This is a genomic window from Rahnella sp. CFA14(1/10) (assembly GCF_004195095.1).
GTDB classification, from domain to species: Bacteria; Pseudomonadota; Gammaproteobacteria; order Enterobacterales; family Enterobacteriaceae; genus Rahnella; species Rahnella perminowiae.
Genome location: NZ_SEWS01000002.1, coordinates 1 through 115,343 on the forward strand (window position 1 = coordinate 1; position 115,343 = coordinate 115,343).

Consider the following 115,343-nt stretch of genomic DNA (forward strand, 5'->3'; position numbering starts at 1 on the left):
ACCTGTATATGTACACCATGACGCCACGCACCGGTTTTGTCCTGATTGATACCTGGCTGTCCGGCGACCGTGAAATGTTTTACAACGCTATCCGCCATTTATGGTTGCCGGTGACGGTGCTGGCGATGTTGTCGATGGCGGGTATTACGCGCCTGTTGCGTGCGTCGATGCTGGGCGAAATGAACAAAGAGTATGTGATTCTGGCCCGGTCAAAAGGGGCCGGCAGGATGCGTGTTCTGCTTTGCCACGTCTTCCCGAACGTGCTTGGTACACTGATCACGGTGCTGACGCTGTCCTACGCCAGCCTGCTCGAAGGTGCGGTACTGACCGAAACGGTATTCGCCTGGCCAGGTGTCGGGCGTTATCTGACCACCGCGTTGTTTGCTGCGGATACCCCGGCAATTCTTGGCGCTACGCTGCTGATCGGCACCTGCTTCGTGCTGCTCAATGCGCTGGCTGACGCCCTTACTTATCTGCTCGATCCGCGAACCCGGTAGTTGCTATGACACAAATGATTCCTGAACAACCGACGCAGGTTGAGGCTGAAGCCGATACCTCCGTCTGGAAACCGACCCGGCGCATCACCACGTTTTCTGTCGGACTGGTGCTGGTTGCTATTCTGGTGCTTACCGCGCTGCTCGCGCCGTGGCTGGCACCGTTTGACCCGAATATTCAGCACATCGAATTACGCCTGCTGCCGCCTTCGGAAACCCACTGGCTGGGCACCGACGGGTTTGGCCGCGATTTACTCTCCCGCGTGGTCTATGGTGCACGTCCGACCCTGCTGCTGGTGTCACTGATTCTGGTACTGACCATTCCGGTGGGGCTGCTGATCGGCATCAGCGCGGGATACATTGGCGGCTGGTATGAGCGCATTGTGATGCGACTGACCGATATCGTGATGTCCTTGCCAAGTCTGGTGATGGCACTGGCGCTGGTAGCAATTCTCGGCCCCGGCCTGATGAACGGGGCTCTGGCACTGGCTTTCACCAGCTGGCCGCCCTTTGCGCGACAGGCAAGGGCGGAGACGCTGGCACTTCGACGCAGCGATTATCTGGCAGCGGCGCGGATGCAGGGCATCGGCGGGTTGCGTCTGATGTTCGGCCATATTCTGCCGCTGTGCCTGCCGAGCGCCGTAGTACGTGCGGCCCTCAGCCTCGGCGGCATCATTCTGGCTTCTGCCGGTCTGGGCTTCCTCGGTATGGGTATTCAGCCACCGACCGCTGAATGGGGGTCAATGGTTGCTGAAGGCAGCAAGGTGATTTTCGATCAATGGTGGGTCGCCGCAGCACCGGGCGGGGCGATTTTATTTGCCAGCCTGGCTTTCAACCTGCTGGGCGACGGCCTGCGCGACAAAATGGATCCACGACATGGCAACTGACTTTTTACATAAGGACAAGTCATCCGGCGATCAGCTGGTCGCGAAGGATTTGACCATTTATTTGCCGGGCGAACGTCCGCTGGAACTGGTGAAATCCCTGTCATTCAGCGTCGGGCAGGAACGCGTGGCGCTGGTCGGCGAGTCCGGCTCCGGAAAATCCCTGACCGCCCGCGCGCTGATGGGGTTACTGCCGCATCCGTGCAAATTGCGTGCATCACAGCTGACGCTGGGTGACAACGATCTGACCACGCTCAGAGAACGTGAGTGGAGCACGCTTCGCGGAAACCGCGTGTCGATGGTGATGCAGGATCCGAAACATGCGCTCAATCCGACACAAAAAATCGGCAAGCAGGTAGAAGAACCGCTGCGCCTGCATACACGCCTTGGCCGCAAGGAGCGTCAGGAAAAAGTCACCGAGATGCTGAATGCTGTCGGTCTGCCGAATCCGGCTTTCTTGCAACAGCAGTATCCGCATCAGCTTTCCGGCGGGATGGGGCAGCGCGTGATGCTGGCGATTGCACTGATCAATGATCCCCAGTGGCTGATAGCCGACGAACCCACTTCCGCGCTGGATTTCGAGATGCGCGAACAGGTTCTGGGGCTGATTGAGCGATTAGTTGAACAGCGAAACATGGGACTGATCCTGATCAGTCACGACCTGCAACAGGTCGCCCGTTATTGCGAACGGGTGCTGGTGATGTACAAAGGCGAGCTGCTTGATGAACTGGCAGCCGATCAGTTGGCGAACGCCACCCATCCTTATACGCATACGCTCTGGTCATGCCGTCCGAGCAAATTTACGCACGGTGAACGCCTGCCGGTGCTGGATCGCGCGCTGCTGGCTTCTTTAAAACAGGATCCGCGCCATGAGTGAAATTATTGCTGAATTGCGTCAGCTTAGCGTGTCGCATCGTCAGGGTTACGAAACCCGCACGGTGGTGCATAACGTCAATCTGAGCATCCGTAAAGGCGAATGCTTCGGACTGGTCGGGCCGTCCGGTTGCGGCAAATCATCATTGCTGTGGGTGCTGGCTGGTCTGAACGGATACTGGGGCGGCAGCCTGACCCTGCTTGACCATCAAGTGAAACCCGGCAAGCCTTTCACCGGTAGCCTGCGCCGCGATGTACAGATGGTTTTTCAGGATCCGTATGCTTCGCTGCACCCCAAACACAAGCTGCTGCGAACGCTGGCCGAGCCGCTGAAAATCCTTAAAGAACAGGATATCGAACAGAAAATTGCCGAAGGTTTTCGCCAGGTCGGGCTGGATCCGGCGCTGATGAACCGTTATCCGCACCAGCTTTCCGGCGGTCAGCGTCAGCGCGTGGCGATTGTCCGGGCGCTGTTGCTTAAACCGAAACTGCTGCTGCTTGATGAACCGACATCAGCCCTTGATATGTCCGTACAGGCGGAAATTCTTAATCTGCTCAATGACCTGAAAGCCAGCAGTGATCTGACCATGATTCTGGTCAGTCACGATGCCGATGTGATTGATCATATGTGTGATCGGGCAGTGCATATGGCGAAGGGTTACGTGTTGAGCTGACCGTGCGCCTTATAATCCCTTCTCACAGTCCCCGGGCAAAGGTCCCGGGGATTCTCCGTTCAGCAGTATTTTGAGCGCACCATCGAAGCTTGTCTGCCGGGGAGTTTTTATGATTTTTTCAGAAAATCTTTCAGATGGACGACCTTGTTGATGTCATCCATCAGGCGCGGGTTATTGCGCACTTCCCAGATATCGACATGGGTTTGCAGGTTTAACCAGAATTCGACAGAAGTCTCAAATGTCTTTGCCAGCCGGAAGGCGATATCAACGGTCAGCTTGCGGTTGTTATTCACCAGTGCGCTGATGGTATTGCGGTGAACATTCAGCATGTCGGCAAGATCGTTGATCCGCAGGCCAGTGGGCTCAAGAAATTCGTAAAGTAAAATATCACCAACGGTAGCGGGTTTACGTGTGGTCACAGCCATACGACGTTCCTTTTGGTATGTCTTCATTAACATCGAAACGAATATGCTCATAATTACCGGTAACGCCTGTAACCGTGGGGATCTCAATACAGGCCATGTGCTTTGCCTTCCCGCCAGTAAAAAATCAGACGGTACTGTTCATTCACCCTGATCGATGAAAATCCTTTTAACGGAGCTGCCAGATCTTCGTAGCGATTGCCCGGAGGCCAGAGTAAATCCCGATAATCCATTGCGGCATTGATCATATCCAGCTTCCTTTCCAGAGCGGTTGCCAGCGTCCAGGGTATTTTGCGATGGGGAGTGGCGAAGTGAAAAAAGTCTTCCAGCCATTGATCGCGGAAACTGCTTATCCTGAGCATATCGTTCATGAGATGAACCCATCCTGATTTTTAAGGTGGGGTACCGAAGCCTTCTTGCACTGTGCTTCGGTGCATAAATTAACAGAGTCTTTTGCCGTTGTATAGGGATTGTTCTCCCGGGAACGGACGTGACTTTAATGCCTGATGCGTTTAGCGAAAGCGGTTGTTGAGGATTTTGCGGGACGTTTTCCACAGAATGTGCGTCACCCGGCAGAGGGGTACGGCATGAATGCGGCAAGGCGCGCAAAATTTTTCTGCCTGCGGTGGAACGCGCGGGAGCAACAATTTTCGATTTTAAGCCACGCCGCGGGTTGCGCCGGGCTTATGAGCATGATAATGATTTCCTTCGGTATTCTGCCAGCCACTTTTCCGACCACTGAGATCTTATGAGCCTGAAAGCTTTCAACCCTGATGCCCTGCAAAAAGGTGATCTGATTAACCTGCTGATCGCCATTCCTGCCGGGATTATTGCCGCGCTGGTGACAATCGCTTTTCGCGGGGCGATTTCGGGTATCAACGGCCTGATGTTCAGTGATGGCAGCGATATCACCAAAGCTTTCAATGAATATCCTCAATTTCTCTGGCCGCTGATCACCACAGGAGGGGGCGTGATTGCGGGTTTCATCCTGCTGTGGGCGCTGCGTCACGAAAGCAGGCACGGCAAAATGCCGGATTATCTGGATGTCATCGATCAGCGTCTGCCGGGCATTCCGGTGGTCAGTACCGTGCTGCGCGGGCTGTCGTCGCTTGCCAGTATTGCCAGCGGCGGTTCAATTGGTCGCGAAGGGGCAATGGTCCAGTTATCCGCGTTAAGCGGCAGCCTGCTCGGGCGGTTTTCACGTTTTAAAGGCGTACATCAGTCAGATGTTATCGCCATGGCTGCCGCGGGCGGGCTGGCAGCGGTGTATCACGCTCCGTTTGCCGGCGCGTTGTTTGTGGCGGAAATCGCTTTTGGTGTGACCGCCGTACAGCGCCTGATCCCGCTGTTTATCTCGGCGTCGGTCGCGGTGCTTACTGTCCGGTCGCTGACCGGTTATGCGCCGCTGTATCTGTATGCTTCCGCCTCATTCAGCCCCTCCTTAGGGGCGATTTTTACCGTGCTGATTATTGGCATGGCGACGGGGATTCTCGGGCCGTTATTCATCTCATCAATCGATAAAGTGCGGCAGTGGATGAAACCCATTTCGCATCCGGCGCTGCGTCTAGGTCTTGGCGGGCTGGGTGTCGGCCTGGTGGCGATGATTTCGCCGCTGGTGCTCGGTAACGGTTTTGAGGTCATTGATTTAATCCTTAACAACGGGGATTTACAGACCTCTTTATGGGTGCTGCTGATCCTGAAAATTGTCGCCACGGCGATCACCATCGGTTCCGGTGCGGTCGGCGGGTTGTTCACGCCGTCGTTACTGATTGGCGCGGCGGGCGGCGCGCTGGTGTGTACCTTCCTGCAATGGCTGGGATTCGATCCCGGTCCGGTCGGGTTATATGCTGCGATCGGCATGAGCGCATTGCTGGCGGCCACCAGTCATGCACCGCTGATGTCGATCATGATGGCGTTCGAAATGACCCTCAACAGTTCGCTGCTGTTCCCGCTGATGCTGGCGACGGCGATTTCTTATGTTGTGGCGTCTCGCCTGAAAGTCGGCGGCACGTACCCGGTGCTGACACGGCATAATGCCCGGTTTGCGGCGAAAAATGCGTTTGAATACAGTACGGTGGCATCACTGATTTCACCTTGTTCGAAAATGTACGTCGACGCTTCGCTGTCAGAGGTGGTCAGCGAAGGGTTAAAACAGCGCACACGGTATGTATACATGGTAGACAGGGAAGAACGTTTTCTGGGCGTGGTGCCGACCAATGTGGTGGCGGCAGGGCTTATTGATGGCAGCGTGAAAGCTGACAGTCCGATTGATCCGTTTATCGAACAGGAATTCACGACGATTTTTCAGCAGGCCAGTTACGAGCAGGCGTGGGCGATGTTCAGTCATTCGCCACTTGAACGTTTACCGGTGCTGGAAAATCCGCAATCACGCCGTTTGCTGGGTGTGATCACTAAAGCTGCGTTGCTGAATAAAGCCAAAGATTTCCTGTAGTTGTTGTGCGGAGAGCCGTCATCAGCCGTCGTCGCGATGCCTTAACGCATACCAGCCCGCCAGCAGGGTAAACACGCCGACAATCACCACCAGTAAAATAAAACCGTGGTGATTGCTGGCGAGCGGAATGCCACCGACGTTCATGCCAAAGAAACCTGCGACAATATTGATCGGCAGCGCCAGCACGGTGATTACCGTCAGCACATACAGCGTGCGGTTACTTTGCTCCATCTGCCGTGAGGTGATTTCTTCCTGCAATAACCTGATGCGTTCGGTCAGGGCGATAAGGTCATTCAGTACCACCGAAAATTCCTCGGCAAACTGCCGTAAATCCTGGACCACGGCAGGGGCTATCCAGGCGGGAGGACGGTTCAGCAGGCGAAACAGGGCGGTCGGTTCCGGTGCGAGTAAACGCTGAAACCGCAGCAGCATACGGCGCAGACGCCCCAAATCGGCGCGGTTCTTTTTCACGTGATGGCTCAGCAACCGCTCTTCGATGGTATCCACGTACTGATTAGCTCGCCGTACAATCTGTTCCAGTAAATCTTCCTGTTCCTCTAAAAGATGCACCAGCAGCGCGGTTGGCGTGGTGATGGCCAGATGTTCCAGTCGTTTGAATAACTGTTCGATCAGCCTCACCGGTTTGTGGCGCGCCGTGATCACCAGCTGCTGATGGCAACTGAGCCACAGCGTCGAGGCTTCATCACTGGTTTCATCCGGACGGAAAATCACATCGTTGAGCACCGCCAGCAGCGTGTCATCAAGCCGTTCAATGCGCGTACTGCGCGATCCTTCGCGGATTTCCTCGAAAAATACCTCGCCGATGCCAAAATGCTTTTTCAGCCATTTTTCTGACATAGCGTGATTGAGATTGACGTGGATCCAGACGAATCCTCTGTCGTGGCAAATCTGCTGCCAGGCTTCCTGAACCTGTTGTGAGGAAACGCGTTCGGCTGGGCGGTCCGGACGAAAAACGAAACCGTATATCATCCCGGTAACTTCATCGTTGAAATTGAGTACGGCGGGTTTTTCTGTCTGCATTAAAGGTTTCTGGTGGTGAAAGCAGGTTGTTCTATTACGCCAGACATCGGCGTAAATACAATAACCTCCCGCGTGATTTCACAATACTGTCACATTCAAACGGCCTTACCTCCAATTTTCCTGCGGATGACTTAATGCCCCCCTTTTTGTTGTCTTTGTGTAATTAATTCCAGTAAATCAATCAATTATAGCAACTTAACTTCATACCTCTTTGGGGGTATTTGTCGTTATATAAATGAATGCATGACGCAAAGGCGTTGATCGCAATCAATTGGGCGCGCGTGTGGGCTGCATACCCTGAGGGCATAACGAGCAATGAAGTTGTATTCCCCGCCATTCACATAATGACAAAGCGCAATGAAGCCTTTGCACAGGAGAGTCCCGGATGAGCAAGTTTCTTGACCGGTTTCGCTATTTCAAACAGCTAGCTGAACCCTTTGCTGACGGCCACGGCCAGACGCTGAATACCAATCGCGACTGGGAAGACGGTTACCGCAGCCGCTGGCAGCATGACAAAGTGGTCCGTTCCACGCACGGTGTGAACTGCACCGGTTCATGCAGCTGGAAGATTTACGTCAAAAACGGTCTGGTGACCTGGGAAACCCAGCAGACCGACTACCCGCGCACCCGTCCGGATCTGCCGAACCACGAGCCGCGTGGTTGCCCGCGCGGTGCCAGCTATTCCTGGTATCTCTACAGTGCAAACCGTCTGAAATATCCGCTGATGCGCAAGAAACTGATCCAGTTATGGCGTGAAGCCAGACTGAATTACAGCGATCCGGTCGATGCCTGGGGCTCGATTGTCAGTCAGCCGGAAAAAGCCAAAGAATATAAAGCGGCACGCGGTCGTGGGGGATTTGTCCGTTCAAGCTGGCAGGAAGTGAATGAACTGATTGCCGCGTCCAACGTGTATACCGCCAAAACTTTCGGCCCGGACCGCATTATCGGTTTTTCGCCCATTCCGGCGATGTCGATGGTGTCTTACGCTTCCGGCGCACGTTATCTGTCGCTGATCGGCGGTGTTTGCCTGAGCTTCTACGACTGGTATTGCGATTTGCCCCCGGCGTCTCCGCAAACCTGGGGCGAGCAGACTGACGTGCCGGAATCGGCTGACTGGTACAACGCTTCGTATATTATTGCCTGGGGTTCCAACGTTCCGCAGACCCGTACGCCGGACGCGCACTTCTTCACCGAAGTGCGCTATAAAGGCACTAAAACGGTGGCTATCACGCCAGACTATGCGGAAATCGCCAAGATTTGTGACCAGTGGCTGGCGCCGAAACAAGGCACCGACAGCGCACTGGCGCTGGCCATGGGTCATGTGATCCTCAAATCCTTCCACATCGATAATCCAAGTCAGTACTTCACCGACTACGTGCGCCGCTACACCGATATGCCGATGCTGGTGATGCTGGAACCGCGCGAAGACGGATCATATGCCGCAGGCCGTATGCTGCGTGCCTCTGATCTGGTGGGTAATCTTGGTCAGGAAAATAACCCGCAATGGAAAACCATCGCCCTCGATGAACGCACCGGAGAACTGGTATCACCGTTAGGTTCGATCGGTTACCGCTGGGGCGAAAAAGGCCAGTGGAATCTGGAATCCCGTGAAGGGAAAGACGGCAAAGATGTCAGCCTGAAGCTGAGCCTGCTCGGCGATCATGATGACGTTGTGAATGTGGGCTATCCGTACTTCGGTGGCGCGGTCAGTGAACATTTCAACAGTGTGGCACTGGATGAAATTCTGATGCACAAACTGCCGGTCAAACGCCTGCAACTGGCGGATGGCAGTACCGGCCTGGTGGCAAGTGTTTACGACCTGACGCTGGCGAACTACGGTATCGAACGCGGCCTGAACGATGAAAACTGCGCACAAGGCTATGATGAAATCAAAGCCTATACGCCAGCCTGGGCCGAGAAAATCACCGGGGTTTCACAGCAAAACATCGTGCGTATCGCCCATGAATTTGCCGATAACGCCAACAAAACCCATGGCCGTTCGATGATCATCGTCGGTGCCGGGATGAACCACTGGTATCACCTTGATATGAACTACCGCGGTCTGATCAACATGCTGATCTTCTGCGGTTGCGTGGGGCAGAGCGGGGGCGGCTGGGCCCACTACGTCGGGCAGGAAAAACTGCGTCCGCAAACCGGCTGGCAACCGCTGGCGTTTGGCCTTGACTGGCAGCGTCCGCCGCGCCAGATGAACAGCACCTCATTCTTCTACAACCATTCAAGTCAGTGGCGTTACGAAACCGTCACGCCACAGGAGCTGTTATCTCCGCTGGCGGATAAATCCAAATTTACCGGCAGTATGATTGACTTCAACGTGCGCGCCGAGCGTATGGGCTGGCTGCCGTCTGCGCCGCAGCTCAACGTTAACCCGCTGCACATTGCCGGGCAGGCGAAAGCCGCAGGTTTATCACCGGCCGATTTCACCGTGGCAGCCCTGAAAGACGGCAGCGTGCGTTTTGCTGCCGAACAACCGGACAATCCGCAGAACTTCCCGCGTAACCTGTTCGTCTGGCGCTCTAACCTGCTGGGGTCTTCCGGTAAAGGCCACGAGTACATGCTGAAATATCTGCTGGGCACCGAACACGGTATTCAGGGAGAGGATCTCGGCCTTCAGGGCGGCGTCATGCCGGAAGAAGTCGAATGGCAGGCGCAGGGCGGCGAAGGCAAACTGGATCTGGTGGTGACACTGGATTTCCGCATGTCCAGCACGTGTCTCTATTCTGACATCGTGCTGCCGACCGCCACCTGGTATGAAAAAGACGACATGAATACCTCGGATATGCATCCGTTTATTCATCCGCTGTCTGCTGCTGTTGACCCGGCCTGGGATTCCAAAAGCGACTGGGAAATCTATAAAGGTATTGCCAAAGAGTTTTCCCGGGTATGCGTCGGCCATCTTGGGGTGGAAACCGACATGGTGACGTTGCCGGTTCAGCACGATTCCGCCGCTGAACTGGCACAGCCGTTTGGCGTGGAAGACTGGAAAAAAGGGGAATGTGATCTGATCCCCGGGCGCACTGCACCGCATCTGATGGTCGTTGAACGTGATTATCCGAACACCTATGAGCGCTTTACCTCGGTCGGCCCGTTGCTGGAAAAACTCGGTAACGGCGGCAAAGGCATCAGCTGGAATACTGACAGCGAAGTCGGTTTGCTGAAAAAACTGAACTACACCAAACCGGATGGCGTGGCGAAAGGCCAGCCGGTGATTAACACTGCGATTGATGCAGCGGAAGTCATCCTGACGCTGGCACCGGAAACCAACGGTCAGGTGGCGGTCAAAGCCTGGGCAGCGCTGAGCCAGAATACCGGCCGCGACCACACACATCTGGCGCTGAATAAAGAAGACGAGAAAATCCGCTTCCGCGATATTCAGGCGCAACCGCGCAAAATTATCTCCAGCCCGACCTGGTCCGGTCTGGAAGATGAACATGTTTCTTACAACGCCTGTTACACCAACGTGCACGAGCTTATTCCGTGGCGCACGTTGTCCGGCCGCCAGCAGATTTATCAGGATCATGCGTGGATGCGCGCCTTCGGTGAAAGCCTGCTGGTTTACCGTCCGCCAATCGACACCCGCGCAGCGCAGCCGTTGCTGAACGCGAAACCGAACGGCAACCCGGAAATGGCGCTGAACTTCCTGACGCCGCACCAGAAATGGGGCATTCATTCTACCTACAGCGACAACCTGCTGATGCTGACTTTAGGTCGCGGTGGCCCGATTGTCTGGCTGAGTGAAGACGATGCGAAACAGTTAGGCATTGAAGATAACGACTGGATCGAGGCCTTCAACGCCAACGGCTCGCTGAGCGCCCGTGCGGTGGTCAGCCAGCGCGTACCGGCAGGCATGACCATGATGTATCACGCACAGGAGCGCATTGTGAATATTCCGGGTTCAGAAATCAGCCAGCAGCGTGGCGGTATTCATAACTCTGTCACCCGTGTTTGCCCGAAACCGACGCATATGATCGGCGGTTACGCGCAACTGGCGTACGGTTTCAACTATTACGGCACGGTCGGCTCCAACCGCGATGAATTCGTGATTGTGCGCAAAATGAACCGCATCGACTGGCTGGATGACGAAGGTAATGACGACGTGCAGGACGCCGTACTCCCTGAAAAAGTACAGGAGAAAGCCCAATGAAAATTCGTTCACAAGTCGGCATGGTGCTGAATCTCGACAAATGCATTGGCTGCCACACCTGTTCCGTGACCTGTAAAAATGTCTGGACCAGCCGCGAAGGGATGGAGTACGCGTGGTTTAACAACGTGGAAACCAAACCGGGTCTGGGTTATCCGCACGACTGGGAAAACCAGCAGAAATGGAAGGGTGGCTGGATCCGCAAAATCAACGGCAAACTGCAGCCGCGCATGGGTAATAAAGCCAACCTGCTGCATAAAATCTTCGCCAACCCGCATATGCCGGAAATCGATGATTACTACGAACCGTTTGATTTTGATTATCAGCATCTGCACACCGCGAAAGACGGCAAACATCAGCCGGTGGCCCGTCCGCGTTCGTTGTTAACCGGCAAACGCATGAAGAAAATTACCGGCGGCCCGAACTGGGAAGACGATCTGGGGACCGAGTTCAGCAAACGTTCTGCCGACCAGAACTTCGCCAATATGCAGAAAGAAATGTACGGCGAGTTCGAAAATACCTTTATGGCGTACCTGCCGCGTCTGTGTGAACACTGCCTGAACCCGGCCTGCGTGGCGACCTGTCCGAGCGGTGCGATCTACAAGCGTGGCGAAGACGGTATCGTGCTGATCGACCAGGACAAATGCCGTGGCTGGCGCATGTGCCTGACCGGCTGCCCGTACAAAAAAATCTACTTCAACTGGAAAAGCGGCAAGTCAGAAAAATGTATTTTCTGTTATCCGCGTATCGAAGCCGGTCAGCCAACGGTGTGTTCCGAAACCTGTGTCGGTCGTATCCGTTATCTCGGCGTAGTGTTGTATGACGCCGACCGTATCGGTGAAGCCGCATCGGTGGAAAATGAGAAAGACCTGTACGAAAGCCAGATGAGCATTTTCCTCGATCCGAACGATCCTGAGGTGATTGCACAGGCCGAAAAAGACGGCATTCCGCTGTCCGTGATGGATGCCGCACGTCAGTCGCCGGTCTATAAAATGGCGATGGAATGGAAGCTGGCGTTGCCGCTGCACCCTGAATACCGCACGCTGCCGATGGTCTGGTACGTGCCGCCACTGTCGCCGATCCAGTCTGCTGCTGATGCCGGTGCATTACCGCACAGCGGCGTGCTGCCGGATGTCGAAAGCCTGCGTATTCCGGTGGAATACCTGGCGAACCTGCTGACCGCCGGTGACACCGCGCCGGTGCTGCGTGCGCTGAAGCGCATGCTGGCGATGCGTCATTTCAAACGTGCTGAAACGGTGGATGGCGTAACGGACACCAGTGCGCTGGAACAGGTCGGATTGTCTGCGGCGCAGGCCGAAGAAATGTACCGCTATCTGGCGATTGCCAACTACGAAGATCGTTTCGTGGTCCCTTCCAGCCATCGTGAACAGGCGCGTGAAGCCTTCCCGGAAGCCAAAGGCTGTGGTTTCAGCTTCGGCGACGGCTGCCACGGCAGCGACAGCAAATTTAACCTGTTCAACAGTAAACGCATCGATGCCATCGACATCGGCGCGAAAACAGAAAGGAACAACTGATGAACAGCTTACGACTCATTGGTTTATTGCTCGATTACCCGTCTGATGAGCTGTGGGAACACCAGACGGAGCTGCTCGAAGCGGTGACAGAATCTGCGGAACTGACTGAGGAACAGCGCCACGATCTGGCGCTGTACATCACGGCGTTCTGCAAACAGGATTTGCTGGATGCGCAGTCGGCGTACACCGGTTTGTTCGATCGGGGTCGCGCCACCTCGTTGCTGTTGTTTGAACATGTGCACGGCGAATCCCGTGACCGTGGTCAGGCGATGGTCGATCTGATGGCGCAATACCGCGAAGCCGGGCTGGAAATCGACAGCCGCGAGCTGCCGGATTACCTGCCGCTGTATCTGGAATACCTGACCACCCGTAATGAGCATCAGGCGCGGGAAGGGCTGCGTGACATCGCGCCGATCCTGGCATTACTCAGCGCCCGTATGCAGGAGCGGAACAGTCATTACGCGGAACTGTTTGATCTGCTGCTGGCACTGTCCGGCAGCGATATCGCGACCGCCACGGTGCGCGAGGGGATCAAACAGGAAGCCCGTGATGACACGCCTGCCGCGCTGGACGCGGTGTGGGAAGAGGAACAAATCACGTTCCTCGGCGAGCAAAGCTGTGCGTCGGGCGATGAAGCTGCGCACCAGAAACGCTTCGCCGGTGCGGTCGCACCACAGTATCTGAACCTTGATGACACGCCTGCGGGGGAACCACGCAAATGACCGACTTCCTCAACAACTTCTTCTTCAATATCTATCCGTACCTGTGCGGCACAGTATTCCTGGCCGGTAGCTGGCTACGTTATGACTATGGTCAGTACAGCTGGCGCGCCGGTTCCAGTCAGTTGCTGGAGAAAAAAACGCTGCGTATTGCTTCGCCATTGTTCCATGTCGGCATTCTCGGCATTTTTGCAGGCCATGCCTTCGGGATGCTGACGCCGCACTGGATGTATGAATCTTTCCTGCCGGTGCCGGTGAAACAGCAGATGGCGATGTGGGCGGGCGGTGCCTGTGGCGTGATGACTTTGATTGGCGGCGGCATGCTGGTGTGGCGGCGTCTGAGCAACGCGCGCGTGCGGGCGACCTCCAGTTTTGGTGACATCATGATCATCATTCTGCTGGTAGTGCAATGTGCCCTGGGGCTGAGCACCATTCCGTTCTCCGCGCAGCATATGGACGGCAGCGAAATGATGAAACTGGTCGGCTGGGCGCAGTCAGTGGTGACGTTCCGTGGCGGTGCGGCAGCACATCTCGATGGCGTGGCATTTATCTTCCGCGTGCATCTGGTGCTGGGGATGACGCTGTTCCTGTTGTTCCCGTTCTGCCGTCTGGTGCATATCTGGAGCGCGCCGGTGGAATATCTCACCCGCCGTTATCAGCTGGTACGTAATCGTCGCTGACTGACCTTCACGGATTGTGAACGGGCAATTTTGACATAAAAACGAAGGGCGCTATGATGCGCCCTTATCTTTATTTTATTGCTCAAGGACGCATCTGATGGCCACACCAAGACAACCTATGACCGTAGCCCGCCGTTTACTTCGCAACAGCCTGATTTTACTGGTTATCGGTATTGTTGCCACGATCCACGGTTTAGTGGTTGGCAGTCCGGAAACCCCGCCGGGAGAAATGGCACCGCAACTGATGCTGGGCATCTGGTTTATCTTTATCGGTTGCGTGATGGCGCTGATCAGCGGGTTAGTGATCCGCAACAAAAAGAAAAAAGGCGAACTCTGATCTTTCGCTACACACCGAATCAGCGCTCATCAGGGCGCTTTTTTTATGTCAGCAGTGGCGTAAACCTGCGTTACGTCAACGTCACGCGCTCAGTTTTCACGCAATTTATTCTTTCACTCGTATTACAGCTAATAAAAATCCTAATCAACGTTGTCCAGGAAAAATAACATGACCAGAACGGTATACCTCAACGGGGAGTTTGTTGCCGAGCATGACGCGAAGGTGTCGGTATTTGATCGCGGTTTCTTATTTGCTGATGCCGTCTATGAAGTCAGCGCCGTGCTGAACGGACGTCTGCTCGACAACACGGCTCATCTGGCGCGGCTTGCGCGTTCCTGTCAGGCGCTGAACCTGCGTCTGCCTTGTGCGCTCAGTGATATTGAGACTCTGCAAAAACGTCTGATCACTGAAAACAATCTGCTGGAAGGGGCGGTGTATCTGCAAATCAGTCGCGGCAACAGCGGCGACCGTGATTTTGATTTCCCCGGTGAAAGCGTAACGCCAACTTTTCTGATGTTTACGCAGGCGCGCCCGCTGACAGACCACCCGAAATCAAAAAGCGGTATCCGCATGGTTTCCGTTGAAGATATCCGCTGGCAGCGTCGTGACATCAAAACCGTTGGCCTGCTGGCCCCTTGTCTGGCGAAAGAGTATGCCCATCAGCATGACGCCGACGATGCCTTACTGATCGAAAATGGTCTGATCACCGAAGCCAGCTCCAGCAACGCCTGGATCGTCGATGCTGAAGGCACGCTGATCACCCGCCCGCTCAGCACGCACATCTTACATGGCATCACCCGTCAGGCACTGCTGGAACTGGCGAAGCAGCACCATATCCACTTTGAGGAACGTCCGTTCACGCTGGATGAGGCACTGAATGCGCGGGAGATCTTTATCAGCTCCGCCACCACCTTTATCTGGCCGGTGATTGCGCTGGACGGGAAGCCGGTCGGGGACGGAAAACCGGGCGCGGTTGCCGCAAAATTGCGGGAGATTTATGTGGCGATGGCGGTAGAGGCGACAAGCCGTTAATACAGTTTTACTGCCAAAAGCCCGGGTTGTCTTCACAACTTCACTGAGGTTGAAATGTAAAAGTCAGCGGTTTTGCATTGAAGAGGGTGTGAACCGGCGTCTGCGATCTTGCCTGTTTATTTCTCTAAAACTCTCTGACTGATAACCGTTTTCATCTAGACTAACGGCTTCGCTTTCTGGCTATCTTATAAGGATGTCTGATGCTCCGCCGTTTCTTCTCTTATTACGCACCCTATAAAAAGCTGTTCTTCCTCGACTTCGGGTGCGCGATCCTCGCCGGATTGCTGGAACTGGGCTTTCCGATGGCGATTAAAACTTTCATCGATAAATTACTGCCTGCGCACGACTGGGTGCTGATCATCGGCGCGACGGTCGGTCTGTTGTTGATTTACCTTTTCAATACGGCACTGATGGCTATCGTCAATTACTGGGGGCATGCGTTGGGTGTTGGTATTGAAACCGACATGCGGCGCGAGGCATTCAGCCATTTACAGAAACTGTCTTTCCGTTATTACGACAATACAAAAACCGGCCATATCATCACCCACGTCACCAAAGATTTGGAAGAAGTGGGCGAGGTCGCGCATCACGGGCCGGAGGATGTATTTATCGCGGTAATGACTTTTATCGGCGCATTCATTCTGATGGCAACGGTCCATTTACAGCTGGCGCTGATGACCATCATTATCGTGCCGGCGATGACCTGGATGGTCAGCCGCTATGGTGCTCAGATGACTGAAACCTGGCGGCGTTTGTTCGGGCAGGTCGGTAATTTCAACGCACGTATAGAAGAAAGTATCGGCGGTATCCGCGTGGTAAAAGCATTCGCCAACGAAGAACATGAGCAAAAGCTGTTTGCTTCTGATAATGCTAATTACCGCACTACTAAGCTGAAAGCCTATCAGATCATGACCGCCAGCCTGACGCTCAGTTATCTGAGCACGCGTCTGGTTCAGCTGATTGTGATGGTCGCAGGTACCTGGTATGTGATTAACGACCAGCTGACCTACGGCGGGTTCGTGGGTTTTCTGCTGCTGGTGGAAGTGTTCTTCCGCCCGGTGGCGAAAATCAGCTCAGTACTGGAAAGCTATCCGAAAGGGATCGCCGGGTTTAAACGCTTTACGCAGCTTATCGATACCTCGCCGGATATCACTGACCGGCCGGGCGCGCAGGCAGTCAGCCAGTTACGGGGCGATATTCATTATGACAACGTAGTGTTCGGCTACACCCCCGTCAGTAAAATTCTCAACGGCATTACGCTGACGATTAATGCCGGAGAAACGCTGGCGTTCGTCGGGCCTTCCGGCGCGGGAAAAACCACGTTATGTTCGCTGTTGCCCCGTTTCTATGAGCTGGACAGCGGCAGTATCACCATCGATGGCATCGATATCCGCGACATGACCCAGCGCTCGCTACGTCACAATATTGGCATTGTGCAGCAGGATGTTTTCCTGTTTGGCGGAACGATCCGTGAAAACATTGCTTACGGTAAGCTCGATGCCAGCGAAGCAGAAATCCGCCTGGCGGCCAGCCGCGCACGGCTTGATGATGTGATTGACGCATTGCCGCTGGGAATGGACACGGTAATTGGTGAGCGGGGGGTGAAGCTCTCCGGTGGCCAGAAACAGCGCCTTTCGATTGCGCGTATCTTCCTCAAAAACCCGCCAATTCTGATCCTCGACGAAGCCACGTCAGCGCTGGATACTGCGACGGAGCAGGCTATTCAGCAGTCGCTGGCGGAGCTTTCTGAGGGCCGGACCACCCTGGTGATTGCCCACCGTCTGGCGACAATTCAGAATGCGGACCGCATTATTGTGGTCGATAAAGAAGGCATTGTTGAGCAGGGCACACATGAATCACTGCTGGCCCGTCAGGGGCGTTACGCACAACTTCACGCCGCACAGTTCCGTTAGTCTTTTACTCCTTCTCCTGCGAAGGAGAGGGAGTAAAATTTTCTCCGAAATTCCCCGATCTCTTTTTAGATATGATCTTTCTTTTAATGCCCCTTTTTATTAAAAGCCCGCTTTGAATAAAAAAAGCTCAATTCGGGCAAATAAAAAAATTACGTTTTGTTCAATTCAATCACGCAGGTAATTATTATTATCTTAAATTTGGATTATTTTTGCACAATGACTTTATTAAAAATCCTAAATGGCAAAAAAATGCCTGGTACAAAAATCTTATGGCTGCTTTTTCTATTATTGTGATAATGAACTTACTGATGAAATGATTATCCTGCTATGCACTATTTAAATGCAACGTATCAAACTCCCCTCATAATTCATTAACGATTGTTAACAGAAAAAAACCTTTTGATAAAGGTGATCTGGCTTGCAACAACTTTACAAAACCTACACCCGGTTGCACCATAAAAATGCATGGCACCATTTTGGTGCAATTTGTTATGCGAAAACCGCATATAATCAGGGAGTTAGTGAGTTGTTATTGAAACATTGTGTTACAACTCTTTACCCAAAAAAGACTTACCGAAGCGAACTTTTCCATTTTAACTTTTCGTGCTCAGTGTTAAGGTTCAAATCGTTTTACAGACAGACGTATTTAAAAACATGTACAAATACTCACAGCCCGATATTCCAGACATATAAAAGAAAGCGGGCATGAGAACTCCTTTATAAAAAAATCAAGGAAACTTAAATAATGATGAAGCGCAGTGTGTTGGCCTTAGCGGTCTCTTTAATTGCAGTGGGATCTACCGCAAATGCAGCAGAGATTTATAATAAAGACGGTAACAAACTGGACCTTTACGGTCGTGTAACCGCTAAGCATTATTTCTCCGATGACACCAGTTCTGATGGCGACATGACGTATGCGCGTCTGGGCTTTAAAGGCGAAACTCAAATTAACGACACACTGACCGGTTATGGCCAGTGGGAATACAATATTCAGGCTAACCATACTGAAAGTACCTCAACTACCCTGAATTCAGATGGGACTACGAGCAGCCACGGCGGTACCGAAGGGACTAAAACGCGTCTGGGCTTTGCTGGCCTGAAAATTAAAGATTTCGGTTCTATTGATTACGGCCGTAACTACGGTGTGGTTTACGACGCACTGGGCTTCACCGATATGTTGCCTGAGTTTGGTGGTGATACGGCTAACAATGACAACTTCATGGTAGGTCGTTCAAATGGCCTGGCCACTTACCGTAACCAGGACTTCTTCGGTCTGGTTACCGGCCTGAACATTGCACTGCAATATCAGGGTAAAAACGAAAACGACGGTCGTTCAGCGTCTAAAGGCAACGGCGACGGTTACGGTGCATCCATCGATTATGAAGATATCGCAGGTTCTGGTATCGGTGCAGTTATTGCGGGTTCTTCTTCTGACCGTACTAATGCACAAACCAGCTCCGCAATCGGTGCGGGTGATAAAGCTTCTGCATGGGCAACTGCGCTGAAATATGACGCAAACCAGATTTATCTCTCTGCAATGTATAACGAAACCCGCAATCTGGCACCGATCAAGGGTGGTTACGCTAACAAAACTCAGGGTTATGAGTTAGTTGCACAGTACCAGTTCGAAAATGGTCTGCGTCCGTCAATCGGTTACGTGCAGTCTAAAGCGAAAGATGTTGAAGGCGTTGGCGATGCTGACCTGGTCAAATACTTCGAAATCGGTGCGACTTACTACTTCAACAAAAACATGTATACCTACGTTGACTACATGATCAATCAGATCGATGACAACAATAAACTGGGCGTAAGCTCTGACGACATCGTGGCTGTTGCACTGACTTACCGCTTCTAAGTTAGTGGATTACATTATTACCCCATTCTGTGTCTGAAAAAGGTAATCGCAAAGGCAGAGTTCATTGGCTCTGCCTTTTTTTATGCCTGTCATTTCACGTCATTCCTCCTCGTCATCGCTGATTTCCCTTGTCAAATAACCACAATAAATTCATATAGCTAAAGCTATAGCCTCACGTTATACCCTAACGCTAAACAAGTATTCGTCAGCCGGTTTCTCCCGTGGAATATTCTCTGCAGTCCGATTTAATCCTCATTAAAAAAATGTTCCCGGAGAAACTGACATGCAGCAAATTCCAAAGCCGTATCTTTTATTCCTTGGTGATGTGATGGATCCGCTGGCGGCAAAAACGGCGCGCGGTATTCAGGTCTGGCGCCCGGAAGCCTGCATCGGGCAAATCCGTCTGGCGACAGATTCCGTGTCATTAGGCTTGCCGGATCTGGATATCGCCACGGCAAAATTGCAGGGTGCGAAAACTATGGTGCTGGGTACGGCAAACTCCGGCGGCAAACTGCCTGCGCACTGGATTGATTCCATCAAAGCGGCGATCACTGCCGGTTTGAATGTGGCGAATGGCCTGCATCAGGGGCTGAATGACATTCCTGAGCTGGTCGCGCTGGCCGCAGAAAATAATGTGCAACTGTTCGATGTGCGCCACATGCAACCGGCGCTGGATACCGGCACCGGTAAGAAACGCAGCGGTAAACGTATTCTGACGGTCGGCACTGACTGCTCGGTCGGCAAGATGTACACCTCGCTGGCGCTGGAGGCTGCCATGCGCGAGCTGGATTTAAAGGCTGATTTTCGCGCGACGGGCCAGACCGGCGTGCTGGTGGCGGGTGCCGGTATCGCGATTGATGCCGTGATTGCTGACTTTATTTCCGGTGCTGTCGAAGCGCTTTCCCCGGCTAATGATGATGACCACTGGGACATCATTGAAGGGCAGGGTTCGCTGTATCACCCGTCTTTTGCCGGTGTCAGCATGGGCCTGATCCACGGCGCGCAGGCGCATTTACTGGTGATGTGCCATGAACTGGGTCGCCCGCATATGCGCCATCTCCCGCATCAGTTTATGCCGACATTGCGCCAGTGCCTCGATACCAATCTGGCGGCTGCCAGCCTCACCAGCCCAGATGTCAGACTCGCCGGTTTCTCGCTTAATACGTCCTCTGTCAGCGAAGAAGAAGCCAAAATTGCGCTGGCGGAAATCAGCGAAGAGTTCGGCGTACCGGCTACCGATCCGGTGCGTTTCGGGATCAAAAACATCGCGCAATGGATCAAGGAAAACGCGTAATGATTCAGATGACTTTCCAGGCCGTTGAACTGCCGCTGGCAAAACCCTTTGCGATTTCCCGTGGCACGCGTACCGCTGTCACGGTGGTGCGCGTTTCTCTGACCGAGGGTGAATTTACCGCAGTCGGGGAATGTACACCGACCGCGCATTATCAGGAATCCCCGCAAAGTGTGTGCGGGCAACTGGAGCTTATCCGCCCGCAAGTTGAACAGGGGCTGAGTCGCGAAGCGCTGCAACAGGCGTTACCGGCTGGTTCGGCGCGCAATGCCCTCGATTGTGCAATGTGGCGTCTCGATGCGGCAAAACAGGGCAAAGACCTGTGGCAACTGCTTGATATGCCTAAGCCTGTTTCGGTGATTACCGCCGAAACCCTGAGTCTGGATCTGCTGGAAAACATGGCAAATGCCGCCGCTGTGGCCGTCGCCGGTGGCGCGCAACTGCTGAAAATCAAACTCGACCGCGAGCAGATTATCGAGAAAGTGGCGGCCATCCGTGCCGCTGCACCACAGGCTACGCTGGTGGTGGACGCTAACGAAGCCTGGTCGGGTCTGGATCTCGGCAGCCTGTTTCAGGCGCTGTACGAATTGAACGTGGCGATGATCGAACAACCGCTGCCTGCCGGTAATGACAACGATCTGGTGCGTTGTTTGCATCCTGTTCCTGTCTGCGCCGACGAAAGCTGTCATGAACGCGGGGATATCGAAGGGCTGCGTGACCGTTACGAGATGATCAATATCAAGCTCGATAAATGCGGTGGCCTGACGGAAGCCCTGGCCATGACCGAGGTGGCGCGGCAGTTCGGTTTGCGCATTATGGTTGGTTGTATGCTCGGTTCATCCCTGGCGATGGAGGCGGCGCTGCCGGTGGCGGTGCAGGCGGAACGGGTCGATCTTGATGGCCCGATCTGGCTGGCGCAGGACGCCGAACCGGCATTGCGCTATGAAAACGGTGAAGTCTGGCTTTAACAGTTCGGCCTATAAAGGAGGCGTTTATTGATGACAGTGCCCATTTTGCAGATTAACGATTTGTCGGTGACATTCTCCGGCCGGCAAGGCAAAACGCAGGCGCTGAAAGGCGTTTCCTTCTCAGTTAATAAAGGTGAAGTGGTGGCCGTGGTCGGCGAAAGCGGATCCGGCAAGTCCGTCACTTCACTGAGCGTGATGGGGTTGCTGCCGGATTCTGCACATGTCGATGCGGGAAGTATTGCGTTTTTGGGCCGCAACGGTGTGTGCCATACGCTGACGTCATTGCCGGCATCCTCGCGCCGTAAACTGCGCGGGCAGGAAATGTCGATGATTTTTCAGGAGCCGATGACCTCGCTTAATCCTGTGCTGCGCGTGGGCGATCAGCTCACCGAAGGGCTGCTGGATCACGGCCTGGCGAATAAAACCACGGCGCTGAACAAAGCCCGCGAGTTGCTCAAACAGGTTCGCATTCCTGACGTTGAACGTATCCTTAAATGTTATCCGCATGAACTTTCCGGCGGCATGCGTCAGCGTGTGATGATTGCGCAGGCGCTGGCCTGCGACCCGGCGCTGCTGATTGCCGATGAACCTACGACGGCGCTGGATGTCACGGTGCAGGCGCGTATCCTGCAAATTTTGCGCGATCTGCAACAGGGCACTGACATGTCAGTTCTGTTTATCACCCACGATATGGGTGTGGTGGCGGAAATCGCCGATCGCGTGGTGGTGATGTACCAGGGCAAAGTGGTAGAGCAGGGCAGCGTGACGGAGATTTTCGCCAACGCGCAACATCCCTATACCCGCGCCTTACTGGCCGCCGTACCGAAATTAGGTGACATGCAGGGGTTGAAATGGCCGCGGCGCTTCCCGCTTTCAGGAGACAAAACGGGTCCAGCTATTTCGCCAGAAAAGCAATCGGTTGCAGGTGATCTCCCTCACATTCCAGCCGATGACGGGGATCAAAAAACAGCAAATTACACGGCCCCCCCTTTGCTGGATGTACGCGGGCTGCGTGTCTGCTACCCGATCCGTTCCGGCGTATTGTCACGCGTGACCCAGGAAGTGCACGCAGTAGAACAAATCGACTTCTCCCTCTGGCCGGGCGAAACGCTGGCACTGGTGGGCGAGAGCGGGTGCGGCAAATCCACCACCGGTCGCGCAATTTTACGGCTGGTCGGCAGCGAATCTGAAAGCATTCATCTTGAAGGCAAAGAAATTACCCTGATGCGTGACACCCCGTTTCAGGCGGTGCGCCGCCAGATCCAGATGGTGTTTCAGGACCCGTACGCGTCACTTAATCCGCGCCTGACCGTCGGGTTTTCCATTGCTGAACCTTTATTACTGCATGGCCTGAAAAAGTCCCTGGCCGATGCCACCCCTGTGGTCAGTCAGTTGCTGAAAAGTGTCGGTCTTGAACCTTCCCATGCGCGGCGTTACCCGCATGAATTTTCCGGCGGCCAACGTCAGCGCATCGCGATCGCACGCGCCATGGCATTACAACCACAGGTAATTATTGCCGACGAGGCCGTGTCGGCGCTGGATGTGTCAGTTCAGGCGCAGGTCGTCAATCTGATGATGGATCTTCAGCGTGAGACCGGCGTTGCCTGGTTGTTTATTTCGCATGACATGGCGGTAGTGGAAAGGATCGCTAACCGGGTGGCGGTGATGTACAGCGGACAGATTGTTGAAATTGGCCCGCGTGACGCAGTGTTTAGTAATCCTCAACATCCTTATACCCGGCGTCTGCTCAGTTCGGTACCGGTGGCGGATCCGACACAACGTGCTTTACGCAATTTTGATGATGAGGAAGTGAAATCGCCGGTGCATCCGGCGGGTGTACAGATAGAAAAACGTCAATATTCCCGCGTCAGTGAACATCACTGGGTCGCACAGGGATAACTCACTCTTCTTTTTTTTGGGACACACAGGAGAACACCATGCATCCGACTTTAGTGCGCAAAAGCCTGCTTGCCGCCGGACTGGCGCTTTGTTTTGCCGCGTCGGTTCAGGCCAAAGATCTGCGTATTTCCATGTACGCTGACGTCACCGGTTTTGACCCGCACGACACCACAGATACGCTGAGCTATTCCATTCAGAGCGGCATTTTTGAGCGTCTGTTCCAGTTCGACAGCAAAATGGCTGTTGTGCCGGTGCTGGCAACGGATTACACCAGCAACAGTGATGCCACCGAATTTACCCTTAATCTGCGCCATGACGTGACGTTCCAGGACGGCACGCCGTTCAATGCGGATGCGGTAAAAATTAACCTTGATCGTCTGGCAAATCCTGCCAATCATCTCAAGCGCAACTCCTTGTTCAGCATGATTAAATCTGTTGAAGTGCTCAGCCCGTATCAGGTGAAAATTACGCTGAACAAACCTTTTGGAGCCATGATTAACACCCTGGCGCACCCGTCTGCGGTGATGCACAGCCCGGCGTCATTAAAACAATACCCGAATGAACAGGATCTGAGCGTACATCCGGTGGGAACCGGCCCGTTTAAGTTTGTGGAATGGCAGCAGGGTAAAGACGTCAAACTGGTGAAATACGACAATTACTGGCAGAAAGGCTGGCCGAAAGTGGATGCCGTCACGTTATATCCGACGCCGGAAGACTCCACTCAGGTGGCGAAACTGAAATCCGGCGGTGTGGACGCGGTATATCCGTTGCCGTCCGATCTGGTGGATACCGTGAAAAGCGATCCGAAACTGGATATTGCCGAAGATCCGGGCATCTATCTGTATTACATCGCCTTCAATACGCAGAAAAAAGAGTTCTCGGATGTGCGTGTCCGTCAGGCGATTAACTACGCTATCGACCGTAATCTGTGGCTGAAAGTCGGTTTTGCCGGTCTGGGTTCGCCGTCTACTTCGCCGCTGCCGAAAAATGTCCAGTTCTATCAGAAACAAACCACGCCGGATTACAGCTACAACATCGCCAAAGCGAAAGCGCTGATGAAAGAAGCCGGTTACGGGAACGGCTTTGATGTTGAAATGTGGAGCTCGAACAAAACCGACCGAATCCGCAGCGCGCAATTCCTGAAACAGCAACTTTCTCTGATTGGCGTGCGTGTGAAACTGGTGCCGATGGATGCCGGAACGCTGACCCAACGCCTGTGGAGCACGCCGAAACCGGCAGATGCCAAAGTGGAAATGTATTACGGCGCCTGGTCAGCCTCGACCGGCGATGCAGACTGGGCGCTGCGTCCGCTGTTCGCCACCGAATCCTGGATCCCGTCGGCCTATAACGTCTCTTATTACAGCAACAAACAAGTGGATGCGGCGATCACCGCCGGTCTGCAAACCGCTGACGTCGAAAAACGTAAAGCGGCTTATGCCGATGCGCAGAAATTGTTGTGGGCGGATGCACCGGTGGCCTATCTCGGCGTGCCTGACAACCTGGTGGGCAAGAGCAAAGATCTCTCCGGTGTTTACATGCTGGCCGACGGCTCGCTGATTTTTAATCAGGCACAGTTTAAATAATTTTTTTTGCTCCTCCCCCTGCGAAGGGGGAGGCTGGGAGGGGGTTTAGCAGGCAACTTCAGATTCAGAGTTGCCGTTAATACCCCACCCCAACCCTCCCCTTCGCAGGGGAGGGAGTTTACTGAATTCAGGGAATCATTTTTATGCTGACCTACTTTATCCGCCGGATACTGGAAATGATCCCCGTCTTACTGGTGGTGTCATTACTGGTTTTCGGATTTATCAAACTGCTGCCGGGCGATCCTGCGCGTATTTATGCCGGTCAGGATGCAACGGTTGAAGCGGTTGAGTCAGCGCGTCAGTTGCTGGGTCTGAACGATCCGCTGCCTGCACAGTACTGGCACTGGCTGGACGGCATGGTTCATGGTGATCTGGGCATGACTTACCGCACGCGTCAGCCGGTATTAAGTGTGATTGAAGGCGGTTTTATGCCAACGCTGCTGCTGGCGCTGGCGGGCTTCGCGTGGTCGGTGGTGCTGGGGCTGGTGATTGGTGTTGTCTGCGCACTGAAACGCGGAAAATGGCAGGACTGGACACTGATGAGCATGGCGGTCGGCGGCATTTCCATGCCGCCGTTCTGGCTCGGATTGTTACTGATCCAGTTTGTTGCCATGCCGTTCGGGGTATTCGCCGTCAGCGGATTTAACCAGCCAGCCGATATCATTTTACCGGCAATCACGCTGGGTTCGTCGGTGGCGGCGGTCATGGCACGTTTCACCCGCTCGGCGTTTCTTGATGTGGCGCAGGAAGATTATGTGCGCACCGCGAATGCCAAAGGGTTACGTGCCCGGCTGGTGACGTGGAAGCACATCATGCGCAATGCACTGATCCCCATTATTACCATGCTTGGCCTGCAATTTGGTTTCCTGCTCGGCGGCTCGATTATCGTCGAAAGTGTCTTCAGCTGGCCGGGGCTGGGCTGGTTACTGATCGAGTCCATCAAAACGCAGGATCAGCCGGTGATTCAGGCACTGGTCATGCTGTTTGTCTTTGAATTTATTGTGATAAACCTGCTGGTTGACATGCTGTATGCGGTGGTCAATCCGGCTATCCGTCTGCGTTAGGAGCTGATTATGACCGATCCTGTCTCTTCTGCGGGAGAAATCCGACCGGCTGAGCCGGCCTCGCAGAACGATAACATCCGTTCACCGTGGTACGACTTTTTCCATACCTTTATCCGTCATCCGATGGCGCTGATATCGGGGGGATTCATCCTGCTGCTGGTATTTGTCGCGGTGTTCGCACCCTGGCTGGCGCCTTTTGACCCGATGACACCGGACTGGATGGCGCTCGGCGCCGGTCCGACGCCGCAACACTGGTTCGGCACGGACGATTTAGGTCGCGATGTCCTCAGCCGTATCATTTATGGCGCGCGTATCTCCCTTTATGTGGGTATTTTTTCAGTCACGCTCGGCATGGCTGCCGGTGTGATACTCGGGCTGCTGGCCGGATATTACGGCCGCTGGCTGGATATGCTGATCATGCGCGGCTCCGACGTGCTGTTTGCCTTCCCCGGTATGTTGCTGGCGATTGCCGTGGTGGCTATTCTGGGGCCGGGGCTGAATAATGTGATTATCGCGGTCGCCGTTTTCAGTGTGCCGGTATTTGCCCGCATCGTACGTGCGGCCACGTTATCGATTAAACACAGTGCCTATGTCGAAGCGGTTCGCTGCATCGGTGCACCGGACAGAGTGGTAATTTTACGCCATATTCTGCCGGGCACGCTCTCAAACGTTATCGTCTATTTCACCATGCGTATCGGCACCAGTATTCTGACCGCAGCCAGCCTGAGTTTTATCGGTCTGGGGCCGGAACCGGATGTACCGGAGTGGGGTAATATTCTGGCGATGAGCCGTAATATGATGATGGCAGGCAAATGGAACGTCAGCGTGTTCCCCGGACTGGCAATATTCCTCACCGTCCTGGCATTCAATCTGCTCGGTGATGCGCTGCGTGACACGCTGGATCCTAAACTGAAAAAGTCATCGTGAAATGAATATCTGATACGGGAAACTGATGCATCTGCAAGAATGTGAAGACGAATTTCAGCAGCAGGCGCTGTCTGCCTTACTGCAACGCTGGCGCACCACACGCCAGATTTTCCGCCCGCGATTTCCGTGCGGCGCGACCAATGCCATAACCGACGTCGCCGGTGTGAGTATCGGTCACAGCACCTTAGCGGCTGGCGATGTGCAGACCGGCGTCACGGCCATTGTGCCGCCTGGCGATAATTTGTATGAAAAACCCCTGCCTTGCGGTGTGGCGGTATTAAACGGTTTCGGTAAACCGATGGGGCTGATTCAGGTGATGGAACTGGGTGAGCTGCAAACGCCGGTTTTGCTCAGTAATACGTTTGCCACGGGCACGTTGTTTAACGCGCTGATAAAGCGCAGCTGTCAGCAATTTCCGCAAATGGGGCGTCCGGATGCCACCATCAATCCGGTTATCCTGGAATGCAACGATTTCTATCTTAATGATATCCAGGCGATGGCGGTCAGTGAAGACGACGCGCTGGCCGCACTGGACACCGCGGCAAATACCTTCGCCCGTGGCAGCGTAGGGGCCGGACGGGGCATGAGCTGTTTCGGCTTAAAAGGCGGTATCGGCACGGCCTCGCGCCGGTGTGAAGCACTCAACGCCACATTGGGCGTTCTGGTGCTGGCGAATTTTGGCAAACTCTCGGAACTGACGCTTGACGGCATACGCGCCGGAGAAGCCATCGCACAAATCCAGCCGCAACTGGCACCGCAGGCAGATGCCGGTTCAGTGATCATTGTGATGGCCTGCGACCGCTATCTCGACAGTCGCCAGCTTAGCCGCATCGCCAAACGCGCCGGTGCCGGACTGGGACGTCTTGGCAGTTACTGGGGGCATGGTTCAGGGGATATTGCGCTGGCATTCTCGACGCAACGTGACGGTGTCACGCTGCCTGATGCGCAACTGGAATCTTTACTGGCGCTGGCGGCAGACGCGACAGAACACGCTATTATTGATGCCTTACTGAGTGCTGAAACCGTCTGCGGATTCGACGGCCATTACCGTCTGGGGTTAAGTGAAGTATTAGATAACCTGGCGAACTAGCTTTACTCCTTTCCTTCTCTCGGGGGGAAGGCCGGGCTGGGGTGTGGGTTTACCCTCCGCCTGATAACTACACCACATAGGGAACGACTGATGAAAGTGTTTATCTCTGCGGACATTGAAGGTATTGCCGGTGTCATGCGTCCTGAACAGTGCAGCCCGGGACATGCGGATTACGACGCCGCCCGTGCGCTGATGGAAGGTGAAGTTAACGCCGCCATTGATGGCGCGTTTGCCGGTGGCGCGATGGAAGTGACGGTGGCCGACAGCCATGCGATGATGCAAAATCTGCGCGCCGATAAAATCGACCCGCGCGCCCGGCTGGTACAGGGCAAACCACGCGGATTGTCGATGGTCGAAGGGCTGCAACAACAGCAATACGACGGCCTGATGTTTGTCGGCTATCACACCGCCGCAGGCGAAAACGGCGTTCTGGCGCATACTATCAATGGCCGTGCCTTTTACCGCGTCAAACTCAACGGCAACGTGGTGGGTGAAAGCGATTTATACGCCGCTGCCGGTGCGGAACTGAACGTTCCTTTATGGCTGGTGACCGGCGATGATCATCTTGAAACCTGGATCCGCCGTTATTATCCGGAATCGCAGTATGTCTGCGTCAAACGTGCGATTTCCGCCAATGCTGCGGAATCTGACAGTCCGTCGATTGCCTGCGCGAAAATCCGCAAACAGGCGACGATCGCCGTCAGCAAACCTGCACCGCTTACCGCCGCCAGATTCAGTGCCCCGTATCATCTCGAACTGATGGCCGCGAAACCGGTTCTGGCAGATTTGTTCGGCCTGATCCCCGGCGTCGAGCGTCTCGATGCCGTTACTGTCGGTTATCACAGCCCGACGGTGGCAAATATTATCAGCCTGTTAAGTGCTTTCTCATACTTAGCGACCACCCAGAAATAGGGCAGCAATGCGCTTACGCCACATTGAAGTGTTTCAGGCCGTGTTACAGGCGGGCAGCGTCAGCGGGGCGGCACGCCTGCTGAACGTCTCGCAACCGAATGTCAGCCGCGTGCTGAATCACGCCGAACAGCAACTGGGTTTCGCGCTGTTTGACCGCACACCGCAGGGGCTGATTGTGACGCCGGAAGGGCGGCGGCTAATGCCGGAAGTCGAAGCGTTATTCAGCCATATTCAGGCCATCGGTGAGCTGGCGGAACAGTTGCGTCAGGGCGAAGGCCAGCATGTGCGCATCGGTTCGGCGCATGCGCTTGGCCACAGCGTGATGGCACCGGTGTTAGTGGATTTTCGTCGTCAGACCCCCGGCGGCAGTGTTGAACTGGTCACCGGCCATTTCAATACGCTGAGTCAGGATCTGCTGCAATATAAAATGGATTTTGCGCTGGCGTTTGGCGAGCAGGCTACGCAGGAGCTGATTGCCGAGTCTATTTATCAGGCCAATATGGTCGCGCTGTTGCCTAAGGATTCTCCGGTCGAAGGGCCGGTATCACTGGCATGGTTGTGCGCGAACGATCTGCTGATGTTGCAGCAACAGGATCCGCTGGGGCAGGTGCTCAACCGCGTCCTGCGCGAGAACGGCCTGATGTCACACTCTGCGTTGTATATCAAAACCTACTCGGTGATCGCCGACATGGTGCTGGCGGGCGGCGGTGTCGGTGTGGTTGATACGTTTACCGCCCGGCGGTATATCGGTCAGTTGAAGATTGTTGAGGTTGTGGAACCGCTGCCGTTTGAAGTGATTTTGCTGAGCAGGCGGGACCAGCCAGCATCGCAGGCGGCGATCAGGCTCAGACAGTTGATCAGGCAGAAAGTGGGGGAGTTGAAAGGGGGGCCTTTCGATCCCGTTTAGTTTTTAATTTCAAATTCAAATTCAAGGTCGTGGGCGTCGGCCCACACCGACTTGGGGGGCGGCTTATCGCCGCCGCCCCCCAAGACCCCCCGGGCTCTTTCACTGCGCGCTCCGCTCGCTGGCTATGTTTCAGTGAGCGTAGTGATAGCCGCAAAATCCCGCCGCTGCGCGGTTCCCTCCCATCGGGTTACAACCCGCGCAAAAACACGCGCGGTTTTCCACCTCTCGTCCGGCGGTCTTTTGGAACCGGCCTCAGGCTTCAACTGCACAACTTCACTGATTTTGTCTTTTAAAAAAGCCAAAGGCGATTCAGAAATCTTGCTGAACGGAGCGGCTTCGAGACCTATGGCTCGAAGACCGAGAGAAGGCACCGCGCAGCGGCAAGATTTCCAGCCTGTCGCTGTGCTACCTGAAACATAGCCAGCGAGCGAAGCGCGCAGTGAAAAAGCGCGGGAGTCCAGAGGGCGCGCGCTTACGCGTCCTCTGGGCCAGTGTGGGCGGCGAGCCCACGACCTTGAATTTGAAGTTGAAGTTGATTTTAAAGCGGCCCCGTTGCAGCCGCCCCCTGCAACTACCGGATCTCATTCACATACATAAAATGATCTGTGCTGAACCGGTGGTGCGCCATGATCACCGGCACGGCACTTTGATCAAACGACACTTCGTCGATCACCATCACCGCGTGTGGCGCTTCAAGCTCCAGCCATTTCAGGTCGTCTGCATCGGCCATTTCAGCGATCAACTGCTCGCGCACTGCCGCCACGCGGACACCGTATTTTTCCAGCAGAAAACGGTACAGCAGCGGAGGCAAATCACTGGCAGCAGGGAAATCCGGCAGGCGTTCTGCCGGTAACACCAGCCGTTCGTGCATGGCAGGAATGCCTTTTACCCGGCGTAAACGACGGATGCGGATAACCGGTGCGCCGTCGTCAATTTGCAGCTTTTCAGCCTCACGGGCACTGGCCTGGCCGGTCTGGTGATCGAGCAAAATCGTCTCGGAGTTCAGCAGTGCGCCATCACGGCCATGCAGGCGGAAATACTGGAAGAAATAACTGAGATTGTGCAACGGTGCCCAGCCGGTGACCACGGTGCCCGTCTTGCGACGCCGCATCAGCATGCCTTCTGTGGTCAGCGCCGACAGCGCTTTGCGCACCGTACCGACCGAAACCCCGAAATCAGCCGCCAGCGCGTTTTCACTCGGTAAAACCGTGCCCGGCGGCAGCTCGCCAATCAGAATAGATTCGCTGATGTGACGTTTCACCACTTCGTATAACGGCGCGGATTCCCTTTCACTTAACCGGCCAAAAGGGGAAGCGTCCTGCTCTGCTTTATTTTGTTGTGTCATACCTGATTACCTATTGACCTGAACGGGTATCTGCTTTATCTATAAACTATATAGAAATAGAATGAAGCGAGTATAGCATGTCGTGCGAAGGAAGTTTGCAAATTGCGCTGGACTCCATCCGGCAGGACGAAACCGCCATTTTACAGGATCTCAGCCAGATGCTGGCAGTGGATACCTGCTTCCCCCCGGGCACCGGTTATCCGGCATTTGCCGCCCTGATGGAATCTCTGCTGGAGCCGATGGGCTTTGCCTGTCAGCGCGTCAGCGTGCCGGAAAATCTGTGGCAAACGCCGGACGGCAGCGCACAGGGTGAGAGGGTCAATGTGATTGCTACGTTACCGGGCAGCGCGACCGAAGCCTGTAATCTCTATTTTCATGTGGATACCGTGCCTGCCGGTGATGGCTGGAATTACCCGCCGCTGGCGCTTACCCAGGCGGAGGGCAAACTGATTGGCCGCGGTGCCGCTGACATGAAAGGCACGATTGTCGCGACACTTGCAGCAATTCGCGCTGCGCAACGTCACGGGCTGGTGCTGAAATTTAATCCGGTTCTGCTGTTGTGTACCGATGAGGAAGGCGGGCTGTATCCCGGTGTGCGTTATCTGGCAGAGCAGAAATTATTTGCCGGTCATATGCTGAGCTTTAACGGCGGGGCGGTGCCGCGTATCTGGGGGGGCTGCTTCGGCAGTATCGATCTCAAAATTTGTATCACCGGCCGCTCGGCGCATTCCGGCGATCCGGTGGGTGGCATTAATGCTATTGAAGAAAGCCTGCCGCTGATGAATGCGCTGCATGCGCTGAAACACGATGTCGAACAACGTGCCTCAGCCATGCCTGCGCCGCCACATTTTGAAGGACGGCCGCTCACGTCCCGTCTCACCCTGGCGGCCGCGCAGGGCGGTGGCAAAGGCTCGACCATTCCCGCGCGCTTTGAACTGCTGGTCAACCGCCGCTATTCGCCGGAAGAACCTTTTGAAAGGGTCTTTAAAGAACTCACCGGCTGCATCACCCAGGCCATGAAAGACTCAGCCGCGCTGTCAGTGGAGTATCACCTGATTGGTCATCTGGCCCCGGTCAGTGATCCAACCGGACCCCACTGGCCGCGCTGGCTTGCAGCACTCGGTCAGGGTTTTGGTTTCCACGCAAACGATTTCGCTGTCTGGGGTTCTTCCACCAGTTCTGACATGGGTTGGGTTCAGCAGGCAGGCATTCAGGAAATATTACTCGGCGGGCTTGCCCGGCCGGAAAACCGTATCCATGCATCGGATGAATATACAACCATGCAGGACGTCGTCGCGTTATCGCAGTCCATTCTTGCTTATTTAGCTTCTGATTTTATTCCCACAGAAAATTCGCCAACCCAGGGCTTTTCGAATTCCGCAGAGAGGGTTCAATAATGTGTGCAATGAAAGGCGTTAACCGCCGTCAGTTTATCGCAGGATCTACCATTCTCACCGGCGCGGCACTGTTACCGTGGTCGGGTAATGTTGCCGCTGCCGTGTCCAGCGCCACCGGTTCCAGCGGTTCACCGCGCAAAGGTGGAGTACTGCGCATCAGTGTGGACCAGGCGGCAGGCATGCTTAATCCGCAGCAGGCGCGCGTCAATCCGGAATATCTGGTGGCCGAATTGCTGTACAGCGGCCTGACCCGTCTGACGCAGGATATGAAAGCTGAAGCGGATTTAGCCGCGTCCTGGACAGCCAGCGACGATCTGACGCAGTGGACTTTTATCCTGCGCCAAAATCTCAGTTTCCATGACGGCTCTGCCTGTACGTCTGCTGATGTCGTCGCCAGCCTGAACGCCATACTTGACCCGAAAAATGCCTCTCCCGGCCAGCACAATATCGGTCCGATCAAAACAGTGACCGCACCGGATGCCAGCACTGTGGTGATTAGCACCGACGGTCCTTACGCCGATCTGCCAGTGATGCTGGCCTATCCCGATGCGAAGATTATTCCTGCGGCGATTGCGGGCGGCCAGCTTGAACGTCTGAGCAAGGAAGCCATCGGCACCGGGCCGTTCAGACTGGTGTCGTTTGACCCTGAACGCCTGATTGTGGTTGAGCGTAATCCGCATTATTACGACCCGTCACGTCCGCATCTGGATCGCGTTGAAGTGGTGGTTTATCCGGATGCAATCGCTGAAGGCTCCGCGCTGATTGCCGGTGACACCGATCTGATGCTTTCCGCCGCCTCTACCGAATTTGCGCGCCTGTCAAAATCTTCCGGCATAGTGCCGCTGCGTGTGCCGTCCGGTCAGTTCCTCAACGTGAACATGGGGTGTGACACCAAACCGTTTAACGATGTGCGCGTCCGTCAGGCGCTGGCGCTGTGTGTGGATCGCAAGGCTACCGTGGATTTTGTCGCCGAAGGCTACGGCACGGCAGGCAACGATACCCCGCTTAACACAGCCTATCCGTATTACCTGAATGAGCCGCTGAAAGCGCCGGATTATGCCAAAGCCAAAGCATTGCTGAAAGATGCCGGGTATCCCGACGGAATTGATCTGACGCTGATCGCTTCGGATAAACCCTCCACCCGCACCCAGCTCGGGATTGCACTGCGTGAAATGGTCAAACCGGGCGGTTTTCGCATTAAGGTGCAGACGATGGCACACAGCACCTACCTCGACCAGGTATGGAAAAAAGGCAATTTTTACGTTGGCTTCTACAACATGCAACCCACACCGGATGCGGTCTTCTCGCTGCTTTACACCTCAACGGCCTCGTGGAATGAGACCCGCTGGAATAACGCTGAATTTGATGCGGCGGTAAAAGCGGCGCGTGAAACCGCCGATCCGGCAAAACGCACCGTACTTTACGGCAAGGCACAGAAGCTGATGCACGACGACGTGCCGTCGCTGATCCCGGCATTCTTCGATTTGCTGGCGGCAGGGCGGGATTACGTTGCCGGTTATCAGCTTCATCCGCGCGGTGCGGTGTTCCGTCTTGATCATGTGTGGCTGACGGCGAAAGCCCCGACCCGAAAATAGCAGGGGGCATTGAGAGTGACGGCGAGTTATCTGTTTAAACGTTTCATGCTGGTGATTTACACCCTGCTGGTGGTGTCGCTGCTGGTGTTTGGGATCACGCAATTGTTACCGGCGGATGCCGCCGTAACCCTGCTGGGGCAGAACGCCACGCCGGAAGCGCTGGCTGCCGTGCGTGCGCGTCTCGGACTCAGTGATCCGGCGTGGCTGCAATACTGGCACTGGCTGCACGGCGTGCTGCACGGTGATTTCGGCGTCTCGATGCGTAATGGTTTGCCGGTGGCGCCGACCATTATGGCCGCGCTCGGGCGTTCCCTGCTGCTGGCGGTCTGTGCACTGTTGCTGATGCTGGTGGTCGCGATTCCGCTGGGGATCTGGGCGGCGGTCCGTCGCGGGAAACTGGCCGATATGCTGGTCAGCGTACTGTCATATGTCGGCATTTCTTTTCCGGAATTCGTGACCGCCACATTGTTGTTGCTGCTGTTTGCTGATGTCTGGCAGATCCTACCCGCGACCGGTTATGTACCCCTGACGGAGGATTTCCGGGGTGGCATCAGTCATCTGATCCTGCCGTCGGTGACAGTAGCAATGATTCTGGTGGCCCATGTTTCACGCATGGTGCGTTCGGAGATGGTCGATGTGTTGCAGACCGATTATATCCGCGCCGCACATCTCAAAGGTTTGTCGCGCCGCAGGATTTTGTGGCGTCACGCGCTGCGTAACGGCCTGCTGCCCACCATCACTATTGTGGCGCTTGACGTGGGTTATCTGCTTGGTGGCATCGTGGTGGTGGAAGAAATTTTCGCCATTCCGGGGATTGGTCGCGAACTGATCGTGGCCGTGCAGGCACGGGATTTACCCACCATTCAGGCCGGGGTATTAATCCTTGCCGCGACCTATTCCGTCGTTAATTTCCTGGCCGATCTGGCCTATGTTTTCCTCGATAAACGGATCAGTTATGCGTGATGTGATGAAGCATTTAATCCGTTCGCCGCAGGGCGCTGTCGGGTTGTTTATCTTAACGGTGGCTGCGCTGATGGTGTGCGGCGGGGCGCATATCGCGCCTTATGATCCGGAATCTATTTCTATTCTGGCACGGTACAAAGCACCTTCAGCAGAACACTGGTTCGGTACCGATCAGCTCGGGCGCGATATTTTCAGCCGTGTGATGGTCGGTGCGCGCGCCACCATTGTGCTTTCACTGCTGGCGACACTGATGTCGATGGTAATAGGTGCCGTGATCGGCACAGCCAGCGCCTATCTGGGCGGCAAAACCGACGAAGCCATTATGCGCACAATGGACGCGGTCATGTCGATCCCGAGTCTGTTGTTTGCGCTGCTGATTGTCAGCACCCTCGGTCAGAGCAGCTTCAATGCGGTACTGGCGATCACCATCGCATTTGTGCCCGGCATGGTGCGCATTGCCCGCAGCGTCTCGCTGGCTGCGCGTCAGCAGGATTACATCAGCGCGGCGATTGCCCGTGGTGAAGCCACGCACTACATCATTTTGCGTGAAATGTTGCCCAATATTGTCGCGCCGATCATCGTGGAAGCCACTATCCGCGTGGCCTTCGCCATCATGTTGTTTGCCACACTGAGTTTTCTCGGCCTTGGCGCACAACCGCCGGAGCCGGAATGGGGGCTGATGGTGTCAGAAGCCCGCGCTTATTTCTTTAATGCGCCGTGGATGATGCTGATACCAGGTGTAGCGATCGCGCTGGTGGCGGTTGGTTTTAATCTGCTGGGCGATGGCCTGCGCGATGCGCTTAACCCAAGGAGCCACTGATGAGCGAAGCCGTATTAGCGATAGAGAATTACAGCCTCGATTACCTGCTGCCTCATGCCGAACCGTTACAGGTTTTGCAGGACATTTCACTCAGTGTGCAGCGCGGCGAAGTGGTCGGGCTGGTAGGGGAGTCCGGTTCGGGTAAAACCACACTGGGCTGGTCGGTAATGCGTTATATGGCGACGAATGCGCGGGAACGCAGCGGGCGTATATTGCTGGCGGGCGAAGATTTATGCCAGATGGCGAAACCGCAGCTTGAAAACCTGCGTGGCGGCAAACTCGGCATGATTTTTCAGGATCCGGGCGCCTCGCTGAACCCGACGCTGACACTGGGTGAGCAGGTGACCGAAGTGCTGATCCGCCATCGCGGGCTGGATGCCAGACAGGCACGGGAGCTGGGCATTGAGTTGCTTGGCAACGTCGAGCTGAAAAATCCGGCGGCGATGATGAAGCGTTATCCGCATCAGGTTTCCGGCGGCGAAAAACAGCGGGTACTGATCGCCACGGCGTTTGCCTGCGAACCGCAATGTCTGATTTTCGATGAACCGACGACCGCTCTCGATGTCATCAGTTCGGCACAAATTCTGGCGCTGTTTGCCCGCCTGCGTGAAGAAACCGGTGTTGCCTCGCTGTATATCTCGCACGATCTGGCACTGGTGTCGGCCGTGGCAGACCGTGTTTGTGTGCTTGAAAAAGGCCACATCGTTGAACAGGCCAGTGCACGCACACTGTTCCTTTCGCCGCAACATGCTTACACGCAAAAGCTGGTGGCGGCAGTGCCGGATCCCGCTCACCGTCTGACAGATGCCGTGCCGGTTTGCGCGCAGCCGTTACTCAGCCTGCAAAACATCAATATTGATTATGGTCGTCACGGTTTGCTCGACCGGCTGTTTCGCCGTGAAAACGGCAAAACCCGTGCCGCATCGGATGTCAGCCTGACGGTGCATCGCGGGGAAATCGTCGGCGTGGTGGGTGAATCCGGTTCCGGTAAATCGTCGCTGGCGAAAGCGCTGACCGGGCTGGTGCCGTTCAGCGGTAAGGTTGATTTCAGGGGGTATAACCTGTTTGGCCGTGCGGAAATGGACAAAGACTACCGCCGCCGTGTGCAGATGATTTTCCAGCATCCGGATGCCTCCCTCAATCCGCGTCAGCGTATCGGCGAGATTATCGCCCGTCCGTTGCGTTTGTACGGTTTGCCGGACGGCGAAACCGAGGCGCAGGCCGTAGCGCGTTTGCTGGAAGATGTGCGTCTTCCAGCCAGCTTCGCCCGGCGTTTTCCGCATGAACTTTCCGGCGGACAGAAGCAACGTGTGGCGATTGCCCGGGCATTTGCGCACCCACCCGAACTGGTGATATGCGATGAAATCACCGCCGCGCTGGATGTCTCCGTACAGGCGACGGTCATCGAATTATTGCTGGAACTGCGCCGTCGTTACGGCACCGCTTACCTGTTTATTACTCACGATCTGAACCTGATCCGCCAGATTGCACACCGTGTGGCGGTGATGTATCGCGGGGATTTACTGGAAGTGCTGCCGGGCGACGCCATGGTGCAACACGCCAGTCATGATTATACGAAGGCGTTGCTGGCGGCGGTGCATACGCCCGAAACGGCCGTTACAGACCATCTTTGATACTGAAAGGGTTACACATGAATTCTCAACAATTACTGGCCGCCATTGACGATGATTATTGCCTGAATTTTCTGTCGCGGATGGTACAGCACAAGAGTTACAGCCAGACAGACGGCGAGCGCAGACTGGCAGAGTACATGGCCAGCCAGATGCAGATGCTCGGGCTTGAGACGCAGCTGCAACCGGTGCCGGGTGAGCGTCTGAACGCCATTGGTACGCTGCGCGGAGAGGGCGGCGGCCATAGCCTGTTGTTCAACGGCCATCTCGATACCAATCCGGTGACCGAAGGCTGGACGGTGGATCCGTGGGCAGGAAAAATCGATGATGAATTCATCTATGGCATCGGTGTTTCCAATATGAAAGCCGGTGATGCCGCGTATTTTTGCGCGCTGAAAACGCTGATCGACAATGGCGTGAAACTCAAAGGTGACGTGATCCTGACTTATGTGGTCGGCGAGTTGCAGGGCGGGATCGGCACCATTGCGGCCATCGAACAGGGCATCCGGGCGGACTATTTTATTAACTCAGAACCGACTGATGTGCAGGCGATGACCATGCACGCCGGGTCGCTGATGTTCACCATCGAACTGACCGGCGACACGCGCCATCTTTCAAAACGCGAAGAAGCGGTTGATGCCATACAGGCGGCCATCAGGCTAATCCCGCAAATCAATAACATCACCTTTACCGGTGCGGAAACGGACGATCACCGCAAGATTAACCGTGGGCATGTCGGCACCATTCACGGTGCGCTGGGGCGTGATTTAGAGGAATGGCGTCCGCCGCAGGTGGCTGACTTTGTGCGCCTCAGCGGGTCTGCGCGTTTTGCACCGGGGCAAACTGTCGATACCGTACTGGCCGATTTACAGGCGCTGCTCGATAACCTGTGCGGTGAATTCCCCGGCCTGCAGGCGGAACTGTTTGATGACGGTAAACGTCATCGCCCGACCATGCTGCCATTCGAAGTGTCACCGGAGTCCCTCATCGTTAAAGCGGTGAACCGTGCCTATCAGACGGTGCGCGGTGAACAACAGCCCACCGGAGTTATCACGCCACCGGCATTTTATGGCACTGACGCCGCGCATTTCTATCAGATGCTGGGCATGGAAGGCGTGGTATGCGGGCCCGGCGGCAAGTTCAACACCATGCCGGACGAGCGGGTTCACATTAAAGATTTCCTCGATACCGTGCGGGTTTATCTGCTGGCCATCCTCGAAATTTGTCAGCCGGTTGACGCCTGAAAGAGGATAAACGGATGTCGATGCCTGTGAATCTGGCGGCACTGAGCCGCCTGCGTGATGCCATGCGCATGGCTGATGCAGAAGTGATGCTGGTTGACAGCGGGGAACTGCTGGCATGGCTGACGGGTTTTACCGTATCGGAAACGCTGTACCGTGCCTGTCTGGTGCCGCTGAGTGGTGAGCCCTGGATCGTGTTACGCCAGCTTGATGAAGCGCCTTGTCGTCAGTTGAGTTGGTTTCGTGACGTTGTCACTTACTCTGACCATCAGGATCCGTGGAAATGCGTGGCAGACAGTCTTATTGCCCGGGGATATCGCGATTGCCGTCTTGGGGCGGATACCCGTTCGTATGGCATGACGGTGGATACCTGGCAGCAGCTTTCCGAATATTTACCTGATGCTGTCTGGCGGCCGATGCCGGGTGTCAGTGATCGTATACGGCAGGTGAAATTCCATTACGAGCTGGACAGTCTTCAGCAGGCGGCGTTTATCGCCGATACCACCTTTCTGGCGCTGAAAGAGCAGGTGAAAGCGGGCTGGCGCGTGCGGGATGTGGCTTCGCTGGCGGCGGGGGTCTTCCTTTCCGAAGGCGCGGATACCGGCGAAACGGGGCCTGTCGTCCGTTCCGCCGGTGACAACGGTTTTCTGCATGCGCAGACGCACGAGGACATTATCCGCGACGGCGACATTCTGCATGTGGAGCTGATCCCGAAGGTAAAACATTACAGTGCCCGCCTGATGCGCCCGTTTATTTCTGGCGGTGTAAGCGCAGAGCGGCAGCATATCGCCCGTCAGCTGATTGCCCTGCAGGATGCGCAGATCGCCGCGATGAAGCCAGGTGCAAGAGCCAGTGATGTCGATGCGATTTTACGCAACGGCGTGCTCGCCGCCGGTTTACGTGCAGAATATGGCAATGTTACCGGTTATGCGCTCGGACTTTACACTCGTACGCCGCGTCCGAGTGATTTCTCGCACTGTTTCACGCCGGCGGCCGACTGGCGGCTTGAAGAAAACATGGTATTTCATATGTACACCTCGGCGGCAGGACTGGCGTTCAGCGAGACGGTCGTGGTGAGGCCGGAAGGCGGAATCAGAATGAGCCGGTTACCGAGGGAAGTGATGGAGATTTGAAAAAAAGGGGGGCCTTTTTGAATCCCGGCTTAATTTCAAATTCAATTTCAAATTCAAATTCAAATTCAAATTCAAATTCAAATTCAAGGTCGTGGGCGTCGGCCCACACCGACCTGGGGGGCGGCTTATCGCCGCCGCCCCCCAAGACCCCCCCGGCTCTTTCACTGCGCGCTCCGCTCGCTGGCACTGTTTCAGTGAGCGTAGTGATAGCCGCAAAATCCCGCCGCTGCGCGGTTCCCTCCCATCGGGTTACAACCCGCGCAAAAACATGCGCGGTTTTCCACCTCTCGTCCGGCGGTATTTTGGAACCGGCCTCAGGCTTCTACGTCGCAACCTTACTGATTTTGATATGCAAAGCGGATTGGTTTTGACTTTAAAATCGTGCGGGCGTTTCAGAAAGCTTGCTGAATGAGAGGTTGCAGACCCTAGGCTGCAATCCCGAAATGAAGGCACCGCGAAGCGGCAAGATTTCCAGCCTGTCGCTGCGATACCTGAAACATAGCCAGCGAGCGGAGCGCTTGTTGAAAAAGCGAGGAGGAATCCAAAGGAGGAAAAGCACTTTCCTCCTTTGGGCGGTTTCGGCGCAACCCGATAAGTGATCACGGCAATTGAGAAACCGAAACTTTCACCATTTATCTTTCAAAAACGTTCTGATGTGCGTTCTCACATCAATTAATTTTTGCCCCGAGTCTCTCCACTCTTTCTACCGCACCTCTGACATCTTCAAATGTAATATCACCTGGCATGTTCGCCATATCCGGTGTGGTGAGGCTGCGGTCGATAATCACGGCCAGATCCTGCTCTGTCAGCCCTGTGGCGATATGCGCTAACTGCGTCGGTATGGCACTGGCGCGGGCCAGCGCGAGAGCGGCCAGCAGTTCATCGTCGCTGCGGTTTTCCAGTGCCAGCAGGCACAGGTTACCGTAACCGACCAGCAAACCATGAGGAATATGGCGGGTTTTCGGACAGGCGGTGAAGCCTTCGTAGAGTGCATGAGAAGCACCGGTGTGAGCGCCGTTACTCATGACTGAGGTCAGACCGGCGTAGAGGAAAATAGCATCGAGCACCTGTTCGAGCGCGTTATTGGCTTTACCGTCCTGCACCGCGAAACAGGCGCCGGCGGCGAAATGCCTGATGAGGGTATAACACAATTCACTGTGGGTTCTGGCGACGCCCGCCAGGCCGGTCAGCTGGCTGAGATCGCTGATGGCGCGGTATTCATACCATTTTGCCAGCGTATCGCCGATACCTGCCGAGAGCCATTGCAGCGGTGAGGTTGCCAGCAAATCCGCATCGATCACTACCGCTGCGGGGCCACTGGACAAGGGCATCATGTCGCGGAATTCCCCATTCTGATGATAACGGAACGCCAGCGAGGTCACCGCCGAACAGGTGCCCGCAATGCCCGGCAGGGTTACAACCGGAATATTGCACGCCACGCCTGCCGCTTTAGCGGTATCCAGAGCTTTGCCGCCGCCGGTGGCGATAATCACCTCCACGCCCTGTGTACGGAAAACGTCCGCCAGACGGTTGATTTCTTCCTGACAACACACGCCGTTGAAGATTTCACTGCCGAGATAACTGACCATCTGCTGTTCAAGCTGATCCGCGACTTTCGCTTCGACACTGGCAATGGCGCGTTTGCCGCCCACTAACATTGCCCGCTGGCCTAAGCGCCCGCACATCGCGCCCAGATGTTTTATGGCGCCGCGCCCGCGCAGTACGCTGGCAGGAAAGACCAAACGATGGGTGAACATGCATGCCCTCATAAACTCCGGTGTTTTATGAAGTATAGAAGGCGTGCCGGAGAACGTAAGAATATCAGCGGCGTCGCCTGCGTACGGCATCATGGGTTTTACGCAAGGCGTCGCGCGCACCCGGAAGGCGCTGGGCGACACCGATAAACAGGCAGTCGATGATCAGCAGCTGGCTGGTACGGCTCGCCATCGCCGCTGCGCGAAAACCCATTTCACGATTGCTGGTTCGCAGCACGACATCTGCTTTACGGGCGAGGGCAGCCCGGCCGTTAGCGGTAATGGCAAGCGTTTTCGCGCCTGCCGCTTTTGCCTGCGCAAGGGCTTCAATCACATCCGCTGTCTGACCGGAGTGGGAAATCGCCAGCGCAACATCCGCAGCTGTTAACTGACAGGCGCTGACCAGACTTTCATCACTGCTGCCAAAAGTCTGGGCGACAACGCCGATGCGTCGCAATTTCTGACAAAAATCCTGCGCCACCAGTGCCGAGGCACCGGCACCGTAAATATCAATCCGGTGCGCCTGTGCAAGCAGGCTGACTGCCTGCTCCAGCGTGGCTGCGCTGAGGAGTTGCGTGGTTTCGGTCGCGCCTTTGACCTCGAACTCCAGCAGTTTTTGCAGTATCTGTTTGGGCGGATCATTGTCGCTGATATCCGCCGCCAGCGGCATTCCGGCGGGCATCGGGCTGGATGATTCTGCGGCTAATGCCAGACGCAGCGCCGGATAGCCGCTAAAACCCAGCCGTTTGCTGGTGCGCACCACCGTGGCAGTGCTGGTTTCGGCGTATTTCGCCAGTTCTGTCACGCCCATGTTGGCCACACCCGGCGGATCAAGGCGGATAAGAGTGATGATCCGCTTTTCCGCCGGCGAGAAGCTGCCCTGTAATGCGTTCAGACGCGACTGCAAATGCGTGTCGTTCATCGCTTATTCATCCAGATCACGCAAATGATCATCCTTGCGCAACGTCATCAGTGCAAACAGGCTGACCAGACAGGTAGCGACTACGTAATAGGCCGGAATATCCAGATTGCCGGTTTCTTTGATAAGACCGGTAATAATCAGCCCGGCACAGCCTGAAAACACGGCATTCGACAGGGAATAGGATAATCCCAGACCGGTATAACGCACGCGGGTCGGGAACATTTCTGCCAGCATCGCCGGGCCGGGACCGGCAATCATTCCTATTGTTGCGCCGGCAATCAGCACTGCAATACCTTTCACCAGCAGGCTGCTTTGCGGGTTTTGCAGCAAATGCAGCAGCGGGAAACTCAGCACAATCACGGCGAAGACGGCAATCATCATGACCTTTTTACGGCCGATTTTATCGCTCAGCCAGCCGGAAGGCAGGATGGCCAGCGCGAAACCGACATTCGCCAGCACGGTGGCGACCAGCGCCTGTAAAAAAGTGGCGTGCAGGGAAGTTTGCAAATATGACGGCATGACCACCAGGAAGGTATAACCGCCCGCCGACCATCCCATCATGCGGCCAATTCCCAGTGCGATGGCTTTGGCAGTAGCGACAGCCGACGCTTTTCCGGCTGCCGTTTTTTGTACTTCAGGTTCGTCTTTCTGACTGGCGACAAAGTTCGGCGTTTCATCAAGCTTCAGGCGCAGGTACAGCGCCACCAGCCCCATCGGCAGGGCCAGCAGGAACGGAATCCGCCACCCCCAGTCTTTCATTTGTGCTTCAGGAAGGGTCTGGACCAGCAATGCCACCAGCGCCACGCCGGTCAGCAGACCCAGCGACACGGTAAACGACTGCCACGCGCCATAAATACCGCGTTTACCTTTCGGCGCGAATTCGGTCATCAGGGAGACCGCTCCGCCGAATTCACCGCCGGCAAACAGGCCCTGGAACATACGCATCAGGGTCAGTAATAACGGGGCGGCCACGCCAATCTGCGCGTAAGTCGGCAGCAGACCAATGATCGCGGTGGCCAGCGTCATCAGCAGAACGACGGCAATCAGTGTCGGTTTACGGCCGATGCGGTCACCGATACGCCCGAAGATGATCGCACCAATCGGGCGGCAGAAAAACGCCAGCGCGAACGACGCATAAGTGAGCAGTAAACCGGTCATGCCGGTCTGGCCTTCCAGGGTGAAAAAGTTACCGGCAATCAGGGTCGCCAGATAACCGTAAACGCCAAATTCATACCATTCGATAAAATTACCGACCGAACCGGCGACGAGGGCGCGGCGTGACTGACTGGCGGTGGCTGGGGAAATCTGTCCGGTGCGGGTCATCATTAACCTCTTCAGCAAAAGAACTTTGTTATAAGAATAGGATGTAAATAATTTTCTAAATTCCGGTGATTATTATGTCAATAATTTTCATGTATTGAACAAAATTAAAGCGGGAACTGCGGGGTCAGACAGGTTTTTGGCATAAAAAAAGGCTGCGCCTCGAAAGGAGCAGCCTGTTTAAACACGTTGCGGTTACAGCGTGTGGATATCGATGCCGTCGCCGATATTACTTTTCTGATAGTAAGCCCGCGGGACTTCTACCTGATACTGTTTGTCAGCGTAAGCGACTTCCAGAATAAAACGTTCGTTTTCATAGGATTCAACCGGAATAAAACCGAAGAATCCTTCCGTTACGCTGATGGTCCGGGTAGACGGAATAGCATAACGATGAACAATCCTTGCTCTGAGCGGCTGCTGCCTGCCGGTTAACGTGTTCCATACGCGGTTAACGGGTTGCGCCAGAGAAACCATCACCTCTGAGGCCAGCGAGTTAAGAGCCGAGGGCCAGCTCTCAGGTTTTTTCATAGTCATGATAAATACCTCGTTGGTCTATATAACCCAATTCTTATAATTATCTGCCGCTAAGATCCAATCATTTTTTACGCTAAGCTTAGTCAGCGTTTGTAAGTGTTTGATTTAACCGGCAACGGTTTTGCGTCTTTTGCCGGATTTGCGTTCTGCTAGCAATAACGGGCAGGAAGGGCACATGGCGTGGTCTTCCAGATCGTAGCGCAGGCAGCACTGTTTACGGTACTGCGGACTGTCAGGATCAGAAGGATCTTCAGCACGCAGTGGCTGAAATAACGGATTTTTACCGCCATAACGCAGCTCGCGCGATTCCATCAGGCGCATGCCGTCTGAGATATCCGCACCGACCAGCTCTGCCTGCTTAACGCCCCAGCCGACACGGATTGCCGCATTGCTCCAGTAAATCCCCGGTTTCAGGCCGGAGAATTCCGCCAGCGCTTCGCAAACGGGGCGCAATTGCTGCTCGATCATCACATCAAAGCGCGCCATCGGTTCTGCGGATATCAGGGCTTCACCTTCACCGTCGAGATAAATCTGTGCCGGTAATCCTTCTTCCTGCATGCACAGGTAGACATTGTCGGCGGCGATAGGTAACTGCCAGCCGTGACGCAGGGAGACAATCACCCAGGCTGGCAACAGGGTGGCAAAATACCATTGCGACCACATTGAAATCCGCGCCCGGCGCTTATCGCACTGCGCGGCATCGGCCGCATTGGCGTCCAGATAACGTTTAAGCACGCTGGCGCAGCCTTCTGCGGTGGTCAGTCGCAACACAGGCACCGCATTGGTCACCAGAGGCGACATGGGTTTGAACGTTTCTGCCACCCAGCTGACCGGCGTTTCGCGGAAACTGTCGAGGAGTGTTTGTATCATTACGCTATGAAAGTCATTCGGCTCGATAAATCATAGGAATAGAGTAACGAATATTAAAGCGGAATAGTAATGATTTCGATTTAGATTCCTTCTCCCGGTGAAGAGAAATGACGGGAGAAGGTTTTGCAGCCAATGCGGTCAGTTCAACACACCCGCTTTCTGCAAAATCTCACGGACAACCTTTTGCTTCTCATTGCTCAGCGGCAGAGCCGGTTTGAGTGAATACACCGGTATTTCACTGATGACCTGAGAGATGGCGTATTTGATGACGTTATAGATCGGCGTATCCAGTGTATAAAGCGGCGGCAGGAAAGATAACCGCTGTTGCAGTTCCACGGCGGTGGCGAAATCTTTCTCTTTACAGGCGCGGTAAATCCCGCAGGTGAGTTGCGGGGCAAAATTGGCGCTGGCGGGAATAGCACCGTCGCCGCCCAGTATCAGCGTGCCAAAAAGATATTCGTCATAACCGGAGAATACGGCGAAATCAGGGCGATGGGGTTTCACGGCCTGAATCGTTTCGCGGATATGGTTCAGGCTGTCAACGGTGTCCTTCAGGCCGGCAATGTTCGGACACTCCAGTGCCAGACGTGTGATCAGGCTGACAGGCAGCGGCTGACCGGTCAGTCCCGGATAGTTGTACATGATCACCGGCAAACCGGCGCCTTCAGCAATCGTGCGGTAATGCAGATACAGCGCATCTTCGGTTACCGGGTTGTAGTAGGGATTCACCACCACGACGCCGTCGGCACCGACGCTTTTCGCGTGCTGTGCGAACGCCAGCGTTTCTGCCGTGCCCGGATGCGCCGCGCCAATCAATACCGGTACGCGCCCGCCGACATGTTCCGTGCAAAACTCCGCCACTTCATGACGCAGCGCCTGAGACATATGCGCGAATTCTCCCGCGCTGCCGAGGAAAAACAGGCCGTTTACGCCGCCTTCAATAGCAAAATCAATCAGACGCGCCATCCCCGGTCGGTCAAGCTGCTCATTCTCATTGAGGATCGTTGCGACAGGGGGGATCACGCCATGAAACAGTGGGCTGGTCATACATTCGTTCTCCATATGAAAGGGTAAAGTACTCACCCATTCATTTATAGAACGCTGTTTCAAATATTTATAGCGATGGGATCGAATTACAATGATTTAGCCAATATCTGGAAGGGAAGTCACAAAGATGGCGGTAACTCCCTCCCCCTTCGCTTTGGGGGAGGAGCAAGGCAAAACCGACTTGCGGTGCAGAGTGAAACCAGACCTACATCACCAGTGCTTGTCCGTCTTTACGGGATTCGGTGCCAGCCAGATAACCGCCTGCCGGATTAGTGACAATCACCTGCGCGCCGCCAAATGAATGGCCGCCGAGCGGGTCTTCAACGATCAGTTCATGGCCCATAGCGCGCAGTGTCGCCAGCGTATTGTGGTTAAACGTTGATTCAATCGCCACCTGGCGGCCGCCGTTGATGCGCCAGCGCGGCGCATCAATAGCCGCCTGCGGATTTTGTTTATACAGCATCACGCGCAGCGCCAGTTGCAGATGCCCCTGCGCCTGCATCGGGCCGCCCATCAGGCCGAACGACATCAGCGGTTTTCCCGCAGCGTCCTGTGCGAAGGCCGGAATAATAGTATGCAATGTGCGTTTGTCCGGCGCGACGCAGTTGGCGTGGGTCGGGTCGAGGGTGAAACCGCAACCACGGTTTTGCAGGCTGATGCCGGTGCCCGGCACCACAATGCCGGAACCAAAGCCCATGTAATTTGACTGAATGAAAGACACCATCATGCCGCTGGCATCCGCGGCGGTCAGATATACGGTGCCACCCGGACGCGGCGCGCCGTAGGTCACGTCACTGGCTTTTGTGCGGTCAATCAGTTTTGCCCGTTCTGCCAGATAATCATCGTTCAGGAACAGTTGCGGATCGAAGAACATATGGTCGCTGTCGGTGACATGCTGATCCAGATCTGCCAGTGCCAGTTTCATCGCTTCAATGCACAGATGCGTGGTTTCCACTGAATCCACCGGCTGGCTGCCGACATTCAGCTTGTCGAGAATGCCCAGTGCAATCAGCGTGGCGATGCCCTGACCGTTCGGCGGCAGTTCATGAACCGAGCCACCCGCAAAGGATTGCTGCAGGGTTTCTACCCAGTCGGCCTGGTGGTTCGCCAGATCGTCCAGCGTCATCGCACCGCCGTTAGCCTGACAGTGCGCTACCATTTTTCCGGCCAGTTCACCGCGATAAAACGCTTCACCTTCGGTGTTAGCGATCAGTTCCAGCGAGTCGGCCAGTGCCGGATTACGGAAGATTTCCCCGATTTTTGGCGCACGTCCGTCTGGGGCGAAACATTCCATAAAGCCTGGCTGGTTATGCAGTTTTTTCACCGCGATCTCCCACAGGCGACCAATCAGCGGCGATACCGGAAAACCGTTGCGGGCATAATCAATCGCCGGTTGTGCCAGTGTGGACAGCGGCAGGGTGCCGAAGCGTTTTGCCAGTGCCACCCAGCCGGAGACGGCGCCCGGTACGGTGACCGCATCCCAGCCATAGGTCGGTATGGCGTCGAACCCTTTGGCGGCGAAATATTCCGGCGTCCACGCTGCCGGTGAACGGCCTGATGCATTAAGTCCGTGGGCTTTTTTGCCGTCCCAGACGATCGCGAATGCGTCGCTGCCTGCGCCGTTGCCGCTGGGTTCGAGTACGGTGAGTGCGATGGCGGTGGCGATGGCCGCGTCGGCGGCGTTTCCGCCCAGCATCAGCATTTTCATGCCCGCCTGGGCGGCCAGCGGCTGTGATGCGCAGACCGCATTGTCGCCCATCATGGTCGGACGCAGGGTCGGATAAGCCACGTTAAAATCGTAATTCTCAGACATGTATTCTTCCTTAAAAAAGCAGCAAGCGGTTTATTCGGAACGCGGGTCGAGCGCATCACGCAGCCCGTCACCCAGCAAATTGAAACCCTGTACAGTGAGGAAAATTGCCAGACCGGGGAAAATCGACATCCATGGCGACTGCTCAAGGAAGCTGCGCGCCGTGTTGAGCATCGCCCCCCACGAGGCGTCCGGCGGTTGCTGGCCGAGGCCGAGGAACGACAGGCTGGCTTCGGTGATGATCGCCGAAGCAATCGCCAGCGTCGCCTGCACCAGGATCGGCGATAACACATTCGGCAGCACATAGCGCCAGAGGATCCAGCGGTCGGGCAGGCCGATTGCCCGCGCCCCTTCAATATATTCTTCGTTGCGGATACTCATTACCTGCGCTCGGGTCAGGCGGGCGAAAATCGGCATGGCAGAAAGCCCGATGGCGATCATCGCATTGCCAAGGCTCGGGCCGAGAAATGCCCCCAGCGCAATCGCCAGCACCAGAAACGGACACGACAGCAACGCTTCAACCACACGGGAAATAATGCTGTCCAGCCAGCCCTGCCAGAAACCGGCGATAAGCCCCAGCGGAACGCCGATCACAATCGCGATAATCACCGACACACAACCGGCCATCAGCGAGGTGCGGGCTCCCCAGAACAGGCGCGATAAAATGTCACGCCCCAGTTCATCGGTGCCCAGCCAGTGCAGAGCGGAGGGGGCTTTACGCACGGCCATAAAATCCGCTTTGATCGGGTCAAACGGCGAAATCCACGGGGCGAGCAACGCCATAATCGCGAACATTGCGACCAGCACCGCGCCAGTCACCGCGCTTTTGTTGCGCAGGAATTTGCGCAGCACGCGGTTCGGTTCACGGGCAGGGAGTGACGTTGTCACGGAAATCACAGAAACGCTCATCTCAGGCTCTCCGCATGCGGGGGTTGACCAGCACGTACAGCACGTCGGCCAGCAGATTCATCAGCAGAAAACCGACCGCGACCACCATCACCACGCCCTGAACCACGGCGTAATCGCGATTGAACACCGAATCAACGATCATTTTGCCAAAGCCCGGAATAGTGAAAACCTGCTCGCTGAGCACCGCGCCGCCCAGCAGTTCGCCGAACAGCAGCGTGGTGAGCGTGATGACCGGCACCAGCGCATTGCGCAGCGCGTGTTTCATGATCACCTTTTTCGGCAGCAGGCCTTTGGCACGGGCAGTGCGGATGTAATCGGCTTTCAGCACCGCAATCATCGCCGCACGGGTGTGGCGCATCAGGGTGGCAGAAAGCCCGGTACCGAGCACCGCCGCAGGCAGCAGCATGGTTTTCAGGTTTTGCAGCGGATCTTCTGAGAACGGCACGTAACCGGACGCCGGAAGCCAGTGCAGTTTCACCGAGAACAGCATAATCAGCAGCACACCCAGCCAGAAATGAGGGATCGAAATCCCCGACAGCGCCAGAAAATTGGTACCGTTATCTATCCATGTGCCTTTATGAACTGCCGCGAGCACGCCCATGGTGATGCCGATAATCAGCGCCACGATCATTGCCAGCAGCGACAGTTCCAGCGTGACCGGCAGTTTGCTGGCGATCAGTTGTAATACCGGTTCCTGCGTGCGCAGCGAGGTGCCGAAATCGCCGCGCAGCGCGTTGCCGACCCAGTGGAAATACTGGCTGGGGATCGGGTCATTAAGATGATATTGCTCGCGTAACTGCGCAATCACTGCCGGATCCCGCTCCTCACCGGCCATCGCAGTGATCGGGTCGCCGGGCAGTAATTTCTGCAACGAGAACACCATCAGCGTAACCAGAAACAGTGTCGGTATGGCTGAAATCAGCCGTTTCATCACCAGTTCTAACATCGTCTATCCCCAGTCAATTATTTGTTCAGTGTCAGACCCCGTAACCGGATCAGGCCGTCGGCGTAAGGCACAAAACCGCTGACTTTTTTGCTCATGCCGAAAATACGCGGTTCGAAGTACAGGTATAACAGCGGGTCGTCGATGTTTTCCTGCTCAACCACCTGTTTGTACAGTGCCTTACGTTTTTCCACATCGCTGGTCAGACGCGCTTCCTGTAACCACTGATCGACCTGCGGATTACTGTATTTGCCGTCGTTCAGGCCGCCTTGGGTATGGATGAATGAGAAAATATTGCCATCAGGATCCGGACGTCCTGACCAGCCGGACATGCTCATTTTGAATTCACCGCGTTGCTGGCGATCAAGCAGCGTGGCGTACTCCGTCATTTGCAGATTCAGGTTAATGCCCGCTTCGCTGACCATCGCCTGAAGTACCTGCGCAACCTGCTGTGACGTCGGGTTGTTGGCGACCAGGAAATCGATAGTCAGTGGGGTTTTTACACCGGCTTGTGCCAGCAGCGCTTTGGCTTTTTCGATATCGCGTTTGGGCACCGCAATGTCAGCGTGATACGGGCTGGCAGGTGAGAAGGCCTGATTCGCCGGGGTGTATTGCCCCTGGAAGACCACCTGGTTCAGTGCGTCGCGGTCAATCGCCAGCGACAATGCCTGACGCACGCGGGCATCTTTCGCCAGCGGCGTATTGGTGTTGGCGGTGCCGTTGGCGATATTGATCGTCAGCCCCATGTACCCGAGGCCGGTGGTGCTCGCCAGTTGCAAATTGCTGTCGGCTTTGACAGTTGCGGTGTCGCTGGCAGCAATGCCTTCGGTAATATCCAGATCGCCTGCACGCAGGTTGGCTAAGCGTACGGACGCATCCGGAATCGGCAGAAACACCACTTTATCAAAGTGATACGCGCCTTTGTTCCAGTAGTTATCAAAGCGTTTGAGCACAATGCGGTCCTGCTGAACGCGGCTGACAAATTCATACGGACCGGAACAGACCGGGTGCGCCGCCACGTTGCCTTTGGCAGTGGCCGCAGGGGCCAGAATGGTGCCCGCGCGGTCGGTCAGTTGCATCAGCAGCGCGGCGTCTGCCGTTTTCAGGTGGAAAACCACGGTGTACGGCGCGGTGACGTCGACGGATTCAACAGATGACAACTCACTTTTACGCAGGGAACCCGGCAGCGTCAGGTAGCGTTCGATGTTGTATTTCACCGACTGTGCATCAAATTTCTCGCCATCATGGAAGGTCACGCCTTCGCGCAAATTCATGGTCAGCGTTTTGCCGTCCTCGCTGTATGACCAGTCTTTCGCCAGGCCCGGCACGATTTTAAGGTGTTGATCGACATCCACCAGACGCTCACACATGGCGCTGAACACGAAACGTCCGTAATAGGTGCGCGCCGTGGCCGGATCCAGCATGTCAGGATCGCTGCCAAGGCCGACGCGCAGGGTGCTTTCTGCGTGGGCAAGGCCCGCAGACGTCAGCAACATTAAGGCCGGAATGCAGGCAGTTAAGCGGGGTGCATATCTCATGGTCGGGTTCCCTGGGTTGATGTTGGGGTGGAAAGTGAAAGCCGGGACTGGCTTGCCTGTTCAAACAGCGCACGCCGTAAGGTAAATGCAGCGGACGGCGACGGAATCAGCACCGAGGTGCGATCCCGTTGCAGTTCGCTCCAGCGGTGGCAGGCCACCATGCGGTTGTCACTGACGGTTTCAAGTTGCGGCTCCACCTGCCGACATGCATCGGTGGCATAGGCGCAACGGGTATGGAAACGGCAGCCGGAAGGCATATTGGCCGGATTGGGCATGTCGCCCTGCAGCACCGGCACCGGCCGTTTAACGCCGGGCGTGAGCAACGGCGCGGACGCGATCAGCGCCTGGGTATACGGATGCAGCGGCTGATCAAAAATGTCATCGGTGCTGGCCAGTTCGACGATTTGCCCGAGGTACATCACCGCTACGCGGTCGCTCATATGGCGGATCACAGCCAGACCGTGTGCGACGATAATCATCGTCAGCCCGAACTGTTGTTTCAGGCTTTCCAGCAGATTGACCACCTGCGCCTGCACCGACACATCGAGCGCCGACACCGGTTCATCTCCCAGCAGCAGTTTCGGCGAGGACGCCAGCGCGCGGGCGATACCGATGCGCTGGCGCTGGCCGCCGGAAAACTCATGGGGATAGCGGTTACTGAAAGCGGATGGCAGGCCGACGGTGGTCAGCAGTTCACGTACTTTCGCCTGCCTGTCCGCTTTACCCCTGACAATGTTGTGCAGCCACAGCGGCTCGCCAACGATCTCTTCCACGGTCATGCGCGGGTTGAGTGAGGCAAACGGATCCTGAAAGATGATTTGCAGGTCGCGGCGCAGTTTTTTCATCTGGTCAGCGGAAAACTGTTTCAGGTTTTCGCCTTCGTAGAATACGTCACCGTCAGAGGCGCTGAGCAGTTGCAACAACAGCCGGCCCAGTGTCGATTTTCCTGAGCCGGATTCGCCGACAATCGCCAGCGTTTCGCCGTGCCAGACGCGTAAGGACACACGATCGACTGCCTGCACGATTTTCGGTGTGCTGAATAATGATGACGGGCCTTTAAAGACTTTGCTCAGTCCGGCGGCTTCCAGAATGGGGCGGGGGGCGAGGCTCATGCGCAGGCCCCTTCGGCGGACAACGTGAAATGGTTTTCCAGCGGTGCGAAGAAACAGGCGACGTGATGCGGCGACTGATTCAGGGCGCGCAACGGCGGGCGCTCCCGGTGGCAGCGTTCGGCGGCAAACGGGCAGCGCGTTGAAAAACGGCATCCCTGCGGCATGTCTTTGGGTAACGGCACGGCACCGGGGATGGTGGAAAGTGCACCCTGACGTGAGGCCAGCGATGGCATCGACCCCATCAGTCCGATGGTGTAAGGGTGCTGAGGATTATTGAAAATATCGGCTACCTGACCCTGCTCGACAATCTGCCCGGCGTACATCACCGCCACGCTGTCGGCGACTTCTGCCACCACGCCCAGGTCGTGTGTAATCAGCAATAACGCGCTGCCGGTTTCCTGCTGAATACGGTTGAGCAGGGCGAGGATCTGCGCCTGAATGGTGACGTCCAGCGCGGTAGTAGGTTCATCGGCAATCAGCAGTTGCGGACGGTTGACCAGTGCCATGGCAATCATCACACGCTGACGCATGCCGCCGGAAAGCTGGTGCGGATAGGCATCCATCCGCAGTTCCGGGGCCGGGATCTGCACTTTTTTGAGCATTTCCAGGGCCTGTTCACGAGCCGGTTTCTTGCCGGCGCCCTGATGACGCATCACCGCTTCGGCCAGTTGATCGCCGAGTGTCAGCGCCGGATTGAGCGAAGTCATCGGTTCCTGAAAAATCATTGCCAGCTCCTGACCGCGCAGGTCAGCATACTGACGCTCCGACAGACCGGTGAGGGAGGTGTTATTCAGGCGGATATCCCCCTGCAATACTTTTGCGCCGGCGGGCAATAATCCCATCAGTGCCAGCGAAGTGACGCTTTTACCGCAACCGGACTCGCCCACCAGAGCCAGTGTTTCTCCGGCTTCAAGCTGTAAGGAAATGTCGTCGAGTACGGTGGCCGGTGAACCGGAAAACTGCACACGCAGGTTGCTGATGTGTAACAGTGGTGTGACGTGGCCTGCCGGGTCAGTCATCAGTAAAATCCTCCTCATCATGCAGGGTGGAAAGAAATGCCTGTTGCAGCGCCAGTAGATGCTCGCGCATCACTTTTGCGGCCTCTTTCGGCTGGCGTGCGGCAATGTGTTCTACGATGCGTTCGTGGTGATCGTCGTAACGGTTCAGGCGCTCCTGATTACGCGCCGCGTTGCGCACCGCCAGCCAGCTCGGATCCCGACGTATGGCGTCGACGGCATCGAACAGACCGAGCAACAACCGGTTACCGGCGGCATCGGCGATGGCGCGGTGAAAGGCGCTGTCCCAAAGCTCAATCTGATCCGGGTCGCCGCGTGACATCGTTTTCACCTTGTCCAGTAAACGGCGCATAAGCTGGATCTGTTCCGGCGTGGCACGCAGGGCGGCATATTTCGCCAGCCCCGGTTCAATTTGCAGACGGGCTTCCATCACTTCCTGCAAATTAGATTGTTTCGGCAACGCCTGCAGACTCAGCGGCCGGGCAGGGCCATTCGGTCCGATAAACGTACCTTTCCCCTGCTTGCGCCACACCCGGCCTTCCTCTTCCAGCACATCCAGCGCCCGGCGGATTTCCCGGCGGCCGACATCAAACATCTGCATCAGATCGCGTTCTGCCGGCAGCGGTTGAGTCTGATCCGGATGCTGTTGTATCAGCTGTCGCAGCTGTTCAAGTGCTGAATTCGAGGTGCCGTTAGAAGGAGATTGCGCCCCGGAGTGTGTTGTCATATTTCAGTTTCCCGCTGGGAATTAAATCGTTAGTCAGTCCTTTGCATTTTCCGAACCAATTTTGTAATGGTTCATGAGAAAGTTTTGCAAAACAGAGAATTTGTTTTTAATTTCAAATGTATAAAAAATCACCCGCTTTAGAGAGAGGATCGATTTATGGTTTATAAGACATTGATATTTATCTGATATGCACAAGTGTAGTGCGTTAAAATAATGTTAACGGATCGTAATGGTGCGTGATTTATCGGTATGAGAAGTCGATCAAATAAGCGGAATAACTTAGCTAATGGTTCGCTATATCGTTGCTTCACCAAAGAAGGAAAGGGTCGGGCGGGGTATTAAGGAATAATTCGCAGGCCGGAGAGGATGCGGGCAGTGGTTTCGTCTGCCAGTTTGTGACTACTGGTCAGGTTTTCGCAGGGAGCGTGCAGGGCAAAACCCAAAATAATCCGCCTTTGAATTTAAGATCGTGCGGGCGATTCAGAAATCTTGCTGAATGGAGCGGCCTGGAGACCAGAGGCTCCAGGACCGGGTGAAGGAACCGCGCAGCGGCAAGATTTCCAGCCTGTCGCTGAGATACCTGAAACATAGCCAGCGAGCGGAGCGCGCAGTGAAAGAGCCGGAGATTCCTAAGAGGCGCGGCGACAGGCGCCTCTTAGGGCCAGTGTGGGTGGCAACCCACGGTCTTTGTTTGAGGTTATCGTCAGAAATAACAGGTTTATATACCGCTGTTCCCCCGATCACTCCCGACAAAACCCGTGTCTAATAACTATCATCAGAGGGGTGCAAACCCGGTCAGTCGTAACTCTGAGGGTTGAGGTCGTCCGAAGAAATATCCCTGGAACAACGTACAACCTTCTTCTTTCAGACGCCGGAACTGCTCATCAGTTTCCACACCTTCTGCCGTGGTCTGAATATCAAGGCTGCGGCTCATGCCGGTAATGGCACGGATGATCGCCAGGGCTTCGCGGCTGTCATGCATGTCGTTAATGAATGACCGGTCAATTTTGATTTTGTCGAACGGGAATGACCGCAGATAACTCAGCGATGAATAACCGGTGCCGAAATCGTCCAGCGCAATCCGTACACCCAGCGATTTGAGTTTTCTCAATGTGCTGATATTACCAAGCGTATTGTCGAGCAGTACCGATTCCGTGATTTCTACTTCCAGACGTGACGGATCCAGACCCGAGGCTTCCAGAGCTGATTCCACCACCGACACCAGGCCGCTGTTTTTGAACTGTACTGGCGAAAGGTTAACGGCAATCGTCTGATTGTCTTTCCAGGTGGCGGCTTCGCGGCAGGCTTCGTGCAAGGCAAAGGAACCCAGACTGTGGATCAGCCCTGTTTCTTCGGCAATCGGAATGAAATCGACCGGCATGATCAGCCCGTTTTCCGGGTGATGCCAGCGCATCAGCGCCTCGTAACCTATCACCGCATCGTGACGGGCATCAGTAATCGGCTGGTAGTAAAGACGTAACTGATTACAGGTAATGGCGTCGCGTAAATCCATTTCCACCACACGGCGTTTGCGCGCGGCGGCATCCATCTCAAGGCGGAAATCTTCGTAACGGTTACGGCCGTTACGTTTGGCTTCATATAATGCCATATCCGCACGACGCAGCAGTTGATCCGGGGTGCTTTGCGCCGAACCGGCGAGCGCAATACCGATGCTCAGGCCGACGGTCAGTGAATGGCCGTCGATGATCACCGGAGGACGTACCGATTCAATCAGACGTTTGGAAATCTGATGTGCGGCGGAAATGTCTTTCAGCCCCGGCAGCACCACGGCAAATTCATCACCGCCGATGCGCGCCAGTGTGTCGTCATCGCGCAGCGTCATGCGCAGACGTTTGGCAATTGCACGCAGCAGCTCATCACCAATCTGATGGCCAAGCGCGTCATTCACATTCTTGAAATTATCGAGATCCAGGCACAGTGTGGCAGTATGGCTTTGCGTATAGCTGTCGCGCTGCAACGCCTCGTTGAGGCGCTGGCTGAACAGGATACGGTTCGGCAGGCTGGTCAGATTATCATGATGCGCCATGTGATGAATACGGGCATGCGCGGCCTGTTGATCTGTCACGTCATCGGCAATCATCATAACGTAACTGGTCTGCGGATCGTGCCCGCGGATCACTGAACTGGTGGTCTGCAATGTCCGGTCGCCAATGGCGGTCAGCAATTGCTGCTCGCTGCGGTGTACGCCTTCTGCACGCAGACATTCATCCGACTGTTTATTAATAAAAGTGCTCAGCCCGACACCCATACAATCCTGCGGGCGCTTGCCGAGCATTTTATCGCGGGGGATCCCCAGCAGACGCTCTGCCTGGCGGTTGACCAGCAGAATTTCACGTGAGACAGCATTCTCGACAATCACCGAGGAGGGGATATTCGCGATCACGGTATTAAGGAACTGTGATAAAGACGACAGTTGTTCGCTGTTGGATTCGGCCAGTTCTTTGGCCTGTAACAGTGCCTGTTCCGTTTCGCGACGCTCCGTGATATCACGGGTGATTTTGGCAAATCCGATGATCTCCCCGGCTTCGCGCAAGGCTTCAATAATGATGTGCGCCCAGAAGCGCGTGCCGTCTTTGCGCTGTCGCCAGCCTTCGGATTCGTAACGGCCGGTGGAACGTGCTGTTTCCAGCCCGCGTTGTGGCCATCCGTTTTGTCGGTCTTCTTCGGTGTAAAAACAGGAAAAATGCTTACCGACAACTTCTTCTGGCGTATAACCTTTTGCCCGCTGCGCACCGGCATTCCAGTTCGCAATATGGCCATCGGGCGTCAGCATGTAAATAGCGTAGTCTTCTACGCGCTGAACCAGCAATCGATAAAGTACATCAGAATCTTCACTCATATTATTTGCCTGATAGCTGGCCGTCTCTGCACGGGGTCCGTCCAAATCAGAGTCCGGCTAAATAGTGCGCCTGTTCCCGACGCATTTTTGCTGTGGTGTGCTTGTGAAACGTTAGCATAAGAAAATTCTCACTTCGCCAAATTTTGCTTCTAACCTACTTAAATTTAAGAATATTTAGCAAAAATAACGGTCTTAAGTGAAATTTGTTATTGGAGTTTTAAATAACAGGGAAGTTATCGGCAGCACAGATTAAGGCTTTAATAAAAAGGCACAGAATGTTCATGTTTTACATACTGTTAAAATTTCAATAAAAAAGCCGCAACAGGGTGCGGCTTCGTCTTTGGCGCTTAAAAGCACTCAGGTTTTATTTGCGGTTTCGGCTTCATTTTGCCGATAAACCCCAATCCGGATCACACCGCAAATGAAATCCGAAATATTGGGTTGTCACGATGGACCACTTCAGTCCGTATATTTTTTGTTATGTCGACGTACCACAACGCGCCTTCGCAATAATTTCCTTCAAGTTCGAGATAACGATGAGCGTCAAATTGATAAACAACTTGTAGAGGCGTCTTTAATAGTTTGAGTCTACCACGTCAGCTCGGTTTAGATAAGGCCCGTCAATCACCGACTCCCGCAGAATAAGCTCTGACCCGAATTTATTCTGTTCAGATAAATAGCCGCCGTCGAGCATAGAAATAATCTGATTAATGACTTCACTGACCATATCGCTGACCGGGTCTTTCACGCTCGACAATGCGGGAATAAGAAATGGTGCGGTGGGAATATTATCAAACCCGATCACCGAAACCTGTGAAGGTACCGAAATACCGGCTTCGTTGAGTTTTTTCATCGCGCCAATCGCCATTTCATCATTACTGGCCAGAATAGCGCTGAACGGTTCGCCGCTCGTCAGCAGGGTTTCGACGGCGGCAGCACCGCTGGCCGCAGACCATTTCCCCTGCACAATCAGCGATTCCTTGACCGGCAGTCCGGCTGCTGCGAGCGCTTCTTTATAACCGGAAAGACGTTCAATGGCTGTCGGGGAATCCAGGGAGCCGGTGATAAACGCAATATGATGGTGGCCACGTTCAATCAGCGCCTGCGTGGCCTTAAAACCGGATCCTTTGTGGTCGCAATAAATACAATGGCTCTGATGTTTGCGCAGTTTACGGTTAACGACCATCACCGGCTTATTATATTTGTCGATCAGTTCATCCATTTCATCCACGGATAAAAAACGCGGATAAATAATGATGCCGTCACAGCGTAAATCATGCAGAAACTGAATGGCTTCGCGTTCTTCTTCGGCGCTGTGTTTGCCATCAACCAGGATCAGCTGACGTCCGTTGGCGTCGAGTTTTTTGGCCGCCTGAGAAATTAGCTCACTGAAATAGTTGCCGTTATACAGCGTGTTGGTCACCACCAGACCGATGCACATCGATTTGCTGGTCGCCAGGTTGCGCGCCAGTAAATTCGGCCGGTATCCCGCTTCCTCGATGGCTTTAAAGACCTGATCTTTGGTTTCCTGGCTTACATAACCTTTACCGGAAAGCACACGGGAAACGGTGGCTTTGGAAACGCCCGCTTTGGTTGCCACTTCCTGCATTGTCGACATCAGGGTTTCCTGAAAGATAAAAATGAGCCGCCATTCTACACATTTCAGCGGTTTTGCGATGTTTTTGGCATAACAGAACGATAGTGAGAGATCACCATCACAAAAATAAAACGACGTTGCAATTTTTTATTGAAGTCTCGCAAGGAACTGCACATTCTCGTGTGAAACCGGTTACCTATTGTTTCACCAAAACCACCATGTTTCATAAAAAGCGGTTTCACAGAAGTCAGTGCTTCTGAAAAACATTCATAACCCTATGAATCCGAGAGAGTTGTTACTCATGTCTAAAAATTTTGCAGCAATATCACAGTCGATTGTTGATGCCATCGGCGGCCCACAGAACGTGGCGGCAGTGACGCACTGCATGACGCGGCTACGTTTCGTACTGAATGACGAATCGGCCGTTGATGCCGCGACACTGAAAGCCATTAGCGGCGTGATGGGCGTGGTGCGCAACGAAAAACAGTGTCAGGTGATCATCGGTAACAACGTTTCCCAGGCGTACGCTGAAGTGCTGAAATTGCTGCCGGAAGGGTTTTCTGCCGGTAACAATGACGCGCCGGTAAAAAACAAAATCACCCTCAAACGCATCGGCTCCGGCATCCTGGATGCGCTGATCGGCACTATGTCACCGCTGATCCCGGCCATTATCGGTGGCTCCATGGTGAAATTGCTGGCGATGATCCTGGATATGACCGGTGTGTTAGGTAAGGGCGCTTCAACGCTCGTCATCCTCAACACCATTGGCGACGGCGCATTCTTCTTCCTGCCGGTTATGGTGGCGGCATCAGCGGCGGTGAAGTTCAAAACCAATATGTCGCTGGCGATTGCGATTGCCGGTGTCCTTGTCCATCCTGCATTTATCGATTTAATGGCGAAAGCGGCGCAGGGGCAGAAAGTCGAATTTATCGGCATTTCAGTCACGGCGGTGAAATACACCTACACCGTTATTCCGGCGCTGTGCATGACCTGGCTGCTGTCTTACATTGAAAAATGGGTGGACCGTATCACGCCGGTCGTCACTAAAAACTTCCTGAAACCTATGCTGATTATGCTGATCGCAGCCCCCGTTGCCATCATGCTGATCGGCCCGCTGGGCATCTGGATTGGCACCGGGATTTCTGCGGCGGTGTATACCGTACACAGTTATCTGGGCTGGCTGTCAGTCGCTATTATGGGGGCGGCCTGGCCGCTGCTGGTGATGACCGGCATGCACCGTGTGTTTACGCCAACCATTATTCAGACCATCGCTGAAACCGGTAAAGAAGGCATGGTCATGCCATCCGAAATCGGCGCAAACCTGTCCCTGGGGGGTTCTTCACTGGCGGTCGCATGGCGTACCAAAAATCCGGAACTGCGTCAGACGGCGCTGGCCGCGGCGGCTTCAGCCATTGTCGCCGGGATTTCCGAACCTGCATTGTATGGTGTGGCGCTGCGCCTCAAACGTCCGCTGATCGCCTGCTTAATCAGCGGATTTATCTGCGGGGGTGTGGCGGGATTAGGCGGACTCGCCAGCCATTCGATGGCATCGCCGGGGCTGTTTACCAGTGTGCAGTTCTTCGACCCGTCGAATCCGATGAGCATTGTCTGGGTGGCGGGCGTGATGGTCCTCGCCGTGGTGATTTCCTTCTTCACCACGCTGCTGCTCGGATTTGAAGACATTCCTGTCGACACGGTGGCACCGAAAGACATAAAACCGGCAGATACCCCGGCTTCCGTTGCCTTTGCAGTTTCATCAGGCGCGGCAAAATCACATTAAAGAAGAGGATTTCACATGGCAGCATCAGCATTTCCTGAGGGCTTTTTATGGGGCGGCGCAATTGCCGCAAACCAGGCCGAGGGTGGCAGTTTTGAAGGGGGTAAGGGACTGACGACGGTAGATATGATCCCGCATGGCGCGCAGCGTCTGGCAGTCAAAACCGGTCAGGAAAAACGTTTCTCCCTCAGGGCCGGTGAATTTTATCCGGCGCATCAGGCGATTGACTTCTACCATCGATACAAAGAAGACATCGCGCTGATGGCAGAAATGGGTTTTACCGTATTTCGCACTTCGATTGCCTGGAGCCGTCTTTATCCGAAAGGTGATGAGCTGACCCCGAATGCAGAAGGTATCGCGTTTTACCGGAATGTGTTTGCGGAGTGCAAAAAGTATGGCATTGAGCCGCTGGTAACGTTATGCCATTTTGATGTGCCGATGCATCTGGTGATCGAATACGGCTCGTGGCGCAACCGTAAAATGGTGGAATTTTTTGCCCGCTATGCCCGAACTTGCTTTGAAGCGTTCGACGGGCTGGTGAAATACTGGCTGACCTTTAACGAGATCAATATCCTGCTGCACAGCCCGTTCTCCGGTGCCGGTTTGGTCTTTGAAGAGGGTGAAAATCAGGAACAGGTGAAATATCAGGCGGCGCACCATGAGCTGGTGGCAAGTGCTTTAGCGACAAAAATTGCCCATGAAGTGAATCCTGATAATCAGGTCGGCTGTATGCTGGCGGGGGGGAACTTCTATCCGCAAACCTGCAAACCGGCTGACGTGTGGGCGGCCCTGCAAAAGGACCGGGAGAACCTGTTTTTCATTGATGTTCAGGCACGGGGTGAATATCCGTCTTATACCCGGCGCGTGTTTGCAGAGAAGGGCGTGAACGTGGTGACCGCGCCGGGCGACGATGACATCCTGAAAAACACCGTCGATTTCGTATCCTTTAGCTACTACGCCTCACGCTGTGCGTCGGCAGATATGAACGACAACAACAGCAGCGCGGCGAATATTGTTAAATCACTCAAAAACCCGTACATCGAAGCCAGCGAATGGGGCTGGGGTATTGATCCGCTTGGTCTGCGCATCACCATGAATATGATGTACGACCGTTACCAGAAGCCATTATTCCTGGTCGAAAATGGCCTCGGCGCGAAAGATGAAATCAACGCGCAGGGTGAAATCAATGACGATTACCGCATCAGCTACCTGCGTGAACATATCCGCGCCATGGGGGAGGCGATCACCGACGGCGTTCCGTTGATCGGTTATACGTCATGGGGCTGTATCGATCTGGTGTCCGCCTCGACCGGTGAAATGAGCAAGCGCTACGGCTTCGTTTATGTCGACCGCGACGATGCCGGGAATGGCACGCTGGAAAGAAAGAGAAAGAAATCATTCTGGTGGTATAAGAAAGTGATTGCCAGTAACGGCGCAGATCTGGACTGACCCGTCACGGGAATACCCAAACCGGGTATTCCCGCCTCCCCCTGCGGGGCATCACGTCGCCGTATTTTGCCTTTTACACGCTTTCAGAATGCTTAAATTTGCCTGCCGGCTCTGCAAATTACGTAAAAAGAGTGTGATCTCAATTGAATAACCTAGACATGCAATTTGCCGTTGTGGTTAAGAGGGAATAAAAAATGGCTCTTTATAGACGTTAATGCATTTTATATCAGGAGCGATAAATGAAAGCGCAATGGAGCAGGGAAGAGGCGGCAGTGTGGAGTGAACAACAGGGCTGGATTTGCGGATTTAATTATCTGCCGCGCACGGCGGTGAACTGGACGGAACTGTGGCAGCGTGAAACCTTTGATGCACTGACCATTGATCAGGAACTCGCCTGGGCGCAGGAGGCGGGTTATAACCAGTTGCGCATCAACCTGCCGTTCATCGTCTGGCAGGCCGATCGCGACGGTTTGCTGTCGCGCATCGATCAGTTTCTCAGTATTGCCAGTCGTCATGAAATCAGGGTCATGCTCACGCTGTTGGACGATTGCGGATTTTCCGGTGACGAGCCGTTTCTTGGGCCGCAAAAGGCGCCGGAACCGGGTAAACACAACAGTCAGGCGGCCGCCAGTCCGGGGCGTGATGTGGTCTGCAACCGCGAGATGTGGCCGGAAGTGGAACGCTATGTGCGTGACATCATCCGTCATTTCCGCACCGATGACCGCGTTGCCATTTGGGATTTGTACAACGAGCCGGGAAACCGTGGCACGTTCGCTACCGGACTGGAAGAAGTGTTGTATGACGAAAAACTGGAAGTATTTGCTCTCGAACTGATGCAAAAGGTGTTTGTCTGGGCGCGCGGGGAGGATCCGGTTCAGCCGCTGACCGTGGGTGCATGGCATGTCTCACAGGATTTGGATCAGCCCGAAAGCGAGTTTTTCACGCATCCGGTTGACGTTGCGGCGGCCGGGCTTTCTGATGTCATCAGTTTTCATGCGTATGTCGCAACACCAAAACTTTTACAGGCATTGCGTTTCTGGCAGAAATTTGGCCGCCCGATATTATGTACCGAGTGGCTGGCGCGCCATGTCGGCAGCGTATTCGAGGAGCAACTTCCCCTGTTCAGCGCGTTGAATGCCGGGTGTTATCAATGGGGATTAGTGCGCGGTAAAACCCAGACGACACTGCCCTGGCCTTCGGTACGCAAGGGCAATCACGATTACGCTCATTTATGGTTTCACGACGTACTCGACGAATACGGTATTCCGTTCCGGCGCGCCGAAATGGATCTGGTGCGCCGTTTAACGCGTGTTAAAAAGAGTGACGTCTCTTAAGGGGCAACGCCTTATCCCGGCTATTGCTTAACGGAGACTCATTAACCGGCCAGGAGACCGGACGTTCACTTCTGGCCGTTGTTTTTACATGCTGAACTATACGCAGGAATCGGAAATATTGCGGGGGAATAACCATTTGCAGATTATTAGCCATGCCTTGTAAGTCATTTAAATTATCGCGGCAATGGAACTTACACTGACTGTACTCCATAATATCCCAGCGGCATTCCTTCAGCTGGAATAAAGGTACACGCGAAAATACTTTCAAAATAGTGGGGCCTTTGAAAGGATTAATACCGACAGCTTTTTTTCCATGATGCGCGGGATTGAACATATCACGTGACTCGGCGGCTCGTGAAAAATAACCCACTAAAAAATCATCATCTCTTGCGACATATAACCCTGAACCTAAAGCAGCGTAGGCATGGCTTTCCCTGGGGCCATATTTTACTAATTGCAAAGCAGAAGCGGCACTTGTGCCATGGTAGCCCAGTAAATACATATAACCTCCGGTGTTATAAATTTCTTCATATATAAATGATGTTCAGGTATTTTTGAATATTCCCGGCCTCACAGGCCGGATCACAAACCGGCAGAAATATAACGCCTGCCGGAAGATTTTAATAGTCAGATAAATTTCACGCCGGATAGGAGCTTTTGCAACTCTCTGTTTTTATAGGGGTTGTGTGGCCTGCGTGTGATTTGATGAATCACTTATTAAGCACCGCAAAATACCTGATACGGTCAATTATCATCAGGGAGAGCTTTTTATGAACAATATATTTATCTTTAAGATGACTTTCACCGGTTTATCATAAAAGGGCACAGTAATGCGCCCGGAATTTCCCGTTTACCTCCACTTAAATTTCTGAATCTTTCTGTCATAACCACCCCGATTCTCCGCTTCGCAGGAGAGGGCGCTGACCGGGCCGTTTTGCCTTACCCCTTCCGGCACACTTCTTGCTTTACTTTCTCAATCTCTGGCCAATATCAGGTTCATTCATGTCCCTTTCTGCCCTTAATTTTGTACTGGCATCGAAAAAAAGTGAAATTCTCTGCCTGCAACAGCTGTTGGAAATGGGCAGGCTGGTCGGCGCGGTCAGCAGGCTGATCCACATGCTGCAACGTGAACGGGGCACGGCGAATATCTATTTATGTTCGCACGGCGAACTGTGGGCGGAGCAACTGGGTGAGCGGGCGCTACAGGTCCGGATGGCGGAACAGGCAGTGGATCAGCAGTTGCTTGCGCTGGATCTGAACGGTCAGAGCATAGGTAATGCGCCGCGTCTGTTCAGCCGTATCGCTGCCGTCTTACACAGCCTCAGCACCTTGCCGGTGTTGCGCCGTCAGGTGCAGGTACAGGATATCAGCCAGCCGGAAGCGATGCGGCAATACAGCGAGGTTATCCGCACACATTTGGCGCTGGTGTTTGAAGCCGCTGATATTTCAGGTGATCCGTCTATTTCGCGTACGTTACTGGCAATGTTCAGTTTTATGCAGGGTAAAGAACTGGCCGGACAGGAGCGTGCAACCGGCGCAGCAGGATTTGCCGCACGGCATTTCGATGACGTGGCACACCAGCAGCTTTTGGCACTGATCGAAGGCCAGGAGCGGTGTTTTCAAACCTTCAGGGAGTTTGCCGATGCCCGCTGTCTGGCGCTGTGGCAACAGCAACTGGACACCGACAGCAGCGAGTTCGAGCGCCTGCGGCGAATTGCCTGTACCCGCACCACACCGGCGGACGAGGGTCCGGCTGCCGCGCTGCGTTGGTTTGAGGTGACCACGGCACGTATTGACGGGATGAAAGTGGTGGAAGATGTGCTTGAAGACGTTCTGATGGCGTGCTGCCGCGAGCGGATCCGTGAAGCGCAGGCGTCTCTTGCCCTTCAGCAGCAGGATATCGGGCAAATTCCCCCGCAGGATTCGCATTATCCGGCGCTGATCCCGCCGCAACTGAGTCGTTCCGTCCTGGAACTGGTCGAGCAGCAATCCCGTCAGTTACAGGCACTCGACGCTGAACTGGCCGGGCTTCGCGCGACGCTGGCTGAGCGAAAGCTGGTGGAACGCGCCAAAGGATTGCTGATGCAACATCACGGACTGACCGAACCGCAGGCGCATAAAACCCTGCGTGATATGGCGATGAACCAGAACAAGAAACTGTCGGACATCGCCGAAGCGATGCTCGCGGTGTCGGCAGTATTAGGGAAGAAAAGTGATTAATCCTTAAGGAGTATCTGCACTGTTGGTGTGCCATTGTGATGTGCACCACGTTCTGTCGCGGTGCACCGGGCGACGGGAATGACGCGGCAAAGCCGCTAACAGGCTGTTTTTACAGTGATGTACGAAGTTGGCATATAAGCTGCATTGTTTTTACGACATAAGGACTAAACCAATGGCGGTTTAGTCAGGATTACGGATAAAGGCGTCCGTCAGCGTTCAGGAAACTGAGCGCTGACTGGACGCTTTTTTTTTGTTCATTTTTCAACATCACAGGAAGCCGCAATGACGCCAGATGATAAAAAAACTCCGGGACAATTCTCCCGCCGCCGCTTTATTGCCGGCAGTGCGGTACTGGGCGGCAGCATGATGATGCCGGGCTTTATGAACAGCGTCTGGGCGGCCGGTTCAGATGCGCCCGAGAAAAAAGAAATCCGCGTCGGATTTATTCCGCTGACCGATTGTGCCTCCGTGGTGATGGCGGCAATGAAAAAATTTGATGAAAAGTACGGCATCAAAATTATCCCCAGCAAGGAATCGAGCTGGGCATCAGTGCGCGACAAACTCGTGTCCGGCGAACTCGATGCCGCGCATGTGCTTTACGGGCTGGTGTATGGCCTGCAACTGGGCGTATCCGGTCCGCAGCACGACATGGCAATGCTGATGTCGCTCAATAATAACGGACAGGCGATCACGCTTTCTAATCAGCTGAAACAGGCCGGTGTCACCGACGGGGACTCGCTGAAAAAAAGGGTCGATGCCAGCGCGAAAGGCACCTACACCTTTGCGCAGACTTTCCCCACCGGTACTCACGCCATGTGGCTGTATTACTGGCTGGCGAACGCCGGTATCCACCCGTTTAACGATGTGCGTAACGTGGTCGTGCCGCCGCCGCAAATGGCAGTGAACATGAAGATCGGCAACATGAGCGGTTACTGCGTCGGCGAACCCTGGAATCAGCGCGCCATTCAGGACGAAATAGGTTTCACTGCGGTCACGTCACAGGATATCTGGCCGGATCATCCGGAAAAAATTCTCGGCACCACGTCGGCCTGGGTCGCGGCTAATCCCAACGCCGCCCGTTCGCTGACCGCTGCGGTACTTGACGCCTCACGCTGGATTGACACTTCTGACGCCAACCGTATCGAAACCGCGCAGGTTATCTCAGCACGAGCCTACATCAATACGCCGGTAGCAACGATTCAGGGACGGATGCTTGGCGATTACGAAAACGGACTGGGCAAAAAGTGGAAAGACGCACACAGCATGCGTTTCTTCAACGACGGCGCGGTCAACTATCCGTATCTCTCCGACGGCATGTGGTTCCTGACTCAGCACAAACGCTGGGGATTGCTGAACAATGATCCGGACTATCTGGCCGTCGCCCAAAAAATTAACCGTATTGACGTCTATAAACAGGCGGCGACTGCGGCTGGTGGCATCAACCTGCCGTCCGGTGATATGCGCAGCAGCACGCTGATAGACGGAAAAGTCTGGGACGGCAGCAACCCTGCTGAATATGCCAACAGTTTTGCCATGAAACGTTAAGTGAGGTCGCTGATGTCCATGAATTCAAAATCTCATGTTGTCGCGCTGCCTGAACCGGTGAGTGCACAAATTGTACCGATCGCCCCGGTAACGCAGAACGCAGCCGCGCCGGTCAGTGCCGTAAAAACGACTGATACCGCACGGTTGCGCGTCGTGATGCACCGTGTTTTGCAAAAAGCTATTCCGGCGCTGCTGGGAGCCATCGTACTGATCGCCATCTGGCAAATTGCCGCGCTCAGCAGTAAAGGGTTTCCGACCCCGCTGAAAACCTGGGAAGCGGCGAAAGTGATTTTCGCCGATCCGTTTTACATCGCCGGGCCGAACGACATGGGCATTGGCTGGAACGTTCTGGCGTCGCTTAAACGTGTGGCGATGGGCTTCGGGCTGGCGGCACTGATCGGCATCCCGGCGGGATTTCTGATCGGGCGCTTCAGTTTTATCGCCAGCATGCTCAATCCGATCATTTCATTGCTGCGACCAGTCAGTCCGCTGGCCTGGTTGCCTATCGGTTTGCTGTTATTCCAGCGCGCAGAACCCGCCTCGGCGTGGACCATTTTTATCTGCTCGATCTGGCCGATGATCCTCAACACGGCTGAGGGCGTAATGCGTATTCCGCAGGATTATCTCAACGTCGCGCGGGTGCTGAAACTCAGTGAATTCACCGTGATGCGCAAGATCCTTTTTCCTGCCGTACTGCCTTACATCCTCACCGGTGTACGTCTGTCGATTGGTATCGCGTGGCTGGTGATTGTTGCCGCTGAAATGCTCACCGGTGGTGTCGGGATTGGTTTCTGGATCTGGAACGAATGGAACAACCTCAACGTGGAAAACATCATTATCGCCATTCTGCTGATTGGGGTGGTGGGGATGGTGCTGGAACAGGGGTTGATGGTCATTGCCCGCCGCTTCAGTTATGACAACCGTTAGGAGCCTGAGATGAAAAACAACCAAGCCATTATCCGCGTGCAGAACGTCAGCCAGAGTTTCCCGACCGCCAAAGGCCCGTTTCTGGCGCTCGACAATGTCAGCTTTGATATTGCACAGGGTGAAACGGTCAGCCTGATTGGTCATTCCGGTTGCGGAAAATCCACCTTGCTGAACCTGATTGCCGGGCTGAGCCGTCCGACGGAAGGCGTGCTGCTGTGTGATAACCAGGAAATTACCGGTCCTGGCCCGGAACGCGGCGTGGTGTTTCAGAACCATTCTCTGCTGCCGTGGCTGACCACTTTTGAGAACGTCGCGCTGGCGGTGAATCAGGTGTTCAAAGGGGTAATGAGTAAAAGTGAAATGCGTGACTGGATTTCGCACAACCTCGACCTGGTGCACATGGGACACGCTGCTGATAAACGTCCGGGTGAGATTTCCGGCGGTATGAAACAGCGGGTGGGCATCGCCCGTGCACTGGCGATGAAACCGAAAGTGTTACTGATGGATGAACCCTTCGGCGCACTCGACGCTTTAACCCGTGCGCATTTGCAGGATGCGGTGATGGAGATCCAGTCACGCCTGAAAACCACGATTTTGCTTATTACACATGACGTGGACGAAGCGGTGCTGCTTTCGGATCGCGTAATGATGATGACCAACGGACCGGCAGCAAAAGTCGGCGACGTGTTGCAGGTGGAACTGGCGCGCCCGCGCTCACGGCTGGCACTGGCGAACGACCCTATGTTCCACCAGTACCGTCAGCAGGTTCTGCAGTTCCTGTATGAAAAACACCGGTCGGTTGCCTGATTCAGCAGGCGGGATAAGCGCAATGGATAAACCCACTCTGATAGTGATCGGCAACGGAATGGCGGGCGTACGGCTGGTGGAAAGGCTGTGCGAACGTGCGCCGGACCGTTACCGCATTTTGGTCATCGGCGAAGAAAATCAACCCGCGTATAACCGCATTCTGCTTACACCGGTACTTGCCGGGGAGAAACATTTCGATGAGATCGTGACCCATGACGCGCAGTGGTACAAAGGTCACAACGTCACGTTTATCGCCGGGGAGGCGGCGACAGGAATTAACCGCGCTGCCCGCAGGGTGCGGGCTGGCGGGCGGGTGTTTGATTATGACCATCTGGTGCTCGCCACCGGTTCGCGGCCTTTTATGCCGCCGGTGCCGGGCGCACAACTGCAGGGTATTCACGGTTTCAGAAATCAGCAGGATGTGGAAAACATCCTCCGCGGAGAGGACGACGGACAACCGGTCGCGGTGATTGGCGGCGGCGTTTTAGGGGTAGAAACCGCCGCCGCACTGGCGCTGAGAGGCATGCAGGTCAGCCTGTTGCATCGCGGCGCTCATCTGATGGACAGCCAGCTTGATGAACATACCGCAGAACTGCTTCGTGTCAGCCTCGGGACACGCGGTATCAGGTCGGTTTTGCAGGCGCAGACGGTGGCATATGCCGGTGACCCTTCCGGCAACGTCAGAGCGGTGATACTCAGCGACGGGCGTGAAATTCCTGCGCGGCGCGTGGTGGTGGCCGCCGGTGTCCGGCCCGATATTGCGCTGGCGCAGGCTGCCGGACTGGATTGTGATCGCGGCATTCTGGTCAGCGACACGCTGCAAACCACCGACCCGGCTATTTCGGCCATCGGTGAATGCTGTCAGCAGGGGAACCTGACCGCCGGTCTGGTCGCGCCGTGCTGGCAACAGGCTGAGACGCTGGCGGCCCGTCTGGCGGGTGCACCGGTCGTTTCTTCGGTGGAGCACAGGGCACCGCTGCGTCTGAAAGTAACCGGCATTGATCTGTTCTGCGCCGGTGAACTGCACGGCGGTGACGGCGAACAAATTCACACGATGTCTGATCCGGTTGACGGCCACTACCGCCGCCTGTTGCTGCGCGACAACCAGCTTACCGGCGTACTGCTGTGGGGCGATATCAGCGACGGACCGGCGTACTTCGCCCGCATCAGCAATCCCGTCATCCACCGGATGCCACTGAGCATCTTCAGCCCCGGCGATGAACCGGCCGCTGACGGCCTTCCGCCCGTTAAATCAGAACAGTTACCCGCCGGGGTAACCAGGAGCACAGTAATGTCGAAACCCGTATTAGTTATGGCCGGACACGGCATGGTCGGCCACCATTTCCTGCAACAACTGGTCGAGCGTGAATTGCATCTTCAATACCAGGTAATTGTTTTTGCAGAAGAAAAGTCACCCGCTTACGACCGGGTACATTTGTCTGAGTTTTTCTCCGGTCGCAGTGCTGAGTCGCTGTCGGTGGTAGAAGAGGGTTTCTTTGAGTCGACCGGCATTGAACTGCGCCTCGGGCACAGTATCGGTCATATCGACACCCGCCACCGGTTTGTGGTCGATCATCAGGGGCGCCAGACGGCTTACGATTTGCTGGTACTGGCGACCGGTTCTTACCCGTTTGTGCCGCCAATTCCGGGCAACGATGCGCCGGGCTGCCTGGTTTACCGCACGCTGGACGATCTGGCGGCGATTCAGGCCTGTGCAGCCACCGGCAAAACCGGTGTGGTGGTGGGCGGTGGTTTGCTGGGGCTGGAAGCAGCGAATGCACTGAAACATCTCGGGTTGCAAACACATGTGGTGGAGTTTGCGCCCCGGCTGATGGGTGTTCAGCTTGATGAAGGTGGTGCCGCTATGCTGCGCCGCAAAGTTGAAGCGCTGGATGTGCAGGTGCATACCGGCAAAGAAACCCGCGCTATCGTGACCGGTGAAACCTGTCGCTATCGCATGGAATTTGCTGACGGCGGTCATCTGGAAACCGATCTGGTGCTGTTCTCCGCCGGTATCCGTCCGCGCGATCAGCTGGCAAAAGAGTGCGGGCTGGAGGTCGGGCCGCGTGGCGGCATTGTGATTAACGATCAGTGCCGTACCTCTGATCCGGCCATTTTTGCTATCGGCGAATGTGCCTTATGGAACGGGCAGATTTTCGGTCTGGTCGCCCCCGGCTACCAGATGGCGCGCACGCTGGCCGATACGCTTTCCGGCAGCGAGGTGGCGTTTAAAGGCGCGGACATGAGCACTAAACTGAAACTGCTGGGCGTAGAAGTGGCCTCAGTCGGCGATGCGCATGGCCGCACGCCGGGCAGTCAGAGTTATAGCTGGGTCGACGGTCCGGCGGAAGTGTACAAAAAAATCGTGGTCTCGCAGGACGGCAAACGCCTGCTCGGCGCGGTGCTGGTCGGCGACAGCAACGAATACAGCACGTTGTTGCAGATGATGCTTAACGATATGCCGCTGCCCGCCAGTCCGGAAAACCTGATCCTGCCCGTCAGTGCCGGTGCAGCGCCACACACGCCGGGCGTCGCGGCACTGCCGGACGGCGCGCAAATTTGTTCCTGCCATAACGTCAGCAAATCAGATATCTGTGACGCGGTGAAGGGCGGTTGCGGCGATATGGCGGCGGTCAAAGCCTGCACCAAAGCGGCGACCGGCTGCGGCGGCTGTGCAGCGCTGACCAAACAGGTGATGGAATTCGCGCTGACCGAAATGGGCGTAGAAGTGAAAAAAGACGTCTGCGAGCACTTTGCCTATTCGCGTCAGGAAATTTATCACCTGGTGCGTATGGGCAAGCTTCGCAGCTTTGATGAACTGATTGAGAAACACGGCCACGGTCGCGGCTGTGAAATCTGCAAGCCACTGGTGGGATCCATTCTGGCGTCCTGCTGGAACGATTACCTGCTCAAACCGCAGCATTTACCGTTGCAGGATACCAACGATCGTTACTTCGCCAACATTCAGAAAGACGGAACTTATTCCGTGGTGCCGCGCATTCCGGCCGGTGAAATCACCCCCGACGGGCTTATCGCTATCGGCCAGATTGCAAAACGTTACAACCTCTATACCAAAATTACCGGCGGGCAACGGGTGGATTTATTCGGTGCCCGCCTCGAACAACTGCCGGAAATCTGGCAGCAACTGGTGGACGCCGGGTTTGAAACCGGTCACGCCTATGGCAAATCGCTGCGCACGGTGAAATCCTGTGTCGGTTCAAGCTGGTGCCGCTATGGGGTGCAGGATTCCACCAGGCTGGCGCTGCAACTGGAGAATCGTTACAAGGGGCTGCGCTCCCCGCATAAAATCAAAATGGCGGTCTCGGGTTGTACCCGTGAATGCGCCGAAGCACAGAGCAAAGACGTCGGCGTGATTGCCACCGAAAAGGGCTGGAACCTCTACGTGTGCGGCAACGGCGGCATGAAACCGCGCCACGCTGATTTACTGGCGCAGGACATGAGCACGGAAGATCTGATCCGCACCGTAGACCGCTTTCTGATGTTTTACATCCGTACCGCTGACCGTCTGCAACGTACCAGCACCTGGATGGATAATCTCGAGGGCGGCATGGATTACCTGCGTCAGGTGGTGCTGGAAGACAGCCTGCACATCGGCGCAGAACTGGAAAGTGAGATGAACGCAGTGGTCGGCACGTATCAGTGCGAATGGCAAACCACGCTGGCAGATCCGGACCGGCTGGCGCTGTTCCGCCCGTTCGTCAACAGCAGCGAGCCGGATGAAACGGTAGTGATGGTGACGGAGCGTCAGCAGGTTCGACCGGCAACGTCGCAGGAACGGGCTGTTATTGCCGTTAACGCGGTCAACCCGCCGGTGATGGCGGTGCAGGGCTGGGTGGCTTTGTGCGATCTGAGTGCCATACCGGCCAATGCCGGTATGGCGGCGCGGCTGGCTAACCGGCAGATTGCGCTGTTCCATTTACCGGATCATCCGCAGCAGGTTTTCGCGCTGAGTAACCATGAGCCGGACAGCGACGCCAACGTGCTGGCACGCGGGCTGGTGGGTGATGTGAAAGGTGAGCCGGTGGTAATTTCGCCGCTGTACAAACAGCGTTTCCGTTTACACGACGGGCGCAGCGTGGACGACGCGCAGACGACACTGAACGTGTGGCCGGTGAAAGTGGAAAATGGCCGCGTCTGGGTACAGGAACAGCCGGGGGTGAAAACCGCCGACACCGACGTTATCGCGACGGTCAGTGTATGAAAAAAACTGTCGCCACAACACCAGCACTGACCACCTGCGCCTATTGTGGCGTCGGGTGTGGTGTCAGCATGCAGCCGCAGGCCGGAGGGTTCAGTGCCAGCGGTGATAAAACACATCCGGCCAGTCACGGGCGTTTATGCGTAAAAGGCAGCGCGCTGGGAGAAACGCTGGGTTTACAGGGGCGGCTGTTGCAGCCGGAAATTGATCATCAGCCGGTCAGCTGGGCGCTGGCTCTCGATACGATAGCGCAGCGGTTGCGGGCGGTCATCGGCGAACATGGCCCGCAGGCGGTGGCGTTTTACGGTTCCGGTCAGTTACTGACCGAAGATTATTATGTCGCCAATAAACTGATGAAAGGCTTTATCGGCGCGGGAAATATGGATACCAATTCTCGGCTGTGCATGGCTTCTGCCGTGGCGGGTTACAAACGCGCGTTCGGGGCCGACGCCGTGCCGTGCAGTTATCAGGATCTGGAACTGGCCGACTGCGTCTTGCTGACCGGGTCGAATACAGCATGGGCGCATCCTGTCGTGTATCAGCGGCTGGCACAGGCCAAAAAGGACCGGCCACAGATGCGCATTATTGTTATTGATCCGCGCCAGACCGCCACCTGTGATATCGCCGATTTGCATCTGGCGTTGCAACCTGGCAGTGACGCGGCGTTGTTCTGTGGTGCGCTGAACGCGATGGCGGAGAGCGGAAAACTCGACAGCGCTTACCTGCAACACCATACGCAGGGGGCTGAAGATGTCTTGCGGGCGGCGCGGGACTGGACAGTGGCGCGTACCGCCGCGTATTGCGGATTACCGGTGGATCAGTTGCTGGCGTTTTACCAGATGATAGGCCACAGCCAGCGGCTGGTGACGCTGTATTCGATGGGGATCAACCAGTCCGGTTCCGGCGTGGATAAATGCAACGCCATTATTAACCTGCATCTGGCAACCGGCCATATCGGCCGCGCGGGCTGCGGACCGTTTTCGATTACCGGTCAGCCGAACGCGATGGGCGGACGGGAGGTCGGTGGGCTGGCCAATCAGCTGGCGTCGCACATGGGCTTTACGCCGGAAGATATCAGCCGCGTAGGGCGCTTCTGGAAAAGTGACGCCGTAACAAAAACAGCCGGACTGAACGCTGTGGATCTGTTCCGCGCGGTAGAAGAAGGCCGGATAAAAGCGGTGTGGATCATGGGCACTAATCCGCTGGTATCGCTGCCGGATGCCGACCGGGTGCGGGCCGGACTGGCGCGCTGCCCGCTGGTGATAGTCTCTGACATGATGCGTGACACCGATACCACCCGCGCCGCGCATATCTGCCTGCCCGCGCTGGGCTGGGGCGAGAAAAACGGCACCGTGACCAATTCCGAACGCTGTATCTCGCGCCAGCGTGCGTTTCTGCCCGCACCGGGTGAGGCGAAACCGGACTGGTGGATCCTCTGTCAGGTCGCGCAGCGTCTGGGGTTTGCCGAAGCATTCGCCTGGCAGCATCCGGCGGAGATTTTCCGTGAACATGCGGCGCTTTCCGGCTTTGAAAATCACGGTTCGCGGGCATTTGATATCAGCGGGCTGGCGCAGCTTTCGGATGAGGAATGGGACACCCTGCGGCCTGTACAGTGGCCGGTGAATGCGGCAAATCCGCAGGGCACGACGCGCCTGTTTACGGATAACACGTTCTTCCATCCTGACGGCAAAGCGCGGCTGATCCCGGTCACGCCCAGGCTGCCGGTCAATCAGCCAAACGCTGCATATCCGCTGATCATGAACACCGGCAGGGTTCGTGACCAGTGGCACACGATGACGCGCACCGGTAAGTCAGCGCGGCTGATGCAGCACATCAGTGAACCGTTTTGTCAGTTTCATCCCGACGATGCGCCGCAGATCCGGTCCGGCGATCTGGTGCGCGTTGCCTCCTCGCACGGCTGGTTGTTGCTGCGCGCCCAACCTGATCCTCTGCAACGGCGCGGCAGTGTGTTTGTGCCGATGCACTGGAACAGCCGGTTCAGCCAGCAGGCACGGGTTGATGCGCTGATTGAAGCGCATGTTGATCCGCTGTCGGGACAGCCGGAAAGCAAACATATGCCGGTCAGTCTGAGCCGCTGGCCTGCCGCGTGGCAGGCCGAACTGTTTGTGCGTGGTGAAAATATTACGCCACCAGTGACGACGTACTGGAGCCTGATCACCCAGCCGGGTGTGACCCACTTTACGCTGGCCGACTCTTCGCTGCCGGCAGACTGGATGGCGTGGCTGAAGGAGTCTTACGCCACGGACAACCTGATCTGCCAGACCGCGCAACTGGGCGATGACGGTTTCAGCCTGCTGGCCTGGTCTGACGGCGCGTTACAACTGGCGTTCTATGCCCGCCGCAGGCCGCCGTCACCCGACCGGCAGGCTGTGCTGGCGGCATTCACCACACCGCCGCATACGGCACAGCAGCGACTGGCATTACTGGCCGGCCGTGCCGGCAGCGATAAAAAAACCGCCGGTGCCATTATTTGCAGCTGTTATGCCGTGGGGGAAATGCCAATCACTGAAGCCGTCCGCCAGGGATGTCACAACGTGCAACAGCTTGGCGAAAAACTAAAATGCGGCACAAATTGCGGCTCATGCATTCCTGAACTCAAAAAAATCATTGCCGGTCAGCGTGCCACGCTGACGGCGGGAGACAGCCAATGAACAACATTCCCGAAAAAACATTACAGATGCAGCAGATCGCGCAAATTCTGGCGGGTGCCAGCCGGCGTAATCCGGTGTGTCGCGGTGAAGTCTGGCTGGTCGGAGCGGGGCCGGGGGATGTCGAGCTGCTGACCCTGAAAGCGCTGCGCGTGATCCAGCAGGCGGATGTGGTGGTGTTTGACCGGCTGGTGTCTGAGCCGGTGATGGCACTGATCCCGGACGAGGCGCTGCGTATCGATGCCGGTAAATCGACGCGCAATCACACGCTGGGACAGGAAGAAATTAATCAGTTGCTGGTCAGTCTGGCCCAGACCGGGTATCGCGTGGTGCGCCTCAAAGGGGGCGATCCGTTTGTGTTCGGTCGCGGCGGCGAGGAGATGGCACATTGCCAGCAGCACGGCGTGCTGTGTCACATCGTGCCGGGTATCACGGCGGCGATGGGGTGTGCGGCATCCACGGGTATTCCGCTGACCCACCGCAGTCTGGCCCAGTCAGTGCGGTTTGTGACCGGTCATGGCGCACAGGGTGAGCCGGATGTTGACTGGCGGGCGCTGGCCGAAGCGCGTCAGACGCTGGTGTTTTATATGGGCATTGCCAACAGCGAAACCATCAGCCACCAGCTGATGGCGCATGGCTTACCGGGGACGACCCCGGTCGCAGTCATTGAGCGCGGCACCCGGCCGGAACAGCGGGTACTGACCGGCAGGCTGGAGACACTGGCAGACATGATCCTTACCGGACAGGTGCAAACGCCTGCGCTGCTGATTGTCGGTGAGGTGGTGGGGATGTACCGGGCAGAGGGGCAGCGTCAAGACTGTGGGTTGCCACTCCCGCTGGCCTTAAGAGGCGACTACCGCCGCGCCTCTTAAATCTCTCCGGCCTGGAGCCTTTGCTCTCCAGGCTGCTCCGTTAAGCAAGATCCCTGAATGGCCTGCATGCACAATTTCCCCGTACGATCATCCGAAAAGCTTATGCTTAATTGATCCATCTATATCCTTTTTTGTTAGTGGCACCGACCTCATTCCTTATGCAATCCTCTGACTCACAAAAGAAAAAAAATTAAATCTCCTGCTTTGTAAATTTGGGGCGCGAGCCCTCTGCAGACTATTCATAAGGAAAAACGATGGCCGTTATTCAGTTTAATAAACGTCAAATGACAACAAGCAAAATTGCTGCCGGTTTGTTTCTGGCACTCAGCACGCTTTCCACTTTTGCCGCCCATGCTGACCAGCTGGCAGATATTAAAAAAGCCGGTGTTGTGAAAGTGGCGACTTTCGATTCCAATCCGCCGTTTGGGTCTGTGGATGCGAAAACGCACGATATTGTCGGTTATGACGTCGATTTCGCCAAAGCGCTGGCGAAAACACTGGGTGTGAAATTGCAACTGGTGCCGACTAATCCGGCCAACCGTATTCCGTTGTTGCAGTCCGGCAAGGCGGATCTGATTGTGGCTGATATCACCATCACGCCGGAACGCGCGAAAGTAATCGACTTCTCCGTGCCTTATTTCGTCACCGGCCAGCAGTTCCTGGTGCCTGCGGGTTCACCGGATAAACTGGATGCCTATGCCACGGCGCGCATTGGCGCGGTGAAAGGCACCACCGGCGAGCAGGAGTTGCATAACCGCTTCCCGCAATCCCGTGTGTTGTCTTATGACGATATTCCGCTGGCGCTTTCCGCTTTACGTAACGGCAACGTGCAGGCGATTACCCAGGACAGCACCATTCTGGCCGGTCTGCTGGATGGCGCGCCGGACAAGGCAAAATACAAAGTGCTGCCTGAATTACTGAGCAAGGAAGAGATTGGCGTTGGCGTGAAAAAAGGCGAAACCAGCCTGCTGAAAGTGGTCAACGACGAACTGCTGAATCTGGAGAAAAATGGCCAGGCGGTCAGCATTTATAACGTCTGGTTCGGCCCGCAGACTAAATCTCCTCAGCCGCGACTGTTCAAAATTGAAGCCAAATAATTTGTTTTATGCAAGGTAAGACACATGCAGCAGGACACTATCTCAACCGCAGCATCGCCTGCGGTTTTTTCACATTCACCGGCCGCTAAAACCGCCGCCGTCGAATTTCGTCAGGTCAGTAAATCTTTTGGTCCGCATGAGGTGATCCGCAACGTCGATTTGCGTGTGGACAGCGGCGAAGTGGTGGCCGTTTGCGGGCCTTCCGGTTCCGGCAAATCCACCCTGATCCGCCTGATAAACCAGCTTGAATCCGTCACCCACGGTGAAATTCTCATCAACGATCAGCCGGCGCAAAACCTCAAAGGTGCGGCATTACGCCAGTTACGTACGCATATCGGCTTTGTGTTTCAGCAGTTCAACCTGTATGCGCATCTCACTGCCGAGGACAATGTCAGTCTGGCGCTGATCAAAGTGCATGGCTGGAAGAAAAATGTGGCACGCGAAAAAGCACGGGCATTGCTCGGGCGTGTCGGGCTGGGGGATAAAGCGCTGCATTATCCTGATGAGCTTTCGGGAGGACAGCAGCAGCGCGTGGCGATTGCCCGTGCACTGGTCACCGATCCGGGCATTATTTTGTTTGATGAACCGACATCAGCGCTCGATCCGGAAATGATTGGCGAAGTATTGCTGGTGATGCAGGAACTGGCGAAAAGTGGCATCACGATGATCGTGGTAACGCACGAAATGAGCTTCGCCCGTGAAATTGCCGACCGGGTGATTTTTATGGACGGAGGCGAAATTCTTGAACAGGCACAGCCGGAAGATTTCTTCCTGCGTCCGCAGCACCCGCGTGCGCAGCGTTTTTTGCAGAAAGTATTGTTTCCGCTGCATCCGCAGACAGGAGCAGGGCGATGATCTGGCATCCTGACTGGGCGGGTGTGCTGAGCGGCCAGCCGTTGCAGTGGATTATCTCCGGCTTTCTTACCACGCTGTATGTCAGCCTTGCGGGCAGTCTGATCGCCACGTTACTGACAGTGCTGCTGATCGCGCTGCGTCTGAGCACGTCACGTATTGCCCGCGGCACAGTGGCGGCGTTTGTTTCTGTTTTCAGGAATACGCCGTTGCTGGTGCAACTGTTGTTCTGGTATTTCGCCGCTTACGGCGCGTTGCCGCAAAGCTGGCGTTTTTACATCGGCGACAATCATCCGTGGGCGACGTTTCCGGGCAACATTTCATGGCTGACGCCGGAATTTTTGTGTGCCGCCTGGGGGCTGGCGCTGTTCACGGCGGCGTTTCTGGTGGAAGAAGTGCAGGCGGGTCTGAATTCCGTGCCCAAAGGCCAGACTGAAGCGGCGATTTCGCAGGGGTTCAGCCGCAAGACATTGCTGCTTTCCATTCTTTTGCCGCAGGCGCTGACCAACGCCTGGCAGCCAGTCACCGGTCAGTATCTGAATCTGATGAAGCTTTCCTCGCTGGCGACCGGCATCGGTTTTTCGGAACTGACGTATCAGGTCAGTCAGATTGAAAGCTATAACGCACACGCCTTCGAAGGGTTTGCGGTCGGAACATTGCTGTATCTGGCGCTCGGACTGTTCCTCGGCGGGCTGATGACGGCGTTTGGTCCGAAACGTCCGCAGCGCAGGCCGCAGGCGGCAATGACGGAGGAAACCCGCGATGGAATTTGACTGGTCTGTTTTGCAGGATAATTTCACTTATCTGCTGTGGGGAAGACTGGCCGACGGTGAGCCGGGCGGGGTGTTGCTCACATTAATCATGGCGGCATCGGCGGGCGTTCTGGCGTTACTGGCCGGAGTGCTGATGGCGGCACTGGCGTGGCGTTTCGGCGGCCGGACGCGAAAAATCCTGTTCATCTGGGCATCCTTTATCCGCGGGATCCCGCTGATTTTCGTGATTTTCTGGCTGTATTTCCTGCTGCCGGTGGTGTTTGGCGGATCGATTCCCGGCCCGCTGACAGTGATCCTGGCACTGGCCTGGTTTACCTCGGCGGCGGTGATGCATTCGACGCTGGCGGGTCTGGAAGCCTTGCCGCGCGGGCAAACCGAAGCGGGGATCGCGTCCGGCATGAGCTACGGCAAAGTGCTGTTGTTCGTGTTACTGCCGCAGGCATGGCCGAACCTGTTGCCGTCATATCTCGGATTGCTGATTTCGCTGGTGAAAGATACGTCGCTGGCGTTCATCGTGAATGTGCCGGAGCTGACCACCGTGGCCGGACAGGTCAATAACCGGGTGCAAATTTACCCGGCGGAAATCTTCCTGTTTGTCGGACTGATGTATTACGTGCTGTGCGCGTCGCTTGCTGCGTTAGCCGGTAAAGCCTTACGGCGTCGCCGCCGTTTGCACACCTAAACCCGCCGACGGCAGCGCGTGGATAAGCTGCCGCGTCCACGGATGGGCAGGGCGGTGAAACACATCATCGACCTGCCCGTGCTCCACCACGCTGCCGTCTTTCATCACCATTACCCGGTCAGCCAGATGATGGACTACACCTAAATCGTGCGAGATAAATAACAGCGCGGTACGGTGCTCGGCCTGCATTTTTGCCAGTAAGTCCAGCACCTGGGCCTGAACGGAGACATCCAGCGCACTCACCGGCTCATCGGCCACCAGCAGCGCCGGATTCGGGGCAAAGGCGCGGGCAATCGCCACACGCTGACGCTGGCCGCCGGAAAGTTCGCGCGGATAACGGTGCAAAAAACTGTCGCCCAGTTGCACTTCATCAAGCAACTGCCGGATGCGGTTGCGCCGCTGTGCGCCAAAAATGCCTGCATTGTCGAGGCTTTCGCCGATAATTTTCTCCACGTTATAGCGCGGGTCAAACGAACTCAGCGGATCCTGTGCAATCAGCTGAATACCCCGGCGTCGCAGCCTGCGCTGCGCTTCCTCAACCTGGCTCCAGCGGTGTCCCTGGATGTTAATGGTGCCGGAAACCGGTTCGGTCAGCCCGAGGATCATGCGGGCCAGTGTGGTTTTCCCTGAGCCGGATTCGCCGACAATACCCAGCGTTTCTCCGGCAAACAGGTGCAGACTGACGTGACTGACCACCGTTTTTCCGGCGTACTCTTTGCTGAGATTACTGGCTTCCAGTACAGGATTTTGCGTTGAGATATTGCGCACAGGCAGGGGGACGCCACGCTGACCGGAGAGCTGCAAACCGCGCGTTGCCGGGCTCGGAACCGCCGCCAGCAACTGTTGCGTATACGGATGATCCGGTGCGGTCAGCAGTTTTTCACCGGGGCCTTCTTCGACCACTTTCCCCTGATGCATCACCAGAATGCGGTCCGCCAGTTGCCCGACGACCGCCAAATCGTGGCTGATCAGCAGCAGGCTTTGGCCGTTGTCTCGCCGCTGTTGCAGCAGATCTAAAATCTGCTTTTGCACTGTCATGTCCAGGGCAGTGGTGGGTTCATCGGCAATCAGCAAAGAGGGATTTCCGGCCAGCGCGCTGGCAATCAAAACACGCTGGCGCAAACCGCCGGAAAGCTGATGCGGATAGGCACCGAGGCGGTTTTGCGCATCGGGAAATCCCACCGATTTTAGCGAAGCGATCACCTGTGCACTGAGTGTCTTCGGATCGGTCTGGCGGCTGGCAGTGAGCGCATCGCGAAGTTGTCGTCCAATCTGTCGCAGCGGATCGAGTGAGACCAGCGCATCCTGCAATACATAGCCAATCTGGCTGCCGCGAATTTTACGCCAGCGTCGCTGGCTTGCGCCGAGCATGTCTTCGCCGCCGATCATAAAACGATCCGCAGTAATACGCGCTTTGTCATCCTGCAAGCCAAGCAGGCTGCGCGCCGTGACCGTTTTCCCCGAACCGGATTCGCCGACAAACGCAATGGATTCACCGCGCCGGAGTTGCAGATTCAGCCCGCTGACCGCCGCTTTCTCACCACCCGCAGACGGAAAGAAAATCGACAAGTTTCGGATATCAATAAACAGTTCGCTGCTCATGGGCGTTTTCCTTCAAAAGTCGCCTGCCAGTGACGCCCGAGGGTATTCACAGAAATGACGGTCAGGGTGATTGCCACACCCGGCCAGACGCCAATCCACCAGGCATTGCGCAAATAATTACGGCCTTCGGCCAGCATCAGCCCCCATTCGGCGGTCGGCGGTTGCGGCCCCATACCGAGAAAACTCAGCCCGGCGGTGCCGATAATTGCTGTGCCCAGCCCGAGCGTAGCCAGCGCCGGAACGTGCGCAATGGCGTGCGGCAAAACGTGACGCCAGACCAGCACATGACGTTTCAGCCCCAGCGTGCGGGCCTGTTCGACATAACCGGAAGACATCACCACGAAGGTCTGTGCCCGCACCACGCGGGTGAAGCGAGGCACCGAGGCCACCCCCAGGGCGAAGATAAGATTGGTGGTGCCGGGGCCGGTAAACGCGATCAGCATCAGCGCCAGCAGCAGATCGGGAAAGGCAGAAACCACGTCCACCGCGCGGCTGATCAGTTCATCCGCAGGTCCTTTAAACAAGCCGGCCAGCAGGCCGAGCAGGCTGCCAATACTCACTGCCACGGCCATCGCCGCCAGACTGATCAGCAGGGAATAGCGGCTGCCATAAATAATGCGCGCCAGCACGTCGCGGCCAAGCTGATCGGTGCCCAGCCAGTGCCCGGCAGAAGGGGGAAGCTGCGCATTGACCGGATCGGCATTTAACGGGTCGTGATGGGTCAGCAAACCGGGGAAGACCACCGCCAGCAGCACCAGACATAAAAAACCGGCAGCCAGCAAATAGCCAGCGGGAAAGCGGCGTGTGATGCGCCCGGACATCAGAAACTGACTCATGGATTTTCCTCTCCGGCAGCGGGTGCGTCGCGCAGGCGCGGATCGATAAACAGGTACAAAATGTCCACCAGTGTGCTCAGCACTACGTACACCAGTGCCGAGAAAATCGCCACCGCCAGTACTACCGGCAAATCTTTACCCAGCACGGCATCGACGGTAATTTTGCCCAAACCCGGACGGCCAAACACCTGTTCAGTGATCACCGCACCGCTGAGCAGACCGCCGATCAGCCAGCCGGTGAGAGTGACGGCTGGCAGCGCGGCATGGCGCAGCGCATGGCGTAAACGGATAACGGTGTTACCCAAACCCCAGGCGCGCAGCGTCAGAACAAAAGGTTCATTGAGCGCATCTTCCAGCCCGCGCCGCAGCACCTGCGAAACGACAGCGCCTTGTGCCAGGCCGAGTGACAGCGCCGGTAACACCAGTGACGAAAAACTGCGGTCACCGGCGACCGGAAACCAGCGCAGGGTAAAGCTGAAGATAAACAGCAGCACGATGCCAAGCCAGAAAGAGGGCGTAGAGGCCAGAATCAGTTCCACGCAGCCGGCGATACGCTGTCCCCAGCGACGATGCGCGGTAGTGACCGCCATCAGCACGGCAAAGACCAGGCTGACCACCAGCGCCAGAGCGGTGAGTTTCAGCGTTGGCCACAGTTGCGATAACACCAGTGAACTGACGTCCGTATTAAGCAGGTACGAACGGCCAAAATCGCCGTGCAGTACCCGCCACAGGTAATGCAGATATTGCAGATACAACGGCTGATCCAATCCCCATTCAGCGCGGATCGCCGCCTCAATCGCCGGAGTGTGCACCTGTTCGCCCATCAGTAAACTGACAATATCGCCCGGCGCGAGGTAAACGCTGATAAACGACAAAGTGACCGCCGCCCAGAGTACCAGCACGCCGGTGAGTATCCGCCGGGTGATCCGCCCGCCCCATGACGGTTTGGCCTTCGGCCTGCGGGGTGAAATCAATGCAGTTTCAGCCGACATGTGCTGACTCCTTACTTCTGATTAATGCTTGCTCAGCCAGACGTCATAGGCATTTTCCGGCATCTGTTTGAACGGCCTGAAGCCGACACCGTGGACGTAAGCCGCTGCCGCAATCTGGTCTTCCGGCTCGTAAAGCGGGATCGCCAGCGCCTGCTGCAACACCGCGAAATTCTGCAACTGCCCGTAAAACGTTTTGCGCTGTGCATTATCCTGCGTCAGCGACGCGCCTTTGAGCAGCGGAATGATTTCCGGCGCATCGGTGCGGCTGTAGTTGATTGAACCGCCGCCCTCGACCGGCAAATAGTGGTTTTCAATATCGATGCCGTCGGTATCCGTATTGGAGTTAGCAATCGAGCCAAACTGACCGGTTTTGCGCACTTCGGTATAGGTCCCGGAATCGACATAACGAATTTTCAGGTCGATGCCCAGGCGTTGCCGTGCCTGCGCCTGTATTGCCTGTAACAGCACATCACGCTGATCGCGCACCGTTGCCTGTGCCTGAATGATTTCAATGCGCAGGGGCTGGCCGTCTTTGGTGCGGATACCGTCAGCCCCTCTGGTTTTCCAGCCTGCGTCATCAAGCAGTTGGTTGGCGAGGGCCGGGTTATTGCCGTATTTACCGCTCAGGCTGGCGTCATACAGCGGATCCACCGGTGATGTAATGCCCCAGACGCGGGTGCGTTCGCCGCGATAAATCGACTGCAAGATCGGGGAAATATCCAACCCCTGTAAAATCGCCTGACGGACATTCACATCCTGTGTCGGGCCATATTTCACATTAAGAAACAACGAATAAGGCGTGCCGGTATTGAGTGCGTGCTGGTAAGAGAAATCAGGATTATCTTTGAACTCACCGGCATCGTTACCCGAAACGCCTTCAATGACATCTACCTGGCCGGAAAGCAGAGCGCCGGTGCGCACTGACGATTCAGGCAGGAAACGGTAAGTCACCCCCTCGAGATACGCCACGCCCTGATGTTTAGCATTGGCTGATGCCCAGTGGTAACCGGGGTTACGCACATACTCAATCTGCTGGCCTTTCTCATAGCGTTTCAGAATAAACGGGCCGGTACCCGCGATGTCGGTGCCTCCGGATTTCAGCTGCGGCGAAGACCAGGAAGAGGGCGAAATCAGCTTCAGACTGGCAGCAAAGGACAGAAACGGACTGTAAACATCTTTCAGCGTAATGCTGACGGTGTGTGCATCCGGCGTAGCGACGCTGGCGATTCGCCCGGCCAGCGCGCAAATACTCGACCCTGCGCAATACGCCGGATCTTGTGCATGACGGAAGTTTGCGGCGACGGCGGCGGCATCGAATTTTTCTCCATTGGAGAATTTCACGTCATCGCGCAGGGTAAACGTATAGGTTTTGCCGTCGCCAGACACGTTATAGCCGGTGGCCAGCCACGGGATATACGAACCGTCCGGCTTGCGCGCTAACAGTGATTCATAAGCGACGCGCAGGATCAGCTCGGCTTTTGACTGGCCGTTTAACTGCGGATTGAGCGTATTAGGTTCAGTTTCCACGCCCCACGTCAGTGTGCCACCTTGTTGCGGTTGTTCAGCTGCATACAGCGGCTGGCCGGAAGAGAGCACTAACAGCGCGAGCGCAGAGAGAGAACGAACGTGAACAGAGGATTTCATACATTTCCCGTCAGATGATAAACCGTGAATTATTCAAATAAACTCAACCTGTAACGCCGCTTTATTCCGTGCGGCTTGAGGGATTATTAATGTCACGTTGCTAAGTTGTAAAATCACAATATTTGCTTTTCAGAAACAATAAATGACTTAAGGGGTTTCTATGGCTTAACCAAGAGGCGAAATACCGGCTTATCTCATTTGAGGGTAATAAAATGCTTTTTTCTTCGTGGTGTAATCAGCGGCGGTCTCTATTTTTAACGCAGGCAATTTAAACGCAGGCAGTTATGTGCAGATAAAGGAGAGCAGCTTGACGAATACATCCCGCAGACGCTTAAAGACCCTGGTCGGGGCAGGAAGCGTGATCCACGCCTCGAACGATACCCGCCGCCAGACGGGTATTTCACGTGCCATCACGCTGGCTAATATCGCAGAAAAAGAAAAAATCACCGGGCTGTTTACGGCCGATTTATTACAGGCTGATCCTGACGGGCTTTCCGGCCCGACCGGGAGTCAGGATCCGCTGATAACCCTTGCGGCGCTGAGTCAGGTCACGTCACAAATCGGTCTGATAGCCACGGTTTCCACCACCTATCAGCATCCGTATAATCTGGCGCGGCTGATCGGCACGCTTGATCACGTCAGCGGCGGGCGTGCGGGCTGGAACGCAGTAACGTCTTCAGTCGGCGAAGAGAATTTCGGCGATATCCGGCTGCCTGCGCCTGAAGTGCGTTACGCCAGAGCCACAGAGTTTATTGAAGTGATTAACGCGCTGTTCGATGCCAATCAGCCGGATGCCGTGGTGCGCAACAAAAGCGGCGGGGTGAGTATAGATCCGCGCAAGCTGCATCCGATCAATCATCACGGGGATTTTTTCCGCGTCCAGGGCCCGCTGAACGTTCCGCCGCCGCCGCAACACCGGCCGGTACAGTTTCAGGCCGGGCAGTCAGAAGAAGGGCTGAAACTTGGCGCGAAATACGCGGAGGTGATCTACACCTCGCAACCCACACTGGAAGACGCCCGGGCCTTCGTGGAGCGCGTTCATCATCATGCTGATGCCTTCGGACGACATGAAAACCGGCCGCTCATCATGAACTCGCTCCACTCGGTCATCGGCTCAGGCCCTTCTGATGTGGCGCGCCGGTTGTTCGAAAAACACGAGCGTATTGATTATCAGCAGGGGCGTCTTAAAGTGGCGGATATGCTGGGCGGTGACATTGATTTGCGCGACCTTGCGCTGGATCAGCCCGTTCCGCTGCGGTTGTTACCGGATGTCGATCAGATAAACCGCCGTCGCGGCCGGGCAGAGATTTTTAAGCGTTTCGCCTTGCAGGGACTGACGCTGCGCGAACTGATCATACAGGCGCAGGAAACCGGCCACTGGTTTGTCGCCGGTACGCCGGAACAGCTGGCCGACGCCATCGAAGAACGCTACCGCGCCGGTGTGCTGGATGTCATTTCCCTGCATGGCCTCGGGCAGGTGGATCAGGAAGACTTGCTGATCAACGGCCTGTTGCCGGAGTTACGGAAAAGGAAACTTATCGATACCGAATACGGGGAAGAAGATTTCAGGGGGAATCTTGGATTAACATCCAGACTGCCGTAGATCAAGGTCGTGGGCGTCGGCCCACACCCCCCAGGCTCTTTCACTGCGGGCGGAGCGCGCAGTTAAAAAACGCAGGATTCCAAAGGGTTTCGTTTAAAACCCTTTGGGCCAGTGTGGGCGGCGAGCCAACGACCTTGACCTTAAAGCCAGTTTGGGCGGCAACCCAAAGTATTGATTCTAAACCGTCAGTGCATCGGAAGGCACACTCTTAGCAGTGAATTGATTCTCCGGCTCCCGCAACCCCAGATTTCCCCGCAACGTCTCACTTTCGTATTCCGTCCGGTACACTCCCCGTGCCTGCAAAATCGGGATCACACTGTCGGTGAAATCATCGAACGCCGTCGGGGTTCCGCCGCGGACAATAAAGCCGTCGGCAGCGCCCGACGTGAACCAATGTTCCAGTCCGTCAGCGACGTCTTTGGCAGTACCGGAGAAGGTCGGGCGTGGCGTGGCGGCTTCCAGCGCGGCCTGACGCAGGGTCAGCCCGCGCTCGCTGGCGTTGCGTTTGATTTCATCCGTGGTGCTGCGGAAGCTGTTTTGCCCCAAATTACCTATGTCGGGGAAGGGGGCGTCGGGGTCATATTGCGCAAAATCGTGATGCTCGAAATAGCGGCCAAGATAATCCAGAGCACTTTCCAGCGTCACCAGTTGCGCCGTTTCCTGATATTTGCGTTCGGCGTCGGCGGGCGAGTCACCGATAATCACGCTGATACCCTGAAAGACGCGGATGTCGTCAGCGTCACGGCCGTTTAACACCAGCTGACGCCGGACGTCGAGCCGGAACTCGCGGGCCAGCGCAGGGGTTTCCTGACGGGTGTAAATGGCATCAGCGGCTTCGGCGGCAAAAGCTTTGCCCTGTTCCGATGCTCCGGCCTGAAAGACGATCGGACGGCCCTGCGGCGAGCGTCCGACGTTCAGCGGCCCCTGCACCGAGTAGTATTTGCCGTGATGATTAAGTGTGTGCAGTTTCTCCGGCACAAAGAACTGGCCGGTGGCTTTGTTGCGCACAAAGGCATCTTCTTCCCAGGAATCCCACAGTCCTTTCACCACGCTGACGTATTCACTGGCGATGCGGTAACGCTCATCATGTTCCGGATGTTTATCGCGGGAGAAGTTTTTCGCCGAGCCTTCCAGCGGTGAGGTCACGACGTTCCAGCCCGCCCGGCCACCACTCAGATGATCGAGGCTGGCGAACTGACGCGCGACGGTAAACGGCTCGCTGTAGGAGGTGGATAATGTGGCGACCAGTCCGATTTTGCGGGTGACCAGCGACAGGGCAGAAAGCAGGGTAATCGGTTCAAAACGGTTGAGGAAATGCGGAATAGATTTCTCAGTAATATAAAGTCCGTCGGCGACAAATAAGAAATCAAATTTAGCCTGTTCAGCTCGTTGCGCTAATTGCTGGCAGAACTGAATATTAATACTGGCATCAGCAACCGCATCCGGGTGACGCCATGCAGACATATTTCCGGATGCGCCCTGAATAATGGCACCCAGACGTAATTGTTTTTTCTGACTCATTGTTTCATCCTTATGAGGGTATTATTCAGCCGCTGTTAAACCAGCGTGCGTAATTCAGCGATAGAGCGCACCAGCGGCGCCTGCTCCAGTGCTTCGAATGCCTGCTGGTTGAGAATTTTGCGCAGATAGACCAGTTCGACACCCAGCGGATTGGTCGCGGTATGAAATGGCTCATAACCCCGTCGCTGATACAACCCGGTCAGCCACGGATGTTTCACCGCCGTTGCCAGATACACCGCCGGTGATTTCAGCGTGTCCCGCAAAAACGTCTCTTCCACGTAGCGGATAATTTCATTGCCAAATCCCTGGCCTTTGGCGTGTTCTGCCACCGCAAACCAGTGCACAAACGGCCATGGCGCAAGATGATTTTTCGCGGGTGTCCACAGAAAACGGGTGGTCAGCGTCGCGGTCAGTACACCGTCTTTTTCCAGCACATAAGTGGTTTCATTACGGATGACATCCCGCACATCCTCAACGCTGGCGCGGGTAATGGTGAAATGAATGTTATGTTCCAGCAGCGGCTCGTAAGCCTTTTGCAAAAGACTGTGCAGCGCCGCTGCTTCAGACTCCTGAGCAAGGCGGATCACATGGCTCATATTCCGTTCCTTTAGTTCACAACACATCGTTAACAATGATTATTAAAGTCAGGGACAAGCGATGTAAAACAACAATAGTTGCTATGCAGTTGCGGGAGATGGAATAGGGGCGGTCATAAAACTCCCTCCCCTTCGCAGGGGAGAAGTAAAGAGAAAAACTATCTTCCTTTGCATTTAAGATCCTACGGGCAAGATTTCCAGCCTGTCACGGCGCCAACTGAAACAGAGTGTCTGGCGACAGCGCGCAGGCTTTTTCCCGCGCCACGGCTGCGATGTGCCGAATTCAGGGAGTTAAGAGCAGGGAGAGGAAGGAAAAGGGCGTTTTTACAACGCCCTGAGGAGATGCTACTACTCGTCTGTAGGGGGTTTCTTGGCCGGTGTACGCAGCGGACGTTCAACAAATTGCATGGTGCGCTTATCGAAGTACCGGCTTGGCCAGATGATAGAAGGCGGCACACCGATAGCCTGGCTAATCAGCAACTCACCCTTTGGCCAGGGACGGGTAAGCGCATTGGCTAAGGTGGTTGAACATAAACCCGCCGCGCGTGAAACCGCAGACAGGGTGGTGCCTTTTTTGCGCAGTGCAGCAATGATGTCGGCAGGGTGCCAGTCCTGATTAATCAGGATTTCACCCTCATGTTGCTGAATATATGAGGTAGGAAACGGCAGAAATGTCGGACTATGGGGCAGTTTCATGTGTATTCTCCGATGTGATAGTTAACCACCACCGGAGCTGCGAAACTCTTTTTGGTGGTGGCTCAGACAAGGTTCGCAGTACCGGTCACATCGGAATCCGGCCAGCCCGGGGGCTGCCTTGCCTGAGTCACCATAGGATGTACAAATTACAAGCATCTGCATCTGACAGGTGTACCGAGGCTAATACATAATTATTACATATGTATTTCCGATGTGGTATTCAGGCTGCGAAACCTCGCCGCGTTTTTTTGACGCAGCAAGGCAAATATAACGTAAGCAAGGGTGCTAAACCAACTGGATAACCACTGAGATGGGATTTGCTTTCCAGAGAAAAATATATGTTGCAGAGCTTTGCAGCAGGCATTTTTACCCATGAGGGAGAGGGCGCAAAAAGGCAGGCATATTGCTGAAAATGTCTGCAATATGCCTGTTAAGTGCTTTAATTAGCGGGACGGGTGATTCACTTCCACCGGTCGCAAATCAAAAAGTAATACTTCTGCCTGATCACCGTCCGTAAAGGTGAGTTTATCTTCCTGACGGATACGGGCACCGTCACCGGTTCTGAACTCAATGCCGTTCACTTTGATGCTGCCGCGTGCCACATGGATATAGGCATAGCGGTCAGGATCCAGATCAAACGTGGCCTGTTCTGCGCCGTCGAAGAAACCCGCGTAAATCTTCATGTCCTGACGCACCGTCAGTGAGCCGTTGTCACCCTCCGGCGAGACAACCAGACGGAACTGGCCACGTTTTTCCGCTTCAGCCACAGAAACTTGCTGGTAACCCGGTTTGGTACCCGTTTCAGACGGCACAATCCAGATTTGCAGGAAATGGACATTCTCGTCGCCGGAGTGGTTGAACTCACTGTGCGTCACACCGGAACCGGCGCTCATCAGCTGTACATCACCGGGAACAATCACAGAACCGGTACCCATCGAATCTTTATGCTCCAGCGCGCCTTCCAGAACATAAGAGATAATTTCCATATTGCTGTGCGGATGTGCGCCAAAGCCGCGGCCCGGTGCAACCTGATCATCGTTAATGACCAGCAGGTCTGAGAAACCGACCTGTTTCGGATCCCAGTAACTGGCGAAGGAAAAAGTATGGCGTGAATGCAACCAGCCGTGATCACCCAGGCCGCGTTGTTCAGAGAGACGTTGTTCGATCATGATGTGCTCCTCAGTTTGTCAGGGGGGAAGTGCGTTTGCGCTTCCGATGAACAGAGAATACACGTAAACTAATTTGCTCAACAATGCGCTGGTTTGACTATCACTGTCACGTTTTGGTGGACAATCAGCGGCATGATAATCAAGGATGCGGATAAGATGCAGATAGAAGATCTTCGTATTTTTGTTGCGGTGGTAAAGGCCGGGAGTTTTACCGCAGCGGCTGAACAACTGATGCTATCAAAACAATATGTCAGTCGCCGTATGGCGTCGCTGGAGGCTGGCTTAAATGCCCGGCTGCTCAACCGCAACACCCGTAAACTGTCGGTGACCGAATCCGGTCAGTTGTTCGCGCAACATGCTCAGCGGATCCTCGATGACATCGAAGAAGCCGAACGCGCGGTGTCGCCCAAACGGCAGGCGCTTCAGGGGTCATATCGCATCAGCATTCCGATGTCGTTTGGCATCAGCCATCTCTCACCGCTGATTGCCGAGTTTTTAGGTCAGCATCCGGCTATTCAGTTTCAGGTAGAACTGGTCGACCGCTATGTTGACCTGGTGGGTGAAGGTTTCGACATTGCGTTGCGCATTGGTAATCTGGCCGATTCGTCGCTGGTGGCGAGGCGCCTGGGCGAGCTGAAGCGGGTGATCTGTTGCAGCCCGCAATATCTTCAGCGCAAGGGAACGCCGGAAACGCCGGAGGATTTGCTCAGCCATCACTGCCTGCGTTACGGGCGTGAAGGACAGACCGGCTGGGAGCTGGAGCTGCACGGCAAACGCCGTCTGTTTGATGTGCGCGGGCCGATTGTCAGCAATAACGGTGAAGTGTTACGCGATGCGGCCGTCGCCGGACTGGGGCTGGTATTACTGCCGGAATTTATCGTCGGCCCGGCACTGCAATACGGGGCGCTGGTTCGCGTACTCGATGCGTTTCATCCCGGCCCGCTGAGCCTGCACGCCCTTTATCCGCAGCATCGTCAGCGCAGCGAAGTCACCCGGGTATTTCTCGACTTTTTACAGGAGAGACTCAAGGCACAACTGCTGGTGGCGGTCTGAGAGACATGCTGCGGATGTAAGCCGATCTGTCTCACACTTTTTTGGCGATCACACATAAATCCAGTGTTTCGTAGGATTAGCATCGTTTTTTCCTATAAAAACTGCCGTACTTTCATGTTACGCAAACGTTAACTGAAGGGGCGGGAAATGAATCATTCATCTGAGCAATATTTTGCAGCACTGGGCGCAACACAACCGTTAACGCCGGCACAGGCGGACGAACTGGAGACGCGCGGATACCTGATTATTCATGATGTGATTGACCAGGACTGGCTGGCGGATATGCGTGTCACGTTTGACGCGCTGGTGGAAAAAGAAGGCGATAATCTCGCGGTGGAACATCATCAGGAAGCCACCGCCACCCGTATCGCCAATATGATCAACAAAGGCACTGTGTGGGAAAAGGTCTGGTCGCATCCGCTGATCCTGTCCGTGTGCCACCATATTTTCGGCGGCGCGTTTAAGGTTTCGAGTCTCAATGGTCGTGAAGCGCTGCACCGGGGAGGACATCAGCCGCTGCATGCTGACTGGAAAAAACCGCGTCCGGATTTCCCAAAGGTGCATCTGGTCAATGCTATCGTGGCGATTGACGATTTAAGTGCCGCCAACGGTGCGCCACGTATTATTCCGGGCACTCATCACCGCCCTGAATTGCCGGAGGACGTGCTGGCGGATGTCGAATTGCCGCATCCGGATGAGGTGGTGTTTGAGGCACCGGCAGGCAGTGTGATGATCTATAACGCTCATGCGTGGCACGGTGGTACCAATAACCACGCCGGCACACGTCGCCGGGTGCTGCACAGTTTGTATATTGATCGTGCCGATGCGCAGCAGCAGGATCAGCGTAAATGGCTGACGCCGGAAACGGCAAGCCGCCTGACGCCTGCGCAAAAATGGTTGCTCGACGTGCTCTGAATGGCTGTTTCCCTCCGGGCCTGGCCGCCGGTCAGGCTTTTTTATTGCATTTTACCGGGTCTTATAATGGACACCAGAAGGGGCACGGTGTGGCAGGCGGGATTACCGCGTATTTGTTAGGTGTATGTTATGATCAAAAGAAATCCTCTGAGAGGCTGCCATGCTGCAAGACGTGATAGAAACACTGTTCCGATCGGTATCCGGCAGTGATGCGTTTGCTGTCCGGTTCCCTGATAATTCCCTGCCTGCGCCCGAGCTGGCCTCGGTGGTTAGTTTTCCGCGTATCGAATTTGTGGTTGAAGGCGAAGTCCGTGATCGCAGCATCGCCGCCGGTAAAGGGCTGCTGAGGCAGGGCGATGCACTGTATATTCCGGGCGGGAAGTGGAATCTGATGGTGTGGGATCAGTCCGCGACAGTGCTGAGTATTCTGTTCAGTAAAGAAAAACTGGGTTTCAGTTTGCAGTTCTGGGATGGCGTGACATTTACCGGTACCGATAAGCAAAGTGTTTCGCGCCTTGGTCCGCGGGTAGGCTCGTTTTTGTTGCAGGCGATGAATGAAATTATCTCTAATCCTGACGACCAGCAAACCGCGCGCTGCGTGGTCGCGGGGTTGTTAAGTCATTGTCAGGAACAGCTCGCCAACCGGGCGCAGATCCTCACCCGCAGCGGTGCGCTGTTTGAGGTCATCAAAAAATATATTGAAGAGAATGCCGCACTGCCGCTGACGCGCGAAAACGTGGCAAAGCGTTTCCATATCACCCCCAATTACCTGTCTCATTTATTTCGGAAATCCGGTGATATCGGCTTCAGTGAGTATCTGAATCATGTCCGGCTGGAAAAGGCGAAACTGCTGCTTAAAGGCTATGAGCTGAAAATCAAAGAAGTGGCAGCCAGCAGCGGCTTTGTTGACAGCAACTATTTCTGCCGCGTTTTTCGCAAAAGCACCGCCCGTTCGCCTTCTGAATATCGCAGTCAGTGGCTGAGCCAGTTGTCGGATCGAAAGTCGTAGCCAGCCTGTAGCCTGAAAGTAAAACATTCCGCACCGCAATGGGGCGAATTGTTTTTTTCTGGTGCAAAAAAACGTCATTTTTTGTTCACTTTTATGCCTCACTGCCCGTCACAATCGCCATATTCTGCCGCTATTCCTCCGTTTTGATAAGTTGGCATTCTGCTTGCTAGGTTGTACATACAAGTTAGTACATGTCAGGTCTGCGAAATGATCACAAGCAGGCGTCCTGTGAAAAACACTCCGTAATGTGGCTGGAAATGTAATGATTTCATTTGAGAACATAAGCAAATTTTACGCAGATGGTACGGTGGCTGTAGACAGGCTGTCGTTCAGTGCGCCAACAGGGAAAATCACCATGCTGGTCGGGCCCTCGGGCTGCGGCAAAACCACCTCGCTGCGTATGATCAACCGGTTAATCGAACCCTCTTCGGGCAGCATTTTGCTGAACGGGCAGCCGACCGCCGGAATGGACCTGGTAAAATTACGCCGCAAAATAGGTTATGTGATCCAGAACGCGGGGCTGTTTCCGCATAAAACCGTGCAGGACAACATCGCGGTCACGGCGCTGCTCAACGGTGCGACACGTACGGCTGCGCGTAAAAAGGCCCTCGAATTACTTGAGCTGGTCGGGCTTTCCCTGTCGATGGCGGAGCGCTATCCGTGGCAGTTATCCGGCGGTCAGCAACAACGGGTGGGCGTGGCGCGTGCGCTGGCATCGGACCCGGAATTTATGCTGATGGATGAACCTTTCAGCGCTGTCGATCCGGTGGTGCGCGAACAGTTACAGGATGAATTTTTAAGGTTACAGCGTGAAATCGGCAAGACCATTATTATGGTTACTCACGATATTGATGAGGCGATGAAATTAGGCGATCAGGTCGCCGTTTTCCGCCCCGGGGGGCGTCTGGCGCAAGTCGCCTCGCCGGTGAAATTACTCAATGAACCGCAGGATGTGTTTGTTGCTGATTTTATTGGTCGTGATCGCGGATACCGTAAACTTTCCTTCGACAGCATCCCCGGGAATATCAGTCTGACGAAAGAACCTGTCATCGAGCCGGGTATTTCCGTCAATGCAGCCAGAGCCCTTGCCGGAGAAAGTGCCTGGGTGCTGGTGGTAGAAAATGAATGTCCGCTCGGCTGGTATGATGTCACACAAAATAAAATAACCGTGGATGCGGAAGATATTAATCTCGGCAGTACCTTCGCGCCGAAAAATGGCACGCTGCGACAGCTAATGGATGCCGTATTAAGTTCTCCCTGTCAGCGCGGTATTGTGGTAGATGAACATCAGCGTTTTATCGGCACGGCCACTATAGAACACGTCTTTTCACTTTCTTATTCCCGGACTGTGAGGTAGTGCCATGCGTTTTGACTGGTTATTTCAGCAGCGGGAAAATATATTAACGCTGCTCGGCTGGCATATTTACCTGTCTGTTATTCCGGTATTGATCGGGCTGGCACTGGCTATTCCGGTAGGCGGTGTTTTACACCGATGCGGAAAATTTAAAGACGGTATTCTGAATTTATTAGGATTGCTTTATACCATTCCTTCACTGGCGTTATTTGTTCTATTGCCCGGTCTGCTGGGCACAAAGATTCTGGATGTAGTTAATGTCGTGGTGGCCCTGACATTGTATGCATTTGCGTTGCTGATCCGCACCGTATGCGACGGACTGGATTCTGTGGCGGATGATACCCGCCAGGCCGCTGTCGCCATGGGCTACCGACCCTTGCAGCGTTTCCTGAGCGTGGAATTACCGCTGGCCGTGCCGGTCATCGCCGCCGGTATGCGGGTGGTGGTGGTTTCGAATGTCAGTATTGTGTCGATTTCGGCGCTGGTTGGCATGCCGCAACTGGGGGCATTGTTCACCCAGGGTTTTCAGCTGCATTTCCTGACACCGATTATTGCCGGTATTTTCCTGTGCATTGTGCTGGCGCTGCTGCTGGATAATCTGGTGCTGCGTACCGGCAATAAAATGACCACATGGCAACCGAAAAGGAATGCGAAATGATTAACTGGTTGCTGGACTCCGGTCACTGGCTCAATGATGACGGTTTGCTGATGCTCATCTTTCAGCATCTGATTTACAGCATTGAAGCGTTGTTCATCGCGGTGATTATTGCTTTTCCGATCGGTTGCTATGTCGGCCATACCGGTAAAGGTGCGACGCTATTAATCGGCAGCGCCAATGCCATGCGGGCGCTGCCTTCATTCGGGTTAATCATCTTGCTGGTAATTCTGTTCGGGCCGGTATTTGAATCGGACCTGGCTTTTATTGTGCCTTGTCTGATTGTGCTGATTATTCTGGCCTTACCGCCCATTATGATGGGGGTGTATTCCGGCATCCGGGCAATTAACCCGGCAGTTATTGATGCCGCAACCGGTATGGGGTATTCACCGCTGAAACTGTTGCTGGCGGTAGAAATACCCTGCGCGCTGGCGCTGATATTATCCGGTATCCGCAGTGCTGCGCTGCAAATTGTGTCTACAGCCACGATTGCAGCGTATGTTTCGCTTGGTGGCTTAGGGCGGCTGATTATTGATGGCCGTGCACAGAATGATTATCCGCAAATGGTTGCGGGTGCTTTTATGGTGGGAATATTAGCGTTACTGGTTGATGTATTTTTCTCTTTTTTAATTCGTTTCATTGTTTCACCAGGATTGCGGCAGCGTGAGCGCCGCCGTAAAAAAACCATTCCTTTATCGAATCACTGAATTATCTACTCACTCATTCCGGAGCCTGACAAAAATGAAATTGAAAAATTTGCTCGCCGTTGCCCTGTTTTCTGCTGCCGTCGTACACGTCCCTGCTGCGTTTTCCGCTGATACGGGGGGCACTATTATCATCGGCTCAGCGGATTTCCCCGAAAGCCAGCTGATTGCCACTATTTATGAGCAGGCACTGGCAGCAAAAAATGTGAAGGTGGAAACCAAACTTAATATTGGCAGCCGTGAGGTGTATATGCCCGCGCTGCTTGATGGCTCCATTAATCTGATCCCGGAATACAGTGGTGCCACCCTGAGTTATCTCGACGAAAAAACGCAGGCTCATTCTTCTGAAGATGTGGCGGCGGCACTGGCAAAAGCTTTACCGGAAAAAATCAAAATGCTGGATATCTCAGCCGCGCAGGACAGTGATGTGCTGGCTGTGACTGAGAAAACGGCCAAAAAACACAATCTGAAAGACATCAGTGATCTGGCACCGGTGGCGAAAACGCTGGTTCTGGGCGGTCCGGCAGAATGGAAAACCCGTCGTGAAGGGGTGAGAGGGCTGAGCGAAGTGTACGGCCTGACCTTTAAAAACTTCAAAGTGCTCGACGTCGCCGGCCCGCTGACACTGTCTGCGCTGACCAATAATCAGATTCAGGTCGCGGACATGACCTCAACCGACCCGGCGATTAAAACGAAAAATCTGGTGGCGCTGGAAGATTCCAGACACTTATTCCCGGCGCAAAATATTGTGCCGCTGATTGCTAAAGACAAAGCCAGCGAGGTGGTCGAAACCACGCTGAACAACGTGTCCCGACAACTGACCACCAGCGATCTGATCGTGATGAACGGCAAACTGGCGAATTTTGAAAGTGTGGATGCCGTAGCAAAAGAGTGGCTGGCCGGGCACGGGCTGGATAAATGATGACGCGCACTGTCATCTTAGGCACGGCGGAAACCTCCGTCCGTGATATCGCGGATATCGCTTACGGGGCACCGGTGTTGCCGGACCCGTCAGCGTCAGATGCCATGCTGATCGTGCATGAGAAAATCAGGCAGGCGATTGCCGACAACAAAGTCATTTACGGCCTGACCACCGGCGTGGGTGACCTGGTCACTCAGCGCTTATCACCGGAGCAAATTTCTGACGTACAGCTCAATATGCTGAAAAGTCACGCCTGCGGTACGGGGCCGGTGCTGGCGCAGCATGAAGTGCGGGCGATGATGGCGGTGATGATGAAATCGCTGCTGCAGGGCTACAGTGGCGTCAGCCCTGCGCTGGTGCAAACGATGGCCGACATGCTTAACAAGGGGGTGACGCCCTGGTCGCCTGCCAAGGGGTCGGTTGGTTACCTGATTGCCACTGCGCATATCGGGCTGTCGGTGTTTGGTTACGGAAAATCGTTCTATCAGGGCGAACTGTTACCGGCACGGGAAGCACTGGAACGGGCGGGGATTGCCGTGCGCATTCCCGGTCCGCGCGAAGGCCATGCGCTGGTCAGCGGCACCTATGAAATCACTGCGCTGGGCTGTCTGGCGGCGCAAGCCTTCCGCGAATTACTGCCGGCGGCGGATGCTGCTGGTGGCATGAGCCTGGAAGTGCTGAAGGGGAATATCCGCGGGTATGATGCCCGCCTTCACGCATTGCGCCCGCACGACGGCCAGCAGGAAACCGCGCGGATTTTGCGCTGTTTCCTGCGTGACAGCGAGATCCTGGATAAATACCGGGATTTTCGCGTTCAGGACGCACTGAGCCTGCGCTGCATTCCGCAAATGCATGGCGCGGTACGGGATGTACTGAGTTACTGCCTGAAAACGCTGACTACCGAAGTTAATTCGGTCACAGATAATCCGGTGTTTATTGTGGAAGAGGGGGAGCTGAATGTTTTGCCGGGCGGCAACGGGCACGGTGCGCCGGTGGCGTTGTGTCTGGATGCACTGGCGATTGCCATTGCGCAACTCAGCACCGGTTCGCAGGCCCGCGCTGACCGACTGACAAACAGTCATCTCAGCGGATTACCGGCTTTTCTGGTGGCCAATGGCGGGGCGCATTCAGGCATGATGATCCCGCCTTACGCTGCGGCCGCGCTGGCAGGGGAAAACCGTGCACTGGCAGCACCGGCCAGCGTGCATACCGTATCCACCTGTGCCGGACAGGAAGATCACATTTCCATGGGGGTAACAGCGGCGCGTAAAGCGATTGATGCCGTTGAAAATGCCATTGATATTGTGGCGATAGAAATCTTGTGTGCCACGCAGGCGGTGGAATTCCACCGTCCGCTGCGCGCCTCAGCGGGCACGGAAACCGTATTGTCTCTGGTGCGCGGGCAGGTGGCCTTCCGGCAGAGTGACGAGGAAATGTATCCGGATATGCTGGCTATCCGTCAGCTGATCGGACAGGGCGATATCTTGCGCGCGCTGACCCCCCTGATTTTCGCAGACCTTGCTGACGGAGAAAATGTATGAGTACATCCGCGACATCACGGCCGCTGGAGGGGATCAAAGTGCTTGACCTTTCCCGCGTGCTGGCCGGGCCTTACTGCGCTTCGCTGCTCAATGATTTGGGTGCGGAAGTGATCAAAATTGAAATGCCGGGTAAAGGTGACGATTCCCGTGATTTCACGCCGCATATTCATGGTGAAAGTACCTACTTCATGCTGCTTAATCACGGCAAAAAAAGCCTGACGCTGAATCTGAAATCTCAGCAGGGACGGGCGGTGCTGGAGCAACTGATTGAAGGCGCGGACGTGCTGGTGGAAAACTTCCGGCCCGGCGTGACCACGCGTCTGGGCATTGATTATGACGCTGTGAAGAAGATCAATCCGAAGCTGGTGTATGCCAGTATTTCCGGCTTTGGTCAGCACGGGCCGCTGGCGCACAAAGCAGCTTATGACCATGTGATCCAGGCAATGGGCGGCATTATGCAGGTCACCGGCTGGGCGAATGGTGAACCGACCCGGGTGGGGGATGCGATTGGTGATGTGGTCTCGGGGCTGTACTGTTCGTGGGGCATTCTGGCGGCATTGCTGCAACGGGGCATCAGCGGTCTCGGGCAGCATGTGGATGTCGCCATGCTCGATGCGATGGTATCGATGCAAATGGTCTCGCTGACACAACTGCTGGGCGGCATACCGCTGGCCGGGCGACTGGGCAATGCACATCCCATCAGCGCCCCGATGGACAGCTACCGTGCGGCCGACGGTTATCTGGTGATTGCCGTGGCGAATGACAGCCTGTTCCGCCGTCTGGCACAGACTATAGGTAAACCGGAAGTGGTGCAGGATGTGCGTTTTGCCACGGATCCGCAGCGCCTGAAACATCAGTACGCATTACGGGTGCTGATTGAAGAATGGCTGCACGACAAAACCGTGGACGGGGCGCTCGCCCTGCTTGATGCAGACGGCATTCCTGCCGCCCCGGTCTGGGGGCTGGATCAACTGCTGCAAAGCCCGCATGCCGCTGAACGGGGACTACTGCATCAGGTGAAACATCCGGTTGCCGGTGAAATCAGCATATTACCGCAGCCGGTGAAGCTGAGCGGCATGCATCAGATACCCGATTTAATGCCGCCACGGCTTGGTGAACACACGCGCGCCATTCTCAGCGCGCAACTGGGGCTGTCTTCGCAGGAGATGGACACACTGGAGCAACAGGGCGTTATTTAACCGGAGGCAGATAATATGGCATCAACACAGGTTGCGGTGATTGGCGCGGGCACCATGGGTGCGCGCATCGCGGCGGTATTTGCCGCCAGCGGTTTTAAGGTGGCGCTTTATTCGCGTACGGAAAACTCGCTGCACAAGGCTGCAAAAGTGATCGACAGCATCGACGCCGGACTGGCATCAGCGGTCACTTTTACGACATCCCTGGCGGAATGTCTGAAAGGCGCGAAGATTGTTTCGGAAAATATCGCTGAGGTGCTGGCACTCAAACAGCAGATTTTTCAGGAGATCGAAAAACAGGTCAGTGACGACTGTCTGCTGACCACCAACACCTCCAGCGTCCCTGTCGGGCAGATTGCCTCTTCGCTGGCGGTGCCGTCGCGTTTTATTGGCCTGCACTGGTTTAATCCGGCTGATGTCATGCCGATGGTGGAAATTGTCTGCGGGCCGCAAACCAGTGACCAAACGCGTCAGCAGGCCGGTGCATTGTGTCAGCAACTGGGCAAACAGACAGTGACCCTTCATAAAGACGTACCGGGGTTTATCGTCAACCGGCTGCAATACGCCATGCTGCGCGAGGCGTTGCATCTGGTGACGGCCGGTATAGCCAGCATCGAAGACGTAGATTTTGCTGTGCAAAGCACACTTGCACCGCGCTGGTCGGCGATGGGGCCGCTGAAACTGATGGATTTTGCCGGGCTGGATACGGTAAAGAATGTTGCGGCGATCTTATTGCCGGTGTTATCCCGTGACGACGCGTTGCCGCCGTGGTTGCTGGAGCACATTGAGCAGGGCCACCTGGGTACCAAAACCGGCGCAGGGTTTTATCCGTGGACGGCACAGGATATTGAAGAAGGGCTCGCGCACCGTAATACCACAATCCGCGCCATCAGCAGGATGCAAAAACCATGAGCGAACTTATCCGCTGTGAACGACATCAGGGCGTGGCGCATATCACCCTTAACCGGCCGGAAAAACTCAATGCACTGAGTGCGGAGATGCTGACGCAATTGCTGGAGAAAATGCGTGAACTGGACGGGGATAAGCAGATCCGCGCCATGGTGATTTCCGGCTCAGCGCGGGCGTTTGCCGCCGGCGCTGACACCGGTACGCTGGCTACCGCCTCAGCGATAGCCCTTTACACCAGCGGTTTCAGCGAAAAATGGGATCAGATCGCCGCCATTGAAAAACCCGTGATCGCGGCACTGTCCGGTTATGCGCTGGGTGGCGGACTGGAACTGGCGTTACTGTGCGATATCGTGATTGCTGATGACACAACCGTTATCGGGCTGCCGGAAACACATATCGGGATTATCCCCGGCGCAGGGGGGACGCAGCGGCTGGTCAGGTCTGTGGGGAAATCACTGGCGATGGAAATCATCCTCGCCGGGCGAAAAATCAGCGCCACCGAAGCGCTGGCTGCCGGGCTGGTCAGCCGCATCACCACACCTGAAGCATTAACGGCACAGGCGCTGACGATTGCGCATAATATTTCCCGTGCCGCACCACTGGCTATTAAGATGGCCAAAAAAGCCGTGCTGGCGAGTTTCGATATGGGCTTAACGGCAGGCATCAGTTATGAGCGTTCGTTGTCCGCCCTGATTGCGGCCAGCGAAGACCGCAACGAAGGCATGCGCGCACTGGCGGCGAAAGAACAGGCGGTGTTTACCGGCGAATGACCTCCGGCAACGCGCGCCAGGCAATATACAAGGCAGGAATGATGTCAACAAACAGAACGCTATCCGAAGTCATTGCGGACGCCGGAGACGAGCCATCTCCGCTGTATAAGCAGGTGAAACAGGGGATCATCAACCAGATCCTGCACGGGCACTGGCAGCCGCGCCAGCGTGTGCCTTCAGAAAGTGAACTGGTTGCCGAGCTGGGATTCAGCCGGATGACCATCAACCGGGCACTGCGCGAATTAACCACCGAAGGCTACCTGCTGCGTTTACAGGGCGTTGGCACCTTTGTCAATGAAATGAAGGCGTTTACGCCGATGCTGGAAGTCAATAACATTTCTGATGAGATCAAAAACCGCGGGCATTTTCATACTTCCCGCGTTTTGCAACTGGATGAGCAAATTGCCAGTCACAATATGGCAATGAAATTTATGCTGCCGCCCGGCGTAGCGTTGTTCCATTCGCTGATCGTGCATTACGAAAATGATATTCCGGTACAGCTGGAGGACCGGCTGGTGAATCCGGATATTGCACCGTTGTATTTACAGCAGGACTTTACTAAAACGACGCCTTTCGCCTATCTCACCCAGCTGGCACCGCTGACGGCGGGTGAACATACCATTGAGGCCGTGATGGCCGGTAACGACGAGCAGCGCCTGCTGAATATTCATCAGACCGAGCCATGCCTGCAAACCCTGCGTCGGACCTGGCATCATGAAAAAGTCGTCACCTGCGCCCGGCTGTTATATCCGGGCGGCCGTTACAAGATGTTCGGCAGCTTTAAGAAATAAACCGGGCAGGATCAGGCAAGGATTCAGGAGGACTGTGGCTTGTGACTTCGGCGTTAAATTCTATAGTGAATAGGTCATTAACGACTCAGGAATTGACTGATGAAAACTGTCGGATTTGCTGCTTACGATCCTAAAAAACCGCTGGCACCGTTTACCTTTGAACGTCGCGGCCTGCGTGATAACGATGTCGCAATGGAAATTCTGTATTGCGGCGTTTGCCATTCTGATTTACATACCGCAAGAAATGACTGGGGCTGGAGCTACTATCCGATTGTTCCCGGCCATGAAATCGTCGGGCGCGTCACACAGATTGGTAAAGGCGTCACCCGCTATAAACCGGGCGATCATGTCGCTGTGGGGTGCATGGTAGACAGTTGTCAGGAATGCGATCAGTGTAAAAAAGGTGAAGAACAGTTGTGCCGCGAAGGTAATACCGGCACTTACGCGGGTTATGACCGTTTCACCAAAGCACCGACGCAGGGCGGATACTCCAAGCATTTAGTGGTGCGCGAGGAGTTTTGTCTGCGCATGCCGGAAGGGTTAGATCTTGCCAAAGCCGCGCCGCTGCTGTGCGCCGGTATCACCACCTGGTCGCCGCTGAAGACCTGGAACGTCGGGCCGGGCAGCCGCGTCGGCGTGATCGGCTTGGGCGGTCTGGGGCATATGGCGGTCAAACTGGCGGCCGGTCTGGGGGCAGAGGTTACGGTCGTGAGCCGTTCCAATGCCAAAGCAGCCGATGCGCTGGAATTAGGCGCAAGCCGTCTGCTGGTCAGTGCCGACAGTGACGCCATGGCGCAGGCACACGATCATTTTGATCTGATCATCGATACCGTACCGGTCAGACACGACATCACGCCGTATCTGCCGTTGCTGGATGTGGACGGCACGCTGGTGCTGGTCGGGCAGGTCGGGCCGATGGAAGAATTTAACACCGTTCCGCTGCTGTTAGGCCGTCGCCGCGTGGCGGGTTCGCCCATTGGCGGGATCCGCGAAACGCAGGAAATGCTCGATTTCTGCGCGGAGAAAAACATTCTGCCGGATTGCGAAATGATCCGCATGGATGAAATTAATGAAGCGTTTGAGCGTATGGAAAAGGCCGATGTGCGCTATCGTTTTGTGATTGATATGGCCTCGCTGGCCGCGCCTGCGGTGGTGTAATCTCCCTGCGTAAGTAAAACAGCAATGGCTCCTGCGGGAGCCATTTTTTCAGGCAGAAACCGGTACGGTTGCGCGTCTTTTCAGCGGTACGGTGATGAAAATCAGGCATGCGACGACCAGGCCGATGCCCGTCCAGCCCATCGGCGGCAAACGTTCACCGACAATCACGACCGCCAGCACCGCCGCGACCGCCGGTTCCAGCAAGGTTATGGTGGTTGCCATGCTGGCCGGAATGCGCGCAAGGGCATAGCCGAAACAGACATAACCTACAAACATCGGGATCAGCGCCATGTAGGCGCCGACCAGGGCGTTATTCCACGAGGCCAGAAGCGGCGCGCCGGTTACCCACAGTACCGGCATCAGCAATAAACCGCCGAGCCCGAAGGTGGCACCCATCGCCGCACGGGAAGGGACGCCGCGCTGCATTAAATGACGTGCCGCCCAGGAGTAAAGCGCGTAAGTCAGCCCGGCAACCAGGCCAAGCGCCACACCGGCAATCGTATGGTCGCCCTGACCGGAGACGGCATGACCTGCGCTTTTACCGATGCAAAGCAACACCATGCCCGCTACGCCAATAGCCGCACCGGTCATCCAGCGGCGGGTAAGGCGTTGTCCGTCGAGATAATATTCAATCAGCGCTGACAGCAGCGGGGCGGAACCGATGGAAATCACCGTGCCGACCGTGACGCCCGCCAGATGCATCGATGCGTAAAACGCCAGGGGATAAACCGCGACCGCCAGTGCGCCGGTGAGTAACATGCGGCCGTTTTGCCGCAGTGTTACCCGGCTGGCGACAATCCCTCTGGCGGAAATCAGCGCCTGCAACAATCCGCCCAGCCCCATCGCCACGGCCCCGATCGCCAGCGGGCTGACGTCGGGTGCAAATGTCGCAGCCGTACCGGTTGACCCCCAGAGAAAGGAAGCAAATACCACGGCGAGTACACCTGTCATGCGTTCACGAGGCGTTATCGTCATGATGCCTCCATCATTGAGGCCGCCATGTCCATCGCCTGACGGACACATTGACCGTTGCCCTCCAGACCCGCACGCGAAATCGCACCTTCCAGTAAAAAGGAAAAATGCCGTGCCATCAGCCGGGCTTTCGCGTCGTCATCAGGAAACAGTTCCAGAAGATGTGCGGTTACGATGGCTTCGACATGTTCTTTATGCCCGCGCACGGCCTGTCTGCCGGGAGCTCCGGCGGGCAGTTCGGCGGCGGCATTCAGCAACCCGCAGCCGCGAAAACCACGCTCATAGGCAAATTCAGCGTGATCGTCATAGGCCTGAAATACGGCGAGCACTTTTTCCTGTGGTGTTTTGGCTTTTTTAACGCGCAGGGCGTACAGCTCCAGCCATTCATCGTGACGGATTTCAATGTACGTCGCGACCAGTGCAGCCTTGGATTCGAAATTGTTATAGAGGCTTTTTTTGGCGACACCGGCGCGTTTGACGATGGCATCAATCCCGGTCGCGGCAATGCCGTCGTTATAAAACAGAACGCGGGCGGCACCGAGCAGCCGGTCACGTGCGGATTCAGGTGTGGACATTTTATTTATCTCGTCTTGTACAGATACGAGTAGGTATACCAGTCTACCTACTGCTTGTAAACACCCGGTATGAATAAGAAAAAGTGACGACTTAACCGTGCCTTTAGTACGGGAAAGAGACATAATCCGTTAAAAGCGGCGGAGAGACAGCGGGTTGGAGCCATCCGCCGCAGGCAGAATTGTTGTTAACTTCCGGAGAGATAAAAATGCTTCATGAGTGGTTCAACGCCTTGCACATCATTGCGGGTATATTGTGGATTGGCGGCATGCTGGCCATGGCGCTGGTGTCGATGGCATATTCGCGCACATCCGGCGCGGCGGAAAGTGCAGGGCAGAAGTTACTGCTTGAGACGGTGCGCAAATGGACGCGCAGTGTCACCAGCCCGGCGATGATCCTGTTGTGGGTGGCGGGCATCGTGATGATTGTCAGTTATGGCAAATTCCCGCATGCCTGGCTGCTGATAAAATTGGTCGTGGTATTGATCCTCTCCGCGCTGCACGGCCTGCTTTCCGGGGATTTACGTCGCCGCGCCACCGGTCAGCCGGTCAAAGATTTCGCCCTGGTGCGCAACGCCGGTGTGGTCATTATTACCGGTGTGATCTTCATCGGTATTCTGGCGATAATCAGGCCCTTCTAAAATTTATTCATTATCCGTATGGCGCTATGACTCACCGTTCACCAGGGCAATCAGGGTGCAAGGCACCGGCGGAATATTGCCTTCTTTTAATATTGTCAGTGAATGGTTTTCGCGCACGGCAAACAGCGGCAGCACGCCGCTGTTTTTCTCAAGATAATCAATCCAGCCAAAACTCTCATTTAACTGTGTGGCCTTAATCACCGCGCCTTTCGCCAGCAGGGAACTGAGCCTGGAGTAAGTGGCTTCGGTGCTGAACAGTACTTCGTGACGCTGAAAACGGCTGTTTTCCTGCGAGCGTCCGCCTTTGGGCACCGGACCTGAGCGTACGGCAAATACCTTTTCCCGGCCGAAAATGTGGCTGAAATGGTAGACTGCCAGCGCATTCTGATGGCGGTTCGGAGACAGTGCCAGCACCTGCGCGGTGCTGCTCAGATCCAGATAGTTTTCCGCATGTTCAGACCACGCGTTACCGTAATACGCCGGAATGCCGTCCATCCGCGCCTGCCGGTAATATTCCCAGCTGCTGTCGGTGAGCCGCACCGGAATATCCTGCTTCATCAGTACTTTTGCCAGCATTCTGGCTACACCGTTCGCGCCGATGATCAGCACGCCACGCGGTGCTTTTTGTTGCACCCGTAATCCGCGTGCGATGGCACGGCTGGAAAGGCTTTGTAATACCACGGTGCCGATGATCACGGCAAAGACCACGGTCACCAGTTTGTCGGCCTGCGGGTAATGCATGCGTTGTAGCGTGAGGGCGAACAGGGAGCTGACGGCGGCGGCGACAATGCCCCGCGGCGCTATCCAGCACAGTAATAACCGGTCCCGCCAGTGCAACGATGACCGCCAGGTTGACACGGCTATACACAGCGGACGCGCAACAAACTGCACCACCAGCAGCAAAATAATCAGTGGCCAGCCCATCGCCATCAGTGCATGGAGATCCAGCCTGGCAGCCAGAATGATAAACAGTGCGGAGATCAGAATTGCTGACAGTTCCTCTTTAAATGCCAGAATGTCGGTGGTATCCACATCACGCATATTGGCCAGCCAGATGCCCGCCACGGTGACGGTCAGCATGCCCGATTCATCGGCAATGGCATTGGAAACGCCAAAAGCGGTCAGCATCACCGCCAGTACTCCCAGGTTTTGCAGATAGGCGGGGATCCATACGCGGCGCAGGGCCACGCCGAGCGCATAACCAAAAACCGAGCCCAGCACCAGCCCGACGGCGACGGTTGCACCGAGTGTCCAGAACAGATGCATCAGTGATTCGGCGTGCTGGCGCAGGGTGATGAATTCGAATACCAGCAGCGTGAAAATCGCGCCTACCGGGTCAATCACAATTCCTTCCCAGCGCAGAACCTGATTAATCGCCGCGTTCGGGCGAACCACGCGCATTAACGGTGCAATCACTGTCGGACCGGTCACCACCGTTACCGCACCGACCAGCGCTGCCAGTTCCGGTTCAAACCCGAGCAGCCACCAGCAGGCGAGGCTGATCACGCAGAACGTGACCAGCATGCCAATCGTGACCAGATTGCGGACCACGCCACCCAATCCGCGGACTTCATCAATTCTGAGCGTCAGCGCGCCCTCGAACAAAATGATAGCCACCGATATTGAGACCAGCGGAAACAGCAAATCGCCAAACAGGGCATCGGGCATAACGACGTGCGTGACCGGCCCCAGCACTACACCCAGTAACAGCAAAGGCAGGATCGCAGGGATTTTCAGCAACCAGGCCAGCCACTGCGCGAGTAACGATCCCAGGCCAATTACAACCAGCATCAGCGGAGCCGACAGCAGCATAAAATGTCCCTTTCAAGAAGAGGAAGCAAAGGTCCGGCTTACGGCCAGAAACAGGAAATGATAATCAGCATCAGTGTGCATCAAAAAACCCGCAATTTTTGCGGGCCTTTTTATATTGAGTATCAACCAAAAGATTTATTTTTTCTTATAAACGTCAGCAGTGCCGTGAATTTTATTGTTGGTATTACCGGAGGTTAATACAAATACATCGCCGCCTTTTTTATCGGCTTTCTTCGAGAGATCTTCAATGGCACCGGACTGCGAGGTTTTATTTGAGGTAGTGACAGAACCGACTTTGGTATACTGCGAAGCCACTTTTTCAAAATCTACTTTCTTCATTAATTCAGCTGAATAAGCGCTAAAAGAGACACAACCCATCACAGCCAGTGCCAGCAGAGCTTTAGATATTTTCATGTAAGCCTCAGATTTAAAATTGCTCAGTAAATTGAAGGAGAACAACAGGAAGACGCTTATTGATTGAAATCCCTGTTAAACAATAACCCACCTTTTAAACAATGAGTTATCACTGCATTTAGTAATAGACAAGGAAGTAAATAATTACAAGGCGGAAAGGAAAATTAAGCGGTGAATACGGTGTTAAACCATCAATCCCGCGCAAACATTCCCGGGGATTTAATACCCGCTGTGTATGTTATTTGCCTGTTAATACGTAACCCGGAAAATGTTTCACTGCTAATAATTAAGTTTGAACCTGCCGTACTGGCACAACGTCAGCCTTATCAGCCTGATCTGAGCGCAGAACATATCGGTTATGGCCGTGCGCAGCCAGCTTTCCGGCACGGAACAGGGTGCCTGCTGTATTACTTTTAACTGAACGTGACGGATAGCGTGTCCCCGCGATGTCCCTTTAAGAATTCCTTAACGTAACGTCTGTAGGATGAGCGTTCTGACTGCCGGAAGTCTGGAATTCTCATCGCAGATATTTTCAATAAAGGGGCATCGTCATGGTATTAAACACCGCAGTGACCGCCACGATTGGCAGCATACTGATTACCCTTCAGTTTTCCTCTCTCGTCATCGCCTGGTGGCGGATGCGCAGTGGCGTCCTGCGCGATGAAGTGCATGAAACCTCGGAATTTATCGTGCTGGTGCGGCCATTGTGCGGGCATAACGCCTTCGAAGAGGAGACCATGCGCTCCAGTTTTTATCAGGATTATCCCGCTTATGAAATTGTGTTTTGCGTGGCGTCACGGTTTGATCCGGTGATCCCGCTGGTGGAAAAACTGATGGCGGAATTCCCCGATAAGCCTGCACGACTGCTGATTGGCGATGACAAGATATCCGCCAATCCGAAAGTGAATAATCTTAATAAAGCCTGGAGCAATACCACCGCAGGCGTGGTGGCAATGGCAGACAGCAATCTGCTGTTACCGCCGGATTATCTGCGTTCACTGGCGAATACTTTTGACAGTCAGACCGGGCTGGTGAGTTCTCCGGCAGTCGGGATGATCCCGGAGAATTTATGGGGTGCCGTAGAAGCCGCAATGCTGAATACGCATCAGGCGCGCTGGCAGTATCTGTCGGATTTTCTGGGTAACGGTTTTGCGCAGGGGAAAACGTTGTGCTGGCGGCGCGAGGTGCTTGATAATGGTGGCGGAATGGCAGCGCTGGGCAGTGAGCTGGCGGAAGATGTCGCCTCAACCAAACTGGTACGCCGCGCGGGGCTGAAAGTCCGTCTGCCCGCGCAACCTTTTGTGCAGCCTATCGGGCATCGCAGCCTGGAAGCGGTCTGGAGCAGACAACTGCGCTGGGCGCGCATCCGGCGTGCCGGTTTTTTCTGGCTGTTTGTGCCTGAAATTATTATGGGTTTCCTGCCTGCTCTGGCAGCAGTGGTCTGGCTGACCCTCCGCGGTGATTTACCCCTGTTTGCAGCTCCTGTGCTTTTTGTGTTGTGGTATGGCGGCGAATGGGCGCTGGCCAAAGCGCTCGGCTGGCCGCATCAGCTAAGAGATATTCTGGCGATGTGCATCCGCGATATCCTGCTGCCCGCCTTGTGGTTATGGTGCTGGACCGGGCGCGGTTTTACGTGGCGCGGCACTATTTTGGGTGAAGGGCACTTAGGCAAAAAACAACCGGTGTCTGCCAGTCAGCACTCAGGGAAATAAGGACAGCATGTTTTCTCTTGAAACACTCGAAACGCTTATCAGAACGCACGGCCTGTTGATCATGACGCCGCTGGCCATCCTTGAAGGGCCGGTAGTGACGGTGATTGCAGGCTACTTCGCCCGTCTCGGCTATTTCAGCGTGTCCGCCATGTTTACCGTGGTGATGGTGGGGGAAGTGCTCGGGGATATCATTTTTTACTCGCTCGGACGCTGGGTGATCAAAGCTGACGGACAACCGCCCGGCTGGCTGGCCCGTCTCGGGCTGACACAGCCGCGGCTGGAAAAAATGGTGAAAAGTTTTGATCGCAAAGGCGGGCGGTTGCTGGTGCTCGCCAAACTGACCCATTCCGCTGGCGCACTGGTGCTAACCGGCGCGGGAATAGCGCGGATGCCGCTGGTGCCTTTTCTGTTCTATAACATCATCGCGGCCATTCCTAAAAGCCTGTTTCTTCTGGGCCTCGGCTGGATGTTCGGCGATATTATCGCAGAGGTGAATAACTGGATAGCCTGGGTATCCCTTGGCCTGTTCATCCTGCTGGCCGTGACGGGGGTGCTCTGGGTGAGGTCTAAACAATGATGACGGTGAGTTGCATTATTCCGGCACACAATGAGGCCGGTCGTATCGGCAGGGTGCTGGATGTGGTGCAGAATCACCCTTTGCTGCTGGAGATTATCGTGGTGGATGACGGCTCCGGCGATAATACCGCACAAGTCGCACAAGGCAGGGGGATCAGGGTGATCAGCCTGCCTGAAAATCGCGGTAAAAGTTACGCCGTGGCCGAAGGCATTGCTGTGGCAACGGGCAGCCATCTGCTGATGCTTGACGCGGATCTTGTCGGGCTGAATGATGACGATATTACGGCGCTCATCCGGCCGGTGATGCAACATCAGGCTGATGTCACGATAAGCCTGAGGCGTAACAGCCCGTGGGTCTGGCGATTTATCGGGCTGGATTATATCTCCGGTGAGCGGGTGTTTGCGCGCGGGTTAGTGGCGAAGCATCTCGGGGAGATCCGCCGGTTGCCGCATTTCGGGCTGGAAGTCTGGATCAATCAGCGCTGGATTGCCGCCGGATTTCGCTTACAGGTCATCAGATGGCAGGGCGTTATCAGCCCGTATAAAGCCGCTAAAATCGGCAGGTGGCGTGGATTACAGGCCGATATATCGATGATGCGCGATATATTCCGGACCATCAGCTTGCGCGAATCGGTACGGCAAATTATCTGTCTTAAGCGCAAAATCCGGGCCTGAGTGTGAATGCCACTTTGCCCCGCAGCTCTGGCAACAATTGGGTCGACCCGTCTGGTCACAAAAAGAATCTTGCAGCCGCTATTGTGCGAAAGGCGGTATCACATAATTAAAAATTGCTGAATGTCATCATTCACCCGGCAATAATTTAATCATTAATAGCCGGGGAGTGGTTTTTATATCGTTCAATTAACAGATGTAAAACTCCCATTGCCCCGTGCGCATAAAAATATACTTCAATAAAAGTGGTAAGAAACTTATGCCACCCGATAATAGTGTCGGCCAAATCAGATTTAACAGCATTGAGTAAGAACCATAACCCCCCCGACATTGCGACGCATAATAACGCCAGAACACCAAGCCCCTGAACAGTACTGGCAATACCCCCAGAGTGAGATTCTGGTAAGCGATATTTCATCAGCGTATTTATATCTTGTTTAATACCCGAAAAATCAAGCTTTGCCCATGCAAAATAGTAAGTAAAACCTCTCCGGGTCATCATCCAGCCAAGCAACATGAAACCACAGATGATCAGCCCAAACCCGGAAATTACATGTACCCAGGTTATCACTGAGTCCAGGCCATGTTCGGTAAGCGCTTCAGTTTCAGTAAAATTGGAATTGATAATTTGTGAAAATATTAAAAGTGCCACAACAATGTGAAGAGCACGGAAAAAAGGGGCGTACTCGTGAGGTAACCTATTCCAAATTCGTGATTTCATAGCCATTGCCTTAATGGATTTATCGACATTATGAATCTTACGAAAGAATTATTAACGTAACCTTAATTTTAAAACTATCTTCCAATAAATACGCATTTTTTCAGTGAGGCAATAAATACCGGAGAGTGATAACTATTATTATTACCATCAGCATGTTGGTCTGTTGACAGAAACCCTGGTCAAATGATTTTTTCAGACATTATTGGTGTTATCTGGCCAATAATTGTAGCGCGGCGAAATCTTCCGGACTGTTTCGCGCTCAATTCCGGACTGTCTAACGACCTTTAAAATGCCTCTTTTGGACTGTCCGGAATTGATTGTAACGCCGTTAAAACCCCGCACCTGATAACCCGCTTAAAAAATATTGATCGGTGTCACCGATCAATACCAACAATTTGATCGTTATTAACCATTATCATCTTGTGGTTTATCTGGCTATGGTCTCCAAAACTTAAGGAGACGTGTCATGTTCTGGAAGATATTTACGGTTTTTATGGTGCTGTGGCTGATGGTTGGCTTTCTCGTAAATCGCTGCCGACATCGTGAAGAACCGGAAGATAAGAGTGATGAATGCCCCTATGAGTAGGGTATTTTTTCAGGCTGTACGCTCCCAAACCATGACGAGTTTTGATTGAGGAACAATGGAGACAGCCGTACCGGCTCCACTGCTGCCAGTAGCATCGGGTGGTGAAAGCCACGTTAACAAGTAGGGGTATTGTGCGAGCTGAAGACGTGCGAAAGCGGCTGAGGGGGTCCAGCAACTAAGGATGATTTACACGGGAAATCAATGGGGATGGAACGTGAGGAAAGCCCGGTCAGCCGACCGGGTTTTGTACTTCAGGGGATAATATTACTCAACCTTGCGGGCGTTGTCTGCTTTCCATTCTTCGTATGTCGCTTCAAGGATCCACAGACAGGTCGCTCCTTTGTCCGCTCCTGGGCGCTGGATCTCAAGGGACGTGGGATCCGCGTGAATGTTGTCAGTCCCGGTCCGGTGCGGACGCCAGGTCTGGGTGGACGGGTGCCGGATGAGCACCGTCAGGGCTTATTTGATGCGCCTGCCGCACAGGTGCCGCTGGGTCGTCTGGGAGAACCGGGAGAAATCGGCAAAGTTGTGGCGTTTCTGGCCTCGGATGCTGCCAGCTTTATCAACGGCACGGAACTGTTTGTGGATGGCGGTATGGCGCAGGTCTGAGGCGTTTTCCCCATGACACTCGGCGACGGTGAGACTGTCGGCAGGTTTTTGCGTCTGAGGGATAAACCCTGATAAATCATGCTTAATTAGCAGAAATTAATCTATCGGCGTGCTGTCTTTACGGTTGTCGCCTGAGAATATACGATATATTCTCAATGCTTAATTCTTCGCCGGATCACCGCCATGACGACTGCCAGACCTTTGCTCGACGTTCGCCACCTCGCCATTCATACCGATGCCGGATTACCGTTGGTCAAACCGCTTTCCCTGCAGGTGAACCGCCGTGAAATGGTGGCACTGGTGGGGGAGTCCGGTTCCGGTAAGACACTGAGTTCGCTGGCGCTGATGGGATTGCTGCCGCCGGGAGTGAGTATGACGGGGGGAGAAATCTGGCTGGCCGGTAAATCCATTGCCAGTCCGCAGAGGACGTTTGACGCATCTGCGCGGGGTAAACGGCTGGCGATGATTTTTCAGGAACCGATGACCAGTATGAATCCGGTGCTCAAAGTCGGGGAACAGATAGCCGAAGTGCTGGTACGTCATCAGGGGCTGGACTGGAAACAGGCACACCGTGAGGCCATCGTTTTGCTGGATCGTGTCGGTATTCTGAATCCGGAGCAACGGGCGAAACAATATATCCATCAGCTTTCCGGCGGCATGCGTCAGCGGGTCATGATCGCCAGCGCGATCAGCTGTAAACCGTCACTGCTGATTGCCGATGAACCAACCACCGCGCTGGACGTCACCATTCAGGCGCAAATTCTGGCGTTGCTGCTGGAATTGCAGCAGGAAATGCAGATGGGTGTGCTGCTGATCACCCATGACCTGAGCGTGGTAGCGCGTTACGCCGACCGTGCTTACGTCATGCATCAGGGAAGTCGGGTGGAAGAAGGGCCGGTGGCAAAACTGCTGACCGATCCTCAGGAGCCTTACACCCGTAAACTGATTGCCGCTTCCCAGCCGGAACCGCGCCCGGTCACCGCAGAAATCTGCGCGACATCGCCGCTGGTTCGTTTACACAACGTGAGCAAAAGCTATCCGCAGGCGCAGCATCTCCCTTTTGTACCGGCAAAACGGCAGACCGTACTTTTCCCGACAACGCTGGATATCCGTCGCGGTGAAATTCTGGGGCTGATCGGTGAATCCGGCTCGGGGAAAACCACGCTGGGCCGGGCGATCATTGGCCTGACGGAAACTGACAGCGGTGATATCGAATTTGACGGCGTTTCCCTGACCCGCGCCAGTCACGCCACACGGCAAAAAATGCGCAGCCGTGCGCAGATTATCTTTCAGGATCCTTACGCCAGTCTGAACCCCAAAATGACCATCGGTGAGCAAATTGCTGAGCCGCTACGTGTCTGGAAATTGCGTCCTGCCGGACAGATTCAGGCGCGGGTAGAGGAATTACTGAAACGGGTGGGACTGGAAGCACATCACGCCAGCCGCTTGCCCGGCGCATTTTCCGGCGGTCAGCGTCAGCGCGTGGCCATTGCCCGTGCGCTGGCATTAGAGCCAGAGTTACTGGTGGCGGATGAAGCCGTGTCGGCGTTAGATCTCTCGGTTCGCGGGCAGATACTGGCATTGCTGGATGAACTTCGCCGGCAACTCGGCCTGACCGTGCTGTTTATCAGCCATGATCTCGCCGCGGTGAAACAAGTGTGTGACCGCGTGGTGGTACTTTATCATGGCAAGGTTGTGGAAAGCGGACTCACTGCACAGGTGCTGGGCGCGCCGCAGCATGCTTACACACAAACTTTACTGGCGGCAGCGCCGGATATCACGCAGGCGCTGAAACTGCGCAATGTCAGTTAAAATCCGTCAGCAGGGGCAGTTCAGGATGACCTGCCCATTCATGCCAGGAACCGACATAAATGGCCAGTTGCCGGTAACCCGCCAGCTGCAAAGCGATGAATACTGTGGCGGCGCGTGCGCCCCGGTGACAATAAATAATGTTCCGCCGGTCGGGCCGCAGTCCGGCTTTTTCCGCGCGATGGCGGATTTCGCCGGCATCCGGAAACCCGCCGTTATGCACCACATCCTCCCAGAACAGCAACTTCGCACCGGGGATCCTTCCTGCCCGCTGACAGCATTCATGCGCAAATTCCCCCGTGAATTCTGACGGACGACGTGCGTCCACAATCTCTGCGCCCGTTGCCTGTGCCGCAAGCACTTCGGCCCGCGTGGCCGCCAGTGCGATGTTCATGCTGGCGTCCGTACGGTAATCCGGATTGTCGGCGCTTATCACTGCGCTGTTGCCGGTTCCCGGTATGAGATCGCCGCCTGCGCGTTGCCAGGCATCCAGTCCGCCATCAAGCACCAGTGGCTGACAGATACCGCCGCATAGCGCAAACCATGCACCGCGCGGGGAGCGCATACCGACCTGTTGTTCAAAGAAAACAGGC

At 55.2% G+C, this 115,343-nt stretch carries 97 protein-coding genes and 1 pseudogene (1 of these 98 running past the window's edge); 64 read left to right on the plus strand and 34 right to left on the minus strand.

The features are described from left to right. The 4 genes from EVX52_RS03745 to EVX52_RS03760 all read left to right on the plus strand — a co-directional run. A partial coding sequence (locus EVX52_RS03745) for an ABC transporter permease (RefSeq protein ID WP_129990619.1) occupies positions 1-497 on the plus strand: 497 nt, incomplete at its 5' end. A 5-nt stretch (positions 498-502) separates the two neighbouring features. Next, on the plus strand, positions 503-1,381 hold the full coding sequence (locus tag EVX52_RS03750; RefSeq protein WP_129951464.1) for an ABC transporter permease: 879 nt from the start codon (positions 503-505) through the stop codon (positions 1,379-1,381). Beyond that, on the plus strand, positions 1,371-2,255 hold the full coding sequence (locus EVX52_RS03755; protein WP_129951463.1) for an ABC transporter ATP-binding protein: 885 nt from the start codon (positions 1,371-1,373) through the stop codon (positions 2,253-2,255). Before EVX52_RS03750 ends, EVX52_RS03755 begins: the two co-directional genes overlap by 11 nt. After that, the gene (locus EVX52_RS03760) at positions 2,248-2,925 is read left to right on the plus strand and encodes an ABC transporter ATP-binding protein (RefSeq protein WP_129990620.1); all 678 of its coding nucleotides are present in this window, start codon (positions 2,248-2,250) and stop codon (positions 2,923-2,925) included. The genes EVX52_RS03755 and EVX52_RS03760 overlap by 8 nt, the downstream gene beginning before the upstream one ends. Positions 2,926-3,032: 107 nt before the next feature. Here EVX52_RS03760 and EVX52_RS03765 read toward each other — a convergent pair whose 3' ends face one another. Together EVX52_RS03765 and EVX52_RS03770 are read right to left on the minus strand one after the other, a co-directional pair. Continuing rightward, complete coding sequence (locus EVX52_RS03765; RefSeq protein ID WP_129951461.1) at positions 3,033-3,350, minus strand: HigA family addiction module antitoxin; 318 nt, start codon at positions 3,348-3,350, stop codon at positions 3,033-3,035. Between the two features lie 83 nt (positions 3,351-3,433). Continuing rightward, positions 3,434-3,718 (minus strand): type II toxin-antitoxin system RelE/ParE family toxin, encoded by a 285-nt coding sequence (locus EVX52_RS03770; RefSeq protein WP_129951460.1) that lies wholly within the window; start codon positions 3,716-3,718, stop codon positions 3,434-3,436. 377 nt (positions 3,719-4,095) lie between these two features. Between EVX52_RS03770 and EVX52_RS03775 the strand changes: the two genes are divergently transcribed. After that, a complete protein-coding gene (locus tag EVX52_RS03775; protein ID WP_129951459.1) occupies positions 4,096-5,799 on the plus strand; it encodes a chloride channel protein in 1,704 nt (567 codons plus the stop codon). Positions 5,800-5,820: 21 nt separating this feature from the next. On the opposite strand, the gene EVX52_RS03780 is transcribed toward EVX52_RS03775, so the two are convergent. Beyond that, positions 5,821-6,840 (minus strand): transporter, encoded by a 1,020-nt coding sequence (locus EVX52_RS03780; protein ID WP_129951458.1) that lies wholly within the window; start codon positions 6,838-6,840, stop codon positions 5,821-5,823. A 385-nt stretch (positions 6,841-7,225) separates the two neighbouring features. Here EVX52_RS03780 and EVX52_RS03785 point away from each other — a divergent pair, with 385 nt between their 5' ends. The 17 genes from EVX52_RS03785 to EVX52_RS03865 all read left to right on the plus strand — a co-directional run bounded on the left by EVX52_RS03785 (position 7,226) and on the right by EVX52_RS03865 (position 29,711). Continuing rightward, on the plus strand, positions 7,226-11,002 hold the full coding sequence (locus EVX52_RS03785; RefSeq protein WP_129990621.1) for a nitrate reductase subunit alpha: 3,777 nt from the start codon (positions 7,226-7,228) through the stop codon (positions 11,000-11,002). After that, positions 10,999-12,534, plus strand: a complete 1,536-nt coding sequence (narH, locus tag EVX52_RS03790; protein WP_129990622.1) for a nitrate reductase subunit beta — start codon at positions 10,999-11,001, stop codon at positions 12,532-12,534. Before EVX52_RS03785 ends, narH begins: the two co-directional genes overlap by 4 nt. After that, positions 12,534-13,256, plus strand: a complete 723-nt coding sequence (gene narJ / locus EVX52_RS03795) for a nitrate reductase molybdenum cofactor assembly chaperone (protein ID WP_129990623.1) — start codon at positions 12,534-12,536, stop codon at positions 13,254-13,256. Before narH ends, narJ begins: the two co-directional genes overlap by 1 nt. Continuing rightward, positions 13,253-13,933 (plus strand): respiratory nitrate reductase subunit gamma, encoded by a 681-nt coding sequence (narI, locus tag EVX52_RS03800; RefSeq protein ID WP_129951454.1) that lies wholly within the window; start codon positions 13,253-13,255, stop codon positions 13,931-13,933. Before narJ ends, narI begins: the two co-directional genes overlap by 4 nt. A 97-nt stretch (positions 13,934-14,030) precedes the next feature. Then, entirely contained in the window at positions 14,031-14,270 is a 240-nt protein-coding gene (locus tag EVX52_RS03805) for an LPXTG cell wall anchor domain-containing protein (RefSeq protein WP_015697512.1), read from the plus strand. A 168-nt stretch (positions 14,271-14,438) separates the two neighbouring features. Continuing rightward, positions 14,439-15,302, plus strand: a complete 864-nt coding sequence (locus tag EVX52_RS03810; protein ID WP_129951453.1) for a D-amino-acid transaminase — start codon at positions 14,439-14,441, stop codon at positions 15,300-15,302. A gap of 200 nt (positions 15,303-15,502) precedes the next feature. Continuing rightward, positions 15,503-17,215, plus strand: coding sequence for an ABC transporter ATP-binding protein (locus tag EVX52_RS03815; RefSeq protein WP_129951452.1), 1,713 nt, complete (start codon positions 15,503-15,505; stop codon positions 17,213-17,215). A gap of 745 nt (positions 17,216-17,960) precedes the next feature. After that, positions 17,961-19,070 (plus strand): porin, encoded by a 1,110-nt coding sequence (locus EVX52_RS03820; protein WP_129951451.1) that lies wholly within the window; start codon positions 17,961-17,963, stop codon positions 19,068-19,070. A 283-nt stretch (positions 19,071-19,353) separates the two neighbouring features. Continuing rightward, the gene (gene dgcN / locus EVX52_RS03825; RefSeq protein WP_129951450.1) at positions 19,354-20,364 is read left to right on the plus strand and encodes an N-acetyltransferase DgcN; all 1,011 of its coding nucleotides are present in this window, start codon (positions 19,354-19,356) and stop codon (positions 20,362-20,364) included. Continuing rightward, complete coding sequence (gene dgcA / locus EVX52_RS03830) at positions 20,364-21,329, plus strand: N-acetyl-D-Glu racemase DgcA (protein WP_129951449.1); 966 nt, start codon at positions 20,364-20,366, stop codon at positions 21,327-21,329. The genes dgcN and dgcA overlap by 1 nt, the downstream gene beginning before the upstream one ends. A 30-nt stretch (positions 21,330-21,359) precedes the next feature. Next, positions 21,360-23,228, plus strand: a complete 1,869-nt coding sequence (locus EVX52_RS03835; RefSeq protein WP_129990624.1) for an ABC transporter ATP-binding protein — start codon at positions 21,360-21,362, stop codon at positions 23,226-23,228. A 38-nt stretch (positions 23,229-23,266) separates the two neighbouring features. Next, a complete protein-coding gene (locus EVX52_RS03840) occupies positions 23,267-24,811 on the plus strand; it encodes a glutathione ABC transporter substrate-binding protein (protein ID WP_129951447.1) in 1,545 nt (514 codons plus the stop codon). A gap of 143 nt (positions 24,812-24,954) precedes the next feature. Then, a complete protein-coding gene (locus tag EVX52_RS03845) occupies positions 24,955-25,875 on the plus strand; it encodes an ABC transporter permease subunit (RefSeq protein ID WP_129990625.1) in 921 nt (306 codons plus the stop codon). A gap of 9 nt (positions 25,876-25,884) precedes the next feature. Continuing rightward, on the plus strand, positions 25,885-26,802 hold the full coding sequence (locus EVX52_RS03850) for an ABC transporter permease subunit (protein ID WP_129951445.1): 918 nt from the start codon (positions 25,885-25,887) through the stop codon (positions 26,800-26,802). A gap of 25 nt (positions 26,803-26,827) precedes the next feature. Next, a complete protein-coding gene (locus tag EVX52_RS03855; RefSeq protein ID WP_129990626.1) occupies positions 26,828-27,892 on the plus strand; it encodes a P1 family peptidase in 1,065 nt (354 codons plus the stop codon). A gap of 90 nt (positions 27,893-27,982) precedes the next feature. Beyond that, positions 27,983-28,804, plus strand: a complete 822-nt coding sequence (locus EVX52_RS03860; RefSeq protein WP_129951443.1) for a M55 family metallopeptidase — start codon at positions 27,983-27,985, stop codon at positions 28,802-28,804. Positions 28,805-28,811: 7 nt separating this feature from the next. Further along, the gene (locus tag EVX52_RS03865) at positions 28,812-29,711 is read left to right on the plus strand and encodes a LysR family transcriptional regulator (protein ID WP_129951442.1); all 900 of its coding nucleotides are present in this window, start codon (positions 28,812-28,814) and stop codon (positions 29,709-29,711) included. A gap of 571 nt (positions 29,712-30,282) precedes the next feature. Here EVX52_RS03865 and EVX52_RS03870 read toward each other — a convergent pair. Beyond that, positions 30,283-31,056 carry a GntR family transcriptional regulator gene (locus EVX52_RS03870; protein WP_129990627.1) on the minus strand — a complete coding sequence of 258 codons (774 nt, stop codon included), beginning with the start codon at positions 31,054-31,056 and terminating at the stop codon, positions 30,283-30,285. A gap of 77 nt (positions 31,057-31,133) precedes the next feature. Here EVX52_RS03870 and EVX52_RS03875 point away from each other — a divergent pair, with 77 nt between their 5' ends. Genes EVX52_RS03875 through EVX52_RS03905 form a run of 7 tightly spaced genes read left to right on the plus strand, consistent with a single transcriptional unit; the run spans position 31,134 to position 39,836 of the window. Next, positions 31,134-32,453, plus strand: a complete 1,320-nt coding sequence (locus EVX52_RS03875; RefSeq protein ID WP_129990628.1) for a M20 family metallopeptidase — start codon at positions 31,134-31,136, stop codon at positions 32,451-32,453. Continuing rightward, positions 32,453-34,048 (plus strand): ABC transporter substrate-binding protein, encoded by a 1,596-nt coding sequence (locus EVX52_RS03880; RefSeq protein WP_129990629.1) that lies wholly within the window; start codon positions 32,453-32,455, stop codon positions 34,046-34,048. Before EVX52_RS03875 ends, EVX52_RS03880 begins: the two co-directional genes overlap by 1 nt. 15 nt (positions 34,049-34,063) lie before the next feature. Beyond that, the gene (locus EVX52_RS03885; RefSeq protein WP_129951438.1) at positions 34,064-35,011 is read left to right on the plus strand and encodes an ABC transporter permease; all 948 of its coding nucleotides are present in this window, start codon (positions 34,064-34,066) and stop codon (positions 35,009-35,011) included. Beyond that, positions 35,004-35,831 (plus strand): ABC transporter permease, encoded by an 828-nt coding sequence (locus EVX52_RS03890; protein ID WP_129951437.1) that lies wholly within the window; start codon positions 35,004-35,006, stop codon positions 35,829-35,831. Before EVX52_RS03885 ends, EVX52_RS03890 begins: the two co-directional genes overlap by 8 nt. After that, positions 35,831-37,465, plus strand: coding sequence for an ABC transporter ATP-binding protein (locus EVX52_RS03895; protein ID WP_129990630.1), 1,635 nt, complete (start codon positions 35,831-35,833; stop codon positions 37,463-37,465). Before EVX52_RS03890 ends, EVX52_RS03895 begins: the two co-directional genes overlap by 1 nt. A gap of 17 nt (positions 37,466-37,482) precedes the next feature. Continuing rightward, on the plus strand, positions 37,483-38,706 hold the full coding sequence (locus EVX52_RS03900) for a M20 family metallopeptidase (protein WP_129990631.1): 1,224 nt from the start codon (positions 37,483-37,485) through the stop codon (positions 38,704-38,706). A 14-nt stretch (positions 38,707-38,720) separates the two neighbouring features. Further along, a complete protein-coding gene (locus EVX52_RS03905) occupies positions 38,721-39,836 on the plus strand; it encodes a Xaa-Pro peptidase family protein (RefSeq protein ID WP_129990632.1) in 1,116 nt (371 codons plus the stop codon). Between the two features lie 668 nt (positions 39,837-40,504). On the opposite strand, the gene EVX52_RS03910 is transcribed toward EVX52_RS03905, so the two are convergent. The 15 genes from EVX52_RS03910 to EVX52_RS03980 all read right to left on the minus strand — a co-directional run bounded on the left by EVX52_RS03910 (position 40,505) and on the right by EVX52_RS03980 (position 58,816). After that, on the minus strand, positions 40,505-41,593 hold the full coding sequence (locus tag EVX52_RS03910) for an iron-containing alcohol dehydrogenase family protein (RefSeq protein ID WP_129951433.1): 1,089 nt from the start codon (positions 41,591-41,593) through the stop codon (positions 40,505-40,507). 64 nt (positions 41,594-41,657) lie between these two features. After that, a complete protein-coding gene (locus EVX52_RS03915) occupies positions 41,658-42,512 on the minus strand; it encodes a MurR/RpiR family transcriptional regulator (protein WP_129951432.1) in 855 nt (284 codons plus the stop codon). Between the two features lie 3 nt (positions 42,513-42,515). Next, positions 42,516-43,835 (minus strand): MFS transporter, encoded by a 1,320-nt coding sequence (locus tag EVX52_RS03920; RefSeq protein ID WP_129952119.1) that lies wholly within the window; start codon positions 43,833-43,835, stop codon positions 42,516-42,518. Between the two features lie 192 nt (positions 43,836-44,027). Beyond that, positions 44,028-44,366 carry a hypothetical protein gene (locus EVX52_RS03925; RefSeq protein WP_129951431.1) on the minus strand — a complete coding sequence of 113 codons (339 nt, stop codon included), beginning with the start codon at positions 44,364-44,366 and terminating at the stop codon, positions 44,028-44,030. A 105-nt stretch (positions 44,367-44,471) separates the two neighbouring features. Beyond that, the gene (gene fhuF / locus EVX52_RS03930) at positions 44,472-45,236 is read right to left on the minus strand and encodes a siderophore-iron reductase FhuF (protein ID WP_129990633.1); all 765 of its coding nucleotides are present in this window, start codon (positions 45,234-45,236) and stop codon (positions 44,472-44,474) included. 138 nt (positions 45,237-45,374) lie between these two features. Further along, a complete protein-coding gene (locus EVX52_RS03935) occupies positions 45,375-46,283 on the minus strand; it encodes a dihydrodipicolinate synthase family protein (RefSeq protein ID WP_129951429.1) in 909 nt (302 codons plus the stop codon). A 205-nt stretch (positions 46,284-46,488) separates the two neighbouring features. Continuing rightward, positions 46,489-48,096 carry a gamma-glutamyltransferase family protein gene (locus EVX52_RS03940; protein ID WP_129990634.1) on the minus strand — a complete coding sequence of 536 codons (1,608 nt, stop codon included), beginning with the start codon at positions 48,094-48,096 and terminating at the stop codon, positions 46,489-46,491. 30 nt (positions 48,097-48,126) lie between these two features. Next, positions 48,127-49,002, minus strand: a complete 876-nt coding sequence (locus tag EVX52_RS03945) for an ABC transporter permease (RefSeq protein ID WP_129951427.1) — start codon at positions 49,000-49,002, stop codon at positions 48,127-48,129. Position 49,003: 1 nt separating this feature from the next. After that, complete coding sequence (locus EVX52_RS03950) at positions 49,004-49,948, minus strand: ABC transporter permease (protein WP_129990635.1); 945 nt, start codon at positions 49,946-49,948, stop codon at positions 49,004-49,006. A 17-nt stretch (positions 49,949-49,965) separates the two neighbouring features. Beyond that, the gene (locus EVX52_RS03955; RefSeq protein WP_129990636.1) at positions 49,966-51,483 is read right to left on the minus strand and encodes an ABC transporter substrate-binding protein; all 1,518 of its coding nucleotides are present in this window, start codon (positions 51,481-51,483) and stop codon (positions 49,966-49,968) included. Beyond that, on the minus strand, positions 51,480-52,595 hold the full coding sequence (locus EVX52_RS03960; RefSeq protein WP_129990637.1) for an ABC transporter ATP-binding protein: 1,116 nt from the start codon (positions 52,593-52,595) through the stop codon (positions 51,480-51,482). Before EVX52_RS03960 ends, EVX52_RS03955 begins: the two co-directional genes overlap by 4 nt. Beyond that, positions 52,592-53,617, minus strand: a complete 1,026-nt coding sequence (locus tag EVX52_RS03965; protein WP_370278313.1) for an ABC transporter ATP-binding protein — start codon at positions 53,615-53,617, stop codon at positions 52,592-52,594. Before EVX52_RS03965 ends, EVX52_RS03960 begins: the two co-directional genes overlap by 4 nt. Next, positions 53,607-54,338: a FadR/GntR family transcriptional regulator gene (locus EVX52_RS03970; protein ID WP_047612502.1), complete on the minus strand. Its 732-nt coding sequence runs from the start codon at positions 54,336-54,338 to the stop codon at positions 53,607-53,609. The genes EVX52_RS03965 and EVX52_RS03970 overlap by 11 nt, the downstream gene beginning before the upstream one ends. A 775-nt stretch (positions 54,339-55,113) precedes the next feature. Then, positions 55,114-57,198, minus strand: coding sequence for a bifunctional diguanylate cyclase/phosphodiesterase (locus tag EVX52_RS03975; RefSeq protein WP_129951422.1), 2,085 nt, complete (start codon positions 57,196-57,198; stop codon positions 55,114-55,116). A 574-nt stretch (positions 57,199-57,772) separates the two neighbouring features. Next, positions 57,773-58,816: a LacI family DNA-binding transcriptional regulator gene (locus tag EVX52_RS03980; RefSeq protein WP_129990639.1), complete on the minus strand. Its 1,044-nt coding sequence runs from the start codon at positions 58,814-58,816 to the stop codon at positions 57,773-57,775. A gap of 280 nt (positions 58,817-59,096) precedes the next feature. On the opposite strand from EVX52_RS03980, the gene ascF reads away from it, so the two are divergent. The 3 genes from ascF (at position 59,097) to EVX52_RS03995 (ending at position 63,355) form a co-directional block, all read left to right on the plus strand. Continuing rightward, positions 59,097-60,575 (plus strand): PTS cellobiose/arbutin/salicin transporter subunit IIBC, encoded by a 1,479-nt coding sequence (gene ascF, locus EVX52_RS03985; protein ID WP_129990640.1) that lies wholly within the window; start codon positions 59,097-59,099, stop codon positions 60,573-60,575. Between the two features lie 15 nt (positions 60,576-60,590). Next, a complete protein-coding gene (locus tag EVX52_RS03990; protein ID WP_129990641.1) occupies positions 60,591-62,021 on the plus strand; it encodes a 6-phospho-beta-glucosidase in 1,431 nt (476 codons plus the stop codon). Between the two features lie 239 nt (positions 62,022-62,260). Then, complete coding sequence (locus tag EVX52_RS03995) at positions 62,261-63,355, plus strand: cellulase family glycosylhydrolase (protein WP_129990642.1); 1,095 nt, start codon at positions 62,261-62,263, stop codon at positions 63,353-63,355. On the opposite strand, the gene EVX52_RS04000 is transcribed toward EVX52_RS03995, so the two are convergent. Beyond that, on the minus strand, positions 63,333-63,857 hold the full coding sequence (locus EVX52_RS04000) for a hypothetical protein (RefSeq protein ID WP_129951416.1): 525 nt from the start codon (positions 63,855-63,857) through the stop codon (positions 63,333-63,335). The genes EVX52_RS03995 and EVX52_RS04000 overlap by 23 nt on opposite strands. A 500-nt stretch (positions 63,858-64,357) precedes the next feature. Here EVX52_RS04000 and EVX52_RS04005 point away from each other — a divergent pair, with 500 nt between their 5' ends. From EVX52_RS04005 to EVX52_RS04055, 11 genes are all read left to right on the plus strand, one after another. After that, a complete protein-coding gene (locus EVX52_RS04005; protein ID WP_129990643.1) occupies positions 64,358-65,575 on the plus strand; it encodes a nitrate regulatory protein in 1,218 nt (405 codons plus the stop codon). A 282-nt stretch (positions 65,576-65,857) separates the two neighbouring features. Further along, positions 65,858-67,120, plus strand: coding sequence for a CmpA/NrtA family ABC transporter substrate-binding protein (locus EVX52_RS04010; protein ID WP_129990644.1), 1,263 nt, complete (start codon positions 65,858-65,860; stop codon positions 67,118-67,120). Positions 67,121-67,132: 12 nt separating this feature from the next. Next, the gene (gene ntrB / locus EVX52_RS04015) at positions 67,133-68,047 is read left to right on the plus strand and encodes a nitrate ABC transporter permease (protein ID WP_129990645.1); all 915 of its coding nucleotides are present in this window, start codon (positions 67,133-67,135) and stop codon (positions 68,045-68,047) included. 9 nt (positions 68,048-68,056) lie between these two features. Next, positions 68,057-68,854 carry an ABC transporter ATP-binding protein gene (locus EVX52_RS04020; protein WP_129951412.1) on the plus strand — a complete coding sequence of 266 codons (798 nt, stop codon included), beginning with the start codon at positions 68,057-68,059 and terminating at the stop codon, positions 68,852-68,854. A gap of 22 nt (positions 68,855-68,876) precedes the next feature. After that, complete coding sequence (nirB, locus tag EVX52_RS04025) at positions 68,877-73,076, plus strand: nitrite reductase large subunit NirB (RefSeq protein ID WP_129990646.1); 4,200 nt, start codon at positions 68,877-68,879, stop codon at positions 73,074-73,076. Beyond that, positions 73,073-75,745: a nitrate reductase gene (locus EVX52_RS04030; protein WP_129990647.1), complete on the plus strand. Its 2,673-nt coding sequence runs from the start codon at positions 73,073-73,075 to the stop codon at positions 75,743-75,745. Before nirB ends, EVX52_RS04030 begins: the two co-directional genes overlap by 4 nt. Positions 75,746-75,771: 26 nt before the next feature. Beyond that, positions 75,772-76,614 (plus strand): uroporphyrinogen-III C-methyltransferase, encoded by an 843-nt coding sequence (gene cobA / locus EVX52_RS04035; RefSeq protein WP_370278315.1) that lies wholly within the window; start codon positions 75,772-75,774, stop codon positions 76,612-76,614. Positions 76,615-76,898: 284 nt separating this feature from the next. Continuing rightward, entirely contained in the window at positions 76,899-77,711 is an 813-nt protein-coding gene (locus EVX52_RS04040) for an ABC transporter substrate-binding protein (protein ID WP_235172886.1), read from the plus strand. Between the two features lie 24 nt (positions 77,712-77,735). Next, positions 77,736-78,566, plus strand: a complete 831-nt coding sequence (locus EVX52_RS04045) for an amino acid ABC transporter ATP-binding protein (RefSeq protein WP_129990648.1) — start codon at positions 77,736-77,738, stop codon at positions 78,564-78,566. Further along, the gene (locus EVX52_RS04050) at positions 78,563-79,336 is read left to right on the plus strand and encodes an amino acid ABC transporter permease (protein WP_129990649.1); all 774 of its coding nucleotides are present in this window, start codon (positions 78,563-78,565) and stop codon (positions 79,334-79,336) included. The genes EVX52_RS04045 and EVX52_RS04050 overlap by 4 nt, the downstream gene beginning before the upstream one ends. Next, entirely contained in the window at positions 79,326-80,018 is a 693-nt protein-coding gene (locus EVX52_RS04055) for an amino acid ABC transporter permease (RefSeq protein ID WP_129990650.1), read from the plus strand. The genes EVX52_RS04050 and EVX52_RS04055 overlap by 11 nt, the downstream gene beginning before the upstream one ends. Here the strand turns inward: EVX52_RS04055 and EVX52_RS04060 are convergent. From EVX52_RS04060 to EVX52_RS04075, 4 genes are read right to left on the minus strand one after another with little or no spacing between them, the layout of a single operon-like run. Beyond that, positions 79,989-81,620, minus strand: coding sequence for an ABC transporter ATP-binding protein (locus EVX52_RS04060; RefSeq protein WP_129990651.1), 1,632 nt, complete (start codon positions 81,618-81,620; stop codon positions 79,989-79,991). The two genes, EVX52_RS04055 and EVX52_RS04060, sit on opposite strands and share 30 nt — an antisense overlap. Beyond that, a complete protein-coding gene (locus EVX52_RS04065; RefSeq protein ID WP_235172884.1) occupies positions 81,617-82,456 on the minus strand; it encodes an ABC transporter permease in 840 nt (279 codons plus the stop codon). Before EVX52_RS04065 ends, EVX52_RS04060 begins: the two co-directional genes overlap by 4 nt. Continuing rightward, on the minus strand, positions 82,453-83,448 hold the full coding sequence (locus EVX52_RS04070) for an ABC transporter permease (protein WP_129990652.1): 996 nt from the start codon (positions 83,446-83,448) through the stop codon (positions 82,453-82,455). The genes EVX52_RS04065 and EVX52_RS04070 overlap by 4 nt, the downstream gene beginning before the upstream one ends. A 21-nt stretch (positions 83,449-83,469) precedes the next feature. Next, complete coding sequence (locus tag EVX52_RS04075; protein ID WP_129990653.1) at positions 83,470-85,092, minus strand: ABC transporter substrate-binding protein; 1,623 nt, start codon at positions 85,090-85,092, stop codon at positions 83,470-83,472. A gap of 307 nt (positions 85,093-85,399) precedes the next feature. Here EVX52_RS04075 and EVX52_RS04080 point away from each other — a divergent pair, with 307 nt between their 5' ends. Then, positions 85,400-86,695 carry an NtaA/DmoA family FMN-dependent monooxygenase gene (locus EVX52_RS04080; RefSeq protein ID WP_129990654.1) on the plus strand — a complete coding sequence of 432 codons (1,296 nt, stop codon included), beginning with the start codon at positions 85,400-85,402 and terminating at the stop codon, positions 86,693-86,695. Positions 86,696-86,872: 177 nt separating this feature from the next. Here the strand turns inward: EVX52_RS04080 and EVX52_RS04085 are convergent, their stop codons facing one another. The 4 genes from EVX52_RS04085 to EVX52_RS04100 form a co-directional block, all read right to left on the minus strand. Further along, on the minus strand, positions 86,873-88,216 hold the full coding sequence (locus EVX52_RS04085; protein WP_129990655.1) for an LLM class flavin-dependent oxidoreductase: 1,344 nt from the start codon (positions 88,214-88,216) through the stop codon (positions 86,873-86,875). 35 nt (positions 88,217-88,251) lie between these two features. Beyond that, positions 88,252-88,812: a GNAT family N-acetyltransferase gene (locus EVX52_RS04090; protein ID WP_129951399.1), complete on the minus strand. Its 561-nt coding sequence runs from the start codon at positions 88,810-88,812 to the stop codon at positions 88,252-88,254. A gap of 348 nt (positions 88,813-89,160) precedes the next feature. Further along, a complete protein-coding gene (locus EVX52_RS04095; RefSeq protein WP_235174269.1) occupies positions 89,161-89,436 on the minus strand; it encodes a helix-turn-helix transcriptional regulator in 276 nt (91 codons plus the stop codon). Positions 89,437-89,951: 515 nt separating this feature from the next. Next, entirely contained in the window at positions 89,952-90,677 is a 726-nt protein-coding gene (locus tag EVX52_RS04100) for a pirin family protein (RefSeq protein WP_129990656.1), read from the minus strand. 156 nt (positions 90,678-90,833) lie between these two features. Between EVX52_RS04100 and EVX52_RS04105 the strand changes: the two genes are divergently transcribed. From EVX52_RS04105 to EVX52_RS04165, 13 genes are all read left to right on the plus strand, one after another. Then, the gene (locus EVX52_RS04105; RefSeq protein ID WP_129990657.1) at positions 90,834-91,730 is read left to right on the plus strand and encodes a LysR family transcriptional regulator; all 897 of its coding nucleotides are present in this window, start codon (positions 90,834-90,836) and stop codon (positions 91,728-91,730) included. Between the two features lie 147 nt (positions 91,731-91,877). Next, positions 91,878-92,645, plus strand: coding sequence for a phytanoyl-CoA dioxygenase family protein (locus tag EVX52_RS04110; RefSeq protein ID WP_129990658.1), 768 nt, complete (start codon positions 91,878-91,880; stop codon positions 92,643-92,645). Between the two features lie 160 nt (positions 92,646-92,805). Continuing rightward, a complete protein-coding gene (locus EVX52_RS04115) occupies positions 92,806-93,654 on the plus strand; it encodes a helix-turn-helix domain-containing protein (protein ID WP_129951394.1) in 849 nt (282 codons plus the stop codon). Positions 93,655-93,916: 262 nt separating this feature from the next. Continuing rightward, the gene (locus tag EVX52_RS04120) at positions 93,917-95,011 is read left to right on the plus strand and encodes an ABC transporter ATP-binding protein (protein ID WP_129990659.1); all 1,095 of its coding nucleotides are present in this window, start codon (positions 93,917-93,919) and stop codon (positions 95,009-95,011) included. 4 nt (positions 95,012-95,015) lie between these two features. Continuing rightward, a complete protein-coding gene (locus EVX52_RS04125) occupies positions 95,016-95,666 on the plus strand; it encodes an ABC transporter permease (RefSeq protein ID WP_129951392.1) in 651 nt (216 codons plus the stop codon). Continuing rightward, a complete protein-coding gene (locus EVX52_RS04130) occupies positions 95,663-96,370 on the plus strand; it encodes an ABC transporter permease (RefSeq protein ID WP_129951391.1) in 708 nt (235 codons plus the stop codon). Before EVX52_RS04125 ends, EVX52_RS04130 begins: the two co-directional genes overlap by 4 nt. A 34-nt stretch (positions 96,371-96,404) precedes the next feature. After that, positions 96,405-97,289 (plus strand): ABC transporter substrate-binding protein, encoded by an 885-nt coding sequence (locus tag EVX52_RS04135; protein ID WP_129951390.1) that lies wholly within the window; start codon positions 96,405-96,407, stop codon positions 97,287-97,289. Further along, positions 97,286-98,830 (plus strand): histidine ammonia-lyase, encoded by a 1,545-nt coding sequence (gene hutH, locus EVX52_RS04140; protein ID WP_129990660.1) that lies wholly within the window; start codon positions 97,286-97,288, stop codon positions 98,828-98,830. Before EVX52_RS04135 ends, hutH begins: the two co-directional genes overlap by 4 nt. Next, on the plus strand, positions 98,827-100,029 hold the full coding sequence (locus tag EVX52_RS04145) for a CaiB/BaiF CoA-transferase family protein (protein ID WP_129990661.1): 1,203 nt from the start codon (positions 98,827-98,829) through the stop codon (positions 100,027-100,029). Before hutH ends, EVX52_RS04145 begins: the two co-directional genes overlap by 4 nt. 15 nt (positions 100,030-100,044) lie before the next feature. Continuing rightward, positions 100,045-100,938: a 3-hydroxyacyl-CoA dehydrogenase family protein gene (locus EVX52_RS04150; RefSeq protein WP_129951387.1), complete on the plus strand. Its 894-nt coding sequence runs from the start codon at positions 100,045-100,047 to the stop codon at positions 100,936-100,938. Beyond that, complete coding sequence (locus tag EVX52_RS04155) at positions 100,935-101,705, plus strand: enoyl-CoA hydratase-related protein (protein ID WP_129951386.1); 771 nt, start codon at positions 100,935-100,937, stop codon at positions 101,703-101,705. The genes EVX52_RS04150 and EVX52_RS04155 overlap by 4 nt, the downstream gene beginning before the upstream one ends. 41 nt (positions 101,706-101,746) lie before the next feature. After that, positions 101,747-102,496 (plus strand): histidine utilization repressor, encoded by a 750-nt coding sequence (gene hutC, locus EVX52_RS04160; protein ID WP_129990904.1) that lies wholly within the window; start codon positions 101,747-101,749, stop codon positions 102,494-102,496. Positions 102,497-102,595: 99 nt separating this feature from the next. Next, entirely contained in the window at positions 102,596-103,654 is a 1,059-nt protein-coding gene (locus EVX52_RS04165) for an NAD(P)-dependent alcohol dehydrogenase (protein ID WP_129951385.1), read from the plus strand. 48 nt (positions 103,655-103,702) lie between these two features. On the opposite strand, the gene EVX52_RS04170 is transcribed toward EVX52_RS04165, so the two are convergent. Next, complete coding sequence (locus tag EVX52_RS04170) at positions 103,703-104,629, minus strand: DMT family transporter (protein ID WP_129990662.1); 927 nt, start codon at positions 104,627-104,629, stop codon at positions 103,703-103,705. Then, positions 104,626-105,201, minus strand: a complete 576-nt coding sequence (locus EVX52_RS04175) for a TetR/AcrR family transcriptional regulator (protein ID WP_129951383.1) — start codon at positions 105,199-105,201, stop codon at positions 104,626-104,628. Before EVX52_RS04175 ends, EVX52_RS04170 begins: the two co-directional genes overlap by 4 nt. A gap of 206 nt (positions 105,202-105,407) precedes the next feature. Between EVX52_RS04175 and EVX52_RS04180 the strand changes: the two genes are divergently transcribed. Continuing rightward, positions 105,408-105,839 carry a CopD family protein gene (locus EVX52_RS04180; protein WP_129990663.1) on the plus strand — a complete coding sequence of 144 codons (432 nt, stop codon included), beginning with the start codon at positions 105,408-105,410 and terminating at the stop codon, positions 105,837-105,839. Between the two features lie 24 nt (positions 105,840-105,863). Here EVX52_RS04180 and EVX52_RS04185 read toward each other — a convergent pair whose 3' ends face one another. Together EVX52_RS04185 and yahO are read right to left on the minus strand one after the other, a co-directional pair. Next, positions 105,864-107,651 (minus strand): sodium:proton antiporter, encoded by a 1,788-nt coding sequence (locus tag EVX52_RS04185; RefSeq protein WP_129990664.1) that lies wholly within the window; start codon positions 107,649-107,651, stop codon positions 105,864-105,866. Between the two features lie 135 nt (positions 107,652-107,786). Then, positions 107,787-108,065, minus strand: coding sequence for a DUF1471 family periplasmic protein YahO (yahO, locus tag EVX52_RS04190; protein WP_129951380.1), 279 nt, complete (start codon positions 108,063-108,065; stop codon positions 107,787-107,789). A gap of 171 nt (positions 108,066-108,236) precedes the next feature. On the opposite strand from yahO, the gene EVX52_RS25260 reads away from it, so the two are divergent. From EVX52_RS25260 to EVX52_RS04210, 4 genes are all read left to right on the plus strand, one after another. Next, positions 108,237-108,482, plus strand: coding sequence for a hypothetical protein (locus EVX52_RS25260; RefSeq protein WP_165385160.1), 246 nt, complete (start codon positions 108,237-108,239; stop codon positions 108,480-108,482). Positions 108,483-108,616: 134 nt separating this feature from the next. Then, on the plus strand, positions 108,617-109,777 hold the full coding sequence (locus EVX52_RS04200; protein ID WP_129990665.1) for a ceramide glucosyltransferase: 1,161 nt from the start codon (positions 108,617-108,619) through the stop codon (positions 109,775-109,777). A gap of 7 nt (positions 109,778-109,784) precedes the next feature. Continuing rightward, positions 109,785-110,354: a DedA family protein gene (locus EVX52_RS04205; protein ID WP_129990666.1), complete on the plus strand. Its 570-nt coding sequence runs from the start codon at positions 109,785-109,787 to the stop codon at positions 110,352-110,354. Further along, on the plus strand, positions 110,351-111,028 hold the full coding sequence (locus EVX52_RS04210; RefSeq protein WP_129990667.1) for a glycosyltransferase family 2 protein: 678 nt from the start codon (positions 110,351-110,353) through the stop codon (positions 111,026-111,028). Before EVX52_RS04205 ends, EVX52_RS04210 begins: the two co-directional genes overlap by 4 nt. 145 nt (positions 111,029-111,173) lie before the next feature. Here EVX52_RS04210 and EVX52_RS04215 read toward each other — a convergent pair whose 3' ends face one another. Further along, the gene (locus tag EVX52_RS04215) at positions 111,174-111,746 is read right to left on the minus strand and encodes a cytochrome b/b6 domain-containing protein (RefSeq protein ID WP_129990668.1); all 573 of its coding nucleotides are present in this window, start codon (positions 111,744-111,746) and stop codon (positions 111,174-111,176) included. Between the two features lie 919 nt (positions 111,747-112,665). Between EVX52_RS04215 and EVX52_RS04220 the strand changes: the two are divergent. Continuing rightward, positions 112,666-112,941 (plus strand): annotated as a pseudogene (locus EVX52_RS04220) (SDR family oxidoreductase); the annotation flags it as partial. Between the two features lie 183 nt (positions 112,942-113,124). Continuing rightward, positions 113,125-114,753: an ABC transporter ATP-binding protein gene (locus EVX52_RS04225; RefSeq protein WP_129990669.1), complete on the plus strand. Its 1,629-nt coding sequence runs from the start codon at positions 113,125-113,127 to the stop codon at positions 114,751-114,753. On the opposite strand, the gene EVX52_RS04230 is transcribed toward EVX52_RS04225, so the two are convergent. Then, positions 114,746-115,343, minus strand: partial view of a sulfurtransferase gene (locus tag EVX52_RS04230; RefSeq protein WP_129990670.1) — the 3' portion only. 260 nt of this gene lie beyond the right edge of the window; the window shows 598 of its 858 coding nt (coding positions 261-858); its start codon lies off the right edge, out of view; its stop codon occupies positions 114,746-114,748. The genes EVX52_RS04225 and EVX52_RS04230 overlap by 8 nt on opposite strands.

Coding starts and splice junctions, on each gene's coding strand:
- EVX52_RS03750 (WP_129951464.1), top strand. CDS start 503: ATGACACAAATGATTCCTGAACAACCGACGCAGGTTGAGGCTGAAGCC.
- EVX52_RS03755 (WP_129951463.1), top strand. CDS start 1,371: ATGGCAACTGACTTTTTACATAAGGACAAGTCATCCGGCGATCAGCTG.
- EVX52_RS03760 (WP_129990620.1), top strand. CDS start 2,248: ATGAGTGAAATTATTGCTGAATTGCGTCAGCTTAGCGTGTCGCATCGT.
- EVX52_RS03765 (WP_129951461.1), bottom strand. CDS start 3,350: ATGGCTGTGACCACACGTAAACCCGCTACCGTTGGTGATATTTTACTT.
- EVX52_RS03770 (WP_129951460.1), bottom strand. CDS start 3,718: ATGAACGATATGCTCAGGATAAGCAGTTTCCGCGATCAATGGCTGGAA.
- EVX52_RS03775 (WP_129951459.1), top strand. CDS start 4,096: ATGAGCCTGAAAGCTTTCAACCCTGATGCCCTGCAAAAAGGTGATCTG.
- EVX52_RS03780 (WP_129951458.1), bottom strand. CDS start 6,840: ATGCAGACAGAAAAACCCGCCGTACTCAATTTCAACGATGAAGTTACC.
- EVX52_RS03785 (WP_129990621.1), top strand. CDS start 7,226: ATGAGCAAGTTTCTTGACCGGTTTCGCTATTTCAAACAGCTAGCTGAA.
- narH (WP_129990622.1), top strand. CDS start 10,999: ATGAAAATTCGTTCACAAGTCGGCATGGTGCTGAATCTCGACAAATGC.
- narJ (WP_129990623.1), top strand. CDS start 12,534: ATGAACAGCTTACGACTCATTGGTTTATTGCTCGATTACCCGTCTGAT.
- narI (WP_129951454.1), top strand. CDS start 13,253: ATGACCGACTTCCTCAACAACTTCTTCTTCAATATCTATCCGTACCTG.
- EVX52_RS03805 (WP_015697512.1), top strand. CDS start 14,031: ATGGCCACACCAAGACAACCTATGACCGTAGCCCGCCGTTTACTTCGC.
- EVX52_RS03810 (WP_129951453.1), top strand. CDS start 14,439: ATGACCAGAACGGTATACCTCAACGGGGAGTTTGTTGCCGAGCATGAC.
- EVX52_RS03815 (WP_129951452.1), top strand. CDS start 15,503: ATGCTCCGCCGTTTCTTCTCTTATTACGCACCCTATAAAAAGCTGTTC.
- EVX52_RS03820 (WP_129951451.1), top strand. CDS start 17,961: ATGATGAAGCGCAGTGTGTTGGCCTTAGCGGTCTCTTTAATTGCAGTG.
- dgcN (WP_129951450.1), top strand. CDS start 19,354: ATGCAGCAAATTCCAAAGCCGTATCTTTTATTCCTTGGTGATGTGATG.
- dgcA (WP_129951449.1), top strand. CDS start 20,364: ATGATTCAGATGACTTTCCAGGCCGTTGAACTGCCGCTGGCAAAACCC.
- EVX52_RS03835 (WP_129990624.1), top strand. CDS start 21,360: ATGACAGTGCCCATTTTGCAGATTAACGATTTGTCGGTGACATTCTCC.
- EVX52_RS03840 (WP_129951447.1), top strand. CDS start 23,267: ATGCATCCGACTTTAGTGCGCAAAAGCCTGCTTGCCGCCGGACTGGCG.
- EVX52_RS03845 (WP_129990625.1), top strand. CDS start 24,955: ATGCTGACCTACTTTATCCGCCGGATACTGGAAATGATCCCCGTCTTA.
- EVX52_RS03850 (WP_129951445.1), top strand. CDS start 25,885: ATGACCGATCCTGTCTCTTCTGCGGGAGAAATCCGACCGGCTGAGCCG.
- EVX52_RS03855 (WP_129990626.1), top strand. CDS start 26,828: ATGCATCTGCAAGAATGTGAAGACGAATTTCAGCAGCAGGCGCTGTCT.
- EVX52_RS03860 (WP_129951443.1), top strand. CDS start 27,983: ATGAAAGTGTTTATCTCTGCGGACATTGAAGGTATTGCCGGTGTCATG.
- EVX52_RS03865 (WP_129951442.1), top strand. CDS start 28,812: ATGCGCTTACGCCACATTGAAGTGTTTCAGGCCGTGTTACAGGCGGGC.
- EVX52_RS03870 (WP_129990627.1), bottom strand. CDS start 31,056: ATGACACAACAAAATAAAGCAGAGCAGGACGCTTCCCCTTTTGGCCGG.
- EVX52_RS03875 (WP_129990628.1), top strand. CDS start 31,134: ATGTCGTGCGAAGGAAGTTTGCAAATTGCGCTGGACTCCATCCGGCAG.
- EVX52_RS03880 (WP_129990629.1), top strand. CDS start 32,453: ATGTGTGCAATGAAAGGCGTTAACCGCCGTCAGTTTATCGCAGGATCT.
- EVX52_RS03890 (WP_129951437.1), top strand. CDS start 35,004: ATGCGTGATGTGATGAAGCATTTAATCCGTTCGCCGCAGGGCGCTGTC.
- EVX52_RS03895 (WP_129990630.1), top strand. CDS start 35,831: ATGAGCGAAGCCGTATTAGCGATAGAGAATTACAGCCTCGATTACCTG.
- EVX52_RS03900 (WP_129990631.1), top strand. CDS start 37,483: ATGAATTCTCAACAATTACTGGCCGCCATTGACGATGATTATTGCCTG.
- EVX52_RS03905 (WP_129990632.1), top strand. CDS start 38,721: ATGTCGATGCCTGTGAATCTGGCGGCACTGAGCCGCCTGCGTGATGCC.
- EVX52_RS03910 (WP_129951433.1), bottom strand. CDS start 41,593: ATGTTCACCCATCGTTTGGTCTTTCCTGCCAGCGTACTGCGCGGGCGC.
- EVX52_RS03915 (WP_129951432.1), bottom strand. CDS start 42,512: ATGAACGACACGCATTTGCAGTCGCGTCTGAACGCATTACAGGGCAGC.
- EVX52_RS03920 (WP_129952119.1), bottom strand. CDS start 43,835: ATGACCCGCACCGGACAGATTTCCCCAGCCACCGCCAGTCAGTCACGC.
- EVX52_RS03925 (WP_129951431.1), bottom strand. CDS start 44,366: ATGACTATGAAAAAACCTGAGAGCTGGCCCTCGGCTCTTAACTCGCTG.
- fhuF (WP_129990633.1), bottom strand. CDS start 45,236: ATGATACAAACACTCCTCGACAGTTTCCGCGAAACGCCGGTCAGCTGG.
- EVX52_RS03935 (WP_129951429.1), bottom strand. CDS start 46,283: ATGACCAGCCCACTGTTTCATGGCGTGATCCCCCCTGTCGCAACGATC.
- EVX52_RS03940 (WP_129990634.1), bottom strand. CDS start 48,096: ATGTCTGAGAATTACGATTTTAACGTGGCTTATCCGACCCTGCGTCCG.
- EVX52_RS03945 (WP_129951427.1), bottom strand. CDS start 49,002: ATGAGCGTTTCTGTGATTTCCGTGACAACGTCACTCCCTGCCCGTGAA.
- EVX52_RS03950 (WP_129990635.1), bottom strand. CDS start 49,948: ATGTTAGAACTGGTGATGAAACGGCTGATTTCAGCCATACCGACACTG.
- EVX52_RS03955 (WP_129990636.1), bottom strand. CDS start 51,483: ATGAGATATGCACCCCGCTTAACTGCCTGCATTCCGGCCTTAATGTTG.
- EVX52_RS03960 (WP_129990637.1), bottom strand. CDS start 52,595: ATGAGCCTCGCCCCCCGCCCCATTCTGGAAGCCGCCGGACTGAGCAAA.
- EVX52_RS03970 (WP_047612502.1), bottom strand. CDS start 54,338: ATGACAACACACTCCGGGGCGCAATCTCCTTCTAACGGCACCTCGAAT.
- EVX52_RS03975 (WP_129951422.1), bottom strand. CDS start 57,198: ATGAGTGAAGATTCTGATGTACTTTATCGATTGCTGGTTCAGCGCGTA.
- EVX52_RS03980 (WP_129990639.1), bottom strand. CDS start 58,816: ATGTCGACAATGCAGGAAGTGGCAACCAAAGCGGGCGTTTCCAAAGCC.
- ascF (WP_129990640.1), top strand. CDS start 59,097: ATGTCTAAAAATTTTGCAGCAATATCACAGTCGATTGTTGATGCCATC.
- EVX52_RS03990 (WP_129990641.1), top strand. CDS start 60,591: ATGGCAGCATCAGCATTTCCTGAGGGCTTTTTATGGGGCGGCGCAATT.
- EVX52_RS03995 (WP_129990642.1), top strand. CDS start 62,261: ATGAAAGCGCAATGGAGCAGGGAAGAGGCGGCAGTGTGGAGTGAACAA.
- EVX52_RS04000 (WP_129951416.1), bottom strand. CDS start 63,857: ATGTATTTACTGGGCTACCATGGCACAAGTGCCGCTTCTGCTTTGCAA.
- EVX52_RS04005 (WP_129990643.1), top strand. CDS start 64,358: ATGTCCCTTTCTGCCCTTAATTTTGTACTGGCATCGAAAAAAAGTGAA.
- EVX52_RS04010 (WP_129990644.1), top strand. CDS start 65,858: ATGACGCCAGATGATAAAAAAACTCCGGGACAATTCTCCCGCCGCCGC.
- ntrB (WP_129990645.1), top strand. CDS start 67,133: ATGTCCATGAATTCAAAATCTCATGTTGTCGCGCTGCCTGAACCGGTG.
- EVX52_RS04020 (WP_129951412.1), top strand. CDS start 68,057: ATGAAAAACAACCAAGCCATTATCCGCGTGCAGAACGTCAGCCAGAGT.
- nirB (WP_129990646.1), top strand. CDS start 68,877: ATGGATAAACCCACTCTGATAGTGATCGGCAACGGAATGGCGGGCGTA.
- EVX52_RS04030 (WP_129990647.1), top strand. CDS start 73,073: ATGAAAAAAACTGTCGCCACAACACCAGCACTGACCACCTGCGCCTAT.
- cobA (WP_370278315.1), top strand. CDS start 75,772: ATGCAGCAGATCGCGCAAATTCTGGCGGGTGCCAGCCGGCGTAATCCG.
- EVX52_RS04040 (WP_235172886.1), top strand. CDS start 76,899: ATGACAACAAGCAAAATTGCTGCCGGTTTGTTTCTGGCACTCAGCACG.
- EVX52_RS04045 (WP_129990648.1), top strand. CDS start 77,736: ATGCAGCAGGACACTATCTCAACCGCAGCATCGCCTGCGGTTTTTTCA.
- EVX52_RS04050 (WP_129990649.1), top strand. CDS start 78,563: ATGATCTGGCATCCTGACTGGGCGGGTGTGCTGAGCGGCCAGCCGTTG.
- EVX52_RS04055 (WP_129990650.1), top strand. CDS start 79,326: ATGGAATTTGACTGGTCTGTTTTGCAGGATAATTTCACTTATCTGCTG.
- EVX52_RS04060 (WP_129990651.1), bottom strand. CDS start 81,620: ATGAGCAGCGAACTGTTTATTGATATCCGAAACTTGTCGATTTTCTTT.
- EVX52_RS04065 (WP_235172884.1), bottom strand. CDS start 82,456: ATGAGTCAGTTTCTGATGTCCGGGCGCATCACACGCCGCTTTCCCGCT.
- EVX52_RS04070 (WP_129990652.1), bottom strand. CDS start 83,448: ATGTCGGCTGAAACTGCATTGATTTCACCCCGCAGGCCGAAGGCCAAA.
- EVX52_RS04075 (WP_129990653.1), bottom strand. CDS start 85,092: ATGAAATCCTCTGTTCACGTTCGTTCTCTCTCTGCGCTCGCGCTGTTA.
- EVX52_RS04085 (WP_129990655.1), bottom strand. CDS start 88,216: ATGAGTCAGAAAAAACAATTACGTCTGGGTGCCATTATTCAGGGCGCA.
- EVX52_RS04090 (WP_129951399.1), bottom strand. CDS start 88,812: ATGAGCCATGTGATCCGCCTTGCTCAGGAGTCTGAAGCAGCGGCGCTG.
- EVX52_RS04100 (WP_129990656.1), bottom strand. CDS start 90,677: ATGATCGAACAACGTCTCTCTGAACAACGCGGCCTGGGTGATCACGGC.
- EVX52_RS04105 (WP_129990657.1), top strand. CDS start 90,834: ATGCAGATAGAAGATCTTCGTATTTTTGTTGCGGTGGTAAAGGCCGGG.
- EVX52_RS04110 (WP_129990658.1), top strand. CDS start 91,878: ATGAATCATTCATCTGAGCAATATTTTGCAGCACTGGGCGCAACACAA.
- EVX52_RS04115 (WP_129951394.1), top strand. CDS start 92,806: ATGCTGCAAGACGTGATAGAAACACTGTTCCGATCGGTATCCGGCAGT.
- EVX52_RS04120 (WP_129990659.1), top strand. CDS start 93,917: ATGATTTCATTTGAGAACATAAGCAAATTTTACGCAGATGGTACGGTG.
- EVX52_RS04125 (WP_129951392.1), top strand. CDS start 95,016: ATGCGTTTTGACTGGTTATTTCAGCAGCGGGAAAATATATTAACGCTG.
- EVX52_RS04130 (WP_129951391.1), top strand. CDS start 95,663: ATGATTAACTGGTTGCTGGACTCCGGTCACTGGCTCAATGATGACGGT.
- EVX52_RS04135 (WP_129951390.1), top strand. CDS start 96,405: ATGAAATTGAAAAATTTGCTCGCCGTTGCCCTGTTTTCTGCTGCCGTC.
- hutH (WP_129990660.1), top strand. CDS start 97,286: ATGATGACGCGCACTGTCATCTTAGGCACGGCGGAAACCTCCGTCCGT.
- EVX52_RS04145 (WP_129990661.1), top strand. CDS start 98,827: ATGAGTACATCCGCGACATCACGGCCGCTGGAGGGGATCAAAGTGCTT.
- EVX52_RS04150 (WP_129951387.1), top strand. CDS start 100,045: ATGGCATCAACACAGGTTGCGGTGATTGGCGCGGGCACCATGGGTGCG.
- EVX52_RS04155 (WP_129951386.1), top strand. CDS start 100,935: ATGAGCGAACTTATCCGCTGTGAACGACATCAGGGCGTGGCGCATATC.
- hutC (WP_129990904.1), top strand. CDS start 101,747: ATGTCAACAAACAGAACGCTATCCGAAGTCATTGCGGACGCCGGAGAC.
- EVX52_RS04165 (WP_129951385.1), top strand. CDS start 102,596: ATGAAAACTGTCGGATTTGCTGCTTACGATCCTAAAAAACCGCTGGCA.
- EVX52_RS04170 (WP_129990662.1), bottom strand. CDS start 104,629: ATGACGATAACGCCTCGTGAACGCATGACAGGTGTACTCGCCGTGGTA.
- EVX52_RS04175 (WP_129951383.1), bottom strand. CDS start 105,201: ATGTCCACACCTGAATCCGCACGTGACCGGCTGCTCGGTGCCGCCCGC.
- EVX52_RS04180 (WP_129990663.1), top strand. CDS start 105,408: ATGCTTCATGAGTGGTTCAACGCCTTGCACATCATTGCGGGTATATTG.
- EVX52_RS04185 (WP_129990664.1), bottom strand. CDS start 107,651: ATGCTGCTGTCGGCTCCGCTGATGCTGGTTGTAATTGGCCTGGGATCG.
- yahO (WP_129951380.1), bottom strand. CDS start 108,065: ATGAAAATATCTAAAGCTCTGCTGGCACTGGCTGTGATGGGTTGTGTC.
- EVX52_RS04200 (WP_129990665.1), top strand. CDS start 108,617: ATGGTATTAAACACCGCAGTGACCGCCACGATTGGCAGCATACTGATT.
- EVX52_RS04205 (WP_129990666.1), top strand. CDS start 109,785: ATGTTTTCTCTTGAAACACTCGAAACGCTTATCAGAACGCACGGCCTG.
- EVX52_RS04210 (WP_129990667.1), top strand. CDS start 110,351: ATGATGACGGTGAGTTGCATTATTCCGGCACACAATGAGGCCGGTCGT.
- EVX52_RS04215 (WP_129990668.1), bottom strand. CDS start 111,746: ATGAAATCACGAATTTGGAATAGGTTACCTCACGAGTACGCCCCTTTT.
- EVX52_RS04225 (WP_129990669.1), top strand. CDS start 113,125: ATGACGACTGCCAGACCTTTGCTCGACGTTCGCCACCTCGCCATTCAT.